The following is a 115,343-nucleotide window of genomic DNA, read 5'->3' as shown; positions in this document are numbered from 1 at the left end:
GATGGAAACGCTTTTCCAGGCAATTGATGATGAACTAAGCGACCTTAGAACACATCCGAGGCTTAGAAAAACGCAATTTGAAAAATACTTCCAATGCGTCCGGCGCATTACAAACTCCGCTTTGGAAACGGATGTGAAGCTCAAACTGATTGAACTGCATACAGAACGTCTGCAGCTATTAACAAATGGAGAAAGCAGGGAGTAACATGAAAGCAATCAATATGGAAGAAGTGCAGGCTTCTTTACAAACATTCCTACACCAGCCTGTCTATATTCATTTGGAGACGACGACCGGGTCTTATTCTGCCCATAAAGACGAGCAGCACATGACGGTGGTTGCTTATATCAGAAATGCGAAGGTCGTCTGCTCCCGCGCAAAAATAACGGGGACCGGGCCTTATCGCACAGGTCTTAAAACAGAAGACGGCTGGATTTACGCAGAAGGCCTCACAGATTATACAATCGATGATGAAGGGCGGCTGCTTCTTGCCGGTTATTTGCCGGGCGGCAAGCTTGCCATTTCGCTTCAAATCAGCAAAAAGCCATTTGCAGTCTAAAAAGAAGGTGTTATAAATGGAAAAGCATTTATTAGTGATTCTGCCGCATCCCGATGACGAATCATTCGGAGTGGCCGGCCTGATTGCCTTAAACCGAAAAGAAGGCATACCCGTGACCTATGCGTGTCTGACGCTGGGTGAGATGGGAAGGAATATGGGGGATCCGCTTTTTGCCAATCGGGAAACCCTGCCGATGCTCAGAAAACAGGAATTAATCAACGCGTGCCGGGAAATGGATGTTCAAGATCTGCGCATGCTCGGTTTTCGCGATAAAACACTCGAATTTGAAGATGAAGAAAAGCTGGCCGATCAAATCGAGGCTGTCATCGATGATGTCCGCCCGAGCCTGATCGTGACATTTTACCCCGGACATGGCGTACATCCCGATCATGATGCATGCGGAGAAGCGGTCATCCGCGCCTTATCCCGCAAAAAGAAAGAAGACCGGCCGCGGGTTTTATGCATGGCGATCACCCATCACAGGGAAGAAGTTCTCGGCAAGCCCGATGTCGTTCTAGATGTCAAAGGTGTTGCAGATGTGAAAATGAACGCTTTAAAAGCGCATAAATCGCAAACGGGAGGCTTGCTGAAAGAGATAGAGAAAAAGCTTGAGAATGGTGAGCCCGTCGTAGAAACATGGTTTGAAAAAGAGGCATTTTGGACCTATCAGTGGGATGATTGATACACAAGAAAAAGGTATAGAGCGCCATGCTCTATACCTTTTTTAAATGCTGTTGGAAACGGTTTTGAATGAATCTGAGCCTGAAGAAAAGCCCGACCGCTCCGGCGGCAAGCCCCGCGATGAGGCCGATCCAATAACCGTACGCTCCAAACGCAGTATACGTCCCGACGAGAAAACCGACGGGGAGCCCGATGATCCAATAGGAAACAAGGGCTGTGACAAGGGTGTAGTTGACATCCTTATACCCTCTGAGCGCTCCTTGAATCGGTGCTGCAATGGCATCTGAAAGCTGGAAAAACAAGGCGTACAGTAAAAAGTGCTTTGTCAGAAGCAAGACATTGTAGTCTGTCGTATACATTCCGGCGATTTGCTGTCTGAACAATAAAATCGCAAGTGCGGTGAACAACGAAAACCCGATCGCAATTGAAATGCCGAGATAGCTGTATGCCTTCGCATCCTTAAAACGTTTTGCCCCGGCTTCAAAGCCGACGACGATCGTCAAAGTCATTGAGACGCTGAGCGGCAGCATATAAAGAAGCGAAGCGAAATTCATCGCTGCCTGATGGGAAGCGATTGTCACCGTGTCAAAATGGCTCATCAGCAAGGTCACGGCCGCAAAAATACTCGTCTCAAAGAAGATGGCAAAGCCGATGGGAAGGCCGATTTTCAGCAGATTCAAGCTTTCGGTAAAGGAAAACCGATAGAATGTCCTGAAAACCCTAAACTGATAAAAAGGCGTTTTCTTATGAACGATGAATAAGGAAATCAAGCATATGCACCAATAGGTTAAAGCGGAAGCCAAGCCGGCTCCGGCTCCTCCCAATTTAGGAAATCCGAAATTCCCGAAGATAAATAGGTAATTTAACACAAAATTAATCGGCAAAGAACATAGAGTAATCAGCATGGTCACTCTCGTTTTGCCGAGTGAATCAATAAAGCAGCGCATCACGTTGTACACAAACAGCGGCAATATGCCAAGCCCGAGATAGGACAAATACTGCTTCGCGATAAGAGATACCTTAGCTTCAAGCTGAAGCATTTCCAGGATTGGATCAATCATCAAAAAACCGCAAGCCATAACAAGAACGCTGATAAGTCCCGCCACATAAATCGATTGAATCACAGTGTACGGAACATCCTTTTGCTTTTGGGCTCCCATCAGCTGGGCGACGATGGGCGTGACAGCCGTCAAAATTCCGGCCAGTCCCGTATAAACAGGTGTCCACAAACTGGACCCGATGGCAACGCCGGCGAGATCAGACGCACTGACTTTTCCGGACATCACCGTGTCTAGAAATGTCATGAAAGACAAGCCTGCCTGTGTGATCAGGATCGGAATTAAAATCGTGATAAACTGTGTCGCTTTTCCCCTTAAATCCTTCGTTTCCCTCATTTTAAGTTCCCCGTTTCTTTTGGATAACGAGAGAAATTATAACACGATATGTATAAAATTCAATCAATGTCTGCTTAATCTTTTTTTGTCTTAAACATCTGCACATAAATAAACGATAAAGAAATGACACCCAAAAGGGAAAATACATATTGACACGCTTTTTGAATGGTCACGGTATCACCTCCTTCATGATTATGATGCGGCATAAGAGATGGAAGGATACAGAAAAACGACAAAAAGTACCCCAGACAAACTTCACAATTCATTTCAATTTATCAGCCGAAAATTGCCGAACGGGTCATTTCATCTATTAAGTCAAAGGGTTTTATAAGTTATAAGTTACATATTTCGATTCATCGTTTTGTCAGAATAGGTTTTTAGAACTGAAATTTAATGCGATCAAACGACGTTTGATCTAAGGAAAAGACACGCCTTATTCCGGATGTTGGCAAAAAAAATGTATGATATAGTCAATTTATGATCTCTTCGAAAAGTTTCATGGCGAAAAATGGTTGATTCTGATCGGGATTTGGTCATAGAGGCGGTTGATGGAAATGGACAGCTGTTTTTTCAGAAAAAGGTTGAGAGACAGCGAAACAATGCCCATCTGATTGCCTGACCGTCTTTGGACACGAACATGTTTGATATTGATAAAGTTTAATTTGAAATGCTCGGAAACTTGAACGATCAGCGATTTTCAGAACTTTAAAGTTTTCGTCCGGGCCTGCCCTCATCTGTTCCCGCGGTCTTCATTTTGAAATAGAGCAGGAGATGAAAAGCATATCCATTCCGCCCCGTCCATTTGGAATCACGCAGGTTTGTTAAAAGCGTTGATTTTTGTCAATGTGTCTATCAGTCCGTATTTTCGATATAAAAATTGTAAAAAAGCAAAAAACTATTAAAAAACAATAAAATCAGCCGATACAAATCGTGAATTGCATTTGTGCTTAAGAGTATAAAAGGGGGATTTTGGCCAAAGGACAAACATATGGTGATCAGATCACCCGCTGTTTGTTGCCGGGCTTAGATCTTAAGCAGCGGCAAATGTAATCTCATACATAGAGAGAACAAAAAATGAAAACGGGAGGTTCATAGGTTATGAAGAAGAAGATAGCAGCAGGTCTGGCGGCCTCTGCGGTAGTTGGAACTTCATTGGCTGCGTCACCCGCAGAAGCCCAGACCATCAAGGTAAAAAGCGGTGACTCGCTATGGAAACTGTCGACCGAGTTCAACACAAGCGTTTCCGCTCTGCAAAAAGCCAATCATCTTTCATCTACAGTTATTTATGCCGGACAAACCCTGGAAATTCCGGACAGCACGTCAAAAAGCAGCACAAAAGCCAAAAGCTCAAGCGCAAGTTCGAGCAAAAACTCAAAAACATCTACCTACACGGTTAAATTGGGAGATTCTTTGTGGCTGATTGCAAACGACTACAAGACGAGCGTGAATGAGATCAAAAGCTTAAACGGTTTAAGCAGCGACATCATTTATCCTGGCCAAAAGCTGATTGTGAAGGGAAGCGGAAAAAGCAGCGGTTCAAGCAGCAGTACGAAGTCATCCAGCGCCAGCTCCTCTTCGAAATCGAAAAGTTCAAGCAGCTCAAGCAGCACGTACCAAGTCAAACTAGGAGATTCCTTATGGAAAATTGCCAATGGTTTGAATATGACAGTTGCCGAAATCAAAACGCTGAACGGCTTGAAGTCGGACACCATTTACCCGAACCAAGTCCTTAAAGTGAAAGGGACCGCTTCCGGCGGCAGTTCATCTTCGGGTTCGTCTTCACATTCTTCATCAAGCAAATCGAGCACAAGCGGCAGTTCTAAAACGACGACATATACTGTCAAGCCCGGAGATTCCTTATGGAAAATCGCCAACTCGCTGAATGTGACGGTACAAAGCATCAGAGAAGCCAACAATCTGAAAACAGATGTCTTACAAATCGGACAGAAGCTGAAAGTATCCGGTGCGTCAAAGTCGGCAACATCGGGAAGCTCTTCATCCAAGACATCGAACTCCTCGGTTTCCAGCGGCACTTCGACAAGCGCAAAAGTCGAGCGCATGATCGCAGAAGCGGAGAAGCAGCTGGGCGTGCCGTACAGATGGGGAGGCAACAATCCATCAGGATTTGATTGCAGCGGCTTTATTTATTATGTGCTGAACAAAGTCACGTCTGTCTCAAGATTGAGTGCAGCTGGGTATTGGAATACAATGTCGCCTGTCAGCCAGCCTTCAAGAGGAGATTTCGTTTTCTTTTCAACATATAAAGCAGGCCCTTCACACGTAGGGATCTACCTGGGCAACGGAAAATTTATCAATGCCAACGATTCCGGCGTCTCCATCAGCGATATGAACAATTCGTATTGGAAACAGCGCTATCTTGGTGCAAAGCGCTACAATTTTTAAAAGCCATTTTATATGGCTTTTTTGTTTTAAAGACGGCTTAACGAAAGGTTTATCAGATCCCCCCGTTGTCTAAACTAAATGGAAAAAGATAAGGGGGATTTCGCATTGAACCGATCATTCACCGTACTGCTGGCGGGTTTACTCATTTGTTCGCTAACGGCATGCGCACAGCAGAAAGACCTTGAAAAAAAAGACGCCGACGAAGAGCATACGGAAACATTTGAACCAATGACACAGCCTTTAAAAGTGCCTCTCATTAAACGCGACGGCACGAAGACCGGTTTTATAGAAGTGTCTGAATCGGCTGAGGAAGGCCTTGATATCAGGGTTAGCGCCCATCATTTGCCGCCGGGGCTGCTCGCTTTTCACATCCATGAAACAGGAGAATGCCGGAAGCCCGATTTTGAAAGTGCCGGCGCTCATTTTAACCCTTCACAAAAAGAGCATGGCTTCAATAATCCGAAGGGACATCATGCGGGTGATCTGCCCAATATCGAAGTAGGGGCAGACGGCAAAGTTGATGTTGTAGTGAATGCACCAGATGTCAACTTGGACAAGTCAAGCAAATTCAGCCTGCTTGATCATGATGGAAGCGCGTTTATCATTCATGAGCACCAGGATGACGATCTGACAAATCCGTCCGGAAACGCCGGCGATCGAATGGTGTGCGGCGCTCTTTCGAATAAGAGCAAACATTAACCGTTAGGTGCGGCGGGGCAGCAGTCATATATATTGAGGACTTTGGCTTATTTTTAGTATACTCGTATAGAAGAAGACGTTTTTGAAGAAAGGAATTTTACAACTTATGAAATATGACCTGCACGAACTAGAGCTGCCCGAGAAAATTAAGGAGCGGCTGATTCAGTCTGCCGCCAAACCGGCCGGCCCGGAATTTCAATCTTTGATCGGGTCCCCCGGCTATGAAGCGGAGGACAGCGCTGTTTTAGAAGATGCGATGATCGCGCTGTCACTGGGAAAAAACGTTTTGCTAAAAGGGCCTACAGGCTCTGGAAAGACAAAACTTGCCGAAACGCTTTCCGCTTACTTTCAAAAACCGATGCATAGTGTCAACTGTTCGGTCGATCTTGATGCGGAAGCGCTTGTCGGCTATAAGACGATCGAAAACACAGACGGGAACGCCTCGATTGAATTTATTGAGGGGCCTGTTACGAAATCGATGAATCACGGACACTTTTTATATATTGATGAAATCAACATGGCCAAACCGGAAACCTTGCCTATCTTAAACGGAGTTCTCGACTATCGAAAAATGATGACAAACCCGTTCACCGGCGAAGTGGTCAGAGCAAAAGACGGATTTGGCGTGATTGCGGCGATTAATGAAGGATATGTGGGAACCGTTCCATTGAACGAGGCATTAAAAAACCGCTTTGTCATCATTGAAGTGCCCTACATTAAAGGCGATCTGCTGCGGCGGGTGCTTGAAACACAATCCGAATTAAAGGACGCAAAGCTCATCAGCCAGTTTGTGACATTGTCCGGTGATTTAATGACGCAAGCGCGCAACGGCCAGGTGTCTGAAGAGGCAGCATCGATCAGAGCGCTCCTGGATACCTGCGATTTGGCGGCCTATATACCGCCGCTTCGTGCGATCGAACGCGGCATCGTGGAAAAGCTGGACGATGAGCGGGAAAAAGCGGCTGTCCGCAATATTGCCCAAACATTGTTTGAATGAGGGTTCCTATATGAGGTTTATAAAATTCAATGACAGCAAGATTGATTCTTTTCTGTTTATGGAGCTCACGGACTTAGCCAAGACCTTGGCGAAAAGCGATCAGGTCGAAGTGGAGTACGGCGTTCAGTCCTATTACAATCCGTTTGAAAAAAAGATTTATTTGAGTCATTTTTGGAAAGACCGCGCCTATCAGGATATGGTCGATGGACTGAAAAGCGATGTCTACCTTCGGGCAGTCGGAACCCGCTACAGCTCAATGAACGAATGTTCCAACATGCTGGACGCCGTCCGGCATTTGCAGTTTAAGAGTTTAGCAAAGCAGCTGTTTATGCTTTTTGAGGATATCAGAATCGAAGAGTCTATTAAGCGGGAGCGTCCGGGCACAAAAGCGGTATTCACAAGCCGCAGAAACATGTACCGAAAGCATTTTGCGACTCAGCTGACCTTGAATATGGAGCGGAGCATTTTTACGGACGCCTTGTTTTGCGCAATCTATGTCAAGCTGACGGCCGAGTCCCCGCTTGAAAGCATCCCTGATATCCATGACTCAATCGATCCGATGAAAGGCTGGATTGAAAACGAGCTTAGCCGCGTATATGAAACACACTCTACGAAAGAGACAGCTGCAATTGTAAAGACATTAATGGAAGGTTTTGAAGAAGTTCTTGAAAGAGATATGCTGAATACGTATTTCTTTTTTCCGGAACTCGATTACGAAGAGGTTGATGAAGAAAACCTTTTCCATGATTTAAAAGCAAAGCCCAAACTGAGCGAAGATCTCACACTTGAAGAAAAAAGCGCCGGTGACGAAGATGTCCATGACGAAGAAATGCCGACCTGGCACAGGGAAACAGAAGCACCGGCCAAAAGCTTTCTGCAGTTTGACCTCGAACACGGTGCAAAAACGGATATCATGGGCGGCGCTTTAAGAGAAGGGGAAGACGGCGACCAGGCGCTCGGTTCAGTACAGGGAACGGCGAAGCAGACGAAACGAAAAGACTATTCAAAACTGGAATCGCTTGAAGCTGTACAAGACGAACCGAATGCCGGAGGAACGGCCGGCGGCAAAGAAAACCGCTACGCTTTTTCCATTTTTAAAACGCCTGAGAAGCCTGCAAGTGAAGAGGTTTTGCAATACCGCAGCCAGGCAAAATCAATCGAATCGTATCAAAAGCGGCTCAAACAGATGATCCAAAAAACACTGGAGCACAAAAAAACGCTGCCGAGGACTGACCTGCACGCCGGAAGGCTGAACAATAAGCTGCTGCGGTACTTTACAGAACGGAATCCGCGCCTTTTTTACAAAAAACAAGAACCGTCAACCGAAATCGACGCTGTTTTTACTTTGCTTGTCGATTGTTCGGCAAGCATGCATGACAAAATGGCGGAGACGAAAAGGGGCATCGTACTGTTTCATGAAGCGCTTAAATCAGTGTCCGTCCCTCATCAAATCGTCGGTTTTTGGGAGGACACGAATGATGCGACAGAGACGAGCCAGCCTAACTACTTTCACATGGCGGTCTCGTTTTCCGATTCCTTAAAAGAAGGAGCCGGTCCGCACATCATGCAGCTTGAACCGGAAGAGGACAATCGGGACGGCTATGCGATCAGGCAGATGACGAACATGCTTGTTCAAAGAAGCGAAGCGCAAAAATTCCTGATCGTTTTTTCAGATGGAGAGCCGGCTGCTTTCAATTATGAACAAAACGGGATCGTCGACACCCATGAAGCGGTGATGGAAGCGAGAAAACGAAACATTGAAGTCATCAATGTGTTTTTGTCGAACAGCGAAATCGAAGAATCGCAAATTAAAACGATCCAGGATATGTACGGAAAATACAGCCTCTTCGTCCCTGACGTCGACCAGCTTCCTGATGTGCTGTATCCGCTGTTAAAAAAACTGTTGAACAAAAGTATAGGTTAGAGAAAACAGATGGCTCAAGCTCTTTAGCCATCTGTTTTTTATGCCGATAAAAAGGAAAGTAGCGAAATTTTTATTATCTTTAACAACTTTAATTTTGAAAATCGCTGTTGAAAACAGCACAGCACATTCAGGATGTTAAAAAACAGCCGAAAGGGGAAAAATAAGGAATGAATGAATCTTTTGCCAATGGTTTATACTCTGAAAGTTCGAAATTATAAATTTTCTTATTTTTCAAGACGATTTTTTAATTTTATTTGAACAATCTGTGTAGAAACGATTCACAAACAGTGGTAAAATATACGTGGAAGCGTTTTTATTACATATTTCTGGGCATAGGGTTCAGAAGATATATTAAGATAGTGAATTGTTCACTTGATAATTAGGTTGGGGGTAATGTTCAAATGTTTCAAAATCAAATGAAACAAAGAATGACTTGGGAAGAATTTCACGGTCCGAACCTCGGCTACGTGCTGGAGCTTTATGATCAGTATGTCAGGGATCCGGAAAGTCTGGAGCCTGATTTAAAAGAGATGTTTGACGATCTCGGAGCTCCCCCGGGCGACATAAGGGCCGCCTCTGAAACACAAGGAGAGGCAAATTTTACGGCTGAATCTATTGAAAAAATCGCATCGGCAATAAAACTTGCAGAAGATATTAGAACCTATGGCCATCTCAACGCTTCCGTCAATCCATTGAGAAAAACGCAAGACAAACAGGAGCTTTTTCCGCTTGCCGAGTACGGTTTAACCGAGGAGGATGTGGAAAGAATTCCGGCATCGGTGATATGCAAAGATGCCCCTAAAGAAGTCACAAACGGTTTAAAAGCCATCCAGTACTTAAGGAACACATACAAAAAGTCGATTTCTTTTGAGTTTGACCATGTGCATATTTTTGAAGAGCGCAATTGGCTGATGAAAAAGATCGAATCGGGGGAATTATTCGCCCCGAAATCAAAAGAGAAATTAATAGAAGTGTTAAGAAGACTGACGGAAGTTGAAGGTCTTGAACAGTTCCTCCACAAAACATTTGTCGGGCAGAAACGTTTTTCAATCGAAGGTCTTGATGCGCTTGTGCCAATGCTGGATGATATTATCGCCGAGTCGGTTTCTTCCGGAACGACAAACATTAATATCGGAATGGCGCACAGGGGGCGTCTCAACGTTCTGGCGCATGTGCTGGGAAAGCCGTATGAAATTATTTTTTCCGAATTCCAGCACGCTCCGAACAAAGATCTTGTCCCGTCTGAAGGCTCAACCGGAATCAACTACGGCTGGACAGGTGATGTCAAATACCACCTTGGCGCCAACCGGCAGATTCAGGATGAACAGACAAAAACGGCGCGCATCACGCTGGCCAACAACCCGAGCCATCTTGAGTTCATCGATCCGATCGTAGAAGGCTCGACTAGGGCTGCGCAGGAGACGAGAACAGAAAAAGGCTATCCGGTTCAAGACGTCAAAAAATCCATGGCGATTTTGATCCACGGAGATGCGGCGTTCCCTGGGGAAGGAATCGTCGCAGAAACGTTGAACTTAAGTCAGCTGAAGGGCTATCAGGTCGGCGGAGCGATCCACATCATCGCCAACAATATGATCGGCTTTACAACGGAAAGCAACGAATCCAGATCGACGAAATACGCCAGCGATCTGGCAAAGGGCTTTGAAATTCCGATTGTCCATGTGAACGCAGACGATCCTGAAGCTTGTCTTTCAGCGGTGCAGCTCGCAGTCGAATACCGCGAGACCTTCAACAAGGACTTTTTGATTGATCTGATCGGCTACCGCCGTTTCGGGCATAATGAAATGGATGAACCGGTGGCGACGCAGCCGAGGCTGTACGATGCGGTCAAAAAGCATCCGACGATCAAAACCATTTTTTCAGAAAAACTGATCGATAAAGGAATCATTGAAAAAGAGGCGGTTCAAAAAATTCAAGATTCGGTTCTGAAGCGTTTGGAAGATGCGTACCGAAAAGTGCCGGCCAAAAAAGAAGACATGACACATGAAATCGTCCTGCCGGAGCCGGTTTCCAACGGATTCCCGGAGGTCGACACATCCGTTCATTTTGATCTCCTGCGCAAAATAAACGAAGAGCTCATCGCATGGCCGGAAAACTTCAACGTTTTCGGAAAGTTAAAACGAATTCTCGAAAGGCGCGCCAAAGCGTTTGAGGATGACCGAAAAGTCGACTGGTCTTTGGCGGAGGCGCTGGCGTTTGCTTCGATTTTGAAAGACGGCACACCTGTAAGGCTGACCGGCCAGGATTCAGAACGCGGCACATTCGCACACCGCAACCTTGTCCTTCATGACAGCAAGACAGGGGACGAATTCATTGCGCTGCATCACCTTGCAGATACGAAAGCGTCATTCGCGGTTCACAACAGCCCGCTTTCTGAAGGATCTGTCCTCGGCTTCGAATACGGTTATAATGTTGCTTCACCGGAAACGATGGTGATCTGGGAAGCGCAGTTTGGCGATTTTGCAAACGCGGCACAAGTGTACTTTGATCAGTTTATTTCCGCAGGAAGGGCGAAATGGGGGCAGAAATCAGGACTTGTCGTCCTCTTGCCTCACGGGTATGAAGGTCAAGGGCCTGAGCATTCCAGCGGCAGAACGGAGCGCTTTTTGCAGCTTGCAGCAGAAAATAACTGGACCGTTGCCAATCTGACAAGCGCCGCTCAATACTTTCATATTTTAAGAAGGCAGGCGAAGATGCTTCTCCGCGAGGAAATCCGTCCGCTGATCATCATGACGCCGAAAAGCCTTTTGAGAAATCCAAATACAGTCTCGGAAGTTCAGGAGCTGAGCGCCAGCACCTTTAAGCCGGTATATGAAATGTCCGGTCTGAACCATCAATATGATAAGGTGACACGCCTCGTCCTATCGAGCGGTAAAGTATCGATTGATATCAGTGATTACTTTAATAAGATGGAAGCTGAAAAAGACTGGCTCCATATTGCACGGGTTGAAGAGCTCTATCCTTTCCCAGCGAAACACATCAAGGCGCTCTTCAGCAAGCTGCCGCATTTGGAAGAGATCGTCTGGGTTCAGGAAGAACCGCAAAATATGGGAGCGTGGAACTATATTGAGCCTTATTTAAGAGAAGTCGCTCCAAATGGTGTTAAAGTGCGTTATATTGGCAGAAGAAGACGTTCCAGTCCGGCAGAAGGGGATCCGACCGTTCATAAGAAGGAACAGGAACGTATTGTATCTGATAGCTTGACTCGCAAAAACTAAGGGGGAACTAAAAGATGGCGGAAATTAAAGTACCTGAACTAGCGGAATCAATTTCAGAAGGAACGATAGCCCAATGGCTGAAACAACCGGGAGACTATGTAGAACAAGGGGAGTTCCTGCTGGAGCTGGAGACGGATAAAGTCAATGTCGAATTGACGGCAGAACAGTCCGGTGTTCTTCAGGAAGTGCTGAAAGATTCCGGTGACACGGTTCAGGTCGGCGAAGTGATCGGCACGATTTCAGAAGGCGAGGGAGAAGGAAAAGCATCCTCCGCTCCTCAGCCTGACGTTCAAAAAACGCCTGAGGATTCAAAAGGAGAGGCGGCACAGGAAACAAAAGCCGCGGCACAGGACTCAAGTGCTCAAACGGAGAAAGAAAAAGCGAGAACCATCGCTTCTCCGGCTGCCAGAAAACTTGCCCGTGAAAAAGGCATTGATTTATCAGAAATCCCTACCGGCGATCCGCTTGGCAGGGTCAGAAAACAGGATGTCGCATCCTACCAAAAACATGAGCAGCCGCCAAAAGCCCAAGCCGAACCAAAACGTGAAGCGCAGGCACCGGCCGCTAAGACTGAAGATTCGGCGAAACCTGTCGAACGGCAAAGAATGTCGCGCCGGAGACAGACGATTGCCAAACGCCTTGTTGAAGTTCAGCACACCGCCGCTATGCTGACGACTTTTAACGAAGTGGATATGACGGCTGTCATGAATCTCAGAAAACGCCGAAAAGATCAATTTCTCGAACAGCATGAAGTGAAGCTCGGCTTCATGTCATTCTTCACAAAGGCCGTTGTCGCCGCTCTGAAAAAATACCCGCTTCTCAATGCGGAAATTCAAGGCGACGAGCTTCTCATCAAAAAGTTTTATGATATCGGCATCGCGGTTGCCGCTCCTGACGGCCTTGTCGTCCCTGTCGTTCGCGATGCAGACCGGAAAACCTTTGCCGATATTGAAAAAGATATCGGAGAGCTTGCGAAGAAAGCGCGAAGCAATAAATTGGCGCTCTCAGAACTTCAAGGCGGTTCATTCACGATTACAAACGGAGGAACGTTCGGTTCACTGTTGTCCACTCCGATTTTGAACAGCCCGCAAGTTGGCATCTTGGGAATGCACAAAATCCAGCTTCGTCCTGTCGCCATTGATGAAGAGCGTTTCGAAAACCGACCGATGATGTACATCGCGCTTTCTTATGACCACCGGATTGTCGATGGCAAAGAAGCGGTAGGCTTTTTGGTTACCATTAAAAATCTGCTGGAAGATCCGGAACAGCTTCTGTTGGAAGGATAAATCGAGAAAAAAAGCTTTGACCGTTATATCGGTCAAAGCTTTTTATTTAACATTCGCGGGGCAGGAGAATGGACGTCATTCTTCTCGCGTTTTGACCAGTATGTCGCAAGCCACGATCCTGAAAGGTTATGCCAGACACTGAAAACCGCGCTCGGGACGGCGGAAAGCGGGGAGAAATGAGCGGTGGCAAGCGCAGCTCCGAGTCCGGAATTTTGCATGCCCACTTCAATCGCGACGGCTTTTTGCGAAGCATAATCCATTTTAAAGCATTTGGCTAAAATAAAGCCGAGAAACAAGCCGAGGCCATTATGAAGAACGACGACCGCAAAAATCAGCAGCCCTGATTGTATAATATTTTCCCTGTTGCCACCGACGACTGCGGCGACGATGGCGACAATCCCGATGACCGAGACAAGCGGCAGGGCCTGAACCGCTTTTTCGACCTGTTTTTTAAAGAAAAATTGGACGATCAGTCCTGCTAAAATCGGCAGAAGCACCGCCTGCAAGATCGAGATGAATAGCGATCCGGGAGATACGGGAAGCCATTCCTTCGCAAAAAATAAGATGAGAAACGGTGTCAAAAAAGGCGCCAGCAAAGTGGACACCGTCGTGATGGCGACAGACAGCGCCGTGTTGCCTTTTGCCAAAAATGTCATGACATTTGATGCCGTTCCACCTGGACAGCATCCAACCAAAATGACGCCGACTGCAATTTCAGATGGCAGACCGAGTCCATAGGCTAGTCCAAAGGCGATCAAAGGCATGACAGTGTATTGCACAATGACGCCGAGCAGCACCTGCAGCGGGTTTTTCAACAGTTCTTTGAAATCATCTGCTGAAAGCGTCAATCCCATGCCAAACATGATCACCCCGAGCAGAATGGTAATATAAGGGCTGATCCATGTGAAAGAGGAGGGAAATGCAAATCCCAGCACCGCGAATAAGATCACCCAGATGGCAAACGTTTTTCCTGTAAATTGGCTGATTTTAGCTAAAAGATTCATCAATCAAAACTCCTCACTCGTAGAAAATGTGACATTCCCCTATTATAATTAATATTCTGAATAATTCAATATAAAATAATAATAGACAATAAATATATTATGTAAACTGAAAGAAATATTTGAAAACCTTGACGAATTCGTTTATCATTTTTAAAATGATAGTTTGTAGCCTGTTGTGCAAATAGTTTTAATAGAAGAAGAGGTGCTTTAGTGGAAAATAAACAAAATATATGGTCATCAAAGCTCGGATTTATTTTAGCTTCGGCCGGCTCGGCAATCGGGCTAGGCGCGATATGGAAGTTTCCTTATGTTGCCGGAACCAGCGGCGGCGGAGCTTTTTTACTTATTTTTATCCTTTTTACTTTATTGGTTGGACTTCCTTTATTATTGGCTGAATTCATTATCGGCAGAAAGACTCAAAAAGACGCCGTTGAGTCATACAAGGAGCTGGCTCCAGGTTCGCTTTGGCATTGGATCGGGCGGCTCGGCATTATCACGTGCTTTATTCTGCTGTCTTTCTATAGTGTTGTCGGCGGCTGGATCATTATTTATATTTTCAAAGGTTTAACAGGCGAATTATCAAGAAACACGGACTTTGCCAACCTCTTCGGGGAAACGATTTCAAATCCTTATCTCGTTTTGGCGAGCCAGCTGATCTTCATCATCATTACGATCCTGGTCGTCGCAAAAGGAGTCAGAAGCGGAATTGAAAAAGCGAGCAAGTTTATGATGCCTGCTCTGTTCATTATTTTTCTGCTTTTGATCATCCGCTCGGTCACATTGCCGGGTTCGATGGAAGGGCTTGAATTTTTCTTGAAACCGGACCTTTCACACATCAAAACCGAAACGATTCTGTTTGCAATGGGGCAGTCGTTCTTCTCATTGAGTGTCGGTGTTTCCGTTATGGTGACGTACAGCTCGTATTTATCTAAAAAGGAAAACCTGGCGCAGTCGGCGCTTTCGGTGACATTGTTAAACGTATCTGTGGCTGTTCTTGCGGGTATCGCCATTTTTCCCGCCGTGTTTTCTTTCGGCCTATCTCCGGATGCGGGTCCGATGCTGTTGTTTAACGTGCTGCCAACCGTTTTTCATCAGATGCCTTTAGGGATCATCTTTTTATTGGCATTCCTTGTGTTATTTTTATTTGCGACATTGACCTCGGCTTTTTCAATGCTTGAAATTCTTGTTTCATCCTTATCAAAAGGTGATTCGAAAAAAAGACAGGTTTTTTCATGGGTCGGAGGCATTGCGATTTTCCTCGTCGGTATTCCTTCAGCACTTTCATACGGGGTGCTTCAGGATGTAACGATTTTCAATCTGTCCATTTTTGATGCGGCGGATTTTCTCGTCAGCAATATTTTAATGCCGCTCGGCGCTTTGCTCATCGCCGTGTTTGTGCCGCTGAAAATACCGAAAGAAGAACTTTTTGCCGAATTGAAAGAGGGCTCTAAAATCAGCAGAAAATGGTTTGCAGCCTGGCTTCTGTTGATTCGCTACGCAGCTCCAGTCGTCATTATTGTCGTCTTTTTGGACGTCATCGGCGTATTCTAAGATTGAATTTTGATAAGGCCGGATAAATCCGGCCTTTTTTTCATGCAGACAGTTGCGAGCCCATCGCTTAGGTCAGCTGTGTCTTCTTTTCTCGGCGATTTGATCGGTAAGGGGAAGTGTTTGATGAAAGGGCATGGAAGGGAAAAGGCGTCTGTTTTTCTGGTGCGGAAATATTAAAAAAGCTTGCCGGTGAATTCGTTTTTTACGATTTTACCAGCAAGCAGAAGAGGGGATACCTTGACTTTGATTAAGGCTTACGGAATGTTACAGTTTGTCCGTTTCGATCAAACCAGCCTTTAAAGGCCCAGTTAATCCAGCCGCCGTCTCCTTGGTTTGTAAATTGTCCGCTTTCAAATACCCAAATGCCGTAAATCACGCCATGATAGTTGGCAGATCCATAAAATTTAACTCCTCTTAAACCATTATGATAGCCTTGGCTTAAGTTGAACACCATGACATTGTATCTTTGCCCTGCAGAATAAAAAGCGGTTTCCATGCAGTTTTTGACGAAACCGCTGCGGTTATTGCTTTGAACGATAGCATCCCTAATCGAGTTTCCGATTCCTAAGAGATCGAGGCCGATGCTTAAATCAATAGCAGAAGTTTTAAACTGTTGTTTTTCCTGGTTCAATGACTGATTGAGAGATGTGGGTACAGACATAGAAGGTAAGGTTGTAACAGAACTGTCCGTATGTTTTGATTCTTTCGCTTCTGATAAGTACGGCAGACAAGTCACACCGAGCATTATGGCTGTAAAGAAAGCAAACATTTTTTTCATGATTAACCCTCCTAAAATAAAATTGCCATTTTTCGAAAAACTGGCCAGCTGAATCAGACAAACATCGACAGTTTGATCATTTATTTCCTCCCTTCTTGTAGAATAGCTTAACGATTTTTGGAATTAGAGGAATGAGGAAAAATGATTATTTTCCAAATAAATCAAAAAACGTTCACATTTCATACTTAAGGCATGAATTTGGGATATATGGATCGACTGAGATTCGGTATTTCATAAAGGAATGATTAAAATAGCAGATTCAGAAGGGTGTATGGTTGTGGGATTTCTCTCCCGACTCCGCCTCAGCAATCTCCGTGTTATCGGTTATAACAATCCTCAAGATAAACTGGGTATTTAAACTTTTACTTGACACCTTATTACATACGATAGAGGTTTAAGAGAAATAGATACGGTATTGAGAGTGAAAAGGTATCGGCACTTTAGCTCGATTCGGCCAGTGTCGTCGGCTGCCTGGCGCCGAGAAGAGAAAGGTGTGAGAGGAAAGGCTCGTCCGCTTTTTGAGGCAAGTCTTTGACGGGGAGGCCGATGTCCGGCGCAACTACCGAAACAAAACAGGACTTCAATAGCTGAAGTCCCGCCATTGAATTTGAATCAGAACGGCTCCCATTGAACTCGTTTTGCTTGGGCAAAGCGTCTTTCCGGCTCTCTCCAGTCAACGACATTCCACCAATTATCAACGTATTTTGCCCTTTCATTTTGATATTGAAGGTAATATGCGTGCTCCCATACGTCGAGCGGAAGCAGGGGAATTACGTCCCACTGGCTCATGAACTGATGTTTTTCAGCGATCAGAATTTCCAGGCGGTGTGAACGGGGCGCCCAGACAAGGATAGCCCAGCCGACACCTTCCACATGTTTGGCCGCTTCAGAAAACTGTTGCTTAAATGCCGAATAGCTTCCAAAAGAGCGGTTGATCATCTCCAGCAATTCACCTGTAGGCTTTCTTTTTCCTTTTGGATTCATTGCATACCAAAAAATCGTATGCAGATAATGTCCGGCTCCATGAAAGGCAAGCTCCCTTTCCCAGTGATTCACAAGCTGAAAATTTTTCGACTGCCGCGCCTTTTGCAGTTCCCGCTCGGCTTTATTCAGTCCGTCGACATAGCTTTGGTGGTGTTTTGTATGATGCAGAAACATGATCTCTCTTGAAATATATGGTTCAAGCGCTGAGTACGAGTAGGGCAGCCTTGGCAGACGGTGGCCGCCGATCGGCACCATCCTGAATGACTGACGGTCGGATTGAGCGTGCCGGCCAACGGCTTGATATACGGCTTCCGCTTGTTCATACCATTCCTGTTCGGTCGCATTCGGATCATCCAGTGAACGAAATAACGTTTCTAAACGGCTCTCCAAAGAAGAATCATGTTTCACCTGTTCCTTCATTTCCCTTGCCCAGGATGTCAATTCCTCTTTATATTCATTTCGGTTCAACGTTCTCCCCCATTTCCATTTGTTTAATAAACGCGTTTGAAGCAAGCAGTGAAAACACATAAGGATAGCTGTGGTAGCGAATGTAAAACTGTTTGGGCAGTCCGATGCCTGTCGGATAGTCAAGATGTTTTGACTGGCGCCTATCATCATCGATGAGAAAGCGAATTCCTTTTTGAATCAACGGCTGGTCAGGGGCCTCATATTGCAGCAAAGCCTCCAAAGCCCATGCTGTTTGAACGGCGGTGCCGTAGGGAAGAGGTGAAAAGCTTTTTGTTTCACAGCTTTTGCACGATTCCCCCCAGCTGCCATCAGCAAGCTGTATCGATTTAAGCCATGTGATGGCTTTTTTGACGGCAGGGTGTTCGCCTAAGACGCCGACGGCTTTCATTCCGGTCAAGGCCGCCCATGTTCCGTAGATATAACAGACACCCCAGCGGCCGTACCATGAACCGTTTTCTTCCTGATTCTGAAAAAGCCATTTTAAGGCGCTTTTGACAGCCGGATGATCCTTGTTAAATCCTGCTTTTATTCCAAGCAGATGCAAAACGCGACCGGTCAGATCCGCTGTCGACGGATCAACCGCCGCTTCAGCGGCCGATTCGATCGGCAGATTGCGAATGATGGGATGATTGACGTTTTTTTCGAAAGCTGCAAATCCTCCGTCTTTGTTTTGCATCGATAACAGCCATCTAAGGCCGCGATCCCAATCAGCAGGACCGTTTTGGCGGGGAATCGCTTTTAGTGCGGCTTCTGTATCATCCAGATCAGGGTTGTTGGTGTTTATATCTGAAAACCCCCACCCGCCGGGAATGGCGTAAGGGTTGAAGACAGCCCAATCCGCTCTTTTAACATGCTGTCTTTTTTGCAAGTAATCAGATGCTGATGTGATGACAGAGCTTTTTTGCGGCACCCCTGCATCCTGCAACGCAAAACTTGCCAAAGCCGTATCCCACACGGTAGAGGTTGAATTCTCCAAATAAAGACCTTCACCGCCGCACGGAGTTGTAAGATGCTTGATACCGCTGACTGCTTTTTTGATGATGGGCGCATGTTTTGAAATACCCATGGCCAACAGACTGTAGATCATGAATATCGTTGCGCTGGCATAGCTGTACAGTGTTCCATCTCCTTCAATTCTGTCCAGCATATATTTTCTCCCCGCTTCAAATCCGAGCTGCTGTACATAAGCCGGCCATTTGAAGAGCTCTTTCCATTGCAGACGAAATGAATAAAAGCTTCGTTCATCTAAATAATCGATATTGAGCCAATCTAAAGGGTTTTTTGACATGCTTTCATCCAGATGGCGCAGTGAGCCGATCCGTTTATTCTTTAAGGCGAATTTTCGATTGAACGTGATGGCCATCGGTACAAAATGAATTCTCGCGTAAGTGCTGAAATGGTAAAAATGCAGCGGGAAATAGGGAGGGATGAGTAAAAAAGACAGCGGGATATAAGCTTTTGGCCACGGATACAGCCCATTTGCGGCAAGCATCCATTTCGTCATAAAGTGGATATGCTTCAATCCGCCCTCAGATTTGATGAACGCTTCAGCTTTCTGCATGTGCTCTTCATTTCGGCTGTAGAGGCCGGAAGCAAGCATCCCCGTGTACCCCTGCACGGTTGCAGTTAAATTTCCGCGCGGTTCATCAGGGTAATTCCGAAACGTTCCATCTTCGCTTTGCTTTGAACGGATCCGCCTGGCGAGACTTGTGATAAGAGAAGAATCTTGATCTTCAAGAGAAGTCAAAAGAAGAATGAAAAAGCTGTTTGTCATCACCGGTCCTTCAAAGCAAAACCTCCATGATCCATCGGGCTCCTGTCTGCTTTGAAGCTCTGTCACGATCTTTTGCCTGAAAGCTTTTACGTCCTCTAGCAAAGAACACATCCTTCTCATCTCCTTCATATTACTGTATTCATTCGGGAAATGTGTCATGCCAATGGACGGGCAACAAATCTCTTTCAGGTCGTCAGGTAAAACTGAATCGTCTAGCCGGCTGAAAGGTCTTCAACAAACGATCCGGCGGGAAACGCTTGCGGCAACAGGGTGAACATGATCTGAAAATAGAAAAAGGCAGCTCTGAACCATAGAGTTCAAGCTGCCGTTATACGATCGGTTTTAGGCCGCATATTTTTGGACCCACGATTACATTAGAATAACTCAATGACAAAAATAAGTCTATCATTTTCATGATATTTTCTATATCGTGGACTATGCTGATGAAAGCAGCCCTGCAAAGTGGAGCTCCAGCAGGAATCATCAATTTGAGGTGGGAAAATGAAAAAACGAAAATTAGGCCGGTTAGAGGTATCTGCTATTGGGCTCGGCTGTATGAGCATGTCCGAATTTTACGGAAAAGCGGATCGCGGCGAATCGATCTCAACTATTCATAAGGCGCTTGATTGCGGCGTGAATTTCTTCGATACTGCTGATATTTACGGCATGGGCGACAATGAAAAACTATTGGGCAAAGCATTGAAAAATCGGCGAAAAGAAGCGATTGTCGCCACCAAATTCGGAGTTGTCCGCGATCAGCAAGGGAGAGCGGCGGGGCTGAATGGAAACCCCGATTACGTAAAAAAATCCGTTGATGAAAGCCTGCTGAGGCTTGGCATGGAATACATCGACTTATATTATCTGCACATTCCTGACCCGGATGTGCCTATAGAAGAAACAGTCGGAGCGATGGCGGACCTTGTCAAAGAAGGGAAAGTCCGCTTCCTCGGTCTTTCGAATATAGATCAAGAACGCTTGGTTCGCGCCAATAAAGTCCATCAGATGACAGCGCTGCAGTCAGAATATTCATTGTGGAACCGTGATGTGGAGGCGGTGCTGCCTGCAGCACGGAAGCTGGGTATTGGCATTGTCGCCTACAGTCCGCTTGGAAATGGTTTTTTAACAGGAAAAATCAGACAGATTGACGATTTTTCCGCCGATGATATCAGGCGGCGATTCTCCAGGTTTCAAGGGGAGAACTTTCATAAAAACCTTCAGTTATTGACAGTGCTTGAGAAGATTGCCTTTCATCAAAACGCATCACCTTCTCAAATTGCGCTCGCCTGGGTATTGGCTCAAGGAAACGATATTGTCCCGATTCCCGGAACGAAAAGACGAAAATATCTTATTGAAAACAGCGGGGCTGTTGACATCACATTAACACAAAAAGACCTTGAACAAATCAATAAGACTGCCAATCGATTCTTTGTCAAAAGTGAGCTTTAGACAGGGGGGGTGTCTATCATGCCGGTCAACCTTGATCCGCAGACCGGCGGGTTGCCGGCATGAAATCAATTTTCAATCTGAATCGGTTGGGAGTAGCTTGCCGGTTTGCATAAAGCTTTTCCTATGATGGAGAGAATTTCATGAAGGAGGCCTTTACGGGTCATTCCGCATCGTTCAAAAAGAACCGGGAGATTTTATGATGAAAGTCGAATAACGATTTTTGCACTTAGTCCTTCTTGTCGGAAGGGCTTTAGCATATTCAGCCATAACGTGATGATTTCTTTAGCAATCTCTTGATCTGATTTTATATTTTGGCTGAAGTAGGTTATCATTTTATGGAAAGGCAGTCTATCGCGAATACCATAGGAGGACCTGAAATGAATATTGAACGTCAGCTTTATGAAAGCGCCGTTGAGCTTATCAAAAAAAGATATCCTGCCGGATGGGGAGGAGCCGCGGCAATGTATACTGAAGATGGGAGGATCCTAACGAGTGTTGCTCCGGAGGTCATCAATGCATCAACAGAGCTTTGCATTGAAACCGGAGCAATCCTTGAGGCCCATAAACTCAATACAAAAGTTACACATTCAATTTGTGTTGTCAGAGATGATGAAAATAGCGATTTTAAAATATTAACGCCGTGCGGGGTGTGCCAGGAACGTCTTTTTTACTGGGGCCCGGATCTTAAAGCAGCCGTTACTGTGCCGGATGGAAGCCTGGTTTATCAATCATTAAAGGAGATTCAGCCCTACCATTGGTCAGGTGCATATCAAGAATAGGGAGGAGGGGGATCGCGTGTTAAAGGGCTGCAAGGTTTATCTCAGACCGCTTGAAAAAGATGATATGGAAAGCTTTTACAAGGCCGCGCAAGATGAAAAAATCAGATATATGACCGGGACCAGACATGCATTCACAATGGATGAGCTCTATGAGCACTACGAGCGGATCACACATGATGATACACGCTATGATTTTGCCATCTGCCAAAACACAGGTGACCAAATCGTTGGTGACCTGTCCATTCTGGACATCGACAGCCCCAGCCAAAAAGCGGGATTTAGAATCGCTTTGCACAGCCCTGCTTATTTCAATAGAGGCTTTGGGACTGAAGCGGTCAGGCTGGCGATGCAGTTCGCTTTTGAAAAGCTGAAACTGAACCGCCTCCAGCTCGAAGTTTTCTCGCATAACAGCCGCGCAATCAAAGCCTATGAAAGAGCCGGTTTTAAAAAAGAAGGGACGATCAGGCAATCCCTTTATATAAACAACCAATACTCAGATGAAATCATTATGGGGATGTTGAAGCTGGAATATGAACAATTGAAGAACAGCTAAGGCCGGCCCGCTTCTAATGAACGTCGGCAGCACATATTCCGGCAGCTATAAGCAACATGTCATGGAATAAGATTCGTTTATTTCTACATTGATCACTCCAAAGAGAGACCGTTGATCAGAAAAATCCACAAAAGCTTCATATTTCTTTCTCCTCCTTGGACTGATGTAAAACGGTCCGTCCATAAGTTCTTAATGGCTGTGCCGACAATGTCAGAACGGCTGTTGCCAGATACATGACAGCGGCAAAGATATAGACGTTCTGCACACCGGTCAAATCGGCCAGAGCGCCCATGAAAGCGACCGTTAAGATAGACCATGACGTCAGAATGGTATTTTGGGCTGCGACGAGCGGCGCTCTTTCTTCATCTGTCAAAGAATGTTGCAGGATAACCGTTTGACTGACATCCCTCACTTGATAAAGCGGTCCCATTAACATACAAAGGATGACGGAAAGCAAAGGATTGGCCGAATAGGCGAACAAAAGCGTCATCATGGCCATCGAAAGGGCGCCAAGGGCAATCATCAAGCCCAACCTTTTTTGCAGCCGGCTTGAAAACAGCATCACCAGAACGCCTCCCAATATCGCTCCTAGAAAATAGCCGGCATTGATGAAACCCCACCACGATTCTCCTTTATTGAGAACGGCCGTTGTAAAAGCGAGTAAAATGGCGGAAGTCCAAACGGCATTTGCCAATCCTTCTGCGAGATCCATTGCCGTCAAAAGCAGCACGGTTTTGTTTTTGTATAATGTGCGCCAGCCGGAATGAACAGGCCGTTTTCGGTTTTGGGCCACAGGAGCTGCTCTTTTATCCAGCAAACGAATCAAAAACCCGGACACAAAAAAGAGCCCTGCGGTGATGGATACCAATAAGCTTGTATAGAGAAAAGCGGATAAAGAACCGCCAATTCCCCAGCCGGCCGCTTGAATGAACTGATTGACGGTGACAATGCTCCCGGAGGCTGCAGCATAATCCCGCTTTTCGATCGCTCGATATAATAAACCGGACAGAGCAGGTGTATACCAGGAGCCGATGAAGCTTTGCAAAAATAATAGAGGATACATGAGCTGGACCGGTGATCCGAATGACAAACACAACCCGATGAATAATGCGGTGACGGCTCTGAACCAGTTTGCAAGTGATACAATGTGATCAAGCTTGAATCGCTGGATATAAAGCGAGGCCAGCGCCCCGCCGGAGAAACCGCCGAGAGAGCTCAGCGCCAAGATCAGGCTTGAGCCGAAGACAGAATCTGTTTTTTTATAGATCTCGACCATGACGAATACCGTCATCATGATACTCCCTACAGACTGTGCAGCTTGTGACGTCCAAATCAAAATAAAGTTTTTTTCCTTCCAGATTGATTGACTCCGTGAATCGCTCATCCGTTGATCATTCCTATTCATTTCGCTTAAGTAAATGTTAATTTTACCATAATTATCGATATCAGGAATTGATTTAAATAAAATTTTCTCTGTTCAGGCAGTCACCTTGAAAAAACAGACCAATTGGTCCAAAATAAAGATATCATGTGAAAGGGAGCGATGATATGCAAAAGGTATTAATCGCCGGCGCTTCCGGGTATCTCGGTAAATATTTGGTCAGAGCTTTTAAAGAGCAAGGATATTTTGTGCGGGCAATCGTACGAAATGAACAAAAACTGGCTGTCGCCGGTCCGTATTTAGAGCCGGCAGTCGCTGATTTGATCGACGAAGTGCTGATAGCGGATGCGGCGGAAGCAAATTCATTAAGAGGGGCCTGTAACGGAATGGATATTGTCTGTTCATCCCTTGGATTAACCCGGCAGAAGGGGAGTCAGACTTTTTATGATGTGGATTATTTGGGGAACCTCCAGCTGCTTGAAGAAGCGAAAAAGGAGCGCGTCAGCAAGTTGATGTACATCCATGTTTTGAAAGGTGAAAAAATGAAAAATCCGCTCGTCAAAGCCAAACAAGCTTTTGCAGAGAAACTGAAAAATTCCGGAATGAATTACATCATCGTAAAGCCGACGGGTTACTTTTCGGATATGAGTGAGTTATTGAAAATGGCGGAAAACGGCAGGGTATTTTTAATCGGCGATGGAAAGCAGAAGATCAATCCAATCCACGGTGCTGATCTTGCCGACTACTGCGTCCGTTCCATTCCAACGCATGACAGAGCAGAGCTTGAGGTTGGCGGCCCGCAGATTTACGAATACAGGGAAGCTGCAGCGCTTGCATTTGCGATCATACAAAAAAAGAAGCGGCTGTTTCATGTCCCTGCTGGGCTCTTATCGGCTTCGCTTCCGTTTTTGCGTATATTCAGTCCGAAACAATACGGCTTATTCAAATTCTTTCTCGAAGGATTGACACAGGATGCTGTTGCACCTGCCTACGGAACCCGTGAATTAAAGACTTATTTCAAGGAGATTGCCGCACATGGCCACGAAAAAAGGTGAACAAACAAAAGAACACATTTTAAATGCGGCGGTATCGTTTATCGTTCGTGAAGGTTTTGAAAAGATCGGGGTCAACAAAATTATTAAAGAAGCCGGAGTCAGCAAAGGCAGCTTTTATCACTATTTCTCAAACACGAATGATCTGATCAAAGAAACGGCAATCCATGCATTTGAACAATGTTTAAAAGACATGCCCTTAGAGCAGGAGGGGGACGCCCGGGAAATTGTAGCAGGTTTGGGAAAGCATATTTTTCATTCTGTTCGCAAGCAAAAAAACGACTATTATTTATTGTTTTTGTGCATCAGCCAAAGCTTCATTGATGATGAGCTGAAAGAAGCGTTCCGATCGATTTTCTCGCGGGTTGTGAAGCAAAACAGCGCCGCCCTGCAAATCGCGGAAAAGGAGGGGCATTCATGCGAAGAGCGCCTGGCCAAAAAGCTTCACATGCTGGATATGATAGCAATAGGATTTATCGTTCATTGCCACTTTCTCCATGATGAAGATCAGCTGCTCGGTCTTTGGAAGCAAATGACCGCAGTCCTGTTTACTCCGGGCTGACAAAAAAGCACCGCGATCAAAGAAAGCGGTGCTTTTTGCGTGATCTATTCACCGACGTGAATCCAGACGCTTTTCACTTCGGTATAATTGTCCAAAGCATATGAACCCATTTCACGGCCTAGGCCCGACTGCTTATAACCGCCGAATGGGGAGGCCGCGTCAAAGGCGTTGTAGCAGTTGACCCAAACGGTACCCGCTTGAAGACGGTCGGCGATATAGTGGGCGTTTTTCAGGTTTTCCGTCCAAACTCCAGCAGCTAGCCCGTATTCCGTCCGGTTGGCGCGCTCGATTACTTCATCAACCGTCTCATACGGGATCGCCGCCAGGACAGGGCCGAATATTTCTTCTTTTGCAATGGCCATGTCGTCTTCGACGTTTGTAAACACGGTCGGAGAGACGAAATATCCCTGTTCATATGGGCATGTTCCGCCGGCTGCGATTTTCGCGCCTTCCTGGCGTCCTTTTTCGATGTAGGACAGCACCCGTTCGTGCTGCTCTTTGCTGACAAGCGGCCCCATTTGTGTATCTTCATGAAGTCCCGCTCCTTGGCGAAGAGACTTTGAATAAGAGACCATTTCGTCAACCACTTTGTCATATTGGTCTTTATGGATAAAGACGCGCGATCCGGCACAGCACACCTGGCCCTGATTAAACATGACACCGGTTAATGCTCCTGGAATCGCCTTCTTTAAATCGGCGTCAGGAAGGATGATGTTCGGCGATTTTCCGCCGAGCTCAAGGGTGACCCGTTTGACGGTTTTCGCCGCTTTCTCCATAATCTTTTTGCCGATTTCAGTCGAACCTGTAAAAGCCAGTTTGTCTACAAGCTCATGATCTGTCAGAGCTTCTCCCGCCGTTTCGCCGAAGCCCGGGATGATGTTGACAACACCTTTCGGAAATCCTGCTTTGTCGATCAGCTCCGCCAAATACAGAGCCGACAGCGGCGTCTGCTCGGCTGGTTTCAAGACAATCGTACATCCGGCGGCAAGGGCGGCGCCCATTTTCCACATCGCCATTAAGAGCGGGAAGTTCCACGGGATGATCTGTCCGACAACCCCGACCGGCTCATGGCGGGTATAGTTAAAATAAGGTCCGTTTACAGGAATGGTTTGTCCGGTTAATTTCGTTGCCCAGCCTGCATAATAACGCATATGTTCGATCGATAAAGGAATGTCCCCGGCAGTCGTTTCACTGATCGGTTTTCCGTTATCAAGCGTCTCAAGCTGAGCCAGCTCATTTTGATGTTCCTCCATCAGATCGGCTAGTTTGTACATGAGCCGACTTCTCTCGGCCGGATTCATCGTCCGCCATTCCCCGTGGTCAAAGGCTTCCCTTGCGGCTTTTACCGCTTTGTCGACATCTTCGGGACCTGCTTCATACAAGGTGGCGAGCGTTTCTCCCGTAGCCGGATTCGGGGTTTCAAACGTTTTGTTTGCAGCGCTGGCTACAAATTCCCCGTTAATGTACAGCTTCTTTGTTCCCTGCAAAAATGACTCCAGCTTCTTACTGACCTGCATCGTTAATGAACTCATGTTTGTTAAACAAACCTCCTTTAAAATTTTGGTCTGTCTGTGTTGAGTTTCTCTTGCTGCTGGTTTGTCTTCTGATTCGATCATTGCGCTGGCAAAAGAGGGATATATTTCTGATTTTGGAACCATACACCACTATTCTATAACAGAGATGGAAATGAAATCAATATTCATTTGCTCTCATCTAGTCACCCGACATTGCATTTCGGTCAAAAAACGCTACAATGGAGACATATACCGTTTTGAAAAGGGGACATCAACATGATTCATGAAAATTGGCAGAACAATCAAACGATCAAAAAAGTAAAGTGTGTACATACCGATGCAAAAAAATACATCGTCAACAGGGCGCTGACCGTCGGGACAATATATGAAGTCAAAAATGAGACGGATGAGTTTTTATTTATCATCGATAATACAAATAAAGTAGGCGGCTATTACAAAGACTACTTTGAAGAGGTAAAAGCCTGAATGATCATCCATCATAATAGATGATCACAAAAGGGTGAATCAATTGAGAAACAACGGTGCCGCACACTTCCCGATGACGAAAGCAATGTCGGAATCGGAAGGAATGGCTGTGACAGAAGAACAGATCAGAAGTCGAAAACCGTAAAAAGGCCCGCAGAAGGAGACATTCTTTCTGCGGTTTTTTTATTCTGAAGCAAACGCCTGAAAAAACGAATAAAAAGTTGAAACCTGAGCTCCCTGGTAAGCGTATTAATTGTTAGTAAAACCAAACATCGAGAGTTAAAGAAATGTAATCTGCTCGTAATTGTTTATCAAACAGGGTTATCGTATTCTTATTAGTACCGATAAGCATACTTTGCCTTGGGCATAAACATAAATTGTACATATAGAAAGAGGGGTTTTGATTGGGCGTTTTTTCAGCTAGTAAGACGGCAGACGGGAAAAGATTTGAACCGCTGCTTATTGAAGGAGAAAAAATTGAATCAGTATGCAGGTTAAGAATTGATCAAATTTGTTTTACCAACAAGCGGATTATTTTTTTTGATAATAAGCTGTTTTCTAAAAAGAAAGTCCGCGTCTTCCTTCCTTATAAATCCATTGAAGGCTTTGCGATCAGGGAAGTCAGCATGTTCAATCCCGACAGCTCTCTTTCGCTGATGACAAGCAGCAAAATTTTCGACCTCGAATTTACAAAAGATACAGACATGCTTGAAATTCAAGCGCTGTTATCCAAATACTTATGCGCTTAAAAAAGACAACAGGCCGCTTCATGCATCAAGCAGGAGCGGCTTGTTTTTTCGCCAAAACCATAATTGATCTCAATTTACTGATAAGGACCAGTGTCACAACGGAACATCTGTCGATCACTCAAAAACCTGCTTTGAGCCTCCAAAGAGTATATTTAGGCTGCCGCCACATGAACAACAGAAGCCGGCAGACGGAAAAGGTTTCTGAACATACACGCTCATAGAACGCGGAAACATTGACTGATTTAATGGGGACAGGCTGTGTTTGACATTTTTTTCAGCGGGAAAGGGCAAAGAAAGGAGGAGGATCACCATGCCATTGACAAAACAGCAAAAGGAGCATCTTTACCAGCAATTACTCGACTTAAAACAGACCATTTCCGGCGCGGAGAGAATCGATCGGCCGATGACTGAAGAAACGGGTGAGCTGTCAAACGGTGTGGACAATCATCAGGCTGATCATGCCGGTGTATATGTTGAACGGATGAGAGAGCAAACCTTTCAGCGGACAGACCGGAATGTATTAAAAGAAGTCGAAGACGCTCTCAAGCGGATGAAAGACGGCACGTACGGAATATGCGAAGCCACGGGCAAAGAAATACCTTATGAACGGCTAAAGGCTGTTCCATATGCAAGAAAGACCGTCAAGGCTCAAGCTGAAACAGAACAAAGAAAAGAAAGCGGAGAAGGGGATGATCGGCTATTTACACGGCAAATGAAGGATTTGACGAACAGCGACACAATCGGCCAAAAGCATTCATACACCTATAAACGGCTTGATCAAGAGCAAGATTCAAAATAAGCACCCGCACCCAGCAGGGTGTTTTTTTTGATAGAAAAACAGTTTGATAACAAGTGAAATAAGTTGACTTTCTATTCAAAAGAAAGTAACATACTATTTGTAAGTAAATAATAAAACGTTAGCACGGGAGGAAAATAAAATGTCAAAAGTATTATTTGTTAAAGCAAACGATCGTACAGCTGAAGAAGCCGTATCTGTGAAACTATATGATGCGTTTCTTAACAGCTATAAAGAAAATCATCCAAACGATGAAATTGTGGAGCTTGACCTTTACAAAGAAAACCCGCCGTACATGGGCAGAACCGCCATTAACGGCACATTTAAAGCAGGGAAAGGCATGGAATTAAACGAGGATGAAAAAGCGGCAGCTGCTGTTGCGGACCGTTATTTAGACGAGTTCGTCAAAGCCGATAAAGTTGTTTTTGCATTCCCATTGTGGAACTTCGCGGTGCCGGCTGTGCTGCACACATATGTTGACTACCTATCACGCGCTGGAGTGACGTTTACATACACTCCTGAAGGACCAAAAGGGCTGATGGGAGATAAGAAGGTTGCCCTGTTGAACGCAAGAGGCGGCTTCTATTCCGAAGGTCCGATGGCGGCTATGGAAATGTCTCTGAACTACATGAAAACCGTGATGGGCTTCTTCGGTGTTCAAGACCTGCATACTGTTGTCATCGAAGGGCACAACGCCGTTCCTGACGAAGCGCAAAAAATCATCGAAAACGGCCTGGCAGAAGCGAAAAAGCTTGCAGCCGAATTTTAAGAAACATCCCCCTGTTTTTTAAACAGGGGGATTTTTTGATGATGCGGACTCATGCCGGCTGAGTAAATAATAAACGTAATCCGTCGCAGTTCCGGCGTGCCCCATTTGCCGCAACATTGAGGTAATGTTGCCTCTGTGATATGTCCCATGGTTGACGACATGATTCACAATTTCGCTGAAAGCCGTCGTCATCCGTCCGAATGCCGGATGTTCGATCGTCAAATCACAATTGAGATCGTCTAGGCTTGCAAAAAGTGTTTCATATCGGTGTGCCGTTTCATCGAAAAATGAGGCCAGCCCCTCGATGTCCTTTTCCAATAATTCATTCCTCAGCAGCATGGCCAATTCTTTTGCCTCTTCATAACGTCCTCCGGAAAGAATCTTCAACCACAGGGCGTCGGCGACACACATATGAACAACGACTTCTGCAATCGACGAAAAAACGTTCTCAATCTTGCGCGTAAAAAGCTCCTCAGGCAGACTTTTCAGATGATCAAACACTCTTTTGTTTGCCCATTTATGATAGTCAAAGTGCTTCAGCGTTTCATGTTCCAAACCATATCCTCCTCCTTTTCATTGCTATAATTCGTTCAGTGCTCTTTGTTTTCCTTTCTCAAAACAGGATTTTTTATTTGAGCCGGTTATAGCTCTTTATAAAAGTATGAGATTTTAACGGACAGGGACTGATCGCCTCATTGGAATGAACAGTTGTGCGATTTTGATCAAAAGAAGTGTCCGGGCACCACTTGAACAAGATTTTTTAAAATGCCCTTCATCCCTGATTGCCAAGGGTTTAACGCCACTTTGACAGATAAAAATACCTTCTGCTATTATTTAAGTGCGACCAAAAATAATAGATAGCTAGAAAACTATAAGCATTATGAAGGTTTGAAAGATCGGATTGGCTCTCCTTACTACAGCAAAAAAGCTCAACGAATGTTTGAATGTGCCGAACAGTTGTGGTTTAGAAAAAGACTCGGAAACGGGCAAGTTAAAGCTGTATCAAGCCCATTTTTGTAAGGGGAGGTTGTGCCCTATGTGTGCCTGGCGGCGGTCTTTGAAAATCGCGTATCATAATAAATTAATCGTGGAAGAAACTAATCGGCAGTATCATTGCGCTTGGCTTTTTCTTACTCTGACCGTTCGAAATGTTGAAGGTGGAGAGCTTCGCCAGACAATTTCAGACATGATGAAAGGCTTTTATCGTTTGATGAAGTACAAACGAGTTGATACAGCTGTACTTGGCTATTTCAGAGCTTTGGAAATCACGAAAAATCATGAAGAGTATACATATCATCCACATTTTCATGTGTTGCTTCCGGTGAAAAAAGCTATTTCGGTAAAAATTATATCAATCAAGAAGAATGGACAACCCTATGGAAAAAGGCGATGAAACTTGATTACACGCCGATTGTACATATACAGCGGGTCAAAGGGAAAGCCAAGATCGATGCGGAGCAGATTGAAAGCGAAGTTCGTGAGGCAATGGAGGAGCAAAAGGCCGTGCTGGAGATTTCAAAATACCCGGTCAAGGATACAGACATTTTGTGCGGCAATAAGGTGACGGAGGATAATCTGGATACGGTTTATTATCTGGACGATGCGCTTTCGTCTCGGCGGCTCATCGGGTACGGTGGCATTCTGAAGGAGATACACAAAGAATTGAATCTTGAGGACGCGGAGGGCGGTGATCTGGTCAAGATTGATGAGGAAGACGATGAGGTGGCGAACGGCGCTTTTGAGGTCATGGCGTATTGGGGCATCCCGGCATCAAAAATTACATAATCAAATAAGAGAGCAGGCCACCCGGCCTGCTCTGCTTTTATACAATCCATAAAATGATTTCAGCGAGTGATTCTGCGGTTTTCTTAGGGACTCCGGCTTTTATTAAGGCTTTTACAAGAGCACCTTTTGATGCGCTGTTTAATCTTTCTGTGGCATATGCAATTTTGCGTGCATATTTGTCTACCAGTCTAGCTTTTGAAGGAGAGAGAGGTCTAATCGCCCATTTAAGCGCTTTTCCTCCGACTCTACATACCCATCCAAATGCTTTTATTGCTTTAAGAGAATGACCAATAACACCTGCAGTATGTACTTGTCCATTTAGGTTTAACTTGTTGTAAGTTTGAAATTCTTTAGTCTGTGATGCGAATTGGATAAATGCTTTTGAATCTTCTAAATCAGCGGGCTGTTGATGTGTTTCAATGTAATCTTCGAGTGAAGTTGGTAATGAAACAGCAGTTGTGGTTGTCGTTATTGCTTTTGTTGGTTGCTTCTGTTCTGCAGCTGAAGCGGACGATGCGAAACCACTAAATCCTGAAATGATAAGAGTGGCGACAGAAAGTGTTATTACACCTTGGGAAAATCTTTTTCTCTTAGTTTTCATTTTAAATCCCCCTGTTTTTTTGATATTTTTAACCAAGTAATATAATACCATAAAAAGAGAGGAATAGGTATAATGGGTAAAAAAAGTAAAGGGAAAAACTACTCTATTGGGGATCATATCTTTGCGGTTTTAGTTGTTTTTCTCATGTGTGCATTAATAGTTTCCTCCCCATTCTTAATATTTTTCGGAGTTTTCAAGTTGGTGGCTTTAGCTCCAGATGTGTCGATTAATACGACTGGCACTTATAACTCAGTAATGATTTTGTTTAAATTTTTTGCTCTTACAGTGATAGTGGTAGGAATTGTAGACGTACTGTTTTCTCAGATTTTATTGAGAAAACGGGGTTTTTTGAATTACATTATTGAGGCTTTGCTTATGTTTTGTGTGTTTTACCTTTATGTATTGATTTATTCCATGAATTCTCAGGAGATTATTTTGAGGAATAACGGTGTGCTTTTGGTATCGGTGTTTTTGTTTATTTTGTATTTGATGATAAGCGTAGTGTATATAGTTTCAAAGTGGATGTATGAAACTGTGATGAAAAGTATACAGAAGAAAAATAACTAAGAGCAGGGAGAACGTGAGGGGAACGCAATGAGTGAAAAAAATATGAATCTATACATTGGTATTCGACAATGCTTGTGTTTCTAATAATAATTTTGAATAGTATTTTTATAAAAATTGAGGTTTTAACGGTTATTGCTGCGGTTGTATATATAGTGTTCATGGTGATTATTAGGAGCAGATGGAAGAAAGCTAACAAAGATTAAGCTCCTGAGGGGGCTTTTCTATTTCCAGAATTGCCACCACTTTTTTTCGCGGGCGGCAGCCAGCATTTTTTGAGTTTCCTGGGATTCGCGGAGGGATTTCATCAGTATTTCGTCTCTTTCCTGCTGCCGTTTCTCAAAAAGTCAATGCGTTCCAGCATCATTTTATTGAACTCTTCCTGTTGTTTGACAAATTAAAATAAGGCGTGCCTTTCATCGTTTTGTATCGGTGTATCGGGTTGCGATACGGTCAATTTTGACCGATACAGATGCGCTATGTGTTCGGCTGCTTTTTGGAGGGATTGGCCGTCCAATTTGTTCATGTTGTAGAGATACTCTATAGCGAATAAATCATCTTTGTTGTAGAGTCGCCATCCCTTGGTGTCGCGCTCGAAAAAATAGCCGTGAGACTCGAGCAACTTTGAATATTTGCGGACTGTGACGGTCTCTATGCCAAGGCGAGAGGAAACGTCCAGATCGAAGCCGTCAAGCGGCCGATTGTGATCTGAAAACAATCGATAAGAAAGAAGGGGTTCATAGGGGATGCGCCCGCATATTGTGGGGGAGAATGGCCGCCTGGTAAAAGGAAAAACCTGCCATAAGACAGGTTTTATTCTTTGTCGCGTTTTTTTGCAGGGGAAAACGGGTACACTTCTTCCGACGTCTCAGTTTGATAATTCATAGCACCGTTGTTTTCCCGTTTTTCGTTTGTGTTCTCATCTAAAATGTTAGCCGCCATATAGCGGTGGAAGAAAAACTCAAAAATCGTGACGCCGATTGCTGAAATGATTGAAGCCAAGGCGAGTGAAGCATACGGCGGATTACCCTGCATGGCGAGAATCATCCAAATCAATATGAGGGAAAGACCGAAGTCCCCCATTGTCGCCGTTGTGTTGCCCGTTCTCGGGAGCAACAGCAGGTCCCCAAGCAAATAGGAGATAACACCCAAAAATAAGGTGAGAACAAACATATCTCCAAACGGAACACCAAAAAACAGGGTTAAAATGACGTATAAGAGAACAAGGCTGACAATAAACTTTACACACAATGCCCTTACATGTTTCATATCGTTTGATCACCTTTTTTAACTTTATTTTAAAGTGTTTCTGTTCTGTTGCTGTTTGTTGTTTTTTTGCTCCTGCTGAAATGCGCTTTCTGTTTCATGGTCATTTTTAAGCTGTTCGATGCTGCTGTTTTGAATGCCTTTCTTCTGCATGATTTCACCACCTTTTTCACTATATTGTGGGTGGCTTTTGATTTTTTATGCGGGAAACGTCAAAAAAAGAGGGAAGTTCAAGTTCCCTCTCATGTTCTTAAGCCGGCCGCATATGCCGGGCCCATTCCGGTCAACTTTGACAAAATCAGCGCCATTTCATGCGGTGTTTCCGCCATGCCGCTGATAAGCCACTCATGGAGGACGTTGACTTGAGCCCCGACGATATAAGAAATCAAATATTCTTCGGGAACAAGCGCTTCCGCCTTGATCGTCTTTTTCAGACGCTTCAAGTTTTCAGTTAAAACGGATTTGAATTTTAAAGGGAATGAGCCGGTGCCTTTTGGCCCTAATATCGCCTTTAAAAAAATCGCGTTTTCCTTAAAGTATTCAAAGATGTCCACCACAAACGGAAGGGGCTTATCAATGACAGGGCCTTTCAATACGCCCATTGAATGAATGGACTGTTTGGCAATTTCCCTGATTTCCTCGATGATTTCGTTTTCGCTCTGTTCCAATAAATCGTATTTGTCTTGATAATGTAAGTAAAATGTGCCCCTGTTGATATCCGCTTTTCGGGTGATATCCTTTACGGTCACCTCTTCGAAGGCTTTCTCTTCCATGAGCTCTGATAATGCATCCCTTATCATCCTTTTTGTCCTGTTAATTCTTCTGTCCGGCCGTTTTGCCATTTTGATCAGCCTTTCACCACGATATTTTCCTTAAAATCAACATTTTTTATTTTTTTGTTCAGTAATGAACACTTCCCATTTGATTGTGCATTGAGATTGCTTACGAATCAATTATAATGAACACAAAGAACATAAATCAACACCATGTTCATTATTATTGTTTCAGCAAAGGAGCTTTGACATGACATTACTAAAAGAAAAAATGGTTTTATTGGCCCCGTTTGTGGTGCTATTGGTGATTTTGATTTTTTCGCTCACATTGATTCCATCCGTCCATCCTGAGCCGAAAAACCTGCCGATCGCCATCGTAAATGAAGATCAGGGAGCGGAATTGCCGGGCCGGGGAAAACTGAATAGAGGAGCGGAGATCGCGCTCAACATTAAAAAAGAAACGTCAGGTGAAGATGCAGCAGTCAAGTGGATCGATGTCAAAAATGAAAAAAGCGCTCGGAACGGACTGAACGATCAAACGTATTATGCTGCACTCATCATTCCGAAAGACTTCAGCCAAAAACAGTCTTCACTACAAACAGCACATCCGGCTGGAGCCAAAGTGAAGATTTTGATCAATCAAGGGGCAAACACCATCGCCGCTAATGCAGCTGGACAAATGTTGAATCAACTCGTCGAACACATCAATCAACAAGTCAGAGAACAGCTGCTGACAACGCTTGAAAAGCGTGGTGCAGCCTTGAGCGCGGAACAGGCATCTCTACTGGCAGCGCCTATTGAAAAAGACATTGAAAATGTCAACAAGATTTCAGCGAACAGCGCTAATGGAAACGCGCCGGTGTCATTGGTTCAGCCGCTCTGGATGGCCAGTATAGCAGGAGCGCTGCTCATTTTTGCCAAGGTGAGGAAATTGCGGTTTTTCAAGCGGACAGAAGCGCTTTTTTCCCGGCTCCTTCAAGGATTGATCGGTGCGGTGCTTGCCGCCATCTGCGGCTATGGCCTTGTATGGATCGCAGGTGAGTGGGTGGGGATGAACATCCCGCAATTTCATGAGACGGCATTGTTTATCGCCCTCTGCTACTTCTCATTCTATTTAATGATTGCCGCTGTAACAGCGTGGGTGGGACTTTCCGGAGCCGGGATATTCGGCATTCTTTTCTTCTTTGGAACCCCGCTTTTGACGCTGGCTCCAGAAATGATGTCAGCCTTTTACCGCGACTGGGTCTACTCCTGGCTGCCGATGCGGTTTGCCTCAGAGGGGCTGCGCGATCTCCTCTTTTTTGACAAAGGCCTTGACATGAACCAGCCTGTTACAGTATTGCTGGCGATCGGAACCGTGAGCTTTTTGCTTCTGCTGGCAGCGGCTTTAAAGCCGCAAGCTGTGTCCAAGGAAGCTGAAGAAAAGATATCGTTTTAAGGAGGAGGGAGGATGAAAAAATATGTGCTTCATTTTCACGAAATCGATAAAGCCGATTTGCCTTACGCCGGGGGAAAAGGGGCAAATCTCGGGGAAATGACGAAAGCGGGTCTGCCCGTTCCCCCCGGGTTTTGCGTGTCCACATTTGCCTACCGAAAATTCATTCAAAACAACAAGGAAATCGATCGTTTGTTCGATCAGCTGGATTCGCTAAAAGCTGACGAGCTGGAGCGAACCCGTCTTTTAGGGAAACAGATTCGCGCGCACATGGCTGCCATGCCTGTACCTGAAGATATTCGCTCGGCGATTTTAACGGCCTTTGAGCAAACGGGCAGTGACAAAGCCTATGCCGTCCGCTCCAGTGCGACAGCAGAAGACTTGCCGACGGCGTCATTCGCCGGACAGCAGGACACCTATCTGAATGTACACGGACAGGATCAGCTTCTCAAGGCTGTTCAAAACTGCTGGGCTTCATTATTCACGGACAGGGCGATTACCTACCGGGTGAAAAACGGTTTTGATCACCGCAGCGTTTTTCTTGCCGTTGTCGTGCAAGAGATGGTATTTCCCGACGTCTCCGGCATCATGTTTACGGCTGATCCGATCACAGGCCGCCGCAAAACGATTTCCATCGATGCCAGCTTTGGCTTGGGGGAAGCGCTGGTGTCGGGCGTGGTGAGCGCCGACTTGTATCAAGTGCGCGAAGGGGAAATCATCAAAAAACAAATTTCAACAAAAGAGGCGGCGATCTGGTCGAAACCGGAAGGCGGCACTGTCACGAAAAAGCTTCCCCCGGAAAAACAAGCACTGCAGGCTTTGCCTGATGATCGCATTTGCGAGCTGGCAAAGCTGGGGCAAAAAATCGAAACGCATTACGGCATGGAGCAGGACGTTGAATGGGCTTTTAAGGGCGGCAGGTTTTACATTCTTCAAAGCCGGCCAATCACATCGTTATATCCGGTGCCGGCATTTTCGGATGATAGACTGCACATCTTGATTAATTTCGGCTATATCCAAATGATGACCGATCCGATGAAGCCTCTGGGGATATCCGTCATCAGCCGCATTCCCGATTTTTTAAAGCAGAATCCGGCGGATCCATCCATTGTACACGAGGCGGGAGGAAGGGCCTTTGCCGATATAACAGGCGCTCTTTCCATAAAATTTGTGAGAAAACGGGTGCTGAAAGTCCTGAACGGCATGGATCAGCTGATGGCATCGGCTGTGTCGGAAGTCGTCAAGCGCGGACATGCCGACTATCCACCTGCAAGAGTAAGCGGCAAGTTCAAAGCAGCCAAACAATTGGCGCCGATCATGATACCGGTCGCTTTCAAAGCGGCCTGCAACCTGCTGATAAAAGATCCGGGAAAGGCTGAAAAGCGGGCCCGCTCGTTTGTTGATCATACCGTTAAAGAAACGGAGGAAAAACTAAGCCGGACGTCCGGTGCAGAGACGATTCGCCTGATTCGGGGGGAGTTGGACAAGATGATTCCCGGGGTGGTTTTAAAAGTCGCAGTTTATGTGTTGACCGGAATGATTGCAGCCATCTTCCTTGAAAAAAAGCTGAAAAACAAAGTCGGTGATGAACAAAGTGCCGCTTTGTTAAGCAGATTGTATAAATCTTTGCCTCACAATGTGACGACCGAAATGGGGCTTGCGCTGGGGGATCTTTCTGATCAAGCGAGACGGCACCCCGAAGTGGTCCGTTATTTGCGAAAAGCCGACAGCAGCAATTTCGCCGGAGGATTGGAGAAGGTAGCCGGAGGTGCGGAGTTCAAACAAGCATTGGATCGCTTTCTTGAACAGTACGGGATGAGGTGTGTCGGTGAAATCGATATCACGAAAAGGAGATGGTCTGAAGACCCTGTCCAGCTCGCGCCATCGATCCTCAGCAACATCCAAACAGCCGCCGCAGGAGATCACAGGAAAAAGTTCAAGCAAGGCGAAAGAGAGGCCGAACAGGCGGGAAGGGAAATCATTTCACAATTTCGTTTTCTTGAAAAAAGACAAGCGGCGCGGCTTGTTCGTGTATATCGCAGTTTGATGGGGATGCGCGAACATCATAAGTTCGCATTGGTGAAGCTTCTATTTCTCTATAAAAAAGCTATTTTAAAAGAAGCCGGAAGCCTCGTCGAAAAAGGAGTCCTGACCTGTGAAGCCGATGTGTTTTATCTGACCATGGAAGAAATCATCACTTTGCTGGAAGACCGCGACATCGAATCTGTTCAAGCTCTATTAACAGAAAGAAAAAAACAGCACCAGCAAAATCAAAAGCTGAAATCTCCCCGTGTGATGACAAGTGAGGGAGAGGTCGTGACGGGAAAACTGCACAATCTGAAAAGCCCTGAAGGAGCACTTGCGGGCACCCCGGTATCCGCCGGCGTGATCGAAGGAAAAGCCAGGGTCATCACCAGACCGGAGGAGGCAAAGCTCAATCCCGGCGAAATTTTGGTCGCTCCATATACCGATCCCGGCTGGACGCCGCTTTTTACCTCAGCAGTCGGGCTGATTACCGAAGTCGGCGGAATGATGACTCATGGCTCAGTCGTTGCCAGGGAGTACGGAATTCCGGCTGTCGTTGGCATTGATAAAGCAACTGACATCATCAAAGACGGAGCGTATATCCGGGTGGATGGAACAAACGGCTTTGTGCAAATATTAGAAAAAGACGCTGGGAAATCATAAGGGGAGCCTTTCACAGGCACAAAAAAGCCGGCCTTCAATCAAAGGCCGGCGAATCCGTATTACCAGCTTGCTTTTTTCACGCCGGGAATCTGACCCTTATAGGCCAGTTCACGGAAGCAAATTCGGCAAAGCTTAAACTTGCGAATCACAGAATGAGGTCTGCCGCAGCGTTCACAACGTGTGTATTCGCGCACTTTAAATTTTTGATCTCGTTTTTGTTTGACGATCATTGCTGTTTTAGCCATTATATAACCCTCCTTAGCTTGTTTATATATATCAATAAAGGCATTTGATTTCTTGAAACAATCTATTTATTATAACAAATTTCTTTGGTTTTGTAAATAAATGCAAGGAGTCAGTAGTCGGTGCTAAAATGGTTCATTCCATTAAAAAAGACTCGTATTTGTCGTTTGACTGATCGGTTTTTACCATCTGCCGGATTGGCAGAGACTGATTGTGATGATTTGGATTGATGGGAAAATCAATGGTTTGCATCATTATTCCGCACCGAAAAACCTGTATACTAGAAGCCAAGAGAAAGGGGGGAAACAAACCTGGCTTGATTCGGCACTGTTCCACCTTTGTCTATTGAATTGACACTCTGTTTTACAAATGATGTGAGGAGCTCATAAACGAAAAGAAAACGCTTACTTGATAGTCTGCACTTCAGTTACGGCATCTTCTGTCTACACGGAAACGGCCGAGACGGAAAGTCAAAAGCCAAGTGCGGCTGCTGTCAACTTCAATGTTCTATGGGCTCCAGCCTCATGAAAGAAGCCGTCGTTCAAAACGCGAATCGAAGCGGATTCGTCAAAATTTTTTTATGCCGCGGAACAACAAGATAAAGTCATGGTCTTTCATTTAAGTGATTGGAGCCAAATGGACCAATAAAAGCGATAGCGGCCTGAGGCAACGGGCTTTAAGAGGCTGGAAACGTTTCATAAGCTTTATCATTATGAAAAGCGTGCAGCCGGATGAGACTGCACGCTTATTTTGCTGATGACCTATTTTTGGCTCAGCGCTATTTTCAGTCCGATCAATGCAAACAGCGACCCCTGCAGCAAATGAATCTTTCGCGACATGGCCGGCCTCCTGCGCAAAAACTCCCCGACTTTTTCCGCAAATATGCTGATCATGATAAAGATGACAAGCGCTTGAAGCAAAAATACAACTCCGTACACAAGCATTTGGATCACAGCGGAACCGGACCCTTCAACAATAAATTGCGGGAGGAAAGCGAGAAAAAATAATGAAACCTTTGGATTTAAGAGGTTCATGATCACACCTTTTCGATATAAGGACCCGCAGCTTAATGCGTCTTGGCGATCAATATCGAATCCTGAACGTTTTTCCCGAAAAGATTGATAAGCCAAAAACAATAAATAAGCGGCTCCGGCATATTTAACAAAAGCGAAGGCCAGGGCCGATTGATAAACAACCGCCGAAATTCCGGCGGCAGCTGCGGTTATATGGACGATCAAGCCTGTACAAAGCCCGCAGGCAGTTGAGATCCCCGCGTATTTTCCCTTTGAAATGCTTTGCGCCAACACAAACAGATTATCCGGTCCGGGCATCAGCGTCAAAAGCACAGCCGCTCCCAAAAAAGTAAAAATCGCTGCCGCATCCACCATTGTCAACTCCATTTCCATCTTTCTTTTTGTGTCATTATAGCATGGAACAACTTCAGAAAAAGGCGTGTTAATGAACGAATTTAGTTTTTTGTATTAGTACAAGTTTCTGCTGTCTATCATAGTTTAATAGTGAAGATAGAAACAAAAGGAAGGGAGAATTTATAAATGTATGATTGCAAAACGCGAGTAATGAAGCCAATTGTGCACCCTACAAACTATTGTGAGGACCATAGATTCTCTAAAACCATTGTTCCTCATATTCATCCGCAGCATACAAAAAAAGTGGACCATCACAAATATGAGCATGTTCACTACTATCCGCACACTTATTCAAGCTATCAAAAGGATTCGTACGACCACTCTTACTGTGGTAAACCTTGCTGCGATGGAAGGAAATATTGGTAAAAGGCATCTTGTATTAGCTGCCAAAAAGGCCATATAAGCGTCTTGGTCGCGCTTTTATGGCCGCTTTTTTCTGAATGGTATGATTGACCAGCTTACCGGCATCCCGACAAATTGTTTTGCAGCACAGCCCGTCCAAGCTTTTGCGTTTTTGACTGAAAAAGGCGCACTTCCACCCGTGTATTGTCAGTAAGATCAGAAGAGATTTCATCGAATTTGCCGACCCAAGGACTGCCGCCGACCCAGCTTGGCGTGTCTTCCTTCACTTGATACATCTTAAATTGCCAGCTGATGACGCCGGGGATCTGGGCGAACCCTACATATCGATCATAATCTCCAAAGGAAGATGGCTCCGGAAGCCAATCAGCATAAATACCAACGCTCTGCCGCTCTCTGACAGGACTTGCCGGCGTATCGTCATACGGCTTTTTCACTTTCGTGATCAAAGCTGTGCCTTTGGCATTTTGAATGCCTTGAACAGGATGAAGAACAACGCTGCACGGATAGGATATGGTTTGCGCCATCATCGTTTCCGGATGAAGGCATATGAGAGTGAGCCAGATCCCTAAACATTTCAATATTTTCAAGGGGAATCACCTCCGAATGATACCATATAGTGTACCCTGAAACATTTACGGAGATTCTTTGTTCGCCCATCGGCAGAGAGCAGGGGAACATTCACCTATGTTTGGCTGAACGAGTATCTTAATGATAAACAACTTTAATGGAGGAAATGACGTGGGATACTTTGTGAACGCAGAGCCGGGGGTCAAATTATATGCGGAGGATCTAAATCCTAAAGGCGGAAAGACGATTGTTTTTTTACATGGCTGGCCGTTGAGCCATAAACAGTTTGAGTATCAGTTCAAGGTTCTTCCCAGGATGGGTTATCGCTGCATAGGGATTGACTGGAGAGGGTTTGGCCAATCGGATAAGCCTTTTGACGGCTATCATTATAACCGTTTGGCCGATGACATCCATGCCGTAATCAGGTCTCTTCGATTAGACCGTTTCATACTCGTTGGCCATTCTACTGGCGGCGCCATCGCGATCCGCTATATGTCCCGATACAGCGGTGAAGGAGTATCAAAGCTTGTTCTGATCGACGCTGCGGCTCCTATAGGTTTTACAGCAGAGACTGCCGATCGATTGCTTAAGGAAGCGGCGCACGACCGGCCTAAGATGATGCGGGGCATAACCGAAACCTTTTTCTTTCAGTATATAACAGAACCGTTTTCTGACTGGTTTTTCAGGTTGGGTCTGGAGGCGGCGGGCTGGTCGACCGAGGCTGTCATCAATCTTCTGCGGGACGAGAATCTGTATACCGACCTTTCCAAAATATCAGCTCCCACTTTAATCGTTCACGGCATACACGATAAAGTGATTCCATTTTCACAAGCTCAACAACTGAATCAAAACATAAGAAACTCACAGCTTATCCCGTTTCATTATAGCGGTCACGGTCTGTTCTGGGAGGAGCGTGACAGGTTCAACCGAATATTGAGCCAATTTATTGATTTGCCTAGGCGCAGTGGCATTCAATCACAGGAAAACGGAGCCGGCTCTCGGAACGGCTGGGAGCTTGTTTGATCATCAAGAAATATTCCGCTGCCAAAAAAGATTTGTTGACGAATGAAATCATTGGAATTAAAATTCAACTATTCAATCAATTTGCAAATTCAGGGACGAACATTTGCAGAAGAAGGAGTCTATAAATGACGGATTATTCGGATGAGTCAACAAGAAGTGACATCCATTCTCCAGAAAAACGAAAAGCATTATATCGACGGGTCTTAATAATTGTGAGTATTTCACAAATTTTCGGGGGTGCCGGCCTGGCAGCCGGAATTACGGTAGGCGCCCTTATGGCTCAACAGATGCTGGGGACTGATGCTTACGCAGGGGTGCCGTCCGCGTTATTGACGCTCGGGTCGGCGGGAGCGGCTTTTATTGTAGGGAGGCTGTCACAGCGGTATGGACGGCGCACCGGACTTGCAGCTGGTTTTATAACAGGCGGAATCGGTGCTGTTGGTGTTGTGCTTTCCGCAATGATAAACAGTGTTTTTCTATTATTTGCTTCACTCTTGATTTATGGCGCAGGTACAGCTGCGAATTTACAAGCCCGCTATGCCGGGACCGACTTGGCCAATCGAAAACAGCGTGCGACTGCCGTCAGCGTGACGATGGTGATGACGACGTTCGGGGCGGTTTCCGGTCCCAATTTGGTCGATATCATGGGGCGATTTGCTCTTTCGATCGGCGTGCCGCAACTTGCGGGGCCGTTTATTTTAGCAGCGGCAGCCTTTATCTTAGCAGGACTGATTCTTTTTATGATGCTGCGTCCTGACCCGCTGAAGATTGCAAGCCTTTTGGAAAAGGAGAATCAAACGGATGCTGAGTCAGCCGGTCAGCCTGTCAACAGAAAAGGAATTGCGATCGGTGCGACAGTGATGATTTTGACACAAATGGTGATGGTGGCTATCATGACGATGACGCCGGTCCATATGCAGCATCATGGACACAGCTTAAGGGAGGTAGGTGTTGTCATTGGTTTTCACATTGGGGCCATGTATCTCCCTTCGCTTTTCACCGGTATTCTCGTTGATAAAATCGGCCGAACGGCGATGAGTATTACTTCCGGCCTGACATTGCTAATGGCGGGAATAACTGCGGCGCTGGCGGATGATTCTATGATTCTATTAGTCACAGCTCTTTCTTTACTTGGATTGGGCTGGAATTTTGGCCTTATTAGCGGAACCGCACAGATTGTCGATTCGGCCGAACCTTCAACACGCGCTAAGATTCAAGGTTCATTGGATGTATTTGTAGCACTGGCAGGCGCTTCAGGCGGTGCGCTATCTGGAATGGTTGTCGCCAATTCCAGCTATGCAGGACTGTCCTTGGCCGGCGGATTTTTATCCCTTTTGCTGATCCCGGCCGTCATCTGGTCAAGAAAAGAAAAAAGATTACCCGTGCAAAAAGGGATGGAAAGCTAGATTTTTTAGTTTTTCGTTGAACCCGGCTCAGATTCGGGGATTCGTTATCAATAGAAAAGGCCTCGATTTCGAGGCCTTTTTACGCTATCAACAAACATGGGGAGGGAGGATGGTAAAATCAATCAGAACATATGATGGAGGGACTGTCATATGTCTTCTCTTCAATTGTTTTTCTGACGATTGTTTGAGAGTGCAGAGATGAAAGCCGCATCTTCCTGCACTTCTCAAGCAGGCTTTCGAGCAAACTGATTAATACCCGCCATATCCGCCGCCAAACCAGGACGCACCGACGATAATCAAAAGAATGAACAGCACGACAATTAAAGCAAACCCTGCTCCGTATCCGTAGCCTCCGCTCATTTCGTTCACCTCCCTGTAGAGACATAGTATATCCTATGATCAACAAACGAGATTTGGTATAGATGATGGCTTTCTTTTGCAAAAATGGTTGGATAACCAAAACGAAAAACCGTACTCATTTGAAGACGAGAACGGTTTTTTAGACTGCAAGCTAAAAAAGTTGCTCAAAGTGCTGATAAGTGCCGATTTGCGCGTTGATGGAAGCATGCGGTGTATATCCTAAGCCCATCCTCTTGATCAATCGGCTGTACATTTCCTGTAAGGAAGCTTGTTGAAGCGCCATTTGAATGTGTGCATTCCGGACATGATTGTCTTTCATCAGCAGCGCCGAAAAGAAATTGTCGCCCGCCATGTTTTTGGCCGATGCCCGCGCTTCCAAAGCGATCGCATGATCATGGGCTGTTGCCGGTTCTCCCGTTTTTTTTCTGAAAGGATCATCAGATAAAGCATGTAAAGGGGTAACCTCAGGCGAATTTTGATTGTAAGGGTTGATCAGCTGCAGCATGACTTTGACATGCATTCGCATGACATTGATTTGCAGACCGATGATTTCTTTAAGCTCGGCGTTTGTCGCTCGAGAATAGTAGCCCTTTAATTTGTGGAGCATGCCTTTATGTGTCGACAAATGTTCCGCCATCAGCCCAAGGTCAACTGCCGGTAATATCATAAAACAGCCTCCTAAGAACGATAGGTATTGTAAAAAGAAAGCGACTGCTGCCAAGAAGGGCCCTTTTTTTGATCAAGGCCAGTTGTTTATATGGCTGTTCGGATCCGCATGACTTGGCATGTTCATGTGACTTGGCATGTTCATGTTCATATGATTCGGCATATTCATGTGGCTAGGCATATTCAAATTCACATCATGGTGACTCATGTCATTGTCGTGCATCCCCATGTAAAGCGCTTCGACACGTTTCACATGTTTAAAATGCTTCTGATAAAAATGCATGTGTTTGGCTGGATCGACATACTCATACCTTTTTGCGAGCAAACCGTACAGATTCGCTTTCATTAAATGATGCTTGAGCTCGCTTGACATTTTGTGTGGCATTTTTTCTATACCTCCTAAAGAGTTAGTCAGTATCAGCGTATGCCACCTGTTATGAGCCGTGCCTCCGCTGTTGCCTATCATACTAAAATGAAAATCAGAAGAAGGAGCTGTTAAAGAAGTTGTGAAACTTGCCGTTCGAGGGAGAAGTTTGAATGAACATCATTTTGTGGTTTCGATAAACCTTTGAGGAATCATTTCGAAGTAGAGGACGCTCTGAAAAAATTTCAAGTGAAAGTCCAGGATTTATTCCAAAAAATGATATGTAGAATTCATGAAAACATATTGTTGTCTCTTTTTTCTAGATCATCCGAAATGGTTTTACCCGATATGTTTCCATGTCAAAAAAGGCTCTTTTTAAAAAAGAGCCCTACAAACAATAACATGGGGAGGAGTGTCAATCCATCTCTTGGAGGAAACTGTCATAAGTTTTTTAAACTAGTGGTTTAAAAAGAGTGCAGGGGTAATCCGCCTGTAACAAGGATCCTCCCGCACTTCTCACAGGAAAAAGGTCTTTAATAAAAGCCGCCGCCGAAGCTGCCGGCTCCAACAATGATTAAGAGAATGAATAGAACAACGAGTAAAGCAAATCCTGATCCGAATCCATAACCACCACCCATATCGTTCACCTCCCTGAAGAGACATAGTTCATCCTATGCCATATCATTAAATCCGTATAGTTGATTGATTCAAATAATGAAAAATGGTGTAACAACCAATTCAAAACGCTGATTCAAAAGAACATTTTTTTGTGACTAATGAAATCACCAAATGCAAATCATAAACATGGATACTCCTTTTCATTTCAGGCCGGAAGGAGGAGGAAACATCATATCAACATCGATTAAGAACAGTTTTCTATTCATGACGATGCTTCTCTTTCTCACCGGGTGTTGGAGCAGTCATGATATTGAGGAACTCGGCCTCACATTTGCCATAGGCTTGGATAAGGGGAAGGAAACGGCCCTGGAAAAAAAGTTTGACAAAATGGGCGGTGACTATCCGAAGAAAGACCGGTTGACCATAACCTACCAATATGTCAATCAGCAGGCGGCCGGGGCCAAGTCCGATGGGGGAAGCGGCGACCAAAAGCCGTACATTAATATTGTTGAAACGGGGGATTCGTTTCAGCAAATCGGTGCTGAAGTAGCGCTCAGACGGGACAGGCCGGTCTTCAGCTCCCACTTAAAAGTGATTGTCATCGCCGCTGGTCTTCTTCAGACCTACTCAATGAAAGAACTGCTTGATCAATCTCTCAGGGATAATGAAATCAGACCGAGCACGCTTGTCCTCATCACAAGAGGCAGAGCAAGAGACACGCTTGAGCTTAAAGAAACAGGAGAAATGCCGGCGTTTCGTTTGCGCAAAATCGTTGAAAACGACTTTGAGGCGAGAAAAATTCTGCCGCCTGTTACCTTAGCTAAATTGCCGGGGATGATGAGAGCGGGAACCAGTTATTTATTGCAAAACGTCGTGGGCGCCAACGGTGAAATCAAATACGCGGGGGCCGTGGCGATCAGTGGAAAAACAAACAAGCTGCTCGGTTTTTTAGATGAAGAAGATTTAGGCCAACTGATGTGGATTAAAGGAAAGGGAATAGGCGGTTCAGTTAAAAGCCGAGATCCACAAACAAAAAAACTGACCGCATTTGCCGTAGAATCTATCAACAGTGAAATCAAACCAATTGTCAAAAGAGGCCGCCTATCATTTCAAGTCAATATTAAGTCAGAAGGCCGCCTTGCCGAAAACTGGAATACCCAAGAAGTCGCATTTAATCAAGCCTTTTTAAAAAAAGTGGAAAAAACTACGGCACAATCTGTCAAACATAAAGTCGAACAGATCACGGAAAAAATGAAGAAGGAATACAAAGCCGACCTTGCCGGCTTTGGCAACGAAGTGAGGATCAAATATCCCTACCTATGGGATAAGCTGAAGAAAAATTGGGATCAAACATTTATTGAAACGCCAATTCATTATCATGTCAACATAACGCTAAAAGAATATGGGTCCCAAGGGAAACTGTAGCTTTCAACAACGGTGTTCCGGGTTTCTTTAAAAGGGACCTGGAACGTTTCATTTTCAATGTTGCCCCGGGTGTAAAAGGCATGTCTGACAATTTGATTAAGGTGGGCTGATGTACAGGACGTAAAATTAAAGAAATGATTTTGACTTTTAACCTGACAGTTCACGAGACATTGAAGGTGAACACAAGCGGATTCGTTTTATAAGCCACATCATCATCCAAAACATGCAAGTACCGCACAAGATTTCGCATATACCATAATAAAGAATCCTTTCGGAAGAGGTGAAAACTTAGTTCAAACGATGTCTTTATCATGCTTATTCAAGTCTGCTATACTTTGATTCAGAATATCATGTGCTGCTCCGTGATGTGCGGGGGAGAAGAAATGAATGAGGAGACAAGCTTATGAAAAGAAAAGCCATTGTTTTAGGAATCATCGCTCTAAGCATGTTTCCGACCACTTCAGCTTTAGCAGCTGAGGTGCAGTCGTTTGGCTGGAAAACACTTGCGGATGAAAAGGTGACCATTTCAAATGAGGGAAACATGACCGGAGATTATCAATCAGACGGAGGCTATTACAGGATTTGTGTTTTTCAAATAAGAACGGGAAATACAATGACGGTCAGCCTTTATGAAAGTGATCCCGAGCTGCCTTTAGAGCGTGTAGGAGACAGAAAATTCATTGCCGCGCCTGGCGGCTGCGCCACATGGACAAGCTTAAACAGCTGGATTGACGGCTCGAATCAAAAGGCGGAATTGAATGCGAAAATTGATTCTAAAACCGGCGCTGATGTTGTGCAAGTGAAAATTCAGGATTAAGTTAGAGAAGGGGGCTGCAAAACATCACGATTCTCCCATGCCTTCTTGAATCGATGGGAGAATCGTGATGTCAAAACACCTTCATTTGGTCAATGGCAAACGCCTGTTACTTGATGTCGATTGCTGAAGCTTTGTTATCCCAATCTGAAGCCATATTAGCCGTTTTACCATACCAATCGGAATGTCTAAACAGGACGCCTTTGCCATACCCTTGAGTTGAAGTGTGCTCCCACAGTGTCGTCGAATAGCTTGAAGAAGGTGACGCCGTGCTTAAGGAGGAAATTCTGTCATTCCAGCTGGACGGCAGGTTTTTAAAGCCGTCTCTCCAATAAATATACTGTCCGCCTTTATTTTTATACTCATAGAAATCGGTGCAGCAAGGGCCGCTGGCCGTCGGCTTGATTTCGTTTTGAAGTCTTTGTTTGTCTTTTTCGATAAATGCCTCCAACGTTAACTTGCTCGTAAATCCATACGCCAACAAATCGCCGTTTTGATTCTGTTGAGGCAGAACCATCGTTACTTTGATGTCTTTGCCGGATTTGCTGTTGACTTGGGCCTGGGAATCCACATCTTTCCCGTCTACAGTTAAGTAATGGAACGATTTGATCGTATAATGGTTCGATTTGGCATCGCTTACATTTGCCGGTGCGGCGCTTGCCGGCAATGCTGACATGAAACAGACTGCTGCAACGAGACCCGTACCTACTGTTTTTTTGAACTTTGTTATCAACATATAACAACACTTCCTCTCTTTATTTTCCTATTTATCAATAGGATGGAAAAAATCATAGCATTAATAGAATGAAAATGATGTCTTATTTTGCTGAAAAACATTAAAATTAAATAAATATATATTTAATCCTTTTTTGGAGGTGAAAAACGGTTTTTTCTGGAAGTATCAACTCCCATTAGAAAGATTCGCAAAAAAACCAAACAGAAAACTTCTGTTTGGTTCTTCTAAGCGGCCTAATATCTCGGCCAGCCTTTGGAATCCCAGGACAAATCATTGATCAAAAGCTTGGACACCCCATTGTTAAGCGCGTCATAGCTATGTCTTGCGATGATGTTGCCGTTTAGCACATCTTCGCCGCCCGGTCCTTTCCAGCGGTCATTTCCGGAATCGAGAATTGTTCCTCCCCCTTCGGTCATTTTCTTGCCGCTTCTGTTAATATGGACCCGTCACTTTTTTTGAACGGCCGTAAAAATTTTATAGGTGCTGTTGACCCCTTGGCAGCATTTGTCGAACGAAACGAATCAATAATAGTATCCGTTTTGATATGTGATGCTCGGCGCTTCAACCGCTCCGCCATGATTTGGCACATATTTTTTCCATCAGGATAACGGAGTTGGAAATATACTTGGCGACACACTCCAAACTTTTCCGTCATTCGACTTGATGACGCGGCTCCCTTTTCCAATCCCCGTCCCAAACGTGTACCATGTATGTCCTTCTTTAATCATCGAAGCTGCCGGAAGGGAAAAATAGTCATTCCTTATTCCATTAAAGGGCCATTATATAGAGGTTTTGACCGTATTCATCGTAAATAAAGATTGCACTTTACTTGGAGAGGTGGGTATGATAGCCTCGTTATTTGGAAAAGGCTCCGATTGAGAAAAGCAAATCCAAAGGAGGGTTGATAACTATGAGCGATAAAATACTTGTTGTGGACGACGAACGCGAAATTGCCGATTTGGTTGAGCTATACTTGAAAAACGAGAATTATACGATTTTCAAATACTATACCGCCAAAGAAGCGTTGGAATGTATAGACAAGGCCGAGTTTGACCTTGCCATATTGGATATCATGCTTCCCGGCGCAAGCGGTCTCACTATCTGCCAAAAAATAAGGGACAAGTACACCTATCCAATTATCATGCTGACCGCGAAAGATACGGAGGTAGATAAAATTACAGGGCTAACAATCGGCGCGGACGATTATATAACGAAGCCCTTTCGCCCGCTGGAGTTAATTGCGCGGGTTAAGGCACAGTTGCGCCGATACAAAAAATACAATGGAGTAACGGAGAAGAACGACAATGTTATTGTCCACTCCGGCCTTGTTATGAATATAAACACGCATGAGTGTTTTCTGAACGAGAAGCCGTTATCCCTCACTCCCACCGAGTTTTCAATTCTGCGCATCCTCTGTGAAAACAAGGGGAATGTGGTTAGCTCCGAGCAATTATTTCATGAGATATGGGGCGACGAATATTTCAGCAAGAGCAACAACACCATTACCGTGCATATCCGGCATCTGCGTGAAAAAATGAACGACACCATTGATAATCCGAAGTATATAAAAACGGTATGGGGGGTTGGCTATAAAATTGAAAAATAGGAATAAAAAAACCGATTATTCCAAACTAAAACGAAAACTCTACCTCTATATCGTTGTGATTGTTATGGCAGCAGTTGTATTCGTGTTGTTTTTGCGTCTATTTATCAAGGGGACACTTGGGGAGTGGATCGTACGTTTTTTGGAAAACAGTTATTACTTAGAACGTCAGGACGCGATGATAATATATCAGTATACCATACGGAATAATATAGAAATCTTTATTTATGTGGCGATTGCCATTAGTATTCTGATTCTATGCCGCATCATGCTTTCAAAATTTACAAAATACTTTGACGAGATAAATACCGGCATTGATATACTGATTCAGAACGAAGATAAACAAATTGAACTTTCTGCGGAAATGGAGTTCATGGAACAGAAGCTCAACACATTAAAACGGACTCTGGAAAAACGAGAGCAGGATGCAAAGCTGGCCGAACAAAGAAAAAATGACGTTGTTATGTACTTGGCGCACGATATTAAAACGCCACTGACATCCGTTATCGGTTATCTGAGCCTGCTTGACGAGGCGCCAGACATGCCTGCAGAACAAAAGGCAAAGTATGTGCATATCACGTTGGACAAAGCGTATCGCCTCGAACAGCTAATCGACGAGTTTTTTGAGATTACGCGGTATAACCTCCAAACGATTACGCTCACGAAAAAGAACATAGACCTATACTATATGCTGGTGCAGATGACCGATGAATTTTACCCCCAGCTTGCCGCGAATGGAAAACAAGCGGTTATCCATGCTTCCGAGGATTTGACCGTATTCGGCGACCCCGATAAGCTGGCGAGGGTCTTTAACAACATTTTGAAAAATGCCGCTGCATACAGCGAGGACAACAGCGTCATTGACATTACGGCGGGCCTCTCCGGGGATGTGGTGTCCATCGTTTTCAAGAACGCCGGAAGCATCCCAAAAGAAAATCTCGCTGCCATATTTGAAAAGTTTTACAGGCTGGACGATGCCCGTTCTTCCGATACGGGCGGCGCGGGACTTGGATTGGCGATTGCAAAAGAAATCATTGTTCAGCATGGCGGGCAGATTTACGCGGAAAGCAATGATCACTACACGACGTTTACGGTAGAGCTTCCGGCCTTGCCAGAAGGGGTTCCTAAGAAAATGAATATCGTTTCTTAGGAAAATCTCAAGGTTATCTTTACTTTTTCTTAGGAAATTAACAATTTAATTTTAAAAAACGGCTCGTTCTTACGCGGTAGACTTAAAATCGTAAGAACGAGCTTTTTTCGTTTCGCCAAGTGCATGCTGATTTAACGAGGCTGAACCGCCTGTTGACATTGGGCGGAGCAGACGGGCGGTGTGGCGTACCGCCCATCTATTCGTTCAGTCTTGTTTTTTCATGCTCATCTTGCCGCAGCGCCCGCAAGAAGGCTTCGGCCGTGGTCATCGCAATTTTCTGCTCACCCGCAGGCCAGCAATTTGCGAATCAATTGCTCCAGTTCCGCTGGGTACCGAAAGGAAAAGGCGGCCCTTGCCAGCCATATCCCGCAGCCGCTGTCTTTCTCTGTCCAGGCCGCGTCGAGACCCACGCCTATCTGATCGCCGCCGCCCTCGCCAAGCGCGGGGTACGTGGGCGATTTCTGGCTCATATACAATATCCCGGCATGGCATATATTGCCGAGGTGCCCGTGGTGGCCACGTCCAGCATCGCCCTGGAGAAAGCTATCGTTAAGGACTGCCGAAATCTCCCGCGCGCTGACTCAACGCGGCATTATCATCAAGCCGCTCACTTAAGGAGGAAACTGAAAATGAAGAAGTGGGGTTTTTTATTGTTATTTTTATTGTGCTTAGGTTTTGCCTTCATTAATAAAACACTGTTTTTTCAGGATAAAGCAGAAATTCAAAAATATGATCAAAATCACAAAGATCAAAGAGGGACTTCGGAAAGCACCCAAACGAAAACGATTTCAAAAGAACAGATTCATCAAGGAAATCTGCTCCTAATCAACAGTAATTATCCTGTTCGCCAAAAAAGTGTGAAATCAGATATCGTAAATTTATCTAAGCATAATGAATTGGTAAAGGGATATGGGTTGCTTGATACGAATATTCATCTATCAAAAGAAATAGCACAAAAATTTTCAGAGATGGTCAATGATGCTGCAAAGGAAGGGGTTAGTCATTTTTTAATAAATAGTGGCTATCGTGACTTTGATGAGCAAAGTGTGCTTTACCGAGAAATGGGAGATGATTATGCCTTGCCAGCAGGTTTTAGTGAACATAATTCAGGCTTAGCCCTTGATGTAGGATCAAGCTTAACAAAAATGGAGCAATCACCTGAAGGAAAGTGGATAAAAGAAAATGCCTGGAAATACGGCTTTATATTACGCTATCCAAAGGATAAAACTGATGTTACAGGCATTCAATATGAACCATGGCATATCCGTTATGTTGGTTTCCCTCACAGCGCGATTATGAAAGAAAAGAATTTCGCTCTAGAAGAATATTTGGATTTTTTGCAGGAACAGAAGTCGATTACGACTACAATAGACCACCAAGTCTATAAAATCTTTTACTATCCCATCTCCCAAAATACAACGATCCCTGTGCCTGCGAATGGGCAGTATGAAATGTCAGGCAACAATATGGATGGCGTGATTGTGACAGTGTATTCTGGTAAGCGAGACTAAGTTCCGAAGGACGAGGTTCGGGCGGAGAGGAACGGATGAACGGCGGAAGAGGGAGCGTTCCGAAGAAAAACGAAGAGAGTATCAACAACAACTAAAACATAGCAAATGTGAGTTTTTAGAGATACCGATAAACGAACCAGCATTGTTTCAGGGTGGCGTGACAAGAAATTGGAGGAGAAATATTGAAAAATAAAAAATTGACGTTCATATTATTCTTAATCTATGTATTAGCACTTATTTGGTTAGTTCTTTTTAAGTTACAGTTTTCTTTTGATCAAATAGACAGAGTGCGAGTCATGAATATGATCCCACTTAATAAGTCCGACTTTTCTGAGGTGTATAACAATATAAGGATTTTTGTACCTTTGGGTATCTATATTTGCATGTTGAAAAGTAAATGGTCTTTTATGAAAAAACTTCTTTCGATTATTGGTTTTACTCTGACATTTGAGATTACACAATTTGTTTTGGCAATCGGAAGAAGTGATATTACTGATATACTGGCCAATACACTTGGAGGTACAATCGGCATTGGTATTTATGAGCTATTATTCAAGATTCTAAAACACAGGACGAATAAATTGATAAATTTATTTGCCTTGGTGTTAACTTCTTGTGCACTATTTTTCATTATCTTTATATTTAAAAGGCACAGTTAAGTACGTAACATGTAATTACTGCACTGAGAGAAGTTCCTCCGTTTATGTTTAATTTACTCTTTCATCAATGATTGAAGCTACCATCTTCATGTGACTTTACTTGTTGATCGCATCATAGTGGTTCCTTTATTACGCAACCTTAGAGTTGCTCATACTTGACAAGCAACCGTATAGTTGCATATACTCGATATATGAATTGGAATAAAGACGCTATATTCAAAGCACTTGGCGATTCGACTCGGCGGCTTATATTAGACGAACTATCCGAACGCAACGAGCTGACGTTGTATGAGCTTACGGCACGTCTCATTATGAAGCATGAGCTTTCCATTTCGCGACAGGCGATAGCTAAACATCTTTCTGTATTGGAAGATGCAGGGCTCGTTCAATCAAAACGAAAGGGAAAATATCGAGTACTTATATTTAATAACGAGCCACTTAAAAATTTGCTGAAGGGATGGGTAGATTAATTTTATAACGAATAACGAATGTATGAGTTTTTCTATTTGCAGCCAGATTGTCAGAAGAGAACCATACATCGCAAATACCAAAGGAGACCAAACACATGATGAAAATCATTATTACTAGTATATTCGTTCAAGATCAAGACAAAGCATTGGAGTTTTATACAAAAACGCTGGGCTTTGTAAAAAAGCATGATGTTCCCAGCGGAGCATATAGGTGGATAACGCTTGTTTCTCCCGATGATCAAAACGGAACCGAGCTTTTACTCGAACCGAATGAACATCCTGCCGCCAAAGACTATCAAAAGAAGCTATTTGCCGAAGGCATCCCAGTAACAATGTTTGGCGTTGCAGATATTCGCAAAGAGTACGAACGATTATTGGAAAACGGTGTGAAGTTTACGATGGAGCCGACAGAAATGGGCGAAGTCACAATAGCTGTCTTCGATGATACATGCGGCAATCTTATTCAGATAATACAGAAGTAACGTCATGTTTAACGACTTTATTGGTAAGTATTAAGTTCGGTGAAGGACGGAATATTCTTGCGCGAATACCGTAGATGTCGAATGAAAAAGAGCATATAAAGATGGAGAGCCCGCTTATTACAAGTTGGGCTATTTTTTGACATTTCGGTTGTTTGTTCTGATCAATATGAGTCATTTTCATGGGAGGGATAAAATCAACAACCACCATAAAAAGAGCTCCTTATCTAAAAGCGGAGGCTCTTTTTATACTGACCAATTACTGAGTTCTATCGAAGGAGTTTTGTTTTTCATTCTTGATCATTAATTGTTGAAAAGGTAACATCAACATTGGAAACAGGAGAGGCACCATTCGATATAGGTATCAAATCTCATTAGTTTATATGAAGGGGAGGGAACAACATGGAAGTTTTTGCAGAATATTTAGCGAATATTGATCATCCGCAGCATCGGGCCCGTACGGAAAAAGTGTTGAGCTGGGTAACTGAGAAATTTCCACAGTTAGCGCCGAAAATGGCGTGGAATCAGCCTATGTTTACCGATCACGGCACATTTATTATTGGCTTTAGCGTAGCCAAACACCATTTGGCTGTTGCCCCTGAAAGGGCAGGGATCATTCATTTTTCCGATGAAATTGTAGAGGCCGGCTATGATCATACCAAGCAGTTGGTTCGTATCAAGTGGGATCACCCGGTTGATTTCTCATTACTTGAGAAAATAATCGAGTTTAATATGTTGGATAAGGCAGACTGTTCAACTTTTTGGCGGAAATAAAAAAGGATCAAAAGGCTTCAAATGCTCATTTGAAAAATCAGGTTCGGAAAATCTTTGATATAATAAGATTTGTGCAGAGTTTGCAATAAAAAACCCGCCACCAAAGAAACATAATAAAACGATCGGAAATCACAAACAAAAAAGAGGCAGCCCCTTGGTATATCAAGGGGCTGCCTCTTTTCATGAAATACGTCCCAAGCGAGATTCGAACTCCCGACACGGATGCGGATGATCTTTTCTGAAGGCGAAAAAATAACACTTTTTAGTTGATTTATATGGTTTATTATGAGGTTTTATGGTGGGAAACGATAGACTATCATGGAGTGTACTATCTTTAAAACAAATAATTGGGGATGGTGTTGCTGTAGTACCAGCCACCGGGGTTTTTTGTATCAACAGGAACAGTCGAGTCCGTATGGTCTGGCTGGCCAACCAGAAGTGGTTACACTGCGCGAATCTATACGGATGCCAGGACTTACACTTCAAGAACTTCTTCTGTTGACTGGAGAATTCAGCTTAAAGCTCCCCATATCTATACATGGACAAGAAGCGGTTTATATAGCGGGGGAAGTGCAACGAGCTGCTATCTTCTGCTTCCCATAAAAATTTAGTGTGCGGTATATAAGAAGAAAGTTAGGCGGCATTTATATTGTTCGGGTGTTCTGTTTTAAGGATTCTAAAAAGAAAAAATCGATTGGGGGTTTCGACTCTGAGAAAATTTAGATTACGGAAGGTATTTAAATAAGGGGAAGGGCTTTCTCCCCTCTGGATTGAGAGGGAATGATATGAAGTCGATAGCTTTGTGGTTCACTTTGACACGAAAGCGGAGCTGCATAATCATTCGAATAACGTAATTGTCCATTGGACTTCGAAAAGTCGTAATGCGAAACAATTACAGTCCTCTAGGGCATATTAGCTATGAAAAATTAGAGGAATTCTGAAAAAATAAAAAAGCAGGATAGATGGATCCTGCTTTTTTGATTTAAGAAAACAATGTATTTACTAAGTCTTTATAATCTTTTTCTTCAAAAGAAACCGTTACTCTGTCTACTTTTTCAGAGTCTGGGAACATGAAAGTTGTTTGGCTAAATTTAGTTTTTGTTGGCCCAATTATATTAAACATAAAGTCAAGAACTTTAAAACAGTCTATATCTAATCCATTTTCCGAGTGGTTTTTTACACTTATAGTTATATAGTTTTCAACGTTTGAAAATCTTGCTTTTTGGGGTGACATATTATGTCTCTTACAAAATGACTTAATAGCTGATTTTAATAAATCCTCCTTCAATGATGAATTCATCCTTTCCTTTTGGGCTATTTTGCTATTATATATTATAACCAAAAACAGGGGAGAATAGTGCTTCGTGAAAAAATCCCAACTCTTGTCGCGGTTAACCTCTTGTCTTTGCCTTTTGCAAAATTCTATTTACGCAGCTGAAATTGGTGATTCGGACTTGGATTTATCGAAGACTGAAATAACTTATCAGGATAATGAGATCACTGTTGGGTATTGGGGAAATGCCCTTGAAATAGTTAAGAAAATTGAGGAAAGTCCAACAAGCGTTAAAGCCTTGATGATGCTGAATTGAAGACCATCAAAACCAAGTACCTTTCTTCAAAGAAAATCAAGGATATTGAAATTGATTTGGAGATGGGGCTGAAAAAGGACAAATTAAAACGGCAGGCTATTTATAACCTTGTGACAGCTCTCGGGATTATCTGAGCTAAGACTCTTCAAAAACCGCAATTCCATTTATTTTAGTTGACTAAAATCATCTCCTTTAAATCAATGATTTTCAATCCATTATCAATTCGCTATTGCGGGGTAGACCGAAAATTTTAATTGCGGTGGCCCAATACCTTTTTCAAATGGTGGAATATTGTTAAAATTTACATCATTAGTATGCTGAAGGGAAGGGTGAAAAGGTTGGATAGAATCTCATCTGCAGAAGTGGGATGAAAATAACCGAGTGGTATCATCACATTCAGAAATTCAATGTAACAGATGCTGAAATTCTTAAAGCCGAAATAGAAAAAGACATAGAGGTTATGGAAGAGGATCAAGACTTGTTACTCTATTATCAATTAATGGCTTTTCGCCACAGTATTATGATTGAGTATATCGTACCTTCTGGCGAAAAACAGATGGAATTGTCAGAATATTTAAAGAGGGTTGAAGGGAATAAACGAAAGTTGGATCACATGCTTACATACTATTACAACTTTTTTCGAGGCATGTACGAGTTCAGGAAAGGTGAATATACAAAGGCAATCACTTATTATAAAAAAGCTGAACGTGAATTTCCCGCTATATCAGATAGTATAGAAAAAGCGGAGTTTTCCTTTAAAATGGCTGAAGTCTACTATCATATGAAAATGACTCATGTTTCAATGCATTATGCGGAGCTTGCATACCAAATATATAAAAAACATGAACTTTACTCTGTTCGTCTCATTCAATGTCATTTTGTCATTGCTGGAAATTATGACGATCTTGAAAATCATGAGAAAGCTCTTCCGCACCTGAATCAAGCATTAAGGAGCGCTGAATTACTGAAAAAGAAAAATCCGCATATCTATGCCACAGCATTTTATAACCTTGGCAACTGCTATCATAGGATGGACAATTTAAATAAGGCTGCAAGGTATATTGAACATGCTCTTATTCAATATAAGAAATTAAAGTCAAATCGGTTGCCACAAGTCTACCATGATTTGGCGCTGATCTATTTCAAACAAAATCAGTATGAAAAAGCCGTAGGTTATTACCGTAAAGGTATTAGGTGTGCTGTGGAGTTAAAAGATGATCTCTTTATGAGCTTATTCGAAGCATTGGACTCTCTTTACCTAAAACAGGGGGATACACCCTCCCTTTATAAAATATTTGCTCGATTAGAAACAAGCAAAGGTTTTCCGTATTTGGAAGAGCTGGCGTTGTTAGCCGGCACGTACCTAGATTATAATGGAAAAATAGAGGATAGCATCATCTGTCTCAAAAAGATGGTCTATGCTCAAAAGCAAATATTGAAAGGGGAATGTTTGTATGAAGTCTAAACTGAAGATTGGCTTAGGTATTGTAATCATTGGACTTGGTTTTCTCAGCCATTTTTCAAGCAACGATGATGTGAACATAGCTTCTAGAAACATAACGAGCGCACCTAGTCATTATTATTTTGTTTAGTCTAAAAATACAAATGAAACTGCGTAATTCCTTTTGCAGCCGTTTTAAAAACGGCTTTTTTTATTTTTAAAGCTAACTTTATTGAATAGGTTTATTGACCTAATCTTAAAGATTCATTTTCATGGATGGACAGGATTTATTCACCAATTCATTTCCGTATAGTGGTAAACTTTATACTGGTCATTACTTTAGTCATGCAGTTTTTGGGAAGAGAGGTGTTACAAATGATCGGTTCAATCCTGGGAGAAACGCTGGCTCTAGATATCATGAAAGTCGATCTATCGCTGAAGAAGGAATTTTTGGCAGAGCTGAAAGCTTGCCGCAAAGAGCTGCAAAAAGACAAAACAGAGTTCTCTGATATCAAAAAGACGATCACTGAACCTGAGCTTTCGTCTCACACCTGGCAAGGAAGCCTTGCCGAATCATTTGAGCGTATTCGAAAGGATATGAAGGCATCCTTTCATGACATTGAAGGCAAGCAGCTTTCCGACGTTCTGGAAAAAATCGATGAACGAATCAAAGCGTTACAAGAAGACATTCACTCGCTTAGCCAAGAAGTTCGATCTTTAGAGAAAAAGATCGAACATGCGAAGCGAGAAGCGCGAAACAAGGAGTAATTGAAAAATGGGTCAAGAAATAAAAGTGAAGACCGGTGAAGTCAAACAAGCGATTTCTAAATTGAAGCATTCAAGCCATTCGATAAAAGCGTCGGTTCCGACGGATGTCAAAGGCCAGAATCATTTAGATACAGCGAAAAAGATAGATGAATTAAATCAAACGATGAATGAGGTCGCTGAATCCTATGCCTCGGCTTTTTCAAAACAAATCGCCCAAACGGAATCCGCCGTTGAAGCAATCAAAGACACCGACAAGCAGCTGGCTTCATCGATGAAAACGAAATAGAGGAGAATGCTATGAAGACTCTGGATGTTCAAGCGTTACGAAATGGAATAGATGATACGCTGGAACAGTTAAAAAAACAAGCAGATGAAATTGCCAAAGTCAAAAAAAGCGTCGACGGCATCACATCTCTTGATGATGCCTTAAAAGGAAAAGGCGGGGACGCCATTCGCGCCTTTTACGAAGAATGCCATACTCCGTTCTTGCGATTCTATGAAACGTTCATTGAAGAATACGAATCGGCATTGAAAAAAATCAAAACCTCACTGGATTCTTTTGAATCAAATCACAACGGATATATTTCACAAGCCTTTCTCGAACACGAATTGGAACAAGGCTTGAACGCGGCCGATCGAACAACGAAACATTTGGTATCCAAAGCCAATGCTACGATCGCTAAAGTCAGCCATATCGCCGATTTACCTCAGTTGGATGACAGTGATTTTCATGAACAGAATCAGAGAGCGAAAAGGGAAGTCAGCAGCACGCTCGAAAAGCTCCATGCTTTTGATAGGGAGCAGACCAATGCTCTCAAAACCGCAGAAAACGACCTTGAGACTATGCAAAGATACATCACAAGGCTTGAAAAAATGTATACAGGCCCTAAAATTGAGATTACCGGCTACCAAAAAGGTTCGATTTTAAAGCCGGATGAGATGGATGATTTGAGCGGGAATCAAGAGACAGCGATGGAAGTCATGTTGGATAAGCTTGATAAGAGATCCGAACTTGAAAAAGAAGTGAGTGAAGTTGATGAACGGGATGTTGAAATTTATAAGTTGAAGAAAAAGCTTGAAAACGTCTCCAGTTCAGAGGAATATATTAAGATTGCGAAAGAGATTGGGTATGAAAATCTGGATTCAGATCAGAAGCTATATGTATGGCTGTTGGAGAAAAAGAAGTACATAGAGTTCGATTCGGCTGGATTTGTTGGGGGAGTAAAAGAGAATCTCGTCGATGCGGGTAGTGATTTGTGGGACGCTGCAACCCATCCTATAGAAACACTTGAGGGCATTGGAAACGCGATTATTCATCCCGTAGATACTTTTAACATTATAAAAAAGGATATTGAAGAATCATTTGTGCGGGATGTGATCAATGGCGATTCCTACAGTAGAAGTCATTGGTTCGGATATGCCCTTACAACGGTAGGAACATCGATAGTAGGCTCAAAAGGTGCAGACAAATTAAACAAAGTCTCGAAAGCCGGAAAAGTCGGATCTAAAGTAAAGGCAGCTACTAAAAAAGCAACGAGCAAAACGATTAAGGTTTCGAAGGAAACTTTAGAAAAAAGTATAGCGTATTTCAATAAGTCGATGCATAGGGTTGCTTCAAAAATAAAAGGGATACAAATACACAATCCTTTTGCTCCACAAGTTCAACTTGTAGGCGGAGGAAAAATTCCTTATCATGCACTTAATGGGGAGAATATAAAAGATACTTTTATTCGGCGCATAAAGGAAATCACTACTATTAATAAGGGTATAGGTGAAGCAAGGATAATTCCTGGTAAGACAGGAGCCGTAACAGGCGGGAATTCTAACAAATTAGGAAAAAATATGATGGAGAAAATGGGGCTTAAACGTTCAACAAAATGGAGTGGCTATCAAGCCCAGCATATTATTCCTTCTGAAATGGCAAATAATCCTGTTATTAAAAAAATAGGGATGTATTTCGATGATGCATCAAATGGAATTTTTCTAAGAATACCTGATAAAGATATAAGTGCCATGTCGAGGCACAGAGGATATCATTCTGTTTATAATGAAGTGGTAGAAAGAGCTTTAAACAAAATGGATATTAATCAAAGCGTTTATAGTTTACAAAAACAAGTATCTGAACTGCAAAGTAATTTAAGGACATTACAAGAGAAAGGGTTACCTTTATATCCTAGTCAAGGTGCCACGGTAGAACTTTGGGAAAGAAAACTTAAACAATTATCAAACTAATTTTTTTGAGTATTTGTTAGGAGGTAAAACTAGTGGATAAGAAAGATATTAATTTCCTTGAAGAGTTGCTTTATAAAACAGATAAAGACAGCACAATAAGTTTGGTAAGAAACATTGATGACCCTTTGATGCTCCATGTTTTTGCAGCAAATTATAATTGGAATAGCGGCTTTGATGTTCCAAGAGCAATTCTTGAAAATGAGAACTGTGATTTTGGAACAGGGTTATTAATGTTCCATTATGCAGATGGTTATCGTATGCTTGAAAATCAAGATGATGTTTCAACATCTACTTTAGAAGAATGGAAGGATTTTTTATTTAAAACTTATAATAAGCTTATAAATTTAAAGTTTAAAACTCAGAACATTTCATTTGATCCTGAATTAACAAAGATTCAAAAGTTTAAGTTGAAAAAAAGCAACCCGAATATTCCGGATATTTTACTTGATAAGTCACCAGGACATGTGGTAGATGTTCCAAAAATTTAATGTGTTTTTTTAGGTTCAATTCCGAGAAAAACCCGACAAAAATGGGGATAAAATGGGGGACTTTTTCTTTTCCGCTTTGTCATACGATAGAGACAAGAAAAACGAACGTGAATACCTTAGTCCAAGACGGAGAGTCTGCGGCCACCGATCTTTCGCACACGGATGCTGTGCAGCTGATTGGCGGCCGCTTTTTATTGGCCAGAATGGGAGACGCACCTTTCCCTGATCAAGTGTAAGGTCGTCAGCTTCACAGGAGGAGCGGCTGGAGTCTATGCAGGATTGCGCGCGATAGTCACGGGGAACGCAAGCGGTGAGCTCCCGTTTGCACAGGAAGTCATTTTCACATGGCTTCTTGAAATCTTTGCGTCCTCCTGGAGATTAGCCGGGCCTTTTTTAAAAAGCGAATAGCGCAATGTGGTGTTAATCGGTAAGGAGATTAAAATGAGAGATGTTTAATCGGCTGACACGAAGCAACTAAAAAAGTGTCTAAGCCCTCAACGAAGGCAGATGAACCTTTAACGAGGCGGGATTGGGAAGAGAACATGGGCATATATAAGCGTGTGAACAGTCGTATAAAGAGATATTAGAGCAGTTATTGGATGAATATAGAGGGACAACTTGATCATAAATAAACGAAAAATCCATGGCTTCGTCGATCTTCCAGAGCAAATGATCTACCGGGACAAGTTCACTTAAGGCAAGTTGAGGACCTTGTTCAAGGCTACTTTTATTTTATCTATGGTTTTGAAATAAAGTCCATAACTTATAAAAAAATTTGATACAATTACGTTAATGGATGAATTGTGACAATTCAACAAACGGGCCATTTAACCATTAGGGAGGATGTATCATGACCAAACATCGGATTTATACAATGAGTGTTGTAAGAGTCTATCCCCATTACATTTCGAAAGCAGAGAAAAAAGGACGTACAAAATCAGAAGTGGATGAAATCATCCGTTGGTTGACAGGATATAGCCAAGAAGAGTTAGAAGTACAACTGGAAAAACAGACAGACTTTGAGACCTTTTTTGCGGAAGCTCCCCAATTGAATCCTTCACGGGCTTTGATCAAAGGTGTCGTCTGCGGCGTCCGAGTGGAAGATATCGAAGAACCAATGATGCAGGAAATTCGCTATTTGGATAAGCTGATCGATGAGTTGGCAAAGGGAAAGGCGATGGAGAAGATTTTACGGAAATAATAATAAAAAAACCAAGAAACACTAATTCTATAGCTTTTAAATAACTGGGCGCGATTGTGATAGATTACTGCCCTGAAATGATTTGTTTAGAGGATAAACTCACAATGTCCTTTACTTCACCTGAACACGACGAACAAAAAAGAGCCAACCCTTGGTATGTAAGGGTTGGCCTCTTTTCATGCAATACGTCCCAGGAGAGATTCGAACTCCCGACACACAGCTTAGGAGGCTGTTGCTCTATCCACCTGAGCTACTGGGACACAGAACAATATTATAGTATAAAAGCGCGAAAAAATAAAGGGGATTTCACCATTTTTTTCTGAAAAAGCATGCATCCAACAGAGGTTGAATGCATGCAACTCGCTCTTAGCCCTTTAGATCGATATGATGGCCTGAGACGGGATGAGGGGCTTGCACCATGTCGATTAACTGCTCTGCGCTTTGCTCAGCGGTGTCCATAGCCGTCTTTGTCATTGAGATATGGACGTTTTGGGCAAGCGCGGATTGACTCATTGCCATCGATAAAGCAGCGATATCCAAAGAAACCACCTCCTTATCCTCTAATATCGGATCAACAAGATGTGTCTTTATTCCTGATTTTAAGTCTGAATATTCTAATTTTCGCGTCTGTCTGTTAATATATGTATATCAAGCGTGCTTACCTTTCCGAAACGCCCCTCAGCGCTCCCCGCGCTGTCACAGATCCTTTATGACTCGCACTTCACTGCCGGCCGGTTTTGTTCTTAATTTCACCTTTTTTCACCGTTAACCAAGACTTTTATAAAGTGGTGTCACATCTTAATGGGAAGAAAGACAAAATGGAGGCTGATGTTATGCAATGGCTTGAATTTGTATCTGCGGCGATCGAATCTTTGGCATGGCCCGTCACCATATTAAGCGTGATCTTGCTGCTGAGGGGGCCTTTATCTGAGCGGATGAGGGATTTAATCAAATTGAAATATAAAGATTTTGAATTGGAGTTTGATAAAAGGGTAAAGGAGCTGGCTTCTGCCGGGGAAAAAACAGTGCTTCCCGGGGCTTTGAGCAAGGAGGAAAACATCATTGAAAAAGCTTGGTCTGAGGTGGAAGACGCCCTTCGCCAGACTGCAAAAAGGTTTGATCCAGGTGCCGAGGATCAGGATGTGCAGCATTTGATCAAAATGCTTCATGAGCAAGGTGTTTACACAAAAGAGACAGCGTCCGTCTTATCGGAGCTTTCAATATTAAGGCATGCCGTTTTAAGCGAAGTGAGTTTGAGCGGTGCTTTCGCGTACAAAAAGCTTTGCCGCCAGGAGGCGGGGCAAATTCGAGCCATGGCTGAAAAACATCCGGTTTTGTGAAAAATGATTTTTCTTCGTTTATTACGCGTTTTTAGTAGGGATGATGGTGTGTCCGCTTAAATATGATATGATGGAGAGACAAAAGCAGACTACATAAAGAGAGGTTTTCATTGTATGTTAGAGAAAGCCGAAGCATTATTACAGCAATATTTTGGCTACCCATCATTGCGGCCGGGGCAGAGGAAAGCGATTCAATCTGTCGTATCAGAGAAAGTGGATACGGCATGCATCATGCCGACAGGCGGAGGCAAGTCGATCTGCTATCAGATTCCGGCGCTCATGATGGAAGGCACGACCCTCGTGATCTCTCCGTTAATATCGCTGATGAAAGATCAAGTGGATGCTTTGAAGCAGCTTGGCATCAACGCTTCCTTTGTAAACAGCTCCCTTGACTATGACGAAACAGCCAAACGCCTATCCGCATTGGAAGAAGGCAGCTACAAACTGTTTTACGTCACCCCGGAGCGTTTAGCCTCTCCCGAATTCATACGTGTGATCTCCAATCTGCATGTTCCGCTCACAGCCATTGATGAAGCCCATTGTATTTCACAGTGGGGACACGATTTCAGGCCGAGCTACAGACATATCGAAGGTTTTCTAAACGAGCTAAAGACTCGTCCCGTTGTGCTGGCCCTGACAGCTACAGCAACGCCTGAAGTTCATGAGGATATTTGCGCACAGCTAGGGATCAAAAAAGAAAATACGATTTTCACGGGCTTTGCCAGAGACAACTTGACATTTAAAATTCTCAAAGGAGAAAACAGAGACCGTTTTATAGAGTCATACGTTGAAAAAAACCGTTCTGAGGCGGGAATTATTTATACCGCTACAAGGCGTGAGGCCGAAAGAATCTGTGAAAAGCTGTCTAAAAAAGGGATCGCCGCAGGGTGCTATCACGGCGGAATGAATGATACCGAAAGAGAGCGGCAGCAGGACCTTTTTTTGAATGACGCAACAAGTGTGATCACGGCGACTTCCGCTTTCGGAATGGGGATTAATAAATCAAATATCAGATATGTGATTCATTATCAAATCCCTAAAAATATGGAGAGCTACTATCAGGAAGCGGGACGAGCAGGGCGTGACGGGCTTGACAGTGAATGCATCCTGCTGTTTTCTCCGCAGGACATCAGGCTGCAGCGCTTTTTAATCGAGCAGTCGACAGAAGATGAGGACGTACAGATGCAAGATTTGAAAAAGCTGAGGCAAATGGTCGATTTCTGTCATACGGAGGGCTGTCTTGAACGCTTTATTCTCTCTTACTTCGGCGAAGAGCAGACAGAGGACTGCGGCAGGTGCGGCAGCTGTCTTGATACGAGAAATGCCGCTGATGTCACCAGAGAAACGCAAATGGTTCTTTCCTGCATGATCCGCATGGGAGAAAGGTTCGGGAAAACAATGGTTGCACAGGTTTTGGCCGGTTCGAAAAATAAGAAAGTCATCGAAAACCGTTTTCAGCGATTATCAACTTACGGGATTTTACAGCATCAGTCGGTCCCTGAAATCAGTGATTTTATCGAGTTTTTGATTGCCGATGACTACATCAGGATGTCCGATGGCACATACCCGACGTTGACTGTGACAAACAAGGGCCGGAATGTCCTGCTCGGACGGGAAACAGTCGTTCGCAAAGAAAAAATGAACACCGCTCAAATTGCCAAAGACGACGAATTGTTTGAACGGTTGAGACAGCTGCGCAAAACACTTGCCAAGGAACAGGGTGTGCCTCCTTTTGTCATCTTTTCTGATGAAACATTGAAAGAAATGAGCGGCAAGGTGCCTGTGACCGAAGAAGAGCTTCTTTCTGTCAAAGGAGTGGGAGAACAAAAAAAAGTAAAGTATGGCGAGATATTTTTACAGGAGCTTAAAGCCTATAAAACTGAAAAAGAGGCATAAAAAACGATTTTTTTATGAATAAATCATTTTTTAGTAAATCTCTTTTTTTAAAAAAAGATGAGGGGAGAACCCTTGATGTAACAGGTTTTCAAGTGTCGGAGTCACATATTTCCAGTAGCGAAAAATCTTTCTTGTAAAATAACTGTAATCAAAAACAAATTGTTTTGTTATTGAATTGACATTTTCATATGTTACGATTGCTCCTGTTAGCCGAACAATAAAAAGCTAACAAGGGAGGATTTACTTATGAAGAAGACGTTTGTGTCCTTTGTTGCAGCTGCAGCATTGTCGACAACTGCATTCGGAGCGAGTGCCTCTGCAAAAGAAGTAACAGTCCAAAAAGGCGATACACTTTGGGGAATCTCGCAAAAACAAGGTGTCAGCCTGCAGGATTTAAAAGAATGGAATCAGCTTTCTTCCGATTTGATCATTCCGGGACAGAAGCTGAACGTTTCTGAAAAACAGACAGAAAAAACAACTCAATATACCATCAAAAAGGGAGATACACTCTGGAAAATCGCCCAGAAATTCGGCGTTACAGTAAATGACCTTAAAACATGGAACGACATAACATCAGATATCATTTACCCGAATACATCCATAACAGTCGATGGCCAGGCGACGGTACAGGCTGCTGCGAAGCCTCAGGAAACCAAAGCATCCGTTCAAAGCGAAGCAAAAGCTGAACAGTCGCAACCGGCACCTAAGCGAGAAAAAGAAACGGCATCCCGTTCAAATACTTCTCAAAGCGCGGCGAAAGAACTGACGGTTACCGCGACGGCATATACTGCTAATGACGGCGGAATGTCAGGCGTTACCGCGACAGGGATTAATTTAAAAGCCAATAAAAACGCCAAAGTGATTGCGGTCGATCCAAGCGTGATTCCGCTCGGTTCAAAAGTCCATGTCGAAGGCTACGGAGAAGCGACAGCTGCAGATACGGGCGGCGCTATTAAAGGGAACAAAATCGATGTGTTTGTTCCTAGCAAATCAGCCGCGAAAAACTGGGGCGTTCGAACAGTTAAAGTAAAAGTTTTAAATGAATAGAATTTGTGAAGACACTGACCATAAAATATGATCGGTGTCTTTTTTTTATTATACAGCACAAGCTGAAGTTTTTTTAGATTGGCAAATGGGTAGTTAAGTAGATAAACCCATTAAATGCTGGTCAAAGGAGATGTAGAAGTGTGCTGTGGATTGTTTTGACGTTCTTATTGATTAATGCAGGAATCTTTATTTTTTCTTATTTGCGAACGAAGGATGTTGATTTAAAAACCTCAGACGGGTATTTTCTCGGCGGCCGCACCCTCACCGCTTTTTATATCGGAAGCTCCCTATTGTTGACCAATTTATCGACAGAGCAAATGGTCGGGCTGAATGGACAGAGCTATGCCGGAACGATGAGTGCGATGGCCTGGGAGGTGACAGCGCCGATTGCGCTGATCATACTGGCATTTGTGTTTCTGCCGCGATATCTCGGTTCAGGGGTTGCCACAATACCCGACTTTCTTGAAAAGCGGTATGATCAAAGGACGCGTCAGATTGTGTCCATCCTCTTATTACTCGGATATGCGACATCATTTCTGCCGACGGTTTTGTATTCGGGTGCACTTGTATTGGATCAGGTATTCGGCATCTCTTCCGCGCTTGGAACCAATCGGTTTGCAACGGTGTTTTTGATTGCGCTGATGATCGGCGCTGCAAGCTGCTGCTACATATTTTTCGGCGGACTTAAAGCCGCGGCGTCAGCGGACGCTATTTATGGAATCGGTTTAATTCTCGGCGGCTTGTTCATATTGGTGCTCGGCATCCTGGCTATAGGTGACGGCAGTCTGCTGAAAGGCTATTCGGAGCTAGTGAGTGTACATCAGGAAAAGCTCAATGCCATAACGGCGGACAACTCTGCAGAAGTTCCCTGGCCGACGATTTTGACGGGGCTTTTGGTTAACAATTTGTTTTATTGGGCCGTCAATCAGTCGATCGTACAGCGGGCGCTCGGGGCGAGGAACCTGGCGGAAGGGCAAAAGGGCGCCTTGCTGGCCGGTGTTTTTAAGACAATCGGCGTATTTTATCTCGTCCTTCCGGGGGTGATCGCTTATCATTTATATGGCGGAAACATCATGAATCCAGATACCGTTTATCCGAAGCTGATTGTTGATTTGCTTCCGGGGGCTTTTGTCGGCGTCTTTGCCGCGATTTTATTCGGCGCGATTCTCAGTTCGTTCAACGGAGCGCTTAACAGTACAATCACATTGTTCACATTGGATTTGTACAAGCCGATGTGCAAGCCTGATGCGACAGAAAAAGAGCTTGTCAAAACAGGCAGGCGATTCGTTTTGGCACTCGGGGCCTTATCGGTTGTCATCGCGCCATTTATCCTGTTTGCGCCGTCAGGGCTTTACAATTACCTGCAAGAGATGTTTGGGTTTTTTAATGTGCCTGTTTTAGCGGCCGTGGTTGTCGGATTTTTTTCGAAGAAGGTGCCGGCATTGGCTGTGAAAGCCGCGATTCCCGCACATATCCTGCTGTATGCGATCTCCAAAATATACTTTGGACACATCCATTTTTTATATATTTTAGCCGTTTTATTTCCGTTTTCCGTTTTACTGATGCTTTTCATCGGAAAAATGCGCCCGCGGAAGCGCGAATTTGAATTTAAGAAAAACACCCGGGTTGACTTGCGGCCGTGGAAGCATGCCAAGCTGGCCTCCGCTCTGGTGATCTGCCTGATGGTTGGCATTTATCTTTTGTTTTCACCGTGGGGGCTTGCAAAATAAAAAAAGCGGGGGATCCCTGAATCCTCCGCTTTTAATGTTCGGTGATGCGAAGATGCACCTTGCCTTGATGAGCTTCGAGACGGCATCGTCCTCCGATTGGAAAAGTAAAAAAGGGGATGGTATGGCCAAAGTCCATATTGGCGATAACCGGTATGGAAGAAAGCTCTTTTTTTGTTCGAATGATCTGTTTGAGCCGTTCGATCGGCACGCCGGATGCCCGCTGAAATCGGCCGATGACGACCGCTTTGACAGAGGAAAAGCAGGGGAGGTGGAGCAATGACTGCAAATCCCGGTCGAAAAAGGCTGCCGAGGATTCCCAGTCATCCTCTATAAACAATACAGCGCCTTTTAGATCCGGGAAGTATTCCGTTCCTTGAAGGAGGCCCAGTGTACTCAAATTTCCGCCGATGATCGTCCCTTCTGCCTTGCCTTCGTTCAGCACGACAGGGCCCGGATTGGGCTGAGGCTGTGCTTCTTTGCCGATTGCGTCCCACCACAATAAAGAAGCCTCAATGTCGAACGGATCATGATCGCGGCAGCATTTCAAAAAATAATCCTTCGTATAGTCGAGGCCCTGTTGCATTGAAAAGCTGGAAAAGTGCGGCCCTGAATAGGTGACAAGACCTGTCTTTTGATAGACGCTCAAAGCGAGGGCTGTAATATCCGAAAACCCGCAAAAGACCTTGGGGTTGGCCTTGATCAAACCGTAATCCAAATGGGAAAGGAGCTGGTTGCTGTTATAGCCGCCAAGCACCGTCAAAATTCCTTTCACATCAGGATCGGAAAACGCTTCATGAAGATCGTCGACTCTGGAGGCAATGCTTGCAGAAGAAAACTCATCGATTTCTTCTGCATGGGCGGAAATCGAGATATGGAACCCGAGATGTTCCAGAACCCTTTTGGCTCGTTCGATTTGTTCCGTCTTTAAAAGGGCCATGCTTCGTGACGGGGCGATCACCCTGATGTGATCGCCTTCTTTTAATTTGGCTGGATACATGTCTTCACCTGCTTGCGTTGTTTCCTTTTATTTCATCATATATGACGAATGATTTAAACATCCACCCACTGAATTTCACCTGATTTTGAATCAGGGTCGATCGTGACTTCAAAATGATGCTTTTCATAAAAGTGGATTAAACGGTCGACATGATCCCAATCCCTTTCGGCGATGTCTCCGGTAATGACGGGAATGTTGTGCTCCCGCGCCCGCGCTTTTAAATACTTCATGCAGATCGAGCCATATCCATAGCCTGACGGTCCTTTAATATCGCCGATATGAATCGCCCGCTTTTCCTCACTGTAGGAAGCCACGAGCGAAAAGTCGCATCTTCCGCGGTAAGGAGACTGGCAGTCGTTAAGCATGATCTTGCATGTCCGGCCATCATCAATCGAATGGACGATCATCCATTCGTCATCTTTCGATTGATCAATGCCGAGCACCCGTGAATCTTTTGATATATCCTTCATATTCTCACGCATCCGAAACAGCTGAAATTGCAGATCATCCAATTCCTTTTGCGATTCGGAGCTGTTTTTTTCCTGTACTTTTTCCATCTAAACATGCTCCTTTCTATTGAAACATACAGTTTTCGATTATATTAAAAAGACTATGATTTTGCAAATCTAGCCCTAAAAATAAATTTTAATGTAATTTTAAGCAAAAATTTCACATTCTACGAATTTTTTTATGGTAGAATGCATATGACTTCTGGTTCAAATGACTAGGATACATACAATATATCCTCTTAAACCCAGAAAAAATCATGACAAAAGGAGCGTGCCACTTTGAGGAAAAGAAGTTGGGGTCTATTTTTACTGCTGACCGTTTTTGTTCTTGCATTAGGTGCATGTCAGCAGGCTGATCCAAAAGGATCATATGCAGCGGCCTACAAAAAATTGCTTGCTGCCAAATCTTATGAATTTTCAAGTGATATCGGCTTGAATGTAGATGCTTCAAACCTTGGAGCTGAAGATAAGCAAATTGTTGAGATGCTGAACAATGCGAAATTAACAATCAGCGGCAAGACGAATACGAAAACAAAAGAGACAGAAGCTGTGATTAAAGGCCAGCTTAAAGTGCAAAACATGTCAATGGATGTCAATGTCCCGATTTATATGGACGAAAAGAAACAAGTCGGATATATCAAAATCGACAGCGTGCTTGACAGCTTCGGCGTTTTCATGGGAACAGCCGGCATGCAGTTTGACAGCCTGAAAGGCAAATACCTGGAATTCCCGCTTGAAGATGATAAATCTTCAGCAAAAGAGACGGAAGAAATTCAAAAGCAAGTGATGGAATCCGTCAAAAAAGCGGCGGACGATCTTCCTGCGGATAAGTTTGAAAAAGCGGATCTGACAGACAAAGAAAAAGATCAGGGTGCTGCGCAAAAAATCAAGTTCAGCTTTACTGACAAAGAAATCAAATCATCTCTCATGAAGCTGATTGAAATCGTCGGAGATGCGTCAGGAGATACACTCTCGAAAGATGAGCTGAACGACGTCAAAGACGGCTTGAAAGATATCACATTCACAAAATTTAATGTGACAACAACACTCGATGACAAAGAAAATCTTCTGAGTGAAAAAGCGGATGTCCAAATGGATTTCGATATTGATGAATTCCCTAAATCTTTAGGCCTTACATTCTCAACGACATACAAAAACATTGACGGTGACGTGACATTCGATCACAAACCGGCAAAAGGTGATATTGTGACAGAAGATGAATTAGAAAACTTGATGGCACAAGACGCCATGAATTTCTAAGCGACAAAAAATCCCCTCACCGGACAAACCGGCAGAGGGGATTTTTGTCTATTTTATGTCCAAATTTGGGCGAACAGGCCGAAAACGTTGACATTCCCCCGGAATTTGCATACGATTTGGATAGCTTGCACAAATAGGAGAGATTATTCAAAATGAGCCTTACAGAAAAAAATAAAAGCTATACAGGCATTGTCGTCGCTTTGACTATCATCATCAACGGCGTCATTGCGCTATTGTTTCTGATGCCGAAAAGCGACAAGTTCGCCCATTTGGACTTGACTTTTTTGCCCTTGCTCAACGCGGTCTGCAATAGTTTTACATTCATTTTTTTAGTGGCTGCGCTTTTTATGATCAAGCAAAAAAACATCAAAGCGCACAAACGGTTTATTTTTGCCGCTTTTACCACAACGACCATCTTTCTAGTGTCATACCTGATTTATCATTCGCTGATGCCCGATACCCACTTTGGAGGGGAAGGGATCATCAGGCCGATTTACTTTTTTATTCTGATCACACACATTGTTTTATCGGCTGTAATCGTTCCGCTCGCATTATTCACCTTGTTCAGGGGGCTTAGCATGCAGGTGGAACGCCACCGCAAAATCGCCCGCTGGACGATGCCGCTTTGGCTGTATGTCAGTCTGACAGGTGTTCTCGTTTATATTCTGATTTCGCCATACTATTAAGCATCACCCCTAAAGGCAGGGACAGATGAAAATCTGTTTGCCTTTAGGGGTTTTTTATGTGGAAATATCCGTTTGCGAACGGATCGCATTCCGGATCGGCGGTTTACAGCTGATGTGACAGAGTGAAACCGCTGCTCATCTCCATGATGTTTCAATACATATATTTTACAAGAAAAACTAGGCCATGGGCCGTCTCGTGTGTTTGGGTGATTTCCCCTGTCTACTAAACATAGGCTGATGCAGCGGGCTTTCTTCCAAAAAAATATTACTCTTAAACATAGATAATCGTCTACACAAGATATAGAAATAGACAATATAAATAATTAGAGCATTTTATAGAAATAATAAAAGGGAGATGCATATGAAAATACTGCTTGCCACTTATTGGAATATACCCCATGTAGGTGGTGTATGGACTTATATGGAACAACTCAAAGAAAGACTTGAGTCTTTAGGACATGATGTTGATTTACTTGGATTTGGGAAAGACAACAGTATCGTTCATATTGTGAACGAAAATCGCAGCATAGAAAAAGGTCAGCTCCTTCCTTTGGTTGAGAAAATTATGAACAGCATTCCGGAAATTCAAGCAAATCAATTGGTCAATTATACTGAGATTCACCGTTCCGTATATGAACTGGGAGCTGCTTATTTAGGATTGGAAAAATACGATCTGATTCATGCGCAAGATATCATCGCTAGCGCGAGTCTCAAAAGAGTGCTGCCCCGAAATACGGCACTTGTCACGACACTTCACGGAAGTGTCACTTACGAAATCAGGGACCAGCTTAAAACGATCCACAGATCCTCCACATCCCATATGGCAAGAGCATATTTTGATCATCTTGAACAAAAGGGTGCCACATCACCAGATACGACGATCGTTGCCAACAATTGGCTAAAGAACATTTTAACGGGAGAATTTTCGGTTCCCGAGCGGCAAGTTCGCGTTATGCAATACGGATATGACATTGATGGTTTTTTAAACCGGATGAATTCAAAAACAGCTGATGTTCCTCAAACAGACAAAAAAGTCATTTTATTTACCGGCAGGCTGATCGAAAACAAAGGTGTTCACCATTTACTATCAGCCCTTGGCCAACTGAAAAACACCCGGAATGATTGGGTTTGCTGGATTGTCGGGGAAGGGGAGAAGCTGGCAGGACTCAGAATTCAAAGCGAACAACTCGGTCTTTCAAACGATGTTGTCTTTCTGAAAAATCGTGATGATGTGCCTTATTTACTGTCCTTTGCCGATATGTATGTTCTCCCGAGTCTGTTGGATAATCAGCCTTTATCTCTAATTGAAGCACAAATTGCCGGGGTTCCCGCTGTTGTGAGTGATGCCGGAGGACTGCCGGAAATGGTCACTCATGAAGTGACTGGTCTTATTGCGCCAAAAGGGGATGCGAATGCTTTAGCAGGTTTGATGGGCCGCTTATTGGGAGACGATGGTTTCAGAACAACATTAGGCAAAAACGCCAAAGAGTTTGCGAAGAAACATTGGGATATGGATCAAGCCGTCAGAAAAGTTCTCGATGTTTATCAAAATACTGTGAAAAATTAAGGAGTGAGATCAAATGAACAAAAATCGAATTGTCAATCATTTGCTCGGGACGCTAAATCAAGAAATGGATGCCAAGTGGTGGACGAAATATTTGGAAATGCTGATGGAACTTGTTGAAGAACGGACGAAGCAACAGGAAGGTTCCCTAGATTCTGAGGATGAACTGAATTTAGATGATATCGACGACAGCATGAAGCCTTTATTGACAGATTTAACTTCCATTCTTGAAAATATGAATAATAGTATTTTGGAAAGTAACCATAAGGTTTTAAAGGATATTCAAAGGGCGGTGGCTTCAGGAAATATGGATCGCGAAGATTTAGAAGAAATTATAGCATCACTGCCTTCTGATACGACAGTATCGAATTCTGAATCAAAGGAAAACATGAAAGGCATGAGGGATGATGTGTTAAACAAACTGAAAGAATCATTGCCTGAAGAACATACACTCGCCAATACGGAGACTGTAAAGATTCTGCAAGCAGCACAGAGCAATGAAGAAAGCGAAAACAATTAATCAATGCGTTATGGTCAGCCTTCGGAAATCGAAGGCTTTTATTTTTTTATCCTATTATTTTCAGTTCCCTTTCAAATCATCAAGGAATAGGTGGTTGTCTTTTACCTTTGCCGCTTGTGCGGCATACAATACTAAAAAGCAGCGCTTTACTTTTACTTCACCTAGTATGAAATAAGCGGGTTTAATAGGAGGGATTCAAGGGGTGTTAGGAATATGAATTTAAAAGACATTAAAGGTCATTATGACGCCATTTTCAGCTTAGGACACCTTTGCTTGGCGGCAATACAGCTAAGAGATAATGATTTAAGACCGTTTGCAGGTCCTCTCGACTGGGTGACTACGAATTCCCTCACAGATCTCAACCAGCTTCTTCGAAATAAGTTCGCGGGATTTATGGATCCGAAAAACCTCAGAATCATCGGCTATAATACCGGCGAGAAAAAAGAGAATTCTACTATTTATGTAGTAGACGACCTCTATAACGTCGGATCTGTTCATGATTTTGACGCGAATAAAAATACACTTGACCATCTGGCAACTTATCCTGCCGTAATGGAGAAATTCAACAGAAGAATCAACCGTTTTTTGGAAAAGTTGTCTAGCAGTAACCGCATTCTGTTTGTCAGGACAGAAGGCAGTTTCGAAGAAGCGCAGGAGCTTGAACGCGTTTTATCTGGTTTGGTTCAGCATGACTTTCATGTCCTTCTGGTGCGGCATTCGAACGTCAAAACCATTATCGAAAAAAATTGGCCATTAGAGAAAATTTGCGCTGTTGAATTACCTGATCAAGAAATATGGAAGTCAAATAATGCTTTGTGGACTTCGTTGTTTGAAGGAGTCACCATCGGATAGCGATATTTCCATCTGAAGTTTACTGAAGGAGGAACAGGAATGTTTGAGAATAAAACGATCTTCATTACGGGGGGAACAGGTTCATGGGGGCATGAACTCATCCTTCAGCTGCTGGCCTTAAACCCTAAAAAAATAACTGTATTTTCCAGAAACGAAGAGAGACAGGTGCAGATGAGACGGCAGATAGAAGATCCGAGACTCGCGTTTTTCATCGGCGATATCCGCGATCGAAAAGCGCTTCATGCAGGACTTAAAGGAGTCGATTACGTCTTTCATTTAGCTGCGCTGAAGCATGTGCCGGTTTGTGAAGAACAGCCGCTTGAAGCATTGAAAACCAATGTGTCAGGAACAGAAAACGTCATTGAAGCAGCGATTGAAAACGGTGTAAAAAAAGTGATCAACGTATCGACCGACAAGGCGGCAGACCCTGTCAACTTTTATGGGATGACGAAAGCGATCGGCGAGAAGCTGATTGTTTATGCGAACCATCTATATGGAAAAACGGCCTTTATTTGTGTGAGGGGAGGAAATGTGCTCGGAAGCAGCGGAAGCGTTTTGCATCTATTTAAAGATCAAATCAGGCAAAAAAACCAGGTGTCCATCACGGATATGAGAATGACACGTTTCTTTTTAACAAAGGAAAAAACGATTGAGCTCTTGTTAGAGGCAGCCATCAAAGGACAAGGCGGGGAGATTTTCATTATGAACTCACCGGCTTTCAGGATCTTGGACATGGCGGAAATATTGATCGAAACATATGGAAATGACAAATCCTCCATCATAGAAAGCGGTGCTAGACCGGGGGAAAAAATTCATGAGCTTTTAATTTCAACACACGAACGCCAGCACGCCGTCTCTCTCTCGAAAGATCTGTCAGTTGTGCTGCCGTCGATCAATATTCCTGAATTACGGGCAAATTACACAAACTGCAATCCTTTGCAAACTGAAAAGTTAAGTTCAAAAGACCATTTGATTTCAAAAGATGAAGTGAGAGAGATGTTGAAAAAGGGCGGTTTTTTAGCTTAATGACAGGTCAGATTCTGTCCCGCGGACTTTAACAAGCATGGCATGCGATCAAGCAGGCGATGCTTATGTTCGCTGCAATGAAATAAGACGAGCCGGGCGAAAACCGCCCAGATCGTCTCACTCATCCTCCAAGGTCAACCCTTGAATGTGTTCTTCCACTTTTTTTGTTCGTTCCATTACCTTTTCGGTGTATGAGTAATCACCGTAGCAATATGGATAGCGGAAATTGTTCTTATCCCCGCCGCAATTGTATAGACCGGGATTCTTTTCGACTTGTTTTTCAGAAAATTCTTTCGCCAGCTTTTCCGTGTGTTTTTTGCCGTGTTCAGAGACGTAATCGATATAGCCGGCTCCCATGTTATAGCTTTGTACAATCGTGGCTAAATCGACGCCTTTTTTCTGACCTTTCTCATACATTTCTGCAAAATGGCGCACACCTTGTTTAATGCTGGCTTTCGGGTCATCAATTTCATTTCGTTTCATTCCGAGGGATTCTGACGACTGCATCGGATCATTGCCCCTGCCTTTTGACTCCTGATACATCATGCCGAGCAAAAGAGATGTGTATTGCGAAAGCCCCTTTTCTTCGAGCTCTTGTTCAACAAAAGGCTTGTAATCTGTCAATCTCCCGATGATATTCGTCTCAGTGTCGAGAGGAAGCCATTTCAACTGGTCCAGTCCGGAGAAGGCAAAAAACACGATCAAGGCAACAAACACAAAAAACGACGAGCAGCCAGCTCCGGCCAAACATCCTGATGATTTCTTTCTCTTCAATGGTTTCACCTCTGTAGCGCCCTAGTGCCATATTTATTATGACATAGATCAGACCTAAAGACCAAGCGATATATCAGCGTCTTTTTTAGGTCATTTCATCAAATCCTAAAGCTGTGTTTGGAAGTGAGCGAACCCGGAACCAAAAATACAAAAATCCGCCAATCAGCCAAATGATTCCGATGATGAACGCATTTTTACCGACGCTCAGTAACAGCCATCCGCAAAACGAGGCGCCTAAAAAAGGCAGAACGAGATAGCGGATGATCTTGAACAGTCCTTTTTCCCGCCGGCGAATGAAGTAGTGGCCGATGACAGAAAGATGAACAAAGATAAATCCGATCAATGCACCGAAGCTGATGAATGAGTAAATGACTTCAAGCTCTCCAATCATGGCCGTCAGTGAAATCAGACCGATGAAAAGGATATTAAAAACCGGTGTTCTCAGCCGTGGATGGACATAACCGAAAAAACGTTTCGGCAGTGAGTTGTCGCGCCCCATCGCATACAAAAGCCTGGATGCACTCGCATGCGAGGAAAGCGATGATGAAATGACCGCGACCATCGTTCCCGCTAAGAAGAAAGACCGCAAAAATGCGCCGCCCGTATAAAAGGCAATCTCCAAAGAAGCCGAGTCGGCATGGTGAAAGCTGTCAAAGGCTGGATATACCTGATGCATCAAATAAGAAATCGCAGTGAACAGCGTTCCGCCGACGGCCACCGTTAAAAAGATCGCCAGAGGAATGTTTTTCTTCGGATCGATCGTTTCTTCCGACATTGTGGAAATGGCGTCAAAGCCCAAAAAAGAAAAACATAATATCGTCGCCCCCGAGACAATCAAAGATGGCTCCATATCAGGCCGATAAAACGGATCGGCTGAGATCAGCTCTCCGGTGCCAAGCCCGCGGGCCAGACCTGTGATCATCAATCCGGCAAACGTCAGCGCGACGATCACTTGAAAAGCGACGAACAGCGCCGTAATGTTTGCCGTTAATTTGATGCCTAACATATTGACGACCGTAATCGAAAGCGCGAGAAAAACGACCCAAAGGCCGTGGGGAATGTCCGGAAAAGCCGCTGACAGATAGGCGCTGCCGATCGCAAAATTCACCATCGGCAAAAATAAATAATCGAGCAGAATCGTCCAGCCGGCCACAAAACCGGCATGCGGATGGATGCTTTCATATGCATATGTATAAACCGATCCGGCTTTCGGATAGGCTTTGACCATGCTGCCGTAGCTTAAAGCCGTCAGCAGCAGGGCAGCGATCGTAAAAAGATAGGCAGCCGGAACGTGCCCTTTTGTCATCTGGGCAACCACTCCGTAGGAATCAAAGACAACGAGCGGGTCCATGTAGGCGAGCCCAATCACGACAAGGGGAGCAAGTGTAAGGCTTCGTTTAAGCGAAAGTTTTTTTTCAATGACTTTTTAAACTCCTTATGAATCAGTTGATGAAATCAAGCATATTTTAAATGTTTTTTGAGGTGCTAGCAAGCATATCAAAACGGTTTTTAACAGTATAAAAACAACTGGTTTGGCAAATGCTTTTGAAAAAAAGCAAGGAGAATGTTGAAAATGGATGATCTTGAAGGTTATGTTGAAGCGGTAAAGCGAAATATGGAAACGATGAATGCTGCCGATTACGATGGAAAAGAAGAAGATTTAGCAAGGCAGCAGAAAGAGCTTGAGCGGTATGAAAGGCAAATCAAAGAGACGAGCACTTCAGCCGAAAGCTTTGACCAAATTGTCGACGCCGCTGTTGATTATGCGGCGGGAGACATTTCCCTATCTCAATTGGAGCAGATATATCAAAGAGCAAACCGTTAGCATCCGGATTTTCCGGGTGCTGCTTTGTTTATAAATGGGAACAAAGGAGATTTAAAGACTTATATCATGCTAGAATATGAATAAAATGAATAGGCTGGACGGAAGCTGAAGACGTTTCTATGCCGAATGGAAGTGCTCAGCCGCTACGACTTTTACAGTTGGCAGAAGTCAGATCTTAAGAAAAATAACCGAATAATCAAAAAATAATGAATAGATGGTAAAATGTAATAGAAAGGGGATGAATCGTTTGAAAAAATATATTTGTACAACCTGTGGCGTCCAATATGATTTAACATCTGAACCGCCGGCTGTATGCAACATCTGCGATGAAGAAAGGCAGTATGTCAATCCGGCGGGGCAAAAATGGACAACGCTTGAAGAGCTGAAGGGTAGCCGCAGATTCCAAAATGACATCTGTTTTGAAGAAGAAGGCCTGTACAGCCTGACGACAAAGCCGGGATTTGCAATCGGGCAGACAGCCTATTTGCTTCAGGAACCCGGCTTTCATTTGCTATGGGACTGTATTACATATTTAGATGAAAAAACGATAGAGGATATCAAGAAAATCGGGGGGATTCAAGCGATTGCCCTGTCACACCCGCATTATTATTCAGCCCAGACGGAATGGGCGGAAGCCTTTGATGCGCCGATCTATATCCATGAAGATGACAGGAAATGGGTGCAAAGGCCAAGTGAACGGATCGTGTTTTGGTCCGGGGAATCTCTTGAGCTCTCAGCGGGGATCACCTTACATCGGCTTGGGGGTCATTTTAAAGGTGGTGCCGTTTGCCACTGGAAAAACGGTGATGACGGGAAGGGTGTCCTCCTTACAGGAGATATCATCACAGTCGTGCAGGACCAGGAGTGGGTCAGCTTTATGTACAGCTACCCCAACCTGATTCCGCTTCCGGCCGGCAAGGTGAAAGAAATGGCCGATCAAGTAAAGAATATTCCGTACAACAGGCTGTACAATGCTTTTCACCGGATTGTGAAACAGAACGCCGGTGAGCGCGTTCAGAAGTCTGCCGAAAGATATATAAAAGCTCTTCAGGGGGCATTGTTTTCCACTTGACTTTGGCCGAAAACTTTTCAATCCCGCATGTTTTGGTATATGATATGGAGGTAAAAGTCGCGCGGAAAAGGTGAAATCATGAACGAACACAAACAAGACATCGAAAAAGGGCGGATTGAGCTGGATGAAGAGACGCTATTTCTTGTCTCACAGACGTTTAAAGCGCTCTCAGACCCTACGAGAATTAAAATCCTGCATTTGCTGTCACAAGGCGAGCATTCGGTCAATGAAATTGCGGAAAAGCTCAGCCTTCTGCAGTCAACCGTTTCTCATCAGCTGAGATTTTTGAAAAACCTGCGCCTGGTGAAATCAAGGAGAGCGGGGACGTCGATTTTTTATTCCCCCGAGGATCAGCATGTCCTGGATGTGCTAAAGCAAATGATCGATCACACACGGCATGACTGACCGTATAAAAGGCAAACTCGAGGCAATGAGTTTGCCTTTTATACTGAGCGGTTTTCTTCTAATTTTCCTTTTTTCAAAACAAAAAAAGAGAAGCCGACATAATAAACGGCCAGTACAAAAAGAGCGATCATTGTCGCCGGGTCCTGTGCAAATAGAGCACCGTATGCCGCTGATCCGCTTTTTAACGAAGCGTCTTCAACCGCATTGATTTCGATGATCCGAAAGAGAAACCGGTATAAAAACAAGCAAAGAACAAGCAGTTCGACCCATAGATGGGTGCGGAAATAAATTACACCGTCGCGGTTTTCGAGGGATACATGTTTGAGCGCATACGCTGTCAGCAAAAACCCGAATCCGATTCCGATCAGATCATAAAGATATGAGAGCGGATGAAGAGCGCTCATCGTCAGCAAGAATAAAAAAATAACCGAAAAGAGAACGATTCTGAACATCAAGCGCGCACGGTTCAAGGGCTGAAAACCGATGGATCGCTTGAATCTGATATAGATGATCAACACAATCGCGAACAATTGGACAACATAAAGTGTAATTTTTGAAAAACCTCCTTTTTTAATGAAGTATATGTCCAAACTGTTCAAATCGTAACCATAAAGTTAAGTTTTGAATGTTAATGGGACGAAGATCCCGGAAAAAAACAGAAGTACAGAGGAATGAGAGGAGAACATGATGAAAATTGACCGGCTTTTGGCAATCGTGATTTTATTGGTCAGAAAAAGGCGCGTACAGGCTAAAGAGCTTGCAGATCTATTCGAAGTTTCCGTCCGAACGATTTACCGGGATATTGAAGCGATCAATCAGGCCGGCATCCCGATTGTGACATCACAGGGAGCCGGAGGCGGGATTAGCCTCATGGAGCAGTTCCGTCTGGAAAATAAGCTTCTTTCGGCTGATGAGCTGGCGGCCATCACGACGGCGCTGGAAAGCGTCTCATCAACCTATGAAGCCTTTCAGAACGGAAACGCCCTGGAAAAGATCCGCCTTCTCGTCTCAGAAGAAGAAATGCCGCTGTACCGCGAAAAAACAAAAAGATGGTTTATCGATATTTCATCCTGGGGAGAAAGCGAAGGGATAAAGAAAAAGATCAAGATGTTAAATCAAGCGGCCGACAGCTTGAATACCGTATCTTTTACATATGTTAATCGTGACGGACAAACGGGCAGCCGGATTACCGAGCCGCACACCCTTGTTTTAAAGGCACGGCATTGGTATTTATATGCTTATTGTCTGAAAAGACAAGCGTTTCGCTTTTTTAAGCTCGTCCGGATGAAAGACATCCGTATATTATCCGAGCCGTTTCAGCGAAGGGAGGTCGATTTGGCCTCTCTTCCATGGGAGTCGTCATGGTATAAGCCGGAAAACATGACGGACATTACCCTGCGCATTCATCCGTCCGGAGAGCTGTTGGCGAGAGAATGGTTCGGCTTTGACGCTTTGACATATGAAAACGGCAGGTGCACCGCCATCATATCGTACCCTGAAGACCCTTGGCTCTACAGGTTTTTGCTGCAGTTCGGAACCCATATTGAAGTCCTTGATCCGCCTCATATTCGCCAAAACGTCAAAAGCTTGGCCAAACAAATTATTGATTTATATGAAACTTGACACAATGCTGTCAGGTTTCTTTTTGTATGCTGTTGAAAAAGGAGGAATGAAAAATGAAAACACTCATTTGCCAAAGCTGCGGAATGCCAATGGATCATGAAGAGCTCGGTACAGAAAAAGGCGGGGGCAAAAACCGCGATTACTGCAAGTACTGCTACGGGGAGGGACAGTTCAAACAGCCTGATGCCACCTTGCAGGATATGATCGAGATCTGTGTCCCTTATTTAAAGGAGGAGGGCAAAACAGAGGTGGAAGCGAGGAAGCTGCTTGAAAGCACACTGCCTCATTTAAAAAGATGGAGATCGGCCGCTAAAGAGACGGGTACGAGCTTCTCCCATTTCGAGAAATTGAATACAAAACAATTTACCGGTATATCGACCGTGACAAGCAATAAAGGGGAAGCTTCAGGAAAGGGCAAAATTTCTTCCATGTGGGAATGGTTCCACAAAAACAGCCCGCTTTCGTCACATCAAATCCCGCGCGATATCATCGCACTCTATTCCGATTATGAAACAGATGAGCATGGTTCATATACGTTTTCAATCGGAACTTTTGGCGAACCTGAAGACGATGATCGCAATGTCATCACACTTCCGGCTTCAGAGTATGCCGTTTTCATCTCGCGGCGGGGAAGACTTGAAGAAGTTGTGTTTGACACGTGGCGGGACATCTGGGGATGGGAGCAAAAACAGATCCGTACATATACAGGAGATTTTGAGGTGTATAACGAAAACGCAGCTGATCGCGAAAATGCCCAAGTCGCCATCTATGTAGCTGTACAGCGCGGGAAATAAATATCTTGAAAAACTAATACCATTAGTTTTATAATAAAAACTAATAGTGTTAGTTTTTTATTTATTGAGAGGTGAAAACAGTTGAGAATCACACAGTATCAATCGGTTTGCCAATTGACATTTTTTCCGCGCGTCTTTCCTGTAAACTGTTATCTCGTTCAAGAAGAAGACGGGTTGACATTAATCGATGCAGGGATTGCGCTCAGCAAAAGGGGTATTCTCGAAGCTGCAGCTAACTTCGGACAGCCGATTAAACGGATCGTGCTGACCCATGCCCACAGCGACCATGTCGGTTCACTTGATTCCTTAAAACAACACCTGCCAGATGCTCAGGTTTACATATCTGAACGGGATGCGCGTCTGTTAAAGGGGGATCGATCGCTGCTTGAGAAAGAGGCACAAACTCCCATTAAAGGCGGGGTTCCAAAACATATCAAGACAAATCCGGATGTGCTCTTAAAAGAAGGTGACCGCATCTGCTCTCTAACGGCGGTCGCATCTCCGGGACATACACCTGGAAGTGTTTCATTTTTGGATGAAAGGCATGGCATTTTGATTGCGGGCGACTCGTATCATACAAGAAGCGGCATTACGGTATCGGGGCATTTAAAGCTGACATTTCCGTTTCCCGCGTTGGCCACTTGGAATCAAGAAATCGCGCTTGAAAGCGCGGAAAAACTATTGGATTTGAAGCCGAAAGTGCTTGCCGCAGGTCACGGCAGCTTCGTCTATGATCCGGCAGCCGGCATGAGAAAAGCGATCACTGAAGCTTATACATCATTCAAGAGGAAGGGTGACTAAGGATGTCTCCGCGAATAGGGCTGAATAAAGAAATGATACTTGAAGCTGCTGCTGTGCTCGCTGATGAAGAGGGCATTCACAGCGTGACATTGGCTTCTCTTTCTAAAAAGCTGAATGTCCGCCCTCCGTCTTTGTACAATCATATAGAGGGCTTAAACGGAATTCGCAGGGAGCTCGCACTTTTCGGGCTGACAAGCCTTTATGAGGAAATGGCCGCAGCGATTCAAGGTGCCAAAAAAGAGGAAGCTGTCAGGAGGATGGCGAAAGCTTATATGAGATTCGCGAAAAATAGACCCGGCCTTTATGATGCGACTTTTGTTCCGAAAGATGGGGACAAACGGATTGAAGAAGCCGGCGGAAAAATTGTCCGTCTTGTGCTTTCGGTTCTCAAAGCGTACCATTTAGACGCGGATGCGGCCATTCATGCGGTCAGAGGCTTGAGAAGCATTCTGCATGGATTTGCCGGACTCAGGCAAAACAATGCTTTCGGCCTTCCTTACGATATAGAGGAGAGCCTTGATAGGACGATACGCGCTTATTTAATAGGGCTTGATATCTATCAGGACAAATAAATATTTCACAATTGTTTACATTTTTCTGAAATTTTAGTATCATAGGAATATGGCTCCAGCATCTTTTGAGTCATAGGTATTATAGGCTTAACCAGCCACTTCTTGCCTTGGCGCAGTCAGCCAAGGATTTTTTGTCTGTCGGAAAATAAGCTTTATGCCAATAAGTGGTTCACACGGAAAGAATTCCATGATAATCTATAAATGTGAATAAGTTCACAAAGGACGGGCGTTATGAAAAAAAATCCGATATATGTACAAATCTCAATCCAAACAGATATGGATCGGCTCTGGCGTTACACGCAAGACCCTGAGCTCCATCAACAATGGGATTTGCGTTTTACAGACATTACCTATTTAAAGCGAAGACCCGGTGAGCGGCAAAGGTTTTTATATGAAACGAGAATCGGCTTCGGTTTGAAGATTTCCGGTACGGGGGAGTCGACCGGAAGCATGTATAAAGAAACGGGTGACAGAGTCTCGTCACTCTCATTCGCGAGCAGCCATCCGCTTTCTCTCATCCGGGAAGGAAGGGGATATTGGAAATACAAACAGATTAAAAACGGGATCGCTTTTATGACGCAATACGATTATGAAACCAATTACGGCCGGCTTGGGCGCCTCGCTGATCTTGCATTCAGGCCGCTGATCGGCTGGGCGACCGCCTGGAGTTTTGACGCCCTGAAGATTTGGCTTGAAAAAGGGCTGCATCCAAAGCTGCTTATTCAGAAAACGGCGATCTACTGGTTCGTTTGTCTGCTTCTTTCTTTTATTTGGATATATCAGGGGCTCATTCCAAAGCTCATCATGCAGCACCCTGAGGAAATCAGCATGCTTTCCTCCCTTTCAGGCGGACGATTTCCTCCGGCGTCCCTATTGAAACTGATCGGATTGGCTGAGATGGCGCTCGGTATATTGTGGCTGTTTCCTGTTTGTAAAAGGAAATGGTTTCTGCCGCATATCGCCCTGCTTGTATTGCTTACAGCCTGTGCCGGAATGACGGATATCACATCCTTCGCACACCCTTTTAATCCCGTCGCGCTCAATACCGCACTGATCATTTTGTCCATTATCGGCTATGTGAGCGCAAAGGAGATTCCAAGTGCGCGAAATACGATCAGAAAGAGGCGTTCATTTGAATTCCATGTATGAACGAGTGATAAAAGACTTTCACCTTCTCCATCCAAAGCTCAAGGAGCGGTATCGTATCACTACGGAAAACGCATTTAGAGGAAAAGGGGTGATGACGGAGATATCGGGAGGCTCTTTTTGGATCAGGCAGTTGTTTAGAGCGGGGACGAAATTCCGCTGCTTTTTTCCCGAAAGAGGAAAGAACGTTCCATTTACGATTGAAAACAGCCTGCGGCTGACGAAAAACAATATGATGGAGGCTGAGTGGAGCAGAACGTTCTTTTTCCGTGATAAGCAAAGGCATTTTGATGCTGTCATGGTCTATGATGAAAGGCGCAGGGAAATCATCGATTTTTTCGGGCATCCCCCGATTTTAATTTCAAGTCTGCATTTTAAAGCGGAACCCGATGGATCATTATCGATTGTCTCTGTCAAACAATGGCTTCCTTTATTCGGAAAAAAGCTGCCGCTTTCAAAATGTTTATACGGCGCTTCTGTTGTGAATGAATCGTATGACGAGGACAAAGGCTGTTTTACGATTGATGTCCATGTGAAAAACCAAATAGCCGGAACACTGTTTTCATACAAAGGAACATTTCAGGAAGAGGGGGAGGCGAAATGATTGTTTGGCGTTTAGGTGTAAGCGCTCTTTGCTATGCGGCTTTTTTCCTCGCTAAAGCGCCGGATATTCCGCCGGCAGAGGCGCTTCTTTTATTATCAGCGTTGTTTTTTGTACCGGCTGCGCTCAGTCTCATTCAGCATGACAACGGGATGTATCAGCTGTTGATCCGCAGCTTTCCTTTTGCAGCTTGTTCCGCTGCATTATCCCTGCTGTTCCATTCGCCGCTTTTTTCATGGATCTGGCTATGCTATACAGGCATGATCGCTTTATACGGGGCCCTTCGCCTCTGGGAAAGGGGAGGAAAGGGCCTTGAAGAGGCGTCGATTGACAGCGGTCTGTTTTATCTTCCTTTCGGGGGGTTTTGGCTTTTGGCTTATACGCTAGACCTTGAAATCATGGACTTCAGCCCGCTGATTATCCTCTTAACAGCGGTGCATTTTCATTATTCGGCATTTCTCATCCCGATTTTCAATGGAATGCTCGGCAGAACACTGAAAAAGAAAACCCGCTTTTATGCGGCGGTTTCATGGGTGATCATGCTGTCCCCGCTGTTGATCGCAGTCGGCATATCGTTTTCGAAAACGATTGATGTCGCGGCTGTTGCGCTATATTTGGCTGCCCTATACAGCGGCGGTTTCCTCGTATGGAAGGCAGCCTTCAAAAACCGTGCAGCGAGATCCTTGGTCATCTTTTCATCATTGCTCTTGATGTTCACAATCTCATGTTCGCTGATTTATTCATACGGCGGTTTTCGCGGCCGACCGCTGTTGACGATACAGGAGATGATTTGGGTTCACGGGCTTGTCAACGCTGTTTTCGTCATCATTCCGGGGCTGATCGGCTGGCGCCTTGAAGGCCCTGAATCGGTAAGCGAAAGGTCAACCGGCGAAAACATGAGCAGGATTTTGGGGACATGGAGAATCGGCGCCGATTTTTTACAGCGGCACCGTTTAAAAAACGATACATCTTACAAAGGACTTGCCGATGATATGAACCTATTCCGCAGCAGCGGCTTCCGGCCCGAATCGCTTTCTCCTCTCATTTTCGATTTCTATGAAAACACGGCGGGCTACGCTTTAAAAGCGGAGGTTGTCTGGCGGCCATGGTTTAAGCCGCTCGCTTACATCTACGAGCTCATCTCAAAACAGACAGGCCAAATTCATTTGGGCATCAAACAAGGCCGGCAAATAATGGACGGTGCGATTGTCGGTGTTGATTCAGCGAAAGACGGAAGGGAGAATGTACGCGCCTGGATCAGAACAAATGAAGAAGGGGACACCGTTTTTGTGGCGCTATATTCCGTTCATACCCGTGATGACGTGACATACATGAACATTGCCCTTCCATTGCCGTATTCCAATATGACGGGCATTTTAAAGCCGAAGGCAGAAGGGAGATCCCTGATCTTGACAAGCGAAAAACAGTCAGATCGAGGCGATGAAGGTATATTTCTTTCAACAAAAATCGGAACTTTTAAACTGCCCCTTGCCGAACGGTTCATCATCAAAGCAGAGGGGCAGGACAGGCTTTATGCGTTTCACCGCATGTGGCTGTTTGGCATACGGTTTCTCGATATTCAATATGATATTGAAAAAAAGGATTCCGCCGCATGGAAGGCGAAATAGCAAATGAAAGCCGGGCAAAGATCGAATTGAACTGGAGGGTGATTATGCTAAAAAACGTTTTGCTTGAACAGTTTAAAGCATGCTATAACGAAACGACTTGGTTTGTTTGTTTTCAAACGGCCGCCGCCGGTCTCACCGAAAGTGAGGCAAGGCAAAAAGGAGCAGGTTCGGAAAATTCGATTTTGGAAATTGCCAATCATTTAATTTTTTATAATGAGCGTTATTTAAAACGGTTTAAAGGCATTCCTGTTCCGGCTTTTGCCTATACAATCGATGATACGTTTGTGAATAAGAGCGGGCTTGGCTGGGAAGAAAGCCGAAAGGAGCTGGACGGCATCTATTCCGAATGGATCGATGCGGTCGCCTCCTGCGAAGAAGAGGTGCTGACTCAGCCGGCGGAGCATGACCCGCATTCCACCTGGGCGGACATTTTATCCTTGCTCATCCTTCATAATGCTTATCATCTGGGGCAAATCGTCCATATGAGAAAACAGCTGAAAAACTGGGATGCTTCAAAAGGCGTGAACTAGCGGCTTTGCCAGGCAAGATGGCGGTTAAGGGCTCACACGTCTGAAGGCCGGTCATTTTGCCTGGGTGAAGCCTCGATTTTTGCTTTCAGATTGTGATAGGCATCTTTTAGCCAAGGATGGACAACCTTCAGTTTATCTTTTTGCTTCCACAAGTACTGAATATAAATAAACGCTCCGTTCTCCAAGGAAACATCAAGCGCTTCATGAAGCTCCTTGATGTAAGGCGGCGTTCCCGTCTGATCCCATTCTATTTTATCCGCTGAAAATACGACGAGATCGAGCGGGGAGGGGTTTTTCCTGAGCGTTGTGTGGCATTCTATTGCATTCAAAATATCTTGATCCGCCACCTGAAACAGGTCCCGCGCCATCACTTTCGACAGTTTTTGATGGATGATCATCGGAAATACCCGTTCTTCGGGAAGAATGTCAATACCGAGCGCTTCCGCTGCCGCAAGCCTTTTTTCGTTAGGGATAACGCCGCTGATGTCATGCAAAACGCCGGCAATTTCAGCTTTTTGTACAGACACATGAAAACGTTTTGCCAATCCTTCCGCCGCTTTTTTCACCCTTATCGAATGCTCAGCCGTTTTTTCGTGGTTATGGCGTCTCAAAAAATCAATGGCATCTGAACATATATCGCCTCTGCGGCGAACTTCCATCTCTATTCCTTCAATATTCATCAACATCTCTCCTTTTTACGTTGTTTCATCATTAACAAAACAATCTGCTTTTACCTTATCATAGCATTGACAAATCTGGATACAGGCCGTTAAAATATTTTGTTAACTAGAAAATAAAAGAAGGGACTGTCCATTGACTATGTCTGAACTGACAAAACAGCTGATCTATGATATGTATGTCAAACTGCTGCACCTTAACGAACAAAAAGCGGATACAGATCTCAAAGCATTTATGAAGCAGGCGGCAGAGTCCGATGTCAAACGGCTTCCCGGGAATATGACCACAATCCATGTCATCAGCTGTATTGGCCATGATGAACCGATCAATAACACCGGTATCGCCAAAAAAATGAACCTATCCAAGGCAAACATTACAAAAATCAGTTCAAAGCTTTTGAAAGAAGGCCTTATCAAACGGTTTCAATTGACGGACAACAAAAAAGAGGTCTACTTTCGGCTGACACCGAGCGGGAAACAAGTGTTTGAACTTCATGAAAAGCTTCATCAACAAAAAGCGGAACAATTTGATCAGTTTCTCGATTCATTTTCAGAGAAAGATCAAAGCGCCATTTTGAAATTTCTTCAAGGGATGACAATTATGGCAGAATCAAATAAAAATGAGTAGCTGACCTATGTTCTTTGAAATTAACCATAATCATATTATGTAAACAAATAATTTTTGTTGTTTGCTTGAAATTGGATTGACGATACACCTATTCCATATTATAGTTAAATCACATAAGTTAGTTATATGAATAACTAAGAGGGTGAGTGTAAGTGGCAAGGCCGAATGTAACATCAAAAGAAACGTTGATTGAGGCGGCAAAGCGCCGTATTGCCGATTATGGTCTGGACAATCTGACGCTAAAGGCGGTGGCTGAAGAGGCAAAGGTGACACAGGGAACGGTTTATTATCACTTCCGGACAAAAGAGCAGCTTGTGTTTGAAGTGGTTCGTGATGTTTGCCGCACGTCATGGGATCATCTGACAGCAGATGAAAAGCCCGCGGCCGAAAAAATAAAGGATGGACTGTTATCGGCAAAGTCAAGGACTGAGAAAGACGCCTACTATCATCAGCTTTTTTTGGAATTGGCCGTTTTTGGTTTTCGCAATAAAAGGATCAACGGGCAATTAGGCGAGCTTCTTGAAGAAGAAAATACACTGTTGGCGGAACAGCTCTCTTTGATGTGGAAGCGTTCTCCTGTCGAAGGGGTTTCGTTTCGCACCTGGGGGATTCTTTTAAATGCTTTAATTGACGGACTTGCTGTTCAGTCTCTCGTGTCACCGGAATTTTCATCAGAAGAAGTCTACCGGGAATTGGAGATGGTTCTGCAGATGTTGACGGAAACAGCTTCGCGTGAAAAAAAGTAAAAGGGGAATCGACATGTTTACAGAAAAACTAGGTTTGGCTCTTGTTTTCTCTTTTCTTGTCTGGCTTGGTGCAGCCGGGTTTTTTATGCTGTTTGGCGAGTCGGTACTTGCCGAACCAGGTGAAGATACCTTTTGGTCACGTTTTCTGCTTCTTGAAGCGGGAACCTTTGTCGTTCTATACGCCATATTGCGGTTTTATCAACGAATTGATCAGTCGCGGTTCGCGGCACTTAAGCTTGGAATTTGGGGCTCTTTAATCGGTTTGTTTCTCGATGCTTTTTCCTTATGGAACCATTCGCTGATTTTCCCGGCGCTCACTAAAGGAAAGGTGATTGGTTTTGCGATATGGATGGTCTTTGCATATGCCATGTATTTAACGATACCGCTGTTGATGGAAAAATGGGGAAGAGCAGGGGGAAGACGCTTAAAGCGACATTGATATAATAGACGCCCGCTTTTTGCAAAACGGGCGAAACACATTTTTGGTTTAAGGGTGTATCAGTCTTGGGGAACCGAACGCTCTGCGTTGACATAGCCTGCACCATAAATGTTCGGGTCCCGGTCTGTCCATAAATCAGTGCCATCCTTTAAAAGCCTTTTGACTTCATCAGGCGCAGTTCCGGGAGCCTGCTGAAGAATAAGCGCGGCGATTCCTGCGCAAATCGGTGTAGCCATTGAGGTGCCGGACAATGTCATATAATTTGTGCCGACCCGGTTTGATTTTTGCAGTTTATCGAGAAAAGATCCCGGAGATCGCAGAGACGTAATATTGGTGCCAGGAACCAGCAGGTCTGGTTTGACTTGACCGTAAATGGTCGGTCCTCTGCTTGAATAGGATGCGACATCATCATCATCGCGGCTGACTGTATCCCGGTCATCCAAAGCTCCGACTGTAATAATCTTGCGGCTGACGCCCGGGCTGGCAATCGTTTGCGCATCAGGACCGGAATTTCCGGCAGCCACACAGACGACAATTCCCGCGTCCCAGGCTGCATTGACGGCTTTGACGACGGGATCTTCCTCTTCGCTTTCATAAGGGACGGCATCTGAACCAAGCGACATGGAGATAATATCGATCGGATCTTCCGGATGTTCCTCATTAAACTGAATGCACCAGTCTACTCCTTGAATCACAGTTTCCAGTGAGCCGGAGCCCATTTTATCCAACACTTTAACCCCGATCAGATCGGCTTCAGGGGCAGGTCCGCGGTATTGTCCCGAAGAAGCGGCTCCATTTCCGGCGGCATCACCTGCGCAATGGGTTCCGTGTCCATTGTCATCATACGGCTCAGCTCTTTGATTGACAAAGTCGGCAAACGCTCTGATCCTTCCTTCAAGGTCTTGATGGGGATAAATGCCTGTATCTACAACAGCCACGGTGACTCCTTTTCCTGTCAGTGTCATGTTGTTTCTGACGACTTCTTTGGCATTGCTTGCTTCGAGTGCGACATCAAGGAGGGCTTTGACTGGCCGATTTAAATAGATTTTTCGAATACCGCTCGACTGTGACAAGAGCGATTGCAGAACAGATGGTGTGACCTCCGCGCTGCAACAGTTGATTTTGGTGAAATGGTTTTTGACTTTGTTCCGCCTCCGATTGGCCACCATCTCGTTTACAAGCTGATAGCCCTTATGATGACTGTCTTTTTCAAATTCTATAATGACAGAAAGTTTTTTGTTTTTCATCAGCATTTTTTCAAAGAAACCGTGCAGAAAACAAGGTGTCCATTTGAAAGGTTTATAGAGTCTTAACACACTTTCTCTCAAGGGACGGTCTAATTTATGGGCATTGGCCCGGACCATTTGAACCATGTAGGAACCGAACATCGAGATCCACCTCTTTTAAGATATGTCTTGTAAGATAATCTATGAATGAATGGGAGATCCCGTAAAGTTGGCTGTCCTAAAACGGCGGATAAAAAGGCTGTTCACTAGCATTCCATTTTGTGAAATATTAAAATTCTAAATATTCATAAAAAACATCTTTAGCTCTTTCAGATCATATTTAAACAAAAGTTCAATCTTATTTCGATATTCTCATCTTTCTGATTGTACCAATATATGCATGGGTGTTTTGAGAGGAAGAGGGGAATCCAAGAATTTTTAGCTCTATGGCCGTTATTTTAAATTTTTGTTTCTCATCGAAAATTGAATACATTAGGCAACCGGATGTACCCTCTCGTTTTCGATTCTGTAGCAAGAGTTGTGCTCGAAAGGGCCATATGATGGGATAAAGTGATGAGGCGGAGTCTAATGAAAGAGAGTATATAAATATTCTAATGTTAATAGAGAGAAGGAAAATGAATGAAAAAAGAATTTCCGATAATTGAAACTGAAAGATTAATCTTAAGAGAAGTCACAACTGAGGATGCTAATGATATGTTTACTTATTTATCTGATGAAGATGTTGTAAAGCATACGGGTTTGGCACCTTTCCAAAAAGTTCAAGATGTTTGGGATGAAATTAATTGGTATAACTCTATGATCACAGAAGGCACTGGCATTAGATGGGGAGTGACATTAAAAGACTTTGGAAAGGTTATAGGAAGTTGCGGATTTCTTCATATGGTTACCAAACATTATCGAGCTGAAGTTGGATTTGAATTAAGCAAAGATTACTGGGGGAAAGGAATAGCTAGTGAAGCATTGGAAGCGGTTGTTAAATTCGGGTGCCATCACTATCATTTGGAAAGGATTGAAGCTCTAATAGAACCTGCAAATCTCCCTTCACAAAAATTAGTAGAAAAGCAAGGGTTTACAAGAGAGGGGTTGTTAAGACATTACGAATATACTTGTGGTAAATTTGATGATTTATATATGTACTCGATCTTAAAAGGAGACCTCAACCTTATTTAAGGACTTTCATACAACTCATACCGGTTATATCAGTTGTATGATTATTCCGGAAAAGGGCGCGAGAATTGAACGACGCGGACTGTTTAGCAATGGAAGAGCAGGATGATAAATCCTATACCTAGTGATAAAAAATGGAGGAGACGAGAAATTCGCAGCTTATTTTAATGACAATAACGAAGGTGATGAAACAGTTGGAAAGGATCGCTGTGAGGGCCGATAAGAACGCTTGTGTTGAATCGCAATGATTGATAATCTAAAATAGAATAACGATTTTAGGACTTGTCAGCAGAGGAGAAGGGGTGTCATCATGGCAACAATTGAAGATTTTTTAAAGCTGGACATACGGATCGGGACCGTTTTGAAAGCGGAAGTGTTTGCGGAAGCGAGGGTGCCGGCCATTAAGCTGGAGATCGATTTCGGAGAAGAGATCGGCGTCAAGCGCTCGAGCGCGCAAATCACAAAGCGCTACATACCTGAAAAGCTTGTGGGACGGCAGGTAACGGCTGTGGTTAATTTTCCTCCGCGGCGGATCGCCGGTTTTAAATCTGAGGTCCTCGTTCTTGGCGGTGTTCCGGAACAAGGTGATGTGATTTTGCTGGCGCCTGATGAGGAAGCACCAAACGGCACAAAGATCGGTTAAAACAAAAAGAGGGGCTCCTGTTGGGAGCCTCTCCTTTTTTAATTGACTTTGAATTTTTTTGTTAACTCGCGAAGTTCTTCAGCCATTTGTTCGAGTGTGGCAGAAGAGGAGCTGATTTCTTCCATGGAAGCCATCTGTTCTTCCGCTGATGCGGCAATATCCTGAATGCCCGCAGTGCTTTCACGTGACACTTCCGCAATTTCTTCAACGGCTCCGGAGACTTCCCGTGACCCTGATGACAGCTGTTCGACCGCTGCGTTCAGCGTTTGCAGTTTGCCGGCAATTTCATTTGTCATATCACTGATTTGACTGAAGCTCGTTTCTGTTTTTTCAGTAATTTTCAGACCGGACTGAACTTCATGATTGACCGATTGAAACATGTTGAGAGAGTGTTCGATTTCTTTGACGATTTCCTGAATCAATGTTTCGATTTCTTTTGCTGAGTCCGCCGATTGAGCGGCCAGCTTGCGAACCTCTTCGGCGACGACGGAGAAACCTCTGCCTGATTCGCCGGCACGCGCCGCTTCGATGGCGGCATTCAGCGCAAGCAGATTGGTTTGATCGGCAATTCCGTTGATGACGCGGAGGATCGATGTAATGTCTTTCGATTTGGATTCCAGTCCTTTGACGACGCCTTCCGCTTGTTTGACAGATTGTTCAATCGAATTCATTTGCCCGACGGTTTGCTGGACGAGTTCACCGCCTGTTTCCGCGATTTCCGTCGATTTGACCGACGATTCTGTGATCGATTCAGAGACCTCAGTCATTTCGTTCAGTTTCTGATTCATCCGGCTGAGCTGGTGTGAGCTTGCTTCCACTTTCTCATTCTGGCTTTCGGCACCGTTTGAAAACTGTTCGATCGCCGAAGTGATGTGTTCTGTCGCTTTGCTCGTCTGGTCTGCGCTTGCTGTCAGCTGTTCGGAGGAGGAAGCGACATTTTCAACCGATTCCTGAATCGTGCCGATCAGGGTGCGAAGCGAGTCGGCCATGTCATTGAAGCTATTGCCGAGCTGTCCGATTTCATCATTGGAATGCACTTCGATTTGCTGTGTCAGGTCGCCGTTGCTGATATTTTTCGCAGATGAAACAAGCTGATTCAGCGGTTTGCTGATCGCCCGAATAATAAAGAAGATGAGAATTCCTCCAAGTATCACGGCTCCCGCAAATACGATGAGCGCCATGTGAAGAACCGGTTTTGCCGCGTTTGTAATTTCATCGGAAAACATCGTTCCGGCGATTTTCCAGCCGGTCAGTTTGTTTGTCGCAAAAGCCATCTGCTTGTCTTTTCCTTGAAACGTATACTTGAATTCGCCTTTTTCTTTGCCGTAGACTTGGTTGACCCAGTCGCCTTCACCTTCAGTTCCCGCTTTAATCGTCGGGTGGGCGATATATTTTTTTGAGGCGCTTGTAATAAAAGCAAATCCTTCTTTTCCGATTTTGACATCGTTCGTTGCTTTAATCAGCTCGTCGATGTTCAAGCTGAGCGCAGCCACTCCTGATCCGTCTTGAGTTTGTTTGGCGATCGTAATGACCGTGTTGCCGGTAGCGGCGGATGTGTAAGGATCGGTGACGATGATTTCGCCTTTTTTCTCAACCGCTTCTTTATACCATGGCCTTTCCGTCGGATCATAGCCGTCAGGCATTTTCGTATATGGATGCTGGACATATACGCTGTCTTTTGAGCCGGTGAAGATCGCTTCAACGTCTTGATTCTGTTTGGCGTATTGTTCAAACTTTTCTCTTAGAGAAGTCTGTCCTTTTTCCTTGAATGTTTGTTCTTGGATGACTTCACTAAAATATGTAATGGCATCCGCCTTTTTTTCAAGGTTTTGATCAATCATTTCATTCAGTTGATCAACACTGTTTTTTGCGCTTCGCATGATTTCATCTTCGATCGAACTGCCTGCCGTCATATAGGAGGCACTTGAGAAGATTAATATTGGCAGCGTTAAAATCAATAAAAATGAGATCGTTAGTCTTTTTGAAAGAGAAGGACGCTTGATCCAGTCCAATATTTTTTTCATCGCTAAAACTCCTTTGTCTAGTTTACGAAATTAATATCGGACAATTTTCACATTTTTATATCAAATTTTAAAATTTAGGATTCGAAACAAAAAACAGTTTCATTTAGACGATAAAGGTGATGGCCGTCAGTGCGGCCGAGAGCATACGTAAAGGTCAGAGTCAGAGAACGGAATTCACGCCAGTCCTAAAGCTGAAGTTTGCCGCCATAGTTATGCGTTAGGAAATGTCAAAAGCACGATCGGTGAGCAGCCTTGTCCAAACGGCAAAGGAAAAGTGGCGGTGGAGGTTGTTCGCGCGAAATCGGAACTCGCGGTCGACGTCAAAAACGGTTCGCCGAAGGGAAGCGTTCAGATCAATGTGGAAGGCAACATTGGAGAAATACAGTGCAAACTTGATTTGATGAAATCCAAAACGATCACCGAGCTGGAAAACAATGCAAATAAACGGGTTAAAATGATCATAGAAAATGCAATTAAAACAGCTCAGAAAGAGTACAAAGTCGACTTTTTCGGTTTTGGCGAAGCACTTCACCGATCAAACCCCGACTATTGGAAAAAAGTCAAGAAAAACTGGGACGAAACATTCTCGGAGATGCCGATCGATGTGAAAACAGACGTACAGATTCGACGCGTCGGGACAATCGGAAAGTCACCGCTTGAAAAAATGGAGTAATCGCTTACACGTTGACAAAGCACCTCTCTGTCTCATATACTTTATGGTAAATACAGTGAAAGGAACAGGTATAGGGGACATGAAGCAGTAATCTTATTTTCCATCGTTTTTTGAATACGAAAAAACGGAAACTTGGAGAATAGGATTAGTCTGCCCTTTTATACCTTGCATCATCTTCTTTTTCGCTGCATGTGTGTTTGCCGTGCTCGAAAAGAGGCCGGTTCATACTGCGCTTTCTCGATGCATTGATTTGGCATTTTATCCTCTCCGGGTTTCCGTGAGAGGTTTTTTGTTGTCAGCCAAAACAAACAGAGGTGAGCAGTATGACGATTTTAATGAAAATAAGAGGGTTGCAAAAAAGCTTTGGAGAGCAAACCATTTTAAAAAACATCGATTTTGAGATTTCACATCAAGAGCGGATCGGTTTGGTCGGCTGCAACGGAGCGGGAAAAACAACGCTTGCCAATATTTTGAGCGGTCATATGGAAGCTGACAAAGGGACTGTTCAAATGGACCGGACGCTTAAAATCGGCTATTTGCAGCAGTCGATTGAGTATTCGGTCAATGATTTCAAAACCATATTAACAGGGGCTGAAAGCGGGACATTATATCAACTGACAAGCCGCCTCGGCTTATCAAAGGTTCAAAGCTGGAGTTCCGAACGGCTTGGCCATATGAGCGGCGGAGAAAAGCTGAAGCTCGCGCTGGCGCACGTCTGGAAGACGAACCCTGATGTCCTGATTCTCGATGAGCCGACCAATCACTTGGATTTAAAAGGAATCAACTGGCTGCTTGATGAGCTTGAACAATATCAAGGTGCGGTATTGATTATTTCCCACGACCGCTACTTTTTGGATCAATCCGTCTCGAAAATATTTGAGCTTGAAGATGGAAAATTGCACTCTTATCAAGGAAACTATAGCGCATACCGGCGGGAGAAAGAGCGGTTGTATGAAGAACGCCTGCATCAATACGAGGTCCAGCAGAAGCATAAAAACAGGATCGAGTCACAGATTTCCACTCTGCAAAATTGGTCGCAGAAAGCTCACCGCGACTCGACAAAACAAGGGACCCAGTCAGAACGGAGGCAGGCGGGATTTAAAGAATACCATCGGGTCAAAGCTAAAAAGCTCGATAATCAAGTCAAATCAAAACTCAAGCGTCTTGAACAAGAACTTGAAAAAAACAGAGCGGAAAAGCCAAAGGATGAAGCGGCAGTCAAGTTTCAATTTTCATCTGGAGTAAAAAGAGGCAAACGGATTTTCGAAGCGAAAGGATTGACAAAAACGTTTGATGGAAGAACCTTATTCAGAGACAGCCATTTTTACATCAAGCACGGAGAGAGATTTGCTCTTATCGGAGACAATGGCTGCGGCAAAACAACGCTGGTGAAGATGCTTTTGGAGGAGGAGCCGGCCACAGAAGGAGTGTTATGGAAAAGTCAGTCTGTCAAGGCCGCTTATTTGAGCCAGGATGTCAGCAATTTAAAACCCGAGCAGACAGTGGCCGAAGCGCTGAAGCTGTCTGACAGAGACAAAATCGCAAGGGCGCGGACAATGATGGCCAATATGGGGATCAAAGAAGACCGGTTTGATCACACGATTGGAACGTTCAGCCTCGGGGAGCGGACACGGATCAAACTGGCTGGCATGGTGCTGGACGATTACGATCTATTGATTTTGGATGAACCGACCAACCACCTGGATTTGCCAAGCAGAGAACAGCTGGAAGAGACATTGCTGGAATTTCAGGGAACGATCATCATCGTTTCGCATGATCGGTACTTTACTGAAAAATTGTGCAGCAAACTGCTCGTATTTGAAAACGGCCGCGTGACCAGAGTGGAAACCGGTCTGGAAGACTACCTGCGGCGCAAGACAAAATCTCTGAGCAAAAAAAGCGGGGAAGAAGATGAAATGTTACGGATTGAAAACCGAATGACCGCAGTGCTTGGCGAGCTGGCCGGACTTTCACCTGATGAAGTGAGATACCGCGAGCTGGATCAGGAATTTTCTGAGCTTGTGAAGCGTAAACAAGCGCTTTCAAAAAAAGACTAATCAAAAGCCATTTGTCTCGTTTTTTGGGACAGATGGCTTTTTTGCGTGGGTGAAATTACCACAATTATAGAAGTCATCCAAGGGAATAATAGGATAAAAAAGATGGACTTAGCAAAGGGTGATCAACATGTGGCAAACGATTGTTACCTATTTTCCAGATTGGCCGACATTGATGCAGGCTTTTATTGTATTTTTCATTCCATTTGCCATATCAAGATTTTTTCTTTGGATTCGTATAAAAGAGGATGAGTGAAGAGATGAGATGGTGGAAATCGAAAACACGAAGAATCATGCAACAGACCAATAAACAAAAATCCGCAAAGATCGAAGCGCCGTCTTTGGAATCAACAGGCTATTTTACCGGTGATTTCGACCATGATCTGGAAATGGCCAAAACAGCGATGGAACATAATTCGGATGTTCATTTCCGCGAGTTTGACATCGGACGCACCGGCACGCGGGCGGCTATCGCCTTTGTCGAAGCAATTTCAGATAAAGACCTGATCGACAAACACATCATGAAATCCCTGATGGCCGATTTCTCTAAAGAATATCAAATGGAGCTTTCGTCATTAAACAACAGCAGTCTGCCCGTGGTGATCAAACAGCAAATTTTATCAATCAGTGAGATCACCGAGGCCAACCATGTAAGCCAGGTGGTGCCGGAGGTTCTCATGGGAACGACACTGCTTTTGATCGACGGATCAGCTGATGTTCTGATGCTCGGCACCGTCAAGAAAAATACAAGAAATATTGAAGAGCCGGTATCGGAAGCGCTGGTCAGAGGGGCGCGAGTCGGCTTTACGGAAACGATCGGGACAAACACCGCGCTTTTGCGGCAGCACGGAAAAAATCAAAGCTTGTCGATGACCCAATTTCAAGTGGGGAAAAGAGCCGTCAAAAAGCTTGTCGTCGCCTACATTAAAGATGTTGCCGATCCGGAGCTGGTGGAAGAAGTCAAAAAAAGAGTCCAATGTATTAATATCGATGATGTGCTTGAATCAGGCTTTGTCGAACAGCTGATTGAAGACAATTATCTCAGTCCGTTTCCGCAGGTGCAAAGCACGGAACGGCCCGACCGTGTGATGAGCGCTCTGATGGAAGGCAGGGTGGCGATTCTCTTGGATGGAACGCCTTTTGTGTTAATCGTGCCGGTGACCTTCAGCATGCTCCTTCAATCGCCTGAGGACTATTATGAACGCTGGCTTCCAAGTTCACTGATCCGCATTTTGCGGATCGGTGCGGCGATGATTTCATTACTGGGACCGGCTTTATATATATCCTTTATCTCGTTTCATCCCGGGCTGATCCCAAGCGAGCTGGCGATCTCGATCACAGGGACGAGGGTGGGGGTGCCTTTTCCGTCTCTGATTGAAGCGCTGATTATGGAAATCGCCATCGAGATTTTACGTGAGGCCGGACTGCGGCTCCCAAAACCGATCGGTCCGGCAATGGGAATCGTCGGCGGTATCATTATCGGCGAGGCGGCTGTTCAGGCAGGCATCGTCAGCCCGATCATGGTCATCGTCGTTGCGGTCACCGCAATTTCTTCATTTGCGATTCCGCAATACAGCGCCGGCATTTCCCTGCGTATGCTGAGGTTTGCGGCGATGTTTTGTGCGGCCACATTTGGTTTGTACGGCGTGATCATGTTTTTCCTGATGCTTTCCAGTCATGCGGTGAAGCTGAAAAGCTTTGGTGTTCCATATGCGAGCCCTGCTGTTCCATATCGTATAGGCGACTGGAAAGATTTTATTGTTCGTGCGCCGCTGTTGATGATGAGAAAAAGACCGAAGCTGACGAAAACAGACGATACAACACGCCAGTAGCAATATAGAAGGGAGGCAAACATTCATGATGATCAGGCCGAAAGAGCATATCACCACTGCACAAACGGCGGTCATCGTCATCAATTTCCTGCTTGGAACAGGCATCTTGACGCTGCCGCGAACATCTGTCGATGAAGTGAAGACTCCGGATGTCTGGATCACCCTCGTTTTAGGCGGAATGATCGCACTGACGGCCGCAATCATCATGGTGAAGCTAAATCAGCAGTATCCCAAGAAAACATTTTATGAATACAACCAGGAGATCGTCGGTAAATGGCTGGGCGGATTTGTCAGCCTCCTGTTCATTTTCTATATGCTGTCTCATTCCGGATTTCAGGTCCGCTCTATGCTTGAAATCACCCACTTTTTTCTGCTGGAAGGAACGCCGCGCTGGGCAACGGCGATGGTGTTTTTATGGGTGGGGCTCTATTCGATTGTCGGCGGTTTGAGTTCACTTGCCCGTTTGTTTGAAATCGTTTTTCCGATTACAGTCATCCTGTTTTTGCTGGTGGTGTTTATGAGTACTGGCATTTTTGAGCCGGACAATTTGCGACCTGTCATGGGGCAAGGCATCGGACCCGTCTTACAAGGAATAAAAGTAACGGCTCTGTCCTTTTCAGGCATCGAAATTATTTTGCTTCTGATGCCGTTTATGAATCAGCCGAACCACATCATAAAAACCGTTGTGATCGGAACAGCCATCCCCTTATTGTTCTACATGATCACCGTCGTCATGGTCATCGGCGCTTTGTCGGTTGATGGCGTCATCACAAGGACTTGGCCGACCATTGATTTAATGAGAAGTTTTGAAATTCCCGGGCTCATTTTTGAACGATTTGAATCGTTGCTGCTTGTCATCTGGATCATGCAGCTTTTCAATACGTTTGCCATTTCTTTTTACGCTGCGGCATTGGGGCTGTCCCAGCTCTTCAAAGTGAGGCTTCAGTCGGTCATGTTTGGCTTGCTTCCGCTGATTTATTTGATTGCCATGGCTCCGAACAACATCAACACAATGTTTGAATTTGGCGACTTCATCGGAAACAGCGGCGTGTATTTGGGCGGTCTTTTGCCCATTTTGCTCCTTGTGATTGCAAAGGTGAGAAAAAGAAAAAGCGGGAATTAGGCTTAATGAAAGGAGGCCCGGTCTTTATGGTCAGTTCGCAAGACAAAATCACCGTTTCGCAAACCGTCATTATCATCACTAATTTTCTATTGGGGACGGGCATTCTGACGCTGCCGCGAACTTCTGTTGATGTGGTCAAGACGCCGGATGTCTGGCTGTCCGTCATCTTAGGCGGACTGGTTGCCATGATGGCAGGATTCATTATAGTGAAGCTAAGCCTTATATATCCGGAAAAAACCTTTTATCAATACAGCAGGGATATTATCGGAAAATGGCTGGGAGGGGCGGTCGGCCTGCTGTTCGTTTGCTACTTCCTTACAACATCGGGCTTTCAAGTCCGATCTGTAACAGAAGTCATGCAGTTTTTTTTGCTTGAAGAAACCCCGCTTTGGGCAATGGCAATGATTTTTTTATGGTGCGGCATTTATCTGATCATCGGTGGCATCAATCCGATTGCCCGTCTTTATGAAATCATTTTTCCGATTACGGTGATGATTTTTCTAACCGTCGCTTTTATGAGCATCGGCCTATTTGACCCCGACAATCTGCGCCCTGTACTTGGGAAGGGAATCACGCCGGCGCTTCAGGGGGTTAAAACGACGTCTTTTGCTTATACAGGCATTGAAGTGATGCTGTTTGTCATTCCTTTTATGAGACAGCCGGACAAAGCGTACAAAGCTCTTTTGGTCGGTATTTCTTTTCCGGTTATCTTTTACGTGATCACCGTTATTATGGTGATCGGGGCGCTCTCCATTGACGGAGTGGTCACAAGAACGTGGCCGACGATCGATTTGATGCGGAGCTTTGAGATCACCGGGTTCGTACTCGAACGGTTTGAATCGTTTCTGCTTGTCATCTGGATCATGCAGATCTTCTCCAATTTCACCATCAGCTATTATATTGCCGCATTAGGGCTGTCCCAGCTTTTTAACAAAAACATGAAACCGATCTTATTCGGCCTGCTCCCGCTGATCTATATGATTGCCATGACGCCGAAAAGCATCAATCAGCTATTTTCCATCGGAGATATGATCGGAAACACCGCTTTGTATTTAGTCGGCCTCATCCCGCTGCTGCTGCTTGTGATCACAAAAATAAGGAGGGGGAATCATGAAAAAAATAACTGACATGCTTCGCTGCCTTTCCGTTTTTTCTCTTTTGGTTTTAACAGGGTGCTGGAGCAGCCATGAAATAGAAGAGCTCGGCTTAACATTTGCCATGGGGATCGATAAAGGCAGTGAAACAGCTCTTGAAAAAAAGTTTGACAAAATGGGGGGAGACTACCCGAAAAAAGACCGGATCACCATGATCTATCAATATGTCAACGAACAGGCTGCCGGCTCAAAGGCGAGCGGAGGAGGGGGGTCACCACAAAAATCTTATTTCAATATTTATGAAACTGGTGATTCGCTACAACAAATCAGCGCTGAAGTGGCTTTAAGGCAGGACAGGCCGATCTTCAGCCCCCATTTAAAGGTGATCGTCGTCGCCGGCGAGCTGCTCCGTACCTATTCGTTGGAAGAACTGCTCGATCAGCCCCTCCGCGACAACGAAATCAGGCCGAGCAGCCTCGTTCTCGTGACAAGAGGAAAAGCAAAAGACACGCTTAACCTGAAGGAAACTGGTGAAATGCCGGCGTTTCGCCTGCGCAAAATCGTTGAAAACGAGTACAAAACAAAAAAAGTGCTCCCTCCTGTGACACTGGCCAAACTGACAGGCAAAATGAGATCAGGCTCGAGCTTCCTGATACAAAATGTGGTCGGCGCCGACGGGGAAGTCAAATACGCGGGGGCCGCCGCCATCAACGGAAAAAACAACAAGCTGATCGGCTATTTGGATGAAGAGGATTTAGAAGGTGTGATGTGGATCACTGGACAGGGGAAGGGCGGGGCGGTCAAAAGCTATGATACCAAAGCCAAAAAACTGAACGCTTTTGCAGTGGAAACCATTAACAGCAACATCAAGCCCGTTGTCAAAGGCGGCCGCCTCTCTTTTCAAGTCAATGTTGAGTCAGAGGGACACCTCGCCGAAAACTGGAACACCGCTGAAAAAGCGTTCGACAACAAGTTTTTGGAAAGAGTTGAAAAAAACACAGCGCAAACGGTGAAGAAACAAATGGAGCAAATTACTAAAAAAATGCAGCGCCAATACAAAGCGGATCTCGCCGGATTCGGAAACCAGCTTAGAATCAAACATCCCCGACTTTGGAAAAAGCTGAAGAAAAACTGGGATCAAACCTTTACCGACATTCCGATTAAATATCATGTGCAGATCACGATTAAAGATTACGGAACAGTAGGGGATCAGTAAACAACAGAAATGCGAAAGGCGGAGATTGCAAAAATGATCCGTTCCGAAGATAACATCACAACAACTCAGGCGATTGTTGTCTTTGTCAGCTATATTATGGCTGCGGGAATCCTCAGTTTACCGAGAACGTCCGTAGATGAGGCGGGTACACCGGACGTGTGGTTATCCGTCATTCTAGGCGGACTGATCACATTTGCGGCCGGAGTGATCGTGACAAAATTAAGTCAGGATTATCCCGGGCAAACGTTTTTTCAATACGGCGGGAAGGTTGTCGGCAAATGGCTGGCGGCTGTCATCAGTCTGTTTTTTATCGAGCACTTTGTCTCGATTGCGGCATTTGAAGCAAGAATCATGGCGGAAGTTATCAACTTTTATCTGCTCGAAGGAACACCGCTTTGGGCGATTGTCATGACGATGATGTGGGTCGGGCTTTAATCGATCAAAGACGGGATGGGCGCGATCGCCCGTTTGCTTGAAATCATCTTTCCGATTACAGTCATCATCTTCATGATTGTTGTGTTCATGAGCTTTGGCATATTTGAACTGGACAATTTGCGTCCTGTCCTCGGAGACGGCTTCATGCCGGTCCTCAAAGGGGTGAAGGCAACGACCCTTTCCTTTATCAGCGCGGAAGTCATGGTCTTTCTTTTGGCGTTTACGAAAAAGCCGGAAAAGGGCATCAAAGTGCTTGTCGCCGGACTGAGCATTTCCATGCTTTTTTATTTCACGACCGTTGTCTTTGTCATCGGGGCGCTGTCCGTTGACGGAGTAACTTCAATGACATGGCCGACGCTTGAACTGATACGCAGCTTTGAAATCCCGGGGTTGATATTTGAACGGTTTGAGTCCATGCTGCTTGTCATCTGGATCATGCAACTGTTCGCCACCTTCATCATTTCGTTTTACGCCGCATCGCTGGGCTTGTCTCAAGTCTTTAAAAAAAAGAGCAGACCGATCATGTATGGTCTGCTTCCGGTGATGTATTTGATTGCAATGATACCCAAAAATGTCGATGATGTTTTTTCGCTCGGCGATATGATCGGCTACATTGCGGCTGTTTTATTCTGTATTGTGCCGATTCCGCTTTTGATCATCTCAAAAATGAAAAAGACAAGGAAGAAGCGGACTGGCCATACAAGCTGAGCCATCATCACTTGCCTTTGGCGCTTACGTTTACCCGGTCATTCGGCATGTAGAATACCAACAATAAGGCGGCCGCTGCAGGCAGAACCGCCCATGCAAACGTGTGGACGATCGAGTTTGACAACGCTTCAGTGATCCGATTTAGAATGTCCGGCGGAATCGATGATCTCGAGCTTGATAAAATTTGGTTCGCGTCATCGGCAGAAGCGATCGCCGCTGCATCAGCACTTTTAAAAAACGTCTGCATCTGCTCTGAAAAATGGGTTTTCTGAATCATCCCGAATATACTGGCGCCGATTGTCATGCCGAGCGAGCGGACAAAATTGCTTGTTGAGGTCGCAGAACCTCGCTGCTCTGGACCGAAATGATGAATGGCCGCCATGCTCAAAACAGAGAAGGAAAAGCCGACCCCCAGACCGACGACGATCATATAGACGGTTAATAAAAGACGGGGGGTATCGATGTTGAGCGTGCTTAACAAAGAAAAACCCGCAACCAATATGAATCCTGAGATCACCATAATTTTCCGGTAGCTCATTTTTGTCGTTAAGAAACCGCCGAGCTGTGCGGATATAACGGAGCCGAGCATCATCGGCAGAAGAACAAGCCCTGAATTCGTCGCCGAATCCCCATATACACCTTGGACAAAGATCGGAATCTGGATCGTCGCCGAAATAAATGTCCCTCCGTAAAATAAAGCGACAAGCGTGCTTCCGGCAAACAGGCGGTTTTTAAACATATCAAACGAAATAATCGGCTCTTTCACTTTACGTTCAATCAAAAAGAAGCAAATGAATAATACCGCTGCACTGCAAAAGAGCAGAAGGATCTCGCTTGAATCCCAGGCATATGTCCCGCCGCCAAGCTCAAGCGCAAACATGAGGCAGACGACAGCCCCCACAAGCGTAACGGCGCCAAACCAATCAATATGATGTTTTTCATGCTGTTTCGTTTCTTGATAAAACATCGCGATCAAAATGAAAGAAAGCAAACCGAGCGGCAGATTGATGTAAAATACCCAATGCCAGCTGATGAAATCTGTGATATAAGCGCCGATCAAAGGTCCAAAAATGCTGGACAAGCCAAAAACGGCCCCGAACAGACCCGAGATTTTTCCGCGTTTTTCAAGCGGGAAGATATCAAAAATAATCGTAAAGGCAATCGGAATCAACGCTCCTCCGCCAATCCCCTGAATGGCGCGGTAAATGCTGAGCTGTTCAATGCTCGAAGCTGTTCCGCACAATGCAGAACCGGCCATAAAAACAAAGCTTCCAAACAGAAAAAATCGTTTTCGGCCGTACATGTCCGATAATTTTCCGAAAATCGGCATTCCCGCCATTTCAGCAACCATAAACGCGGATACGACCCAGACAAAGCTGTCGAGCCCGCCGAGATCACCGACAATCGTGCCCATTGCCGTGACGACGATCGTATTGTCCATAGAGGCCATCAAAATGGCGAGCAGCAATCCTGCTACAATAAATCCTAATCTTTTGTTTTGAGTATTTGACAAATGATTCGATTCTCCTTTTATTAGATTTGGCATTCGCGTGGGATCCTGCTATCATTATTTTATATCAGGAAATAAATATCTTAGTTTCTAAGACATTATGATTTTATAGAAGGGTGTTGCCGATGTCAAGGACAAATCAAAAAGGAAGAGAAACGCTCATCGAGGAACTGATTCAGCAGTTAAGATTTCACAGCACCGCCACCGTTTTTATGCACCAGGCGATCAGTGAAAAAATCGGATTGAATGCAACAGACCATAAATGCCTTGAGATTCTTGCGCGTAAAGGGAGCATGACAGCCGGGGAATTGGCGGAAAAGAGCTCCCTGACAACCGGGGCCATCACCGGTGTGATCGACCGGCTCGAAAACGCGGGATATGCCAGGCGCACTAGAGATGCCTCAGACAGAAGACGGCTCTTGATTGAATTGGTGCCGGAAAACATGGAGAATATTTATTCACTGTTTGAAGAGCTTGCCCAACAATCTGCGGTGCTTTTCAGTCGATATACCGATCAGGAGCTGCAGGTTATCACAAGATTCATCAAACATAGTACGGAATTTGCCGCAAACTATGTAGAAAAAATAAGGGGAGCACAGAAGTAGATAGGGGCCTTTAAAACAAGTCTGATCATTCAAAAAACCGGTGAATCAACACCGGTCTTTTTTTATGGCTATGCTTTTTCAATTTGAACTTTTCCCGAAAAGAAGGTGGCACCGCCGCCCATATCGGCCAAACGATCGGGTGTCAGCGCATTCACCAAATAATTTTCGCCTTTCGTATCGGCCCACAGTCCCTGGCTGACGGCCACACCCGGGAGGACGTTTTCACCGACGGCCGCCGGGAGCACGCATTCGCCGCGGTCATTCCAAACCCTTACCATATCTCCGTTTTCAATCCCTTTTTCTTCTGCATCTTGTCTGTTCAAATGGAGCTTAGGTTCCTTTTCTAATTTGATATGTTTCTCATTATTTGAAAAGGTCGAGTTTAAAAAATTGTGATTCGGCCCGGGTACGAATAAAAATGGATAATTGCTCGTCTCTGCAAGCGGTGTATAGGTCGGCAGGGCGGGATAGCCGTCTTGTTCCATCGTTTTTGAATACAATTCGATTTTTCCGCTCGGCGTCGGGAGCCTGTCGGGAAAAATCGCTTCTCTTTTCGCTTTTACAAAGTGCTTTTCAGATAAGCTCTCATAATTTATTCCTTCAAGCCACGGATTGTCCGGATAATGAAGAGCCTGTCTGATCATTTCCTCATCCGAGTCCTTGAGCGGTTCATCATCAAAGCCCATCGCTTCAGCCAGAAGGCGGAACACTTCCGTATTCGATTTGCTCTCACCATATTTCTCAATCACAGGTCTTTGCACTTGTGTATAATGGTGCCAATATGATGTATAGAAATCGGTATTTTCAAAAGCGGAAGAAGCGGGCAGCACGATATCTGCGTACCGCGCGGTTTCCGTCAGGAATAAATCATGGACGACGGTAAACAAATCTTCGCGCTCTAGTCCTTGTCTGACCTTGTTTGCTTCAGGCGCGACGACGGCCGGATTGCTGCTGTACACAAACAAAGAACGGATCGGCGGATCGGCTTCCAAAAGGGCTTTTCCAAGCTGATTCATGTTGATCACCCGCGGGGTTCTGCCATGTAACAAATCCGGGCGCTGCAAGGCCGTTGTATTATAGGCTAAAAATGCAGTATTGCCTTTAATCGCGCCTCCGCCTTTTACCGTCCATTGCCCAGTAATCGCGGGCAGACAGGCAATCGTTCTGACGATCATACCGCCGTTGTCGTGATGCTGGAGACCGTTTCCGATGCGAATCAAAGAAGGGGAGGTCTCGCCGTACAGACGGGCAAGCCTTTCGATATCGTCACGCGGAACCCCGGTGATTTCTGCCACCGTGTCAGGATCATATTGAACGACATGGCGGCGCAGTTCTTCATATCCGACTGTGTATGTTTTGAGAAAGGCCTCGTCAGCCATTTTTTCCTTGAATAACACGTGCATAATGCCGAGAGCAAGGGCGCTGTCGGTTCCCGGACGGATCGGGATGAACCAGTCCGCCATTCTGCCTGTCTGATTTTTGTGAACATCGATCACAACAATTTTGGCCCCGTTTTTCCGCGCTTTTTGGGCGATTGTGATCTGATGCATGTTTGTTGAGACGGCATTGATTCCCCAAAATACGAACAGTTTTGTCTCTGTTGTATGTTCCGGATCTGTGCCGATGCTTCCACCCATCGTGTATTTGTAGCCCGTTGAGCCCGCAGGGGTGCAAATCGCGCGGTCAAGCTGGCTTGAGCCGAGACGGTGGAAGAAACGCCTGTCCATTCCTTCAGCAGTCAAATTTCCCATATTGCCGTAAAAGCTGTAAGGCAGTATGCTTTCAGCGCCTTCTTTTTCAATGAGTTCCTGCCAGCGTGTGCGGATCGTTTCAATGGCTTCATCCCAGCTGATCGGCTCAAATTTCCCTTCGCCTTTGGCGCCCGTCCGTTTCAGCGGGGTTTTCAGCCGTTGTGGATCATAAATGCGCTCTGTCATATTGCGAACTTTATTGCAGATGTTGCCACGCGTGACCGGGTGATCCGGATCACCTTGTATTTTTACGATTTTACCGTCTTTTTTATGAACAAGCAGCCCGCACTGGTCAGGACAGTCAAGCGAACATACGGATTTAAAAATGCCGTCTTTTTGATCAACATAAGACTCCATAGGATACGTTCCTTTCCGGTAAAAATAGTATGATTCTAGCATTATATCATGTCACAACATCCCGTCAATTCTGAAAATTATTCTTTGTGAAGAACATGATCAAAGCCCCCGAGCTTCTTTCAGCGAAACGCGGGGGCTTAAAAAGACTTTATTCTTTATCAAAATCAGGCGAAACCGCCTTTTTGATAAATATCGCGGTAAAGAAAGCCGCAACGCTTAAAGCGAGCGCGAACCAATAGGCATGATGTACACCGTGTGTCATCGCTTCATTCAGCAATCCTTTGCTGACGGCAGCTCCTTTGTGCTGATCGAGAAAACTTTGCTGGCCTTGGGTCATAATGCTGACAAAGACCGAAACGCCCAGTGCTCCGGCAACAGGCTGCAATGTATTGGAGATCGCCGTTCCGTGCGGGTACAAATGCTTCGGCAGTTCGTTCAAAGCATTTGTTTGCGATGGCATCATGATCGCAGAGATTGACAGCATCAGGATGATGTAAACAATAATGAACGCCCATATCGGCACAGACGGATTAATTCTGCTAAAGAAAATCATCACACCGATCAAGACGATTGTGCCCGGGATAATGAGCTTTCTCGGCCCGAATTTATCGAATAAAGCGCCCATCGCCGGCGACATCAGGCCGTTTAACAAAGCACCCGGCAAAAGCAGCAAACCGGCCGTTTTCGCAGAAAAACCAAGCGGTCCCTGCAAATACATCGGCATTACTATTTCTGAGGCAAACATCGCCATGATGACAATCACGAAAATGCAGACTCCGCGTGTATAATTTTTATAGGCAAACACACGGACATCGAGCAATGGCTCATCAAGCTTCAATTGACGAAGCACAAAGAAAACGAGGCTGATCAGACCGATGACAATCACAGCAATGATCTTGACAGAAGCAAACCCTTCGGGATCTTCTCCAGCACTGCTGAATCCATATACGATTCCGCCGATCCCGATCGTGGAGAGGATGATCGAGAGAAAATCCGCACGCGGTCGCGTCACTTCACCGACATTCTGCAAATATTTCATTGCAAACAAAATGGAAAATAACGCAAAAGGAATCACGATAAAAAACAGCCAGCGCCAGCCGAGGACATCGACAATGACACCTGACAACGTAGGGCCGATGGCAGGGGCGAACATGATCACCAGTCCAAACGTCCCCATGATTTTGCCGCGGACTTCAGGCCGGTAGAGTAAAAGCAATGCATTCATGATAATGGGAATTAACAATCCCGTACCAACAGCCTGAATCATGCGTCCGGTCAAAAGCATCGGAAAATTGACCGCACAGCCGGCGATCACGGTTCCTGTCAAAAACACCGTCATGACGCCGATAAACATTTGCCTTGTCGTAAACCATTGAATGAGTAACGCGGAAACAGGCATTAAAACGCCCATGACAAGCATAAATCCGGTCGCCATCCATTGAACGGTCGGAGCGTCAACATGAAAAACGGTCATCAGCTCCGTCAGCGCAATGTTCAGCAAGGTTTCATTTAATATGGCAAAGAACGCGCCAATCATGAAGGTGATAAGTATAGCTTTAGAATTAAAGGTTTGGGTCTTTTCCATACCATTCCTCCTGTTATTTCGTCTTTCTAATGTAGATATTGCACAAGATGAGAGGCGAAGAAAAAGACGATTCTATCATGTATATCCGCATCTCTCACGAGTTTCGCTATCCGCTTCAAAGGTTAGGTTTTTACCGCGACTATATGAGTATACTTGGTCTTTTACAGATTTACAATAATGTTGTTTGGTTTCTAAATTATTGCAGTACGTCCTGATGATGGGGCAGGTGATCCAAACCTTTTTATTTGCCTATTCTTGCAAGGTTTCATTATAATTTTCCTTGTGACTTACATAGAGAAAGGGAGTTTCGTCATGCAATCTTTACAAAACAAAACAGCTCTTATTACAGGCGGGGCCAGAGGAATCGGCCGTGCGGCTGCGATCGCACTGGCAAAAGAAGGCGTCCATATCGGCCTGATCGGCCGCACGACAGCCAATCTGGAAAAAGCGGCTGAAGAATTGAAGCCTTTCGGTGTAAAAGTGTCTGTCAGCACAGCTGATGTGAAAGATTTAAAAGCGGTGGAAAGCGCAGTCCAATCCATTAAAGGGGAACTCGGCCAGATTGATATCCTCATTAATAATGCCGGTATCGGAGGATTTGCAGGGTTTCTTGAACAAACGCCGGAAGAGTGGGAATCAATCATCCAGGTCAACCTGATGGGCGTATACAATGTAACGCGCGCCGTTTTACCTGAAATGGTGGAAAGAAAAGCGGGGGACATCATTAATATTTCTTCAACAGCGGGTCAAAGGGGAGCAGCGGGAACGAGCGCATACAGCGCATCTAAATTTGCCGTGCTCGGGCTGACCGAATCGTTAATGCAAGAGGTCAGAAAGCACAACATCAGAGTGAGCGCCCTTACGCCGAGCACGGTTGCAACAGATTTAGCCATCGATTCAAAATTAACCGACGGTAACCCTGAACGCGTCATGCAGCCGGAGGATCTCGCTGAATTTATGGTAGCCCAGCTTAAACTGCATCCGCGCATTTTTATTAAATCTGCGGGCATGTGGTCTACAAATCCATAAGTCAAACGATAAGGACGGGTTTTTAAACCCGTCCTGTTTTCATTTTTATGAAAGCCGTATGGGAAGATGGCGAACCCCGAATACAAATGGACTCTGAATCGCTTCAAGCACTTCTGTCCGTTCCCTTTCCATCCGGAAGTTTTGCAGCAGGTGAGAGAGCGCGATTTTCGCTTCCAGACGGGCGAGGGGAGCGCCAAGACAAAAATGAATGCCAAAGCCGAAGCTCATGTGAGGATTTGTCTTGCGGTCAAGCTTAAAGATTTCAGGGTCATTAAACTTTGTTTCATCCCTGTTAGCTGAAGCGACCCAGCTGATGACGGATTCTCCTTTTTGAATCGGGACGCCTTTGATCTCTACGTCTTCAGCCGCCACGCGGCCAATCGCCTGTACGGGCGGATAATAGCGCAGCGTTTCCTCGACAAGCTGGACAACGAGGGATGGGTCGTTCTGAACCGTTTCCTGTACCTTGACATCCTCCGTTAAGTAGCGGACGGCATTGGCAATCAAATTCGTTGTCGTTTCATTTCCCGCGACTAAAAGGAGTATACAAAAGCTGAGCAATTCTTCTTCAGACAAGGATTCGCCCTCGACATCCGCCTGAATCAAAAGCGATATTAAATCTTCTTTCGGCTCTTTCCGGCGCAGCTTGATAATGTCTCTGAAGTATTCCTTTAAAAATCGGTTGCCTTCGTCCCGCTCTTTGTTCATCTGTTCGACCGCTTCATCAGAGCTGTCTTTCGCACCGGAAACAAGGATGTCTGAATAATGTTTAAACATAAGCCGGTCTTCTGCCGGTACGCCCAGCAGTTCAGCAATGATAATAACCGGAAGCGGTCCGGCCAAATCATCCACCACATCAAACGATTCTTTGTTTTCGGCTTGATTGATCAAAAAAGCCGTGACTTCTTCAATATGCGCTTCAAGCTGTTTCACGGCTTTCGGTGTGAAAGCCTTGTTGACGATCGCCCGCATTTTTGTATGTCTTGGGGGATCCATTGTTAATATGCTTTTTCCCTCCATATCACCGCCGCGTTTTGAAGAAAAAAGCTTAGGGTTTTTCAGCACATATTGAACATCTTCATACGAAAATATGTCCCAGCACTGGCGATCATGATCATAACGCACCGGCTCTGTTTGCCGAAGTCTGTTATAAACCGGAAACGGGAACAGCCGGTCTTCATTTGCACGGATTTCTTTCATTGGAATCCAGTTGGCATATCGGTTGGTTTGTATGGATTTTGCCACGGTCAACTCTCCTTTATAAGCTCGTTATTTACATGCCTGAACCGGTTCATATGTTTACGTTATCACTATTTTTATACCCTTTTCAACGGACATACTATGAAGAAATTGTCAATTAGACAAAAGTAACGCTTTTAATAAAGAGAAAAAGAGTAGGGCTGATCACTTCTCATCTTTAAGCGGGAAGGACATGGAATCTATTTACATTCAAGGCGATGTCTGCTAGATTTAAAATAGCATCACATTTTAAAAGATGAAAGGATTGATAGCGCTTACAAAAGAGAATGAGAAGTGAAAAGCCGGTTATAAAGCCTCTGGACTGTTTTTCATTATGAATCGTAAAGGGGACTGTGTAATGAAAACAAATATTTCAAAGAGGTATCTGGAAGCATTTCATGAAAGAATGTCAGGCGGTGCACCGACAGCAAAAGAACCGGGGGGCAGAGCAGCTGCGGAGAAAGTTCCGAAGTTTACCGCTTATCCGTTTACTTTGGGCGTTTCTTCAGGCGAGCCTCTCTCCGACGGCGTCGTGCTGTGGACACGCCTTGCCCCTGAGCCGCTGAACGGCGGAGGGATGCCCCCGGAAGATGTGACGGTCAAATGGGAAGTTGCCACAGATATCGACTTCCGGAATATCGTCAGACAGGGGGAGTCGGCCGCCAAGCGCGAGTATGCCCATTCTGTCCATGTCGAAGTAGACGGGCTGGATCCTGACAGCATTTATTATTATCGTTTTCATGCCGGCTATGAAACCAGCCAAATCGGCCGCACAAAAACACTTCCTCTCCAAACGGCAAAAGTGGATCACCTCGCATTTGCGTTTGTCTCTTGCCAGCATTTCGAAGAGGGGTTCTATACGGCGTACCGCCGACTGGCGGAAGAAAGCCTTGACTTCGTTTTGCATTTAGGTGACGCGATTTATGAATACGGCCAAGGGACAGCAGCCAAGAATGTCCGGCTCCATAAAGGCGCGGAGACCTTAACGCTTGAAGACTATAGAACGCGCCACGCCCAGTACTTATTTGACGCCGACTATCAGCGGGCCCGCTCACTGTTTCCATGGATCGTCACATGGGACGACCATGATGTGGAAAACAATTACGCCGGACTCATTCCTGAAAAAAATCAATCTCCTGATCGTTTTATTCTGAGACGGGCAAGTGCATATCAGGCCTACTATGAGCATATGCCGCTCAGGACTTCGTCGCTTCCGAAGGGAGCGGATATGCAAATGTACAGGAGAGTCACATACGGCGATTTAGCCGAGTTTAACATCCTTGACACACGCCAATACCGCGACGACCAGGCCAATAATGACGGCAATAAGCCGCCCAGTTTTGATTCAACCGATCCTTCAAGAAGCATCTTAGGCCAGGAGCAGAAAAGGTGGCTATATGAGGTACTCCGCAGTTCTCAGGCGATTTGGAATGTACTCGCCCAGCAGGTCTTTTTTTCACAGGTCGACCACCAGGCCGGTGATGTGAAAATTTTACCAATGGATGGATGGGACGGATATTCAGCAGAACGAAACGAGGTCGTCGAGTTTTTACAAAAACAGCATATTTCCAATCCGATTGTCCTGACAGGTGACGTGCATACCAACTGGGTATTTGACATTAAAAGCGATTTTGACAACCCCAATTCCACAACAGTGGGCGCTGAATTTGCCGGAACTTCCGTGAGCTCGGGAGGAGACCGGGCAAGTTCGCTGGACCCCAAAACCCTTTTTATGGAAAATCCTCATTTGAAATTTTTTAGCGATCAGCGCGGCTATGTCCGCTGTACAGTTACGCCGCAATCTTGGCGGGCCGATTATCGAATGCTTGATTATGTCTCAAGGCCGGGCGCACCAATTACTACCGCCGCCTCATTTATTTGCGAAAATGGACGGCCGGGCGTCCGCCGGGCATCCGACATGTAAAGAAAAGGCTGTGCCAGAAAAGCGTTTCACTCACGCTTTCAGGCACAGCCTAAAATCTTATCCGACGGCTTCTTCCCGGGAAAACTGGCTGTTATACAAATCAGCATAAAAACCATCTTGCCGGAGC

The 115,343-nt window shown here is 44.6% G+C and carries 115 protein-coding genes, 1 tRNA gene and 3 pseudogenes (2 of these 119 running past the window's edge); 80 read left to right on the top strand and 39 right to left on the bottom strand.

Annotation, left to right across the window (positions count from 1 at the left end):
• The 3 genes in view from P3X63_RS11675 to bshB2 are tightly spaced (at most 16 nt apart) and all read left to right on the top strand, a layout consistent with a single transcriptional unit that may run on beyond the window.
• A protein-coding gene (locus P3X63_RS11675; protein ID WP_026587483.1) for a hypothetical protein crosses the window boundary here: on the top strand, positions 1-205 show its 3' portion. Its footprint begins 71 nt before the window's first position; the window shows 205 of its 276 coding nt (coding positions 72-276); its start codon lies off the left edge, out of view; its stop codon occupies positions 203-205.
• Position 206: 1 nt separating this feature from the next.
• Entirely contained in the window at positions 207-557 is a 351-nt protein-coding gene (locus P3X63_RS11670) for a YojF family protein (RefSeq protein ID WP_277690777.1), read from the top strand.
• A 16-nt stretch (positions 558-573) separates the two neighbouring features.
• On the top strand, positions 574-1,239 hold the full coding sequence (gene bshB2 / locus P3X63_RS11665; RefSeq protein ID WP_077736616.1) for a bacillithiol biosynthesis deacetylase BshB2: 666 nt from the start codon (positions 574-576) through the stop codon (positions 1,237-1,239).
• A gap of 31 nt (positions 1,240-1,270) precedes the next feature.
• On the opposite strand, the gene P3X63_RS11660 is transcribed toward bshB2, so the two are convergent.
• Positions 1,271-2,632, bottom strand: a complete 1,362-nt coding sequence (locus P3X63_RS11660) for an MATE family efflux transporter (RefSeq protein ID WP_026587480.1) — start codon at positions 2,630-2,632, stop codon at positions 1,271-1,273.
• A 1,098-nt stretch (positions 2,633-3,730) separates the two neighbouring features.
• On the opposite strand from P3X63_RS11660, the gene P3X63_RS11655 reads away from it, so the two are divergent.
• The 6 genes from P3X63_RS11655 to odhB all read left to right on the top strand — a co-directional run bounded on the left by P3X63_RS11655 (position 3,731) and on the right by odhB (position 13,177).
• Positions 3,731-5,035: a C40 family peptidase gene (locus tag P3X63_RS11655; protein ID WP_277690775.1), complete on the top strand. Its 1,305-nt coding sequence runs from the start codon at positions 3,731-3,733 to the stop codon at positions 5,033-5,035.
• 105 nt (positions 5,036-5,140) lie between these two features.
• Positions 5,141-5,734: a superoxide dismutase family protein gene (locus tag P3X63_RS11650; RefSeq protein ID WP_026587478.1), complete on the top strand. Its 594-nt coding sequence runs from the start codon at positions 5,141-5,143 to the stop codon at positions 5,732-5,734.
• Between the two features lie 106 nt (positions 5,735-5,840).
• Positions 5,841-6,731: an ATP-binding protein gene (locus tag P3X63_RS11645; RefSeq protein WP_026587477.1), complete on the top strand. Its 891-nt coding sequence runs from the start codon at positions 5,841-5,843 to the stop codon at positions 6,729-6,731.
• A 10-nt stretch (positions 6,732-6,741) separates the two neighbouring features.
• Positions 6,742-8,655: a vWA domain-containing protein gene (locus tag P3X63_RS11640; protein WP_277690771.1), complete on the top strand. Its 1,914-nt coding sequence runs from the start codon at positions 6,742-6,744 to the stop codon at positions 8,653-8,655.
• Between the two features lie 401 nt (positions 8,656-9,056).
• Positions 9,057-11,891, top strand: coding sequence for a 2-oxoglutarate dehydrogenase E1 component (sucA, locus tag P3X63_RS11635; RefSeq protein ID WP_026587475.1), 2,835 nt, complete (start codon positions 9,057-9,059; stop codon positions 11,889-11,891).
• Between the two features lie 14 nt (positions 11,892-11,905).
• The gene (odhB, locus tag P3X63_RS11630; protein ID WP_026587474.1) at positions 11,906-13,177 is read left to right on the top strand and encodes a 2-oxoglutarate dehydrogenase complex dihydrolipoyllysine-residue succinyltransferase; all 1,272 of its coding nucleotides are present in this window, start codon (positions 11,906-11,908) and stop codon (positions 13,175-13,177) included.
• Between the two features lie 32 nt (positions 13,178-13,209).
• Here odhB and P3X63_RS11625 read toward each other — a convergent pair whose 3' ends face one another.
• Positions 13,210-14,181: a bile acid:sodium symporter family protein gene (locus P3X63_RS11625; RefSeq protein WP_026587473.1), complete on the bottom strand. Its 972-nt coding sequence runs from the start codon at positions 14,179-14,181 to the stop codon at positions 13,210-13,212.
• A 210-nt stretch (positions 14,182-14,391) separates the two neighbouring features.
• Between P3X63_RS11625 and P3X63_RS11620 the strand changes: the two genes are divergently transcribed.
• Positions 14,392-15,732: a sodium-dependent transporter gene (locus P3X63_RS11620; RefSeq protein ID WP_026587472.1), complete on the top strand. Its 1,341-nt coding sequence runs from the start codon at positions 14,392-14,394 to the stop codon at positions 15,730-15,732.
• A gap of 247 nt (positions 15,733-15,979) precedes the next feature.
• Here the strand turns inward: P3X63_RS11620 and P3X63_RS11615 are convergent, their stop codons facing one another.
• The 4 genes from P3X63_RS11615 to P3X63_RS11600 form a co-directional block, all read right to left on the bottom strand.
• A complete protein-coding gene (locus P3X63_RS11615; RefSeq protein ID WP_026587471.1) occupies positions 15,980-16,510 on the bottom strand; it encodes a hypothetical protein in 531 nt (176 codons plus the stop codon).
• A gap of 440 nt (positions 16,511-16,950) precedes the next feature.
• Entirely contained in the window at positions 16,951-17,094 is a 144-nt protein-coding gene (locus tag P3X63_RS11610) for a hypothetical protein (protein WP_163170560.1), read from the bottom strand.
• 28 nt (positions 17,095-17,122) lie between these two features.
• Positions 17,123-17,962, bottom strand: a complete 840-nt coding sequence (locus P3X63_RS11605; RefSeq protein ID WP_277690764.1) for a superoxide dismutase — start codon at positions 17,960-17,962, stop codon at positions 17,123-17,125.
• Positions 17,949-19,847, bottom strand: coding sequence for a terpene cyclase/mutase family protein (locus P3X63_RS11600; protein ID WP_277690762.1), 1,899 nt, complete (start codon positions 19,845-19,847; stop codon positions 17,949-17,951). The genes P3X63_RS11605 and P3X63_RS11600 overlap by 14 nt, the downstream gene beginning before the upstream one ends.
• A gap of 390 nt (positions 19,848-20,237) precedes the next feature.
• Here P3X63_RS11600 and P3X63_RS11595 point away from each other — a divergent pair, with 390 nt between their 5' ends.
• The 3 genes from P3X63_RS11595 to P3X63_RS11585 all read left to right on the top strand — a co-directional run bounded on the left by P3X63_RS11595 (position 20,238) and on the right by P3X63_RS11585 (position 22,514).
• On the top strand, positions 20,238-21,182 hold the full coding sequence (locus P3X63_RS11595) for an aldo/keto reductase (protein ID WP_277690760.1): 945 nt from the start codon (positions 20,238-20,240) through the stop codon (positions 21,180-21,182).
• A gap of 377 nt (positions 21,183-21,559) precedes the next feature.
• Positions 21,560-21,961, top strand: coding sequence for a cytidine deaminase (locus P3X63_RS11590; protein WP_026587467.1), 402 nt, complete (start codon positions 21,560-21,562; stop codon positions 21,959-21,961).
• 16 nt (positions 21,962-21,977) lie between these two features.
• The gene (locus P3X63_RS11585; RefSeq protein ID WP_077736619.1) at positions 21,978-22,514 is read left to right on the top strand and encodes a GNAT family N-acetyltransferase; all 537 of its coding nucleotides are present in this window, start codon (positions 21,978-21,980) and stop codon (positions 22,512-22,514) included.
• 136 nt (positions 22,515-22,650) lie between these two features.
• Here P3X63_RS11585 and P3X63_RS11580 read toward each other — a convergent pair whose 3' ends face one another.
• The gene (locus tag P3X63_RS11580) at positions 22,651-23,898 is read right to left on the bottom strand and encodes an MFS transporter (protein ID WP_277690757.1); all 1,248 of its coding nucleotides are present in this window, start codon (positions 23,896-23,898) and stop codon (positions 22,651-22,653) included.
• Positions 23,899-24,062: 164 nt separating this feature from the next.
• On the opposite strand from P3X63_RS11580, the gene P3X63_RS11575 reads away from it, so the two are divergent.
• The gene (locus P3X63_RS11575) at positions 24,063-24,950 is read left to right on the top strand and encodes an SDR family oxidoreductase (RefSeq protein WP_026587464.1); all 888 of its coding nucleotides are present in this window, start codon (positions 24,063-24,065) and stop codon (positions 24,948-24,950) included.
• Entirely contained in the window at positions 24,931-25,509 is a 579-nt protein-coding gene (locus P3X63_RS11570; RefSeq protein WP_277690753.1) for a TetR/AcrR family transcriptional regulator, read from the top strand. The genes P3X63_RS11575 and P3X63_RS11570 overlap by 20 nt, the downstream gene beginning before the upstream one ends.
• 44 nt (positions 25,510-25,553) lie before the next feature.
• Here the strand turns inward: P3X63_RS11570 and P3X63_RS11565 are convergent, their stop codons facing one another.
• Positions 25,554-27,041 (bottom strand): aldehyde dehydrogenase family protein, encoded by a 1,488-nt coding sequence (locus tag P3X63_RS11565; protein WP_026587462.1) that lies wholly within the window; start codon positions 27,039-27,041, stop codon positions 25,554-25,556.
• A 258-nt stretch (positions 27,042-27,299) separates the two neighbouring features.
• Here P3X63_RS11565 and P3X63_RS11560 point away from each other — a divergent pair, with 258 nt between their 5' ends.
• The 4 genes from P3X63_RS11560 (at position 27,300) to P3X63_RS11545 (ending at position 29,823) form a co-directional block, all read left to right on the top strand.
• A complete protein-coding gene (locus tag P3X63_RS11560; RefSeq protein WP_026587461.1) occupies positions 27,300-27,509 on the top strand; it encodes a DUF6501 family protein in 210 nt (69 codons plus the stop codon).
• A gap of 404 nt (positions 27,510-27,913) precedes the next feature.
• The gene (locus P3X63_RS11555) at positions 27,914-28,258 is read left to right on the top strand and encodes a PH domain-containing protein (protein ID WP_026587460.1); all 345 of its coding nucleotides are present in this window, start codon (positions 27,914-27,916) and stop codon (positions 28,256-28,258) included.
• Positions 28,259-28,568: 310 nt separating this feature from the next.
• Positions 28,569-29,057 carry a TraR/DksA family transcriptional regulator gene (locus P3X63_RS11550; protein ID WP_026587459.1) on the top strand — a complete coding sequence of 163 codons (489 nt, stop codon included), beginning with the start codon at positions 28,569-28,571 and terminating at the stop codon, positions 29,055-29,057.
• A 139-nt stretch (positions 29,058-29,196) separates the two neighbouring features.
• Positions 29,197-29,823, top strand: coding sequence for an FMN-dependent NADH-azoreductase (locus tag P3X63_RS11545; RefSeq protein ID WP_026587458.1), 627 nt, complete (start codon positions 29,197-29,199; stop codon positions 29,821-29,823).
• A gap of 18 nt (positions 29,824-29,841) precedes the next feature.
• Here P3X63_RS11545 and P3X63_RS11540 read toward each other — a convergent pair whose 3' ends face one another.
• Entirely contained in the window at positions 29,842-30,378 is a 537-nt protein-coding gene (locus P3X63_RS11540; RefSeq protein ID WP_277690748.1) for a DinB family protein, read from the bottom strand.
• Between the two features lie 318 nt (positions 30,379-30,696).
• On the opposite strand from P3X63_RS11540, the pseudogene P3X63_RS11535 reads away from it, so the two are divergent.
• Positions 30,697-31,616, top strand: a pseudogene (locus P3X63_RS11535) (protein rep); the annotation flags it as partial.
• Between the two features lie 29 nt (positions 31,617-31,645).
• Here the strand turns inward: P3X63_RS11535 and P3X63_RS11530 are convergent.
• The gene (locus tag P3X63_RS11530; protein ID WP_026587456.1) at positions 31,646-32,209 is read right to left on the bottom strand and encodes a hypothetical protein; all 564 of its coding nucleotides are present in this window, start codon (positions 32,207-32,209) and stop codon (positions 31,646-31,648) included.
• A 72-nt stretch (positions 32,210-32,281) separates the two neighbouring features.
• Here P3X63_RS11530 and P3X63_RS11525 point away from each other — a divergent pair, with 72 nt between their 5' ends.
• The gene (locus P3X63_RS11525) at positions 32,282-32,776 is read left to right on the top strand and encodes a hypothetical protein (protein WP_277690746.1); all 495 of its coding nucleotides are present in this window, start codon (positions 32,282-32,284) and stop codon (positions 32,774-32,776) included.
• A 221-nt stretch (positions 32,777-32,997) separates the two neighbouring features.
• Here P3X63_RS11525 and P3X63_RS22750 read toward each other — a convergent pair whose 3' ends face one another.
• The 4 genes from P3X63_RS22750 to P3X63_RS11505 form a co-directional block, all read right to left on the bottom strand.
• Entirely contained in the window at positions 32,998-33,081 is an 84-nt protein-coding gene (locus tag P3X63_RS22750; protein WP_306292033.1) for a DUF3967 domain-containing protein, read from the bottom strand.
• 505 nt (positions 33,082-33,586) lie between these two features.
• Positions 33,587-34,042, bottom strand: a complete 456-nt coding sequence (locus P3X63_RS11515) for a YndM family protein (RefSeq protein WP_277690744.1) — start codon at positions 34,040-34,042, stop codon at positions 33,587-33,589.
• A gap of 24 nt (positions 34,043-34,066) precedes the next feature.
• Complete coding sequence (locus tag P3X63_RS11510; RefSeq protein ID WP_035428136.1) at positions 34,067-34,192, bottom strand: hypothetical protein; 126 nt, start codon at positions 34,190-34,192, stop codon at positions 34,067-34,069.
• A gap of 89 nt (positions 34,193-34,281) precedes the next feature.
• Entirely contained in the window at positions 34,282-34,881 is a 600-nt protein-coding gene (locus P3X63_RS11505) for a TetR/AcrR family transcriptional regulator C-terminal domain-containing protein (protein ID WP_026587453.1), read from the bottom strand.
• Positions 34,882-35,062: 181 nt separating this feature from the next.
• On the opposite strand from P3X63_RS11505, the gene P3X63_RS11500 reads away from it, so the two are divergent.
• Entirely contained in the window at positions 35,063-36,250 is a 1,188-nt protein-coding gene (locus P3X63_RS11500) for a YhgE/Pip domain-containing protein (RefSeq protein WP_277690741.1), read from the top strand.
• A 12-nt stretch (positions 36,251-36,262) separates the two neighbouring features.
• On the top strand, positions 36,263-38,935 hold the full coding sequence (locus tag P3X63_RS11495) for a phosphoenolpyruvate synthase (RefSeq protein ID WP_077736626.1): 2,673 nt from the start codon (positions 36,263-36,265) through the stop codon (positions 38,933-38,935).
• 59 nt (positions 38,936-38,994) lie between these two features.
• On the opposite strand, the gene P3X63_RS11490 is transcribed toward P3X63_RS11495, so the two are convergent.
• Positions 38,995-39,180, bottom strand: a complete 186-nt coding sequence (locus P3X63_RS11490; protein WP_026587450.1) for a type Z 30S ribosomal protein S14 — start codon at positions 39,178-39,180, stop codon at positions 38,995-38,997.
• 759 nt (positions 39,181-39,939) lie between these two features.
• Positions 39,940-40,563 carry a LysE family translocator gene (locus P3X63_RS11485; RefSeq protein WP_026587449.1) on the bottom strand — a complete coding sequence of 208 codons (624 nt, stop codon included), beginning with the start codon at positions 40,561-40,563 and terminating at the stop codon, positions 39,940-39,942.
• Positions 40,564-40,731: 168 nt separating this feature from the next.
• Here P3X63_RS11485 and P3X63_RS11480 point away from each other — a divergent pair, with 168 nt between their 5' ends.
• Positions 40,732-40,971 (top strand): CotD family spore coat protein, encoded by a 240-nt coding sequence (locus tag P3X63_RS11480; protein WP_077736627.1) that lies wholly within the window; start codon positions 40,732-40,734, stop codon positions 40,969-40,971.
• 92 nt (positions 40,972-41,063) lie between these two features.
• Here P3X63_RS11480 and P3X63_RS11475 read toward each other — a convergent pair whose 3' ends face one another.
• Positions 41,064-41,555 (bottom strand): YoqH family protein, encoded by a 492-nt coding sequence (locus P3X63_RS11475; RefSeq protein ID WP_077736628.1) that lies wholly within the window; start codon positions 41,553-41,555, stop codon positions 41,064-41,066.
• A gap of 151 nt (positions 41,556-41,706) precedes the next feature.
• Here P3X63_RS11475 and P3X63_RS11470 point away from each other — a divergent pair, with 151 nt between their 5' ends.
• Positions 41,707-42,558: an alpha/beta fold hydrolase gene (locus P3X63_RS11470; RefSeq protein ID WP_179115718.1), complete on the top strand. Its 852-nt coding sequence runs from the start codon at positions 41,707-41,709 to the stop codon at positions 42,556-42,558.
• Positions 42,559-42,683: 125 nt separating this feature from the next.
• A complete protein-coding gene (locus tag P3X63_RS11465; protein WP_026587447.1) occupies positions 42,684-43,964 on the top strand; it encodes an MFS transporter in 1,281 nt (426 codons plus the stop codon).
• A 249-nt stretch (positions 43,965-44,213) separates the two neighbouring features.
• Here P3X63_RS11465 and P3X63_RS11460 read toward each other — a convergent pair whose 3' ends face one another.
• The 4 genes from P3X63_RS11460 to P3X63_RS11445 form a co-directional block, all read right to left on the bottom strand.
• Complete coding sequence (locus P3X63_RS11460) at positions 44,214-44,324, bottom strand: YjcZ family sporulation protein (RefSeq protein WP_077736631.1); 111 nt, start codon at positions 44,322-44,324, stop codon at positions 44,214-44,216.
• Between the two features lie 151 nt (positions 44,325-44,475).
• The gene (locus tag P3X63_RS11455; protein ID WP_026587446.1) at positions 44,476-44,991 is read right to left on the bottom strand and encodes a hypothetical protein; all 516 of its coding nucleotides are present in this window, start codon (positions 44,989-44,991) and stop codon (positions 44,476-44,478) included.
• Positions 44,992-45,063: 72 nt separating this feature from the next.
• On the bottom strand, positions 45,064-45,375 hold the full coding sequence (locus tag P3X63_RS11450) for a hypothetical protein (protein ID WP_035428133.1): 312 nt from the start codon (positions 45,373-45,375) through the stop codon (positions 45,064-45,066).
• A 512-nt stretch (positions 45,376-45,887) separates the two neighbouring features.
• Positions 45,888-45,992 carry a YjcZ family sporulation protein gene (locus P3X63_RS11445; protein WP_077736634.1) on the bottom strand — a complete coding sequence of 35 codons (105 nt, stop codon included), beginning with the start codon at positions 45,990-45,992 and terminating at the stop codon, positions 45,888-45,890.
• A 151-nt stretch (positions 45,993-46,143) separates the two neighbouring features.
• Here P3X63_RS11445 and P3X63_RS11440 point away from each other — a divergent pair, with 151 nt between their 5' ends.
• Together P3X63_RS11440 and P3X63_RS11435 are read left to right on the top strand one after the other, a co-directional pair.
• Positions 46,144-47,397 (top strand): Ger(x)C family spore germination protein, encoded by a 1,254-nt coding sequence (locus tag P3X63_RS11440; protein ID WP_442858851.1) that lies wholly within the window; start codon positions 46,144-46,146, stop codon positions 47,395-47,397.
• A gap of 403 nt (positions 47,398-47,800) precedes the next feature.
• Entirely contained in the window at positions 47,801-48,214 is a 414-nt protein-coding gene (locus P3X63_RS11435; protein WP_277690731.1) for a hypothetical protein, read from the top strand.
• A gap of 106 nt (positions 48,215-48,320) precedes the next feature.
• On the opposite strand, the gene P3X63_RS11430 is transcribed toward P3X63_RS11435, so the two are convergent.
• A complete protein-coding gene (locus P3X63_RS11430) occupies positions 48,321-48,947 on the bottom strand; it encodes a hypothetical protein (protein ID WP_481748553.1) in 627 nt (208 codons plus the stop codon).
• Between the two features lie 233 nt (positions 48,948-49,180).
• Positions 49,181-49,531: pseudogene (locus P3X63_RS11425) on the bottom strand (family 43 glycosylhydrolase); the annotation flags it as partial.
• A 326-nt stretch (positions 49,532-49,857) separates the two neighbouring features.
• Here P3X63_RS11425 and vanR-A point away from each other — a divergent pair.
• From vanR-A to P3X63_RS11390, 7 genes are all read left to right on the top strand, one after another.
• Positions 49,858-50,553, top strand: coding sequence for a vancomycin resistance response regulator transcription factor VanR-A (gene vanR-A, locus P3X63_RS11420; protein ID WP_277690730.1), 696 nt, complete (start codon positions 49,858-49,860; stop codon positions 50,551-50,553).
• Positions 50,531-51,700 (top strand): vancomycin resistance histidine kinase VanS, encoded by a 1,170-nt coding sequence (gene vanS, locus P3X63_RS11415; RefSeq protein WP_026587441.1) that lies wholly within the window; start codon positions 50,531-50,533, stop codon positions 51,698-51,700. The genes vanR-A and vanS overlap by 23 nt, the downstream gene beginning before the upstream one ends.
• A 629-nt stretch (positions 51,701-52,329) precedes the next feature.
• Positions 52,330-53,211: a VanY-A/VanY-F/VanY-M family D-Ala-D-Ala carboxypeptidase gene (gene vanY / locus P3X63_RS11410; protein WP_277692926.1), complete on the top strand. Its 882-nt coding sequence runs from the start codon at positions 52,330-52,332 to the stop codon at positions 53,209-53,211.
• A gap of 182 nt (positions 53,212-53,393) precedes the next feature.
• Positions 53,394-53,870, top strand: coding sequence for a VanZ family protein (locus P3X63_RS11405; RefSeq protein WP_347176579.1), 477 nt, complete (start codon positions 53,394-53,396; stop codon positions 53,868-53,870).
• Between the two features lie 191 nt (positions 53,871-54,061).
• Positions 54,062-54,340 carry an ArsR/SmtB family transcription factor gene (locus P3X63_RS11400; protein WP_026587437.1) on the top strand — a complete coding sequence of 93 codons (279 nt, stop codon included), beginning with the start codon at positions 54,062-54,064 and terminating at the stop codon, positions 54,338-54,340.
• A gap of 98 nt (positions 54,341-54,438) precedes the next feature.
• A complete protein-coding gene (locus P3X63_RS11395) occupies positions 54,439-54,822 on the top strand; it encodes a VOC family protein (RefSeq protein WP_026587436.1) in 384 nt (127 codons plus the stop codon).
• Between the two features lie 399 nt (positions 54,823-55,221).
• On the top strand, positions 55,222-55,593 hold the full coding sequence (locus P3X63_RS11390) for an iron chaperone (RefSeq protein ID WP_077736638.1): 372 nt from the start codon (positions 55,222-55,224) through the stop codon (positions 55,591-55,593).
• Positions 55,594-56,575: 982 nt separating this feature from the next.
• Here P3X63_RS11390 and P3X63_RS11385 read toward each other — a convergent pair.
• Positions 56,576-56,881, bottom strand: coding sequence for a hypothetical protein (locus P3X63_RS11385; RefSeq protein ID WP_077736639.1), 306 nt, complete (start codon positions 56,879-56,881; stop codon positions 56,576-56,578).
• A 76-nt stretch (positions 56,882-56,957) separates the two neighbouring features.
• Here P3X63_RS11385 and P3X63_RS11380 point away from each other — a divergent pair, with 76 nt between their 5' ends.
• The 9 genes from P3X63_RS11380 to P3X63_RS11340 all read left to right on the top strand — a co-directional run bounded on the left by P3X63_RS11380 (position 56,958) and on the right by P3X63_RS11340 (position 63,312).
• Positions 56,958-57,182 carry a hypothetical protein gene (locus P3X63_RS11380; RefSeq protein WP_077736640.1) on the top strand — a complete coding sequence of 75 codons (225 nt, stop codon included), beginning with the start codon at positions 56,958-56,960 and terminating at the stop codon, positions 57,180-57,182.
• Entirely contained in the window at positions 57,179-57,316 is a 138-nt protein-coding gene (locus P3X63_RS11375) for a hypothetical protein (RefSeq protein WP_256860389.1), read from the top strand. Before P3X63_RS11380 ends, P3X63_RS11375 begins: the two co-directional genes overlap by 4 nt.
• Before the next feature lie 233 nt (positions 57,317-57,549).
• A complete protein-coding gene (locus P3X63_RS11370; RefSeq protein ID WP_277690724.1) occupies positions 57,550-58,647 on the top strand; it encodes a response regulator aspartate phosphatase in 1,098 nt (365 codons plus the stop codon).
• Positions 58,648-58,998: 351 nt separating this feature from the next.
• Positions 58,999-59,391 carry a YwqH-like family protein gene (locus P3X63_RS11365; protein ID WP_277690722.1) on the top strand — a complete coding sequence of 131 codons (393 nt, stop codon included), beginning with the start codon at positions 58,999-59,001 and terminating at the stop codon, positions 59,389-59,391.
• A 7-nt stretch (positions 59,392-59,398) separates the two neighbouring features.
• Positions 59,399-59,677 carry a YwqI/YxiC family protein gene (locus P3X63_RS11360; protein ID WP_077736643.1) on the top strand — a complete coding sequence of 93 codons (279 nt, stop codon included), beginning with the start codon at positions 59,399-59,401 and terminating at the stop codon, positions 59,675-59,677.
• 11 nt (positions 59,678-59,688) lie between these two features.
• On the top strand, positions 59,689-61,623 hold the full coding sequence (locus tag P3X63_RS11355; RefSeq protein ID WP_277690719.1) for a T7SS effector LXG polymorphic toxin: 1,935 nt from the start codon (positions 59,689-59,691) through the stop codon (positions 61,621-61,623).
• Between the two features lie 32 nt (positions 61,624-61,655).
• Complete coding sequence (locus P3X63_RS11350; protein WP_026587428.1) at positions 61,656-62,111, top strand: DUF4274 domain-containing protein; 456 nt, start codon at positions 61,656-61,658, stop codon at positions 62,109-62,111.
• 107 nt (positions 62,112-62,218) lie between these two features.
• Positions 62,219-62,347, top strand: coding sequence for a hypothetical protein (locus P3X63_RS11345; protein ID WP_268884347.1), 129 nt, complete (start codon positions 62,219-62,221; stop codon positions 62,345-62,347).
• 614 nt (positions 62,348-62,961) lie between these two features.
• Complete coding sequence (locus tag P3X63_RS11340; RefSeq protein WP_026587427.1) at positions 62,962-63,312, top strand: DUF2200 domain-containing protein; 351 nt, start codon at positions 62,962-62,964, stop codon at positions 63,310-63,312.
• Between the two features lie 186 nt (positions 63,313-63,498).
• Here P3X63_RS11340 and P3X63_RS11335 read toward each other — a convergent pair.
• Positions 63,499-63,572: transfer RNA gene (locus tag P3X63_RS11335), tRNA-Arg, on the bottom strand.
• A gap of 106 nt (positions 63,573-63,678) precedes the next feature.
• Positions 63,679-63,861 (bottom strand): YjfB family protein, encoded by a 183-nt coding sequence (locus P3X63_RS11330; RefSeq protein WP_409445216.1) that lies wholly within the window; start codon positions 63,859-63,861, stop codon positions 63,679-63,681.
• Positions 63,862-64,145: 284 nt separating this feature from the next.
• Here P3X63_RS11330 and P3X63_RS11325 point away from each other — a divergent pair, with 284 nt between their 5' ends.
• The 4 genes from P3X63_RS11325 (at position 64,146) to P3X63_RS11310 (ending at position 69,325) form a co-directional block, all read left to right on the top strand.
• Complete coding sequence (locus P3X63_RS11325; protein ID WP_026587426.1) at positions 64,146-64,652, top strand: hypothetical protein; 507 nt, start codon at positions 64,146-64,148, stop codon at positions 64,650-64,652.
• 114 nt (positions 64,653-64,766) lie between these two features.
• A complete protein-coding gene (gene recQ / locus P3X63_RS11320; RefSeq protein ID WP_026587425.1) occupies positions 64,767-66,548 on the top strand; it encodes a DNA helicase RecQ in 1,782 nt (593 codons plus the stop codon).
• Between the two features lie 246 nt (positions 66,549-66,794).
• Entirely contained in the window at positions 66,795-67,595 is an 801-nt protein-coding gene (locus tag P3X63_RS11315) for a LysM peptidoglycan-binding and 3D domain-containing protein (protein WP_026587424.1), read from the top strand.
• Positions 67,596-67,735: 140 nt separating this feature from the next.
• On the top strand, positions 67,736-69,325 hold the full coding sequence (locus P3X63_RS11310) for a solute:sodium symporter family transporter (protein ID WP_277690711.1): 1,590 nt from the start codon (positions 67,736-67,738) through the stop codon (positions 69,323-69,325).
• Between the two features lie 31 nt (positions 69,326-69,356).
• Here the strand turns inward: P3X63_RS11310 and P3X63_RS11305 are convergent, their stop codons facing one another.
• Both P3X63_RS11305 and P3X63_RS11300 read right to left on the bottom strand, forming a co-directional pair.
• Positions 69,357-70,322 carry a S66 family peptidase gene (locus P3X63_RS11305; protein ID WP_277690709.1) on the bottom strand — a complete coding sequence of 322 codons (966 nt, stop codon included), beginning with the start codon at positions 70,320-70,322 and terminating at the stop codon, positions 69,357-69,359.
• 53 nt (positions 70,323-70,375) lie between these two features.
• The gene (locus tag P3X63_RS11300) at positions 70,376-70,879 is read right to left on the bottom strand and encodes an N-acetyltransferase (protein WP_277690707.1); all 504 of its coding nucleotides are present in this window, start codon (positions 70,877-70,879) and stop codon (positions 70,376-70,378) included.
• A 231-nt stretch (positions 70,880-71,110) separates the two neighbouring features.
• Between P3X63_RS11300 and P3X63_RS11295 the strand changes: the two genes are divergently transcribed.
• The 6 genes from P3X63_RS11295 (at position 71,111) to P3X63_RS11270 (ending at position 76,739) form a co-directional block, all read left to right on the top strand.
• Complete coding sequence (locus P3X63_RS11295) at positions 71,111-72,091, top strand: hypothetical protein (RefSeq protein WP_277690705.1); 981 nt, start codon at positions 71,111-71,113, stop codon at positions 72,089-72,091.
• A 152-nt stretch (positions 72,092-72,243) separates the two neighbouring features.
• On the top strand, positions 72,244-72,777 hold the full coding sequence (locus P3X63_RS11290) for a DUF420 domain-containing protein (protein WP_026587419.1): 534 nt from the start codon (positions 72,244-72,246) through the stop codon (positions 72,775-72,777).
• Between the two features lie 361 nt (positions 72,778-73,138).
• Positions 73,139-74,344: a glycosyltransferase family 4 protein gene (locus P3X63_RS11285; protein ID WP_026587418.1), complete on the top strand. Its 1,206-nt coding sequence runs from the start codon at positions 73,139-73,141 to the stop codon at positions 74,342-74,344.
• A gap of 13 nt (positions 74,345-74,357) precedes the next feature.
• Positions 74,358-74,861 carry a hypothetical protein gene (locus tag P3X63_RS11280; protein WP_026587417.1) on the top strand — a complete coding sequence of 168 codons (504 nt, stop codon included), beginning with the start codon at positions 74,358-74,360 and terminating at the stop codon, positions 74,859-74,861.
• 213 nt (positions 74,862-75,074) lie between these two features.
• A complete protein-coding gene (locus tag P3X63_RS11275) occupies positions 75,075-75,713 on the top strand; it encodes a DUF1796 family putative cysteine peptidase (RefSeq protein WP_026587416.1) in 639 nt (212 codons plus the stop codon).
• Between the two features lie 39 nt (positions 75,714-75,752).
• Complete coding sequence (locus P3X63_RS11270) at positions 75,753-76,739, top strand: polysaccharide biosynthesis protein (RefSeq protein ID WP_277690700.1); 987 nt, start codon at positions 75,753-75,755, stop codon at positions 76,737-76,739.
• A gap of 117 nt (positions 76,740-76,856) precedes the next feature.
• On the opposite strand, the gene P3X63_RS11265 is transcribed toward P3X63_RS11270, so the two are convergent.
• The gene (locus P3X63_RS11265) at positions 76,857-77,513 is read right to left on the bottom strand and encodes a lysozyme family protein (protein WP_035428123.1); all 657 of its coding nucleotides are present in this window, start codon (positions 77,511-77,513) and stop codon (positions 76,857-76,859) included.
• A gap of 85 nt (positions 77,514-77,598) precedes the next feature.
• Entirely contained in the window at positions 77,599-78,933 is a 1,335-nt protein-coding gene (locus P3X63_RS11260) for an APC family permease (protein WP_347176597.1), read from the bottom strand.
• 153 nt (positions 78,934-79,086) lie between these two features.
• Here P3X63_RS11260 and P3X63_RS11255 point away from each other — a divergent pair, with 153 nt between their 5' ends.
• The 3 genes from P3X63_RS11255 to czrA all read left to right on the top strand — a co-directional run bounded on the left by P3X63_RS11255 (position 79,087) and on the right by czrA (position 80,815).
• On the top strand, positions 79,087-79,338 hold the full coding sequence (locus P3X63_RS11255) for a YnfE family protein (RefSeq protein ID WP_026587412.1): 252 nt from the start codon (positions 79,087-79,089) through the stop codon (positions 79,336-79,338).
• A 247-nt stretch (positions 79,339-79,585) separates the two neighbouring features.
• Positions 79,586-80,410, top strand: a complete 825-nt coding sequence (locus tag P3X63_RS11250) for an MBL fold metallo-hydrolase (protein WP_026587411.1) — start codon at positions 79,586-79,588, stop codon at positions 80,408-80,410.
• Between the two features lie 78 nt (positions 80,411-80,488).
• Positions 80,489-80,815, top strand: a complete 327-nt coding sequence (gene czrA / locus P3X63_RS11245; RefSeq protein ID WP_077736649.1) for a Zn(II)-responsive metalloregulatory transcriptional repressor CzrA — start codon at positions 80,489-80,491, stop codon at positions 80,813-80,815.
• 38 nt (positions 80,816-80,853) lie between these two features.
• On the opposite strand, the gene P3X63_RS11240 is transcribed toward czrA, so the two are convergent.
• A complete protein-coding gene (locus P3X63_RS11240) occupies positions 80,854-81,405 on the bottom strand; it encodes a CcdC protein domain-containing protein (RefSeq protein WP_236251132.1) in 552 nt (183 codons plus the stop codon).
• 97 nt (positions 81,406-81,502) lie between these two features.
• On the opposite strand from P3X63_RS11240, the gene P3X63_RS11235 reads away from it, so the two are divergent.
• The 8 genes from P3X63_RS11235 (at position 81,503) to P3X63_RS11200 (ending at position 88,510) form a co-directional block, all read left to right on the top strand.
• Positions 81,503-82,438, top strand: a complete 936-nt coding sequence (locus tag P3X63_RS11235) for a helix-turn-helix transcriptional regulator (RefSeq protein WP_277692924.1) — start codon at positions 81,503-81,505, stop codon at positions 82,436-82,438.
• Positions 82,439-82,491: 53 nt separating this feature from the next.
• Complete coding sequence (locus P3X63_RS11230; protein ID WP_277690692.1) at positions 82,492-83,232, top strand: zinc ribbon domain-containing protein; 741 nt, start codon at positions 82,492-82,494, stop codon at positions 83,230-83,232.
• Positions 83,233-83,313: 81 nt separating this feature from the next.
• Positions 83,314-84,033, top strand: coding sequence for an MBL fold metallo-hydrolase (locus P3X63_RS11225; RefSeq protein ID WP_026587406.1), 720 nt, complete (start codon positions 83,314-83,316; stop codon positions 84,031-84,033).
• 2 nt (positions 84,034-84,035) lie between these two features.
• Positions 84,036-84,605, top strand: coding sequence for a TetR/AcrR family transcriptional regulator (locus tag P3X63_RS11220; RefSeq protein ID WP_277692868.1), 570 nt, complete (start codon positions 84,036-84,038; stop codon positions 84,603-84,605).
• A 231-nt stretch (positions 84,606-84,836) separates the two neighbouring features.
• Positions 84,837-85,754, top strand: a complete 918-nt coding sequence (locus P3X63_RS11215) for a DoxX-like family protein (RefSeq protein ID WP_277692867.1) — start codon at positions 84,837-84,839, stop codon at positions 85,752-85,754.
• On the top strand, positions 85,738-86,355 hold the full coding sequence (locus P3X63_RS11210) for a DUF4166 domain-containing protein (RefSeq protein WP_277692923.1): 618 nt from the start codon (positions 85,738-85,740) through the stop codon (positions 86,353-86,355). The genes P3X63_RS11215 and P3X63_RS11210 overlap by 17 nt, the downstream gene beginning before the upstream one ends.
• Positions 86,352-87,980: a YndJ family protein gene (locus tag P3X63_RS11205; protein ID WP_277692866.1), complete on the top strand. Its 1,629-nt coding sequence runs from the start codon at positions 86,352-86,354 to the stop codon at positions 87,978-87,980. The genes P3X63_RS11210 and P3X63_RS11205 overlap by 4 nt, the downstream gene beginning before the upstream one ends.
• Before the next feature lie 44 nt (positions 87,981-88,024).
• On the top strand, positions 88,025-88,510 hold the full coding sequence (locus P3X63_RS11200; RefSeq protein WP_026587401.1) for a DinB family protein: 486 nt from the start codon (positions 88,025-88,027) through the stop codon (positions 88,508-88,510).
• A gap of 32 nt (positions 88,511-88,542) precedes the next feature.
• Here P3X63_RS11200 and yqeK read toward each other — a convergent pair whose 3' ends face one another.
• Positions 88,543-89,190 carry a bis(5'-nucleosyl)-tetraphosphatase (symmetrical) YqeK gene (gene yqeK / locus P3X63_RS11195; protein ID WP_051290383.1) on the bottom strand — a complete coding sequence of 216 codons (648 nt, stop codon included), beginning with the start codon at positions 89,188-89,190 and terminating at the stop codon, positions 88,543-88,545.
• 139 nt (positions 89,191-89,329) lie between these two features.
• Between yqeK and P3X63_RS11190 the strand changes: the two genes are divergently transcribed.
• The 3 genes from P3X63_RS11190 (at position 89,330) to P3X63_RS11180 (ending at position 91,000) form a co-directional block, all read left to right on the top strand.
• Complete coding sequence (locus P3X63_RS11190; protein WP_026587400.1) at positions 89,330-89,815, top strand: MarR family transcriptional regulator; 486 nt, start codon at positions 89,330-89,332, stop codon at positions 89,813-89,815.
• A gap of 152 nt (positions 89,816-89,967) precedes the next feature.
• Complete coding sequence (locus P3X63_RS11185; protein ID WP_277692865.1) at positions 89,968-90,561, top strand: TetR/AcrR family transcriptional regulator; 594 nt, start codon at positions 89,968-89,970, stop codon at positions 90,559-90,561.
• 13 nt (positions 90,562-90,574) lie between these two features.
• Positions 90,575-91,000: a DUF5367 family protein gene (locus P3X63_RS11180; protein ID WP_026587398.1), complete on the top strand. Its 426-nt coding sequence runs from the start codon at positions 90,575-90,577 to the stop codon at positions 90,998-91,000.
• Positions 91,001-91,059: 59 nt separating this feature from the next.
• Here P3X63_RS11180 and P3X63_RS11175 read toward each other — a convergent pair whose 3' ends face one another.
• Positions 91,060-92,388 (bottom strand): serine protease AprX, encoded by a 1,329-nt coding sequence (locus tag P3X63_RS11175; protein ID WP_026587397.1) that lies wholly within the window; start codon positions 92,386-92,388, stop codon positions 91,060-91,062.
• A 477-nt stretch (positions 92,389-92,865) separates the two neighbouring features.
• Between P3X63_RS11175 and P3X63_RS11170 the strand changes: the two genes are divergently transcribed.
• Both P3X63_RS11170 and csaA read left to right on the top strand, forming a co-directional pair.
• A complete protein-coding gene (locus P3X63_RS11170; RefSeq protein ID WP_077736655.1) occupies positions 92,866-93,417 on the top strand; it encodes a GNAT family N-acetyltransferase in 552 nt (183 codons plus the stop codon).
• A gap of 307 nt (positions 93,418-93,724) precedes the next feature.
• Positions 93,725-94,057 (top strand): chaperone CsaA, encoded by a 333-nt coding sequence (gene csaA / locus P3X63_RS11165; RefSeq protein WP_026587395.1) that lies wholly within the window; start codon positions 93,725-93,727, stop codon positions 94,055-94,057.
• 38 nt (positions 94,058-94,095) lie between these two features.
• Here the strand turns inward: csaA and P3X63_RS11160 are convergent, their stop codons facing one another.
• Positions 94,096-96,081, bottom strand: coding sequence for a methyl-accepting chemotaxis protein (locus P3X63_RS11160; RefSeq protein WP_026587394.1), 1,986 nt, complete (start codon positions 96,079-96,081; stop codon positions 94,096-94,098).
• A 172-nt stretch (positions 96,082-96,253) separates the two neighbouring features.
• Here P3X63_RS11160 and P3X63_RS11155 point away from each other — a divergent pair, with 172 nt between their 5' ends.
• The 7 genes and pseudogenes from P3X63_RS11155 to P3X63_RS11125 all read left to right on the top strand — a co-directional run bounded on the left by P3X63_RS11155 (position 96,254) and on the right by P3X63_RS11125 (position 105,216).
• Positions 96,254-96,754 (top strand): Ger(x)C family spore germination C-terminal domain-containing protein, encoded by a 501-nt coding sequence (locus P3X63_RS11155; RefSeq protein WP_277692922.1) that lies wholly within the window; start codon positions 96,254-96,256, stop codon positions 96,752-96,754.
• A gap of 323 nt (positions 96,755-97,077) precedes the next feature.
• Complete coding sequence (abc-f, locus tag P3X63_RS11150; RefSeq protein ID WP_026587389.1) at positions 97,078-98,811, top strand: ribosomal protection-like ABC-F family protein; 1,734 nt, start codon at positions 97,078-97,080, stop codon at positions 98,809-98,811.
• Positions 98,812-99,068: 257 nt separating this feature from the next.
• The gene (locus P3X63_RS11145; RefSeq protein WP_026587388.1) at positions 99,069-100,640 is read left to right on the top strand and encodes a spore germination protein; all 1,572 of its coding nucleotides are present in this window, start codon (positions 99,069-99,071) and stop codon (positions 100,638-100,640) included.
• A 25-nt stretch (positions 100,641-100,665) separates the two neighbouring features.
• Positions 100,666-101,763, top strand: coding sequence for a spore germination protein (locus P3X63_RS11140; RefSeq protein ID WP_026587387.1), 1,098 nt, complete (start codon positions 100,666-100,668; stop codon positions 101,761-101,763).
• Between the two features lie 26 nt (positions 101,764-101,789).
• The gene (locus P3X63_RS11135; RefSeq protein ID WP_277692864.1) at positions 101,790-102,890 is read left to right on the top strand and encodes a spore germination protein; all 1,101 of its coding nucleotides are present in this window, start codon (positions 101,790-101,792) and stop codon (positions 102,888-102,890) included.
• Positions 102,874-104,073, top strand: coding sequence for a Ger(x)C family spore germination protein (locus P3X63_RS11130; protein ID WP_077736657.1), 1,200 nt, complete (start codon positions 102,874-102,876; stop codon positions 104,071-104,073). The genes P3X63_RS11135 and P3X63_RS11130 overlap by 17 nt, the downstream gene beginning before the upstream one ends.
• A gap of 33 nt (positions 104,074-104,106) precedes the next feature.
• A pseudogene (locus tag P3X63_RS11125) lies at positions 104,107-105,216 on the top strand (spore germination protein).
• A 7-nt stretch (positions 105,217-105,223) separates the two neighbouring features.
• Here P3X63_RS11125 and P3X63_RS11120 read toward each other — a convergent pair.
• Positions 105,224-106,762: an MDR family MFS transporter gene (locus P3X63_RS11120; protein WP_051290382.1), complete on the bottom strand. Its 1,539-nt coding sequence runs from the start codon at positions 106,760-106,762 to the stop codon at positions 105,224-105,226.
• An 89-nt stretch (positions 106,763-106,851) separates the two neighbouring features.
• On the opposite strand from P3X63_RS11120, the gene P3X63_RS11115 reads away from it, so the two are divergent.
• Entirely contained in the window at positions 106,852-107,331 is a 480-nt protein-coding gene (locus P3X63_RS11115; RefSeq protein ID WP_077736658.1) for a MarR family winged helix-turn-helix transcriptional regulator, read from the top strand.
• A 68-nt stretch (positions 107,332-107,399) separates the two neighbouring features.
• On the opposite strand, the gene P3X63_RS11110 is transcribed toward P3X63_RS11115, so the two are convergent.
• Together P3X63_RS11110 and P3X63_RS11105 are read right to left on the bottom strand one after the other, a co-directional pair.
• Entirely contained in the window at positions 107,400-109,439 is a 2,040-nt protein-coding gene (locus P3X63_RS11110; RefSeq protein ID WP_077736659.1) for a molybdopterin-containing oxidoreductase family protein, read from the bottom strand.
• A 148-nt stretch (positions 109,440-109,587) separates the two neighbouring features.
• Complete coding sequence (locus tag P3X63_RS11105; RefSeq protein ID WP_026587380.1) at positions 109,588-111,024, bottom strand: MDR family MFS transporter; 1,437 nt, start codon at positions 111,022-111,024, stop codon at positions 109,588-109,590.
• 312 nt (positions 111,025-111,336) lie between these two features.
• Here P3X63_RS11105 and P3X63_RS11100 point away from each other — a divergent pair, with 312 nt between their 5' ends.
• Positions 111,337-112,053 carry a 3-ketoacyl-ACP reductase gene (locus tag P3X63_RS11100; protein ID WP_026587379.1) on the top strand — a complete coding sequence of 239 codons (717 nt, stop codon included), beginning with the start codon at positions 111,337-111,339 and terminating at the stop codon, positions 112,051-112,053.
• A gap of 45 nt (positions 112,054-112,098) precedes the next feature.
• Here the strand turns inward: P3X63_RS11100 and P3X63_RS11095 are convergent, their stop codons facing one another.
• Positions 112,099-113,253 carry a cytochrome P450 gene (locus tag P3X63_RS11095; protein ID WP_051290414.1) on the bottom strand — a complete coding sequence of 385 codons (1,155 nt, stop codon included), beginning with the start codon at positions 113,251-113,253 and terminating at the stop codon, positions 112,099-112,101.
• Between the two features lie 397 nt (positions 113,254-113,650).
• Between P3X63_RS11095 and P3X63_RS11090 the strand changes: the two genes are divergently transcribed.
• Positions 113,651-115,216 (top strand): alkaline phosphatase D family protein, encoded by a 1,566-nt coding sequence (locus P3X63_RS11090; protein ID WP_277692863.1) that lies wholly within the window; start codon positions 113,651-113,653, stop codon positions 115,214-115,216.
• 57 nt (positions 115,217-115,273) lie between these two features.
• On the opposite strand, the gene P3X63_RS11085 is transcribed toward P3X63_RS11090, so the two are convergent.
• On the bottom strand, positions 115,274-115,343 hold the end of the coding sequence (locus P3X63_RS11085; RefSeq protein WP_026587376.1) for an ABC transporter ATP-binding protein. The gene runs 1,757 nt beyond the window's last position; 70 of the gene's 1,827 nt are visible here — the last part of the coding sequence; the start codon falls outside the window, past its right edge; its stop codon occupies positions 115,274-115,276.

Source organism: Bacillus sp. HSf4, assembly GCF_029537375.1.
GTDB classification, from domain to species: domain Bacteria; phylum Bacillota; class Bacilli; order Bacillales; family Bacillaceae; genus Bacillus; species Bacillus sonorensis_A.
This window is presented reverse-complemented; position numbering and strand designations above follow the sequence as displayed.

Excerpts from the sequence above, each read along its gene's own strand:
- recQ (WP_026587425.1), top strand. The coding sequence starts at position 64,767 with ATGTTAGAGAAAGCCGAAGCATTATTACAGCAATATTTTGGCTACCCA.
- vanY (WP_277692926.1), top strand. The coding sequence starts at position 52,330 with ATGAAGAAGTGGGGTTTTTTATTGTTATTTTTATTGTGCTTAGGTTTT.
- bshB2 (WP_077736616.1), top strand. The coding sequence starts at position 574 with ATGGAAAAGCATTTATTAGTGATTCTGCCGCATCCCGATGACGAATCA.
- P3X63_RS11500 (WP_277690741.1), top strand. The coding sequence starts at position 35,063 with ATGACATTACTAAAAGAAAAAATGGTTTTATTGGCCCCGTTTGTGGTG.
- P3X63_RS11090 (WP_277692863.1), top strand. The coding sequence starts at position 113,651 with ATGAAAACAAATATTTCAAAGAGGTATCTGGAAGCATTTCATGAAAGA.
- P3X63_RS11530 (WP_026587456.1), bottom strand. The coding sequence starts at position 32,209 with ATGAAAACTAAGAGAAAAAGATTTTCCCAAGGTGTAATAACACTTTCT.
- P3X63_RS11465 (WP_026587447.1), top strand. The coding sequence starts at position 42,684 with ATGACGGATTATTCGGATGAGTCAACAAGAAGTGACATCCATTCTCCA.
- P3X63_RS11580 (WP_277690757.1), bottom strand. The coding sequence starts at position 23,898 with ATGAGCGATTCACGGAGTCAATCAATCTGGAAGGAAAAAAACTTTATT.
- P3X63_RS11370 (WP_277690724.1), top strand. The coding sequence starts at position 57,550 with ATGAAAATAACCGAGTGGTATCATCACATTCAGAAATTCAATGTAACA.
- P3X63_RS22750 (WP_306292033.1), bottom strand. The coding sequence starts at position 33,081 with ATGAAATCCCTCCGCGAATCCCAGGAAACTCAAAAAATGCTGGCTGCC.
- P3X63_RS11120 (WP_051290382.1), bottom strand. The coding sequence starts at position 106,762 with ATGCCAAATCTAATAAAAGGAGAATCGAATCATTTGTCAAATACTCAA.
- csaA (WP_026587395.1), top strand. The coding sequence starts at position 93,725 with ATGGCAACAATTGAAGATTTTTTAAAGCTGGACATACGGATCGGGACC.
- P3X63_RS11315 (WP_026587424.1), top strand. The coding sequence starts at position 66,795 with ATGAAGAAGACGTTTGTGTCCTTTGTTGCAGCTGCAGCATTGTCGACA.
- P3X63_RS11445 (WP_077736634.1), bottom strand. The coding sequence starts at position 45,992 with ATGGGTGGTGGTTATGGATTCGGATCAGGATTTGCTTTACTCGTTGTT.
- P3X63_RS11220 (WP_277692868.1), top strand. The coding sequence starts at position 84,036 with ATGTCTCCGCGAATAGGGCTGAATAAAGAAATGATACTTGAAGCTGCT.
- P3X63_RS11180 (WP_026587398.1), top strand. The coding sequence starts at position 90,575 with ATGTTTACAGAAAAACTAGGTTTGGCTCTTGTTTTCTCTTTTCTTGTC.
- P3X63_RS11395 (WP_026587436.1), top strand. The coding sequence starts at position 54,439 with ATGAAAATCATTATTACTAGTATATTCGTTCAAGATCAAGACAAAGCA.
- P3X63_RS11560 (WP_026587461.1), top strand. The coding sequence starts at position 27,300 with ATGATTCATGAAAATTGGCAGAACAATCAAACGATCAAAAAAGTAAAG.
- P3X63_RS11280 (WP_026587417.1), top strand. The coding sequence starts at position 74,358 with ATGAACAAAAATCGAATTGTCAATCATTTGCTCGGGACGCTAAATCAA.
- P3X63_RS11515 (WP_277690744.1), bottom strand. The coding sequence starts at position 34,042 with ATGAAACATGTAAGGGCATTGTGTGTAAAGTTTATTGTCAGCCTTGTT.
- P3X63_RS11640 (WP_277690771.1), top strand. The coding sequence starts at position 6,742 with ATGAGGTTTATAAAATTCAATGACAGCAAGATTGATTCTTTTCTGTTT.
- P3X63_RS11460 (WP_077736631.1), bottom strand. The coding sequence starts at position 44,324 with ATGAGCGGAGGCTACGGATACGGAGCAGGGTTTGCTTTAATTGTCGTG.
- P3X63_RS11205 (WP_277692866.1), top strand. The coding sequence starts at position 86,352 with ATGATTGTTTGGCGTTTAGGTGTAAGCGCTCTTTGCTATGCGGCTTTT.
- abc-f (WP_026587389.1), top strand. The coding sequence starts at position 97,078 with ATGACGATTTTAATGAAAATAAGAGGGTTGCAAAAAAGCTTTGGAGAG.
- P3X63_RS11275 (WP_026587416.1), top strand. The coding sequence starts at position 75,075 with ATGAATTTAAAAGACATTAAAGGTCATTATGACGCCATTTTCAGCTTA.
- P3X63_RS11270 (WP_277690700.1), top strand. The coding sequence starts at position 75,753 with ATGTTTGAGAATAAAACGATCTTCATTACGGGGGGAACAGGTTCATGG.
- P3X63_RS11365 (WP_277690722.1), top strand. The coding sequence starts at position 58,999 with ATGATCGGTTCAATCCTGGGAGAAACGCTGGCTCTAGATATCATGAAA.
- P3X63_RS11105 (WP_026587380.1), bottom strand. The coding sequence starts at position 111,024 with ATGGAAAAGACCCAAACCTTTAATTCTAAAGCTATACTTATCACCTTC.
- P3X63_RS11235 (WP_277692924.1), top strand. The coding sequence starts at position 81,503 with ATGAAAATTGACCGGCTTTTGGCAATCGTGATTTTATTGGTCAGAAAA.
- P3X63_RS11455 (WP_026587446.1), bottom strand. The coding sequence starts at position 44,991 with ATGATATTACCGGCAGTTGACCTTGGGCTGATGGCGGAACATTTGTCG.
- P3X63_RS11305 (WP_277690709.1), bottom strand. The coding sequence starts at position 70,322 with ATGTATCCAGCCAAATTAAAAGAAGGCGATCACATCAGGGTGATCGCC.
- P3X63_RS11130 (WP_077736657.1), top strand. The coding sequence starts at position 102,874 with ATGAAAAAAATAACTGACATGCTTCGCTGCCTTTCCGTTTTTTCTCTT.
- P3X63_RS11200 (WP_026587401.1), top strand. The coding sequence starts at position 88,025 with ATGCTAAAAAACGTTTTGCTTGAACAGTTTAAAGCATGCTATAACGAA.
- P3X63_RS11430 (WP_481748553.1), bottom strand. The coding sequence starts at position 48,947 with ATGTTGATAACAAAGTTCAAAAAAACAGTAGGTACGGGTCTCGTTGCA.
- P3X63_RS11300 (WP_277690707.1), bottom strand. The coding sequence starts at position 70,879 with ATGGAAAAAGTACAGGAAAAAAACAGCTCCGAATCGCAAAAGGAATTG.
- P3X63_RS11190 (WP_026587400.1), top strand. The coding sequence starts at position 89,330 with ATGTCTGAACTGACAAAACAGCTGATCTATGATATGTATGTCAAACTG.
- P3X63_RS11170 (WP_077736655.1), top strand. The coding sequence starts at position 92,866 with ATGAAAAAAGAATTTCCGATAATTGAAACTGAAAGATTAATCTTAAGA.
- P3X63_RS11095 (WP_051290414.1), bottom strand. The coding sequence starts at position 113,253 with ATGAAAGAAATCCGTGCAAATGAAGACCGGCTGTTCCCGTTTCCGGTT.
- P3X63_RS11525 (WP_277690746.1), top strand. The coding sequence starts at position 32,282 with ATGGGTAAAAAAAGTAAAGGGAAAAACTACTCTATTGGGGATCATATC.
- P3X63_RS11480 (WP_077736627.1), top strand. The coding sequence starts at position 40,732 with ATGTATGATTGCAAAACGCGAGTAATGAAGCCAATTGTGCACCCTACA.
- P3X63_RS11660 (WP_026587480.1), bottom strand. The coding sequence starts at position 2,632 with ATGAGGGAAACGAAGGATTTAAGGGGAAAAGCGACACAGTTTATCACG.
- P3X63_RS11565 (WP_026587462.1), bottom strand. The coding sequence starts at position 27,041 with ATGAGTTCATTAACGATGCAGGTCAGTAAGAAGCTGGAGTCATTTTTG.
- P3X63_RS11390 (WP_077736638.1), top strand. The coding sequence starts at position 55,222 with ATGGAAGTTTTTGCAGAATATTTAGCGAATATTGATCATCCGCAGCAT.
- P3X63_RS11435 (WP_277690731.1), top strand. The coding sequence starts at position 47,801 with ATGAAAAGAAAAGCCATTGTTTTAGGAATCATCGCTCTAAGCATGTTT.
- P3X63_RS11600 (WP_277690762.1), bottom strand. The coding sequence starts at position 19,847 with ATGTGTTCTTTGCTAGAGGACGTAAAAGCTTTCAGGCAAAAGATCGTG.
- P3X63_RS11160 (WP_026587394.1), bottom strand. The coding sequence starts at position 96,081 with ATGAAAAAAATATTGGACTGGATCAAGCGTCCTTCTCTTTCAAAAAGA.
- P3X63_RS11285 (WP_026587418.1), top strand. The coding sequence starts at position 73,139 with ATGAAAATACTGCTTGCCACTTATTGGAATATACCCCATGTAGGTGGT.
- P3X63_RS11625 (WP_026587473.1), bottom strand. The coding sequence starts at position 14,181 with ATGAATCTTTTAGCTAAAATCAGCCAATTTACAGGAAAAACGTTTGCC.
- P3X63_RS11400 (WP_026587437.1), top strand. The coding sequence starts at position 54,062 with ATGAATTGGAATAAAGACGCTATATTCAAAGCACTTGGCGATTCGACT.
- P3X63_RS11325 (WP_026587426.1), top strand. The coding sequence starts at position 64,146 with ATGCAATGGCTTGAATTTGTATCTGCGGCGATCGAATCTTTGGCATGG.
- P3X63_RS11110 (WP_077736659.1), bottom strand. The coding sequence starts at position 109,439 with ATGGAGTCTTATGTTGATCAAAAAGACGGCATTTTTAAATCCGTATGT.
- yqeK (WP_051290383.1), bottom strand. The coding sequence starts at position 89,190 with ATGAATATTGAAGGAATAGAGATGGAAGTTCGCCGCAGAGGCGATATA.
- P3X63_RS11495 (WP_077736626.1), top strand. The coding sequence starts at position 36,263 with ATGAAAAAATATGTGCTTCATTTTCACGAAATCGATAAAGCCGATTTG.
- P3X63_RS11135 (WP_277692864.1), top strand. The coding sequence starts at position 101,790 with ATGGTCAGTTCGCAAGACAAAATCACCGTTTCGCAAACCGTCATTATC.
- P3X63_RS11140 (WP_026587387.1), top strand. The coding sequence starts at position 100,666 with ATGATGATCAGGCCGAAAGAGCATATCACCACTGCACAAACGGCGGTC.
- P3X63_RS11595 (WP_277690760.1), top strand. The coding sequence starts at position 20,238 with ATGAAAAAACGAAAATTAGGCCGGTTAGAGGTATCTGCTATTGGGCTC.
- P3X63_RS11230 (WP_277690692.1), top strand. The coding sequence starts at position 82,492 with ATGAAAACACTCATTTGCCAAAGCTGCGGAATGCCAATGGATCATGAA.
- P3X63_RS11655 (WP_277690775.1), top strand. The coding sequence starts at position 3,731 with ATGAAGAAGAAGATAGCAGCAGGTCTGGCGGCCTCTGCGGTAGTTGGA.
- P3X63_RS11255 (WP_026587412.1), top strand. The coding sequence starts at position 79,087 with ATGGATGATCTTGAAGGTTATGTTGAAGCGGTAAAGCGAAATATGGAA.
- odhB (WP_026587474.1), top strand. The coding sequence starts at position 11,906 with ATGGCGGAAATTAAAGTACCTGAACTAGCGGAATCAATTTCAGAAGGA.
- P3X63_RS11490 (WP_026587450.1), bottom strand. The coding sequence starts at position 39,180 with ATGGCTAAAACAGCAATGATCGTCAAACAAAAACGAGATCAAAAATTT.
- P3X63_RS11440 (WP_442858851.1), top strand. The coding sequence starts at position 46,144 with ATGCAAATCATAAACATGGATACTCCTTTTCATTTCAGGCCGGAAGGA.
- P3X63_RS11570 (WP_277690753.1), top strand. The coding sequence starts at position 24,931 with ATGGCCACGAAAAAAGGTGAACAAACAAAAGAACACATTTTAAATGCG.
- sucA (WP_026587475.1), top strand. The coding sequence starts at position 9,057 with ATGTTTCAAAATCAAATGAAACAAAGAATGACTTGGGAAGAATTTCAC.
- P3X63_RS11590 (WP_026587467.1), top strand. The coding sequence starts at position 21,560 with ATGAATATTGAACGTCAGCTTTATGAAAGCGCCGTTGAGCTTATCAAA.
- P3X63_RS11545 (WP_026587458.1), top strand. The coding sequence starts at position 29,197 with ATGTCAAAAGTATTATTTGTTAAAGCAAACGATCGTACAGCTGAAGAA.
- P3X63_RS11645 (WP_026587477.1), top strand. The coding sequence starts at position 5,841 with ATGAAATATGACCTGCACGAACTAGAGCTGCCCGAGAAAATTAAGGAG.
- vanR-A (WP_277690730.1), top strand. The coding sequence starts at position 49,858 with ATGAGCGATAAAATACTTGTTGTGGACGACGAACGCGAAATTGCCGAT.
- P3X63_RS11215 (WP_277692867.1), top strand. The coding sequence starts at position 84,837 with ATGAAAAAAAATCCGATATATGTACAAATCTCAATCCAAACAGATATG.
- P3X63_RS11290 (WP_026587419.1), top strand. The coding sequence starts at position 72,244 with ATGAGCCTTACAGAAAAAAATAAAAGCTATACAGGCATTGTCGTCGCT.
- P3X63_RS11670 (WP_277690777.1), top strand. The coding sequence starts at position 207 with ATGAAAGCAATCAATATGGAAGAAGTGCAGGCTTCTTTACAAACATTC.
- czrA (WP_077736649.1), top strand. The coding sequence starts at position 80,489 with ATGAACGAACACAAACAAGACATCGAAAAAGGGCGGATTGAGCTGGAT.
- P3X63_RS11175 (WP_026587397.1), bottom strand. The coding sequence starts at position 92,388 with ATGTTCGGTTCCTACATGGTTCAAATGGTCCGGGCCAATGCCCATAAA.
- P3X63_RS11145 (WP_026587388.1), top strand. The coding sequence starts at position 99,069 with ATGAGATGGTGGAAATCGAAAACACGAAGAATCATGCAACAGACCAAT.
- P3X63_RS11115 (WP_077736658.1), top strand. The coding sequence starts at position 106,852 with ATGTCAAGGACAAATCAAAAAGGAAGAGAAACGCTCATCGAGGAACTG.
- P3X63_RS11575 (WP_026587464.1), top strand. The coding sequence starts at position 24,063 with ATGCAAAAGGTATTAATCGCCGGCGCTTCCGGGTATCTCGGTAAATAT.
- P3X63_RS11360 (WP_077736643.1), top strand. The coding sequence starts at position 59,399 with ATGGGTCAAGAAATAAAAGTGAAGACCGGTGAAGTCAAACAAGCGATT.
- P3X63_RS11615 (WP_026587471.1), bottom strand. The coding sequence starts at position 16,510 with ATGAAAAAAATGTTTGCTTTCTTTACAGCCATAATGCTCGGTGTGACT.
- P3X63_RS11340 (WP_026587427.1), top strand. The coding sequence starts at position 62,962 with ATGACCAAACATCGGATTTATACAATGAGTGTTGTAAGAGTCTATCCC.
- P3X63_RS11100 (WP_026587379.1), top strand. The coding sequence starts at position 111,337 with ATGCAATCTTTACAAAACAAAACAGCTCTTATTACAGGCGGGGCCAGA.
- P3X63_RS11450 (WP_035428133.1), bottom strand. The coding sequence starts at position 45,375 with ATGCCACACAAAATGTCAAGCGAGCTCAAGCATCATTTAATGAAAGCG.
- P3X63_RS11550 (WP_026587459.1), top strand. The coding sequence starts at position 28,569 with ATGCCATTGACAAAACAGCAAAAGGAGCATCTTTACCAGCAATTACTC.
- P3X63_RS11355 (WP_277690719.1), top strand. The coding sequence starts at position 59,689 with ATGAAGACTCTGGATGTTCAAGCGTTACGAAATGGAATAGATGATACG.
- P3X63_RS11510 (WP_035428136.1), bottom strand. The coding sequence starts at position 34,192 with ATGCAGAAGAAAGGCATTCAAAACAGCAGCATCGAACAGCTTAAAAAT.
- P3X63_RS11505 (WP_026587453.1), bottom strand. The coding sequence starts at position 34,881 with ATGGCAAAACGGCCGGACAGAAGAATTAACAGGACAAAAAGGATGATA.